Annotated in this window: 102 protein-coding genes and 20 pseudogenes (1 of these 122 running past the window's edge); 48 read left to right on the top strand and 74 right to left on the bottom strand. The window is 32.7% G+C overall.

Annotated features, from left to right (window positions below):
* The 3 genes and pseudogenes from AC22L0_RS26890 to AC22L0_RS26880 all read right to left on the bottom strand — a co-directional run.
* Positions 1-780: the beginning of an FtsX-like permease family protein gene (locus AC22L0_RS26890; protein ID WP_139894940.1), read on the bottom strand. Its footprint begins 1,179 nt before the window's first position; 780 of the gene's 1,959 nt are visible here — the first part of the coding sequence; the start codon lies at positions 778-780; its stop codon lies off the left edge, out of view.
* Between the two features lie 593 nt (positions 781-1,373).
* Positions 1,374-1,588: pseudogene (locus AC22L0_RS26885) on the bottom strand (ATP-binding cassette domain-containing protein); the annotation flags it as partial.
* 176 nt (positions 1,589-1,764) lie between these two features.
* Positions 1,765-2,766: a VanZ family protein gene (locus tag AC22L0_RS26880; RefSeq protein WP_487272541.1), complete on the bottom strand. Its 1,002-nt coding sequence runs from the start codon at positions 2,764-2,766 to the stop codon at positions 1,765-1,767.
* Positions 2,767-4,063: 1,297 nt separating this feature from the next.
* Between AC22L0_RS26880 and blaIII the strand changes: the two genes are divergently transcribed.
* The gene (gene blaIII, locus AC22L0_RS26875) at positions 4,064-5,014 is read left to right on the top strand and encodes a class A beta-lactamase BlaIII (protein ID WP_487272540.1); all 951 of its coding nucleotides are present in this window, start codon (positions 4,064-4,066) and stop codon (positions 5,012-5,014) included.
* A gap of 404 nt (positions 5,015-5,418) precedes the next feature.
* On the opposite strand, the pseudogene AC22L0_RS26870 reads toward blaIII, so the two are convergent.
* Positions 5,419-6,029: pseudogene (locus AC22L0_RS26870) on the bottom strand (sensor histidine kinase); the annotation flags it as partial.
* Positions 6,030-6,113: 84 nt separating this feature from the next.
* On the opposite strand from AC22L0_RS26870, the pseudogene AC22L0_RS26865 reads away from it, so the two are divergent.
* Positions 6,114-6,387 (top strand): annotated as a pseudogene (locus AC22L0_RS26865) (HU family DNA-binding protein).
* 153 nt (positions 6,388-6,540) lie between these two features.
* Here the strand turns inward: AC22L0_RS26865 and AC22L0_RS26860 are convergent.
* From AC22L0_RS26860 to AC22L0_RS26845, 4 genes are all read right to left on the bottom strand, one after another.
* Positions 6,541-7,227: an ABC transporter ATP-binding protein gene (locus AC22L0_RS26860; protein ID WP_487272539.1), complete on the bottom strand. Its 687-nt coding sequence runs from the start codon at positions 7,225-7,227 to the stop codon at positions 6,541-6,543.
* Positions 7,228-7,238: 11 nt separating this feature from the next.
* Entirely contained in the window at positions 7,239-8,660 is a 1,422-nt protein-coding gene (locus AC22L0_RS26855; RefSeq protein WP_487272538.1) for an ABC transporter permease, read from the bottom strand.
* A 490-nt stretch (positions 8,661-9,150) separates the two neighbouring features.
* Positions 9,151-10,359, bottom strand: a complete 1,209-nt coding sequence (locus tag AC22L0_RS26850) for a S1C family serine protease (RefSeq protein WP_487272537.1) — start codon at positions 10,357-10,359, stop codon at positions 9,151-9,153.
* Positions 10,360-10,947: 588 nt separating this feature from the next.
* The gene (locus AC22L0_RS26845) at positions 10,948-11,121 is read right to left on the bottom strand and encodes a hypothetical protein (RefSeq protein ID WP_170925761.1); all 174 of its coding nucleotides are present in this window, start codon (positions 11,119-11,121) and stop codon (positions 10,948-10,950) included.
* A gap of 163 nt (positions 11,122-11,284) precedes the next feature.
* On the opposite strand from AC22L0_RS26845, the gene AC22L0_RS26840 reads away from it, so the two are divergent.
* Both AC22L0_RS26840 and AC22L0_RS26835 read left to right on the top strand, forming a co-directional pair.
* Complete coding sequence (locus tag AC22L0_RS26840) at positions 11,285-11,950, top strand: response regulator transcription factor (protein WP_087964741.1); 666 nt, start codon at positions 11,285-11,287, stop codon at positions 11,948-11,950.
* Complete coding sequence (locus tag AC22L0_RS26835; RefSeq protein WP_212667616.1) at positions 11,943-13,427, top strand: sensor histidine kinase; 1,485 nt, start codon at positions 11,943-11,945, stop codon at positions 13,425-13,427. Before AC22L0_RS26840 ends, AC22L0_RS26835 begins: the two co-directional genes overlap by 8 nt.
* 467 nt (positions 13,428-13,894) lie before the next feature.
* On the opposite strand, the pseudogene AC22L0_RS26830 reads toward AC22L0_RS26835, so the two are convergent.
* Positions 13,895-14,053 (bottom strand): annotated as a pseudogene (locus AC22L0_RS26830) (VOC family protein); the annotation flags it as partial.
* A gap of 910 nt (positions 14,054-14,963) precedes the next feature.
* Here AC22L0_RS26830 and AC22L0_RS26825 point away from each other — a divergent pair.
* The gene (locus tag AC22L0_RS26825; protein ID WP_087964739.1) at positions 14,964-15,167 is read left to right on the top strand and encodes a hypothetical protein; all 204 of its coding nucleotides are present in this window, start codon (positions 14,964-14,966) and stop codon (positions 15,165-15,167) included.
* Positions 15,168-15,183: 16 nt separating this feature from the next.
* Positions 15,184-15,384 (top strand): hypothetical protein, encoded by a 201-nt coding sequence (locus tag AC22L0_RS26820; protein ID WP_087964737.1) that lies wholly within the window; start codon positions 15,184-15,186, stop codon positions 15,382-15,384.
* 145 nt (positions 15,385-15,529) lie between these two features.
* Here AC22L0_RS26820 and AC22L0_RS26815 read toward each other — a convergent pair.
* From AC22L0_RS26815 to AC22L0_RS26795, 5 genes and pseudogenes are all read right to left on the bottom strand, one after another.
* A pseudogene (locus AC22L0_RS26815) lies at positions 15,530-15,857 on the bottom strand (recombinase family protein); the annotation flags it as partial.
* A 614-nt stretch (positions 15,858-16,471) separates the two neighbouring features.
* Positions 16,472-16,744, bottom strand: coding sequence for a hypothetical protein (locus tag AC22L0_RS26810; protein ID WP_139894745.1), 273 nt, complete (start codon positions 16,742-16,744; stop codon positions 16,472-16,474).
* A 20-nt stretch (positions 16,745-16,764) separates the two neighbouring features.
* Positions 16,765-16,958: pseudogene (locus AC22L0_RS26805) on the bottom strand (histidine kinase).
* Between the two features lie 244 nt (positions 16,959-17,202).
* The gene (locus tag AC22L0_RS26800) at positions 17,203-17,685 is read right to left on the bottom strand and encodes a hypothetical protein (protein ID WP_139849763.1); all 483 of its coding nucleotides are present in this window, start codon (positions 17,683-17,685) and stop codon (positions 17,203-17,205) included.
* A 648-nt stretch (positions 17,686-18,333) separates the two neighbouring features.
* Positions 18,334-18,435, bottom strand: a complete 102-nt coding sequence (locus tag AC22L0_RS26795; RefSeq protein WP_107888466.1) for an RNA chaperone Hfq — start codon at positions 18,433-18,435, stop codon at positions 18,334-18,336.
* Positions 18,436-18,564: 129 nt separating this feature from the next.
* Here AC22L0_RS26795 and AC22L0_RS26790 point away from each other — a divergent pair, with 129 nt between their 5' ends.
* Together AC22L0_RS26790 and AC22L0_RS26785 are read left to right on the top strand one after the other, a co-directional pair.
* Positions 18,565-18,714: a tubby C-terminal domain-like protein gene (locus tag AC22L0_RS26790; RefSeq protein WP_422851188.1), complete on the top strand. Its 150-nt coding sequence runs from the start codon at positions 18,565-18,567 to the stop codon at positions 18,712-18,714.
* Positions 18,692-19,117 (top strand): tubby C-terminal domain-like protein, encoded by a 426-nt coding sequence (locus tag AC22L0_RS26785; RefSeq protein ID WP_428004172.1) that lies wholly within the window; start codon positions 18,692-18,694, stop codon positions 19,115-19,117. Before AC22L0_RS26790 ends, AC22L0_RS26785 begins: the two co-directional genes overlap by 23 nt.
* Positions 19,118-19,164: 47 nt before the next feature.
* Here AC22L0_RS26785 and AC22L0_RS26780 read toward each other — a convergent pair.
* The 7 genes and pseudogenes from AC22L0_RS26780 to AC22L0_RS26750 form a co-directional block, all read right to left on the bottom strand.
* Positions 19,165-19,344 (bottom strand): annotated as a pseudogene (locus AC22L0_RS26780) (IS4 family transposase); the annotation flags it as partial.
* Positions 19,345-19,557: 213 nt separating this feature from the next.
* Complete coding sequence (locus AC22L0_RS26775) at positions 19,558-20,268, bottom strand: TraX family protein (protein WP_087964732.1); 711 nt, start codon at positions 20,266-20,268, stop codon at positions 19,558-19,560.
* A 233-nt stretch (positions 20,269-20,501) separates the two neighbouring features.
* Complete coding sequence (locus tag AC22L0_RS26770; protein ID WP_087964730.1) at positions 20,502-22,349, bottom strand: FtsX-like permease family protein; 1,848 nt, start codon at positions 22,347-22,349, stop codon at positions 20,502-20,504.
* Positions 22,339-23,100, bottom strand: coding sequence for an ABC transporter ATP-binding protein (locus tag AC22L0_RS26765; protein ID WP_087952319.1), 762 nt, complete (start codon positions 23,098-23,100; stop codon positions 22,339-22,341). Before AC22L0_RS26765 ends, AC22L0_RS26770 begins: the two co-directional genes overlap by 11 nt.
* Positions 23,101-23,215: 115 nt before the next feature.
* Complete coding sequence (locus AC22L0_RS26760; RefSeq protein ID WP_087952318.1) at positions 23,216-24,211, bottom strand: sensor histidine kinase; 996 nt, start codon at positions 24,209-24,211, stop codon at positions 23,216-23,218.
* Positions 24,208-24,900 carry a response regulator transcription factor gene (locus tag AC22L0_RS26755; RefSeq protein ID WP_087964728.1) on the bottom strand — a complete coding sequence of 231 codons (693 nt, stop codon included), beginning with the start codon at positions 24,898-24,900 and terminating at the stop codon, positions 24,208-24,210. The genes AC22L0_RS26760 and AC22L0_RS26755 overlap by 4 nt, the downstream gene beginning before the upstream one ends.
* A 749-nt stretch (positions 24,901-25,649) precedes the next feature.
* Positions 25,650-26,924 carry an alpha/beta hydrolase gene (locus AC22L0_RS26750; RefSeq protein WP_087964726.1) on the bottom strand — a complete coding sequence of 425 codons (1,275 nt, stop codon included), beginning with the start codon at positions 26,922-26,924 and terminating at the stop codon, positions 25,650-25,652.
* 256 nt (positions 26,925-27,180) lie between these two features.
* Here AC22L0_RS26750 and AC22L0_RS26745 point away from each other — a divergent pair, with 256 nt between their 5' ends.
* Complete coding sequence (locus AC22L0_RS26745; RefSeq protein WP_000185335.1) at positions 27,181-27,630, top strand: MarR family winged helix-turn-helix transcriptional regulator; 450 nt, start codon at positions 27,181-27,183, stop codon at positions 27,628-27,630.
* A gap of 384 nt (positions 27,631-28,014) precedes the next feature.
* On the opposite strand, the gene AC22L0_RS26740 is transcribed toward AC22L0_RS26745, so the two are convergent.
* On the bottom strand, positions 28,015-29,628 hold the full coding sequence (locus AC22L0_RS26740) for an S-layer homology domain-containing protein (protein ID WP_139849761.1): 1,614 nt from the start codon (positions 29,626-29,628) through the stop codon (positions 28,015-28,017).
* Between the two features lie 332 nt (positions 29,629-29,960).
* Here AC22L0_RS26740 and AC22L0_RS26735 point away from each other — a divergent pair.
* The 3 pseudogenes from AC22L0_RS26735 to AC22L0_RS26725 form a co-directional block, all read left to right on the top strand.
* A pseudogene (locus AC22L0_RS26735) lies at positions 29,961-30,066 on the top strand (IS6 family transposase); the annotation flags it as partial.
* Positions 30,060-30,194: pseudogene (locus tag AC22L0_RS26730) on the top strand (IS6 family transposase); the annotation flags it as partial. The pseudogenes AC22L0_RS26735 and AC22L0_RS26730, both read left to right, overlap by 7 nt.
* Positions 30,195-30,200: 6 nt before the next feature.
* Positions 30,201-30,464 (top strand): annotated as a pseudogene (locus tag AC22L0_RS26725) (IS3 family transposase); the annotation flags it as partial.
* Positions 30,465-30,658: 194 nt separating this feature from the next.
* Here AC22L0_RS26725 and AC22L0_RS26720 read toward each other — a convergent pair.
* Positions 30,659-31,096, bottom strand: a complete 438-nt coding sequence (locus AC22L0_RS26720; protein ID WP_087967496.1) for an Lrp/AsnC family transcriptional regulator — start codon at positions 31,094-31,096, stop codon at positions 30,659-30,661.
* A gap of 142 nt (positions 31,097-31,238) precedes the next feature.
* Here AC22L0_RS26720 and AC22L0_RS26715 point away from each other — a divergent pair, with 142 nt between their 5' ends.
* Together AC22L0_RS26715 and AC22L0_RS26710 are read left to right on the top strand one after the other, a co-directional pair.
* Complete coding sequence (locus AC22L0_RS26715) at positions 31,239-31,820, top strand: DJ-1/PfpI family protein (protein ID WP_454497131.1); 582 nt, start codon at positions 31,239-31,241, stop codon at positions 31,818-31,820.
* 192 nt (positions 31,821-32,012) lie between these two features.
* Complete coding sequence (locus tag AC22L0_RS26710) at positions 32,013-32,291, top strand: hypothetical protein (protein WP_074593984.1); 279 nt, start codon at positions 32,013-32,015, stop codon at positions 32,289-32,291.
* Between the two features lie 263 nt (positions 32,292-32,554).
* Here AC22L0_RS26710 and AC22L0_RS26705 read toward each other — a convergent pair whose 3' ends face one another.
* The 4 genes from AC22L0_RS26705 to AC22L0_RS26690 form a co-directional block, all read right to left on the bottom strand.
* On the bottom strand, positions 32,555-32,776 hold the full coding sequence (locus tag AC22L0_RS26705) for a hypothetical protein (protein ID WP_176542518.1): 222 nt from the start codon (positions 32,774-32,776) through the stop codon (positions 32,555-32,557).
* Positions 32,777-32,922: 146 nt separating this feature from the next.
* Positions 32,923-33,087 (bottom strand): hypothetical protein, encoded by a 165-nt coding sequence (locus tag AC22L0_RS26700; RefSeq protein WP_170925799.1) that lies wholly within the window; start codon positions 33,085-33,087, stop codon positions 32,923-32,925.
* Positions 33,088-33,100: 13 nt separating this feature from the next.
* Entirely contained in the window at positions 33,101-33,781 is a 681-nt protein-coding gene (locus AC22L0_RS26695; RefSeq protein WP_487272536.1) for a hypothetical protein, read from the bottom strand.
* A 195-nt stretch (positions 33,782-33,976) separates the two neighbouring features.
* Positions 33,977-34,540: a hypothetical protein gene (locus AC22L0_RS26690; RefSeq protein WP_487272535.1), complete on the bottom strand. Its 564-nt coding sequence runs from the start codon at positions 34,538-34,540 to the stop codon at positions 33,977-33,979.
* A gap of 460 nt (positions 34,541-35,000) precedes the next feature.
* On the opposite strand from AC22L0_RS26690, the gene AC22L0_RS26685 reads away from it, so the two are divergent.
* Both AC22L0_RS26685 and AC22L0_RS26680 read left to right on the top strand, forming a co-directional pair.
* Positions 35,001-35,900, top strand: coding sequence for a phosphotransferase enzyme family protein (locus tag AC22L0_RS26685; protein WP_487272534.1), 900 nt, complete (start codon positions 35,001-35,003; stop codon positions 35,898-35,900).
* Between the two features lie 241 nt (positions 35,901-36,141).
* Positions 36,142-36,585 carry a DUF5065 family protein gene (locus AC22L0_RS26680; protein WP_087967508.1) on the top strand — a complete coding sequence of 148 codons (444 nt, stop codon included), beginning with the start codon at positions 36,142-36,144 and terminating at the stop codon, positions 36,583-36,585.
* A gap of 305 nt (positions 36,586-36,890) precedes the next feature.
* Here AC22L0_RS26680 and AC22L0_RS26675 read toward each other — a convergent pair whose 3' ends face one another.
* From AC22L0_RS26675 to AC22L0_RS26605, 15 genes and pseudogenes are all read right to left on the bottom strand, one after another.
* Complete coding sequence (locus AC22L0_RS26675) at positions 36,891-38,975, bottom strand: serine hydrolase domain-containing protein (protein ID WP_087967509.1); 2,085 nt, start codon at positions 38,973-38,975, stop codon at positions 36,891-36,893.
* A gap of 93 nt (positions 38,976-39,068) precedes the next feature.
* Positions 39,069-40,235: a serine hydrolase domain-containing protein gene (locus tag AC22L0_RS26670; RefSeq protein ID WP_139848431.1), complete on the bottom strand. Its 1,167-nt coding sequence runs from the start codon at positions 40,233-40,235 to the stop codon at positions 39,069-39,071.
* A gap of 650 nt (positions 40,236-40,885) precedes the next feature.
* Positions 40,886-41,644: a DUF975 family protein gene (locus AC22L0_RS26665; RefSeq protein ID WP_087967591.1), complete on the bottom strand. Its 759-nt coding sequence runs from the start codon at positions 41,642-41,644 to the stop codon at positions 40,886-40,888.
* A 753-nt stretch (positions 41,645-42,397) separates the two neighbouring features.
* Positions 42,398-43,144, bottom strand: coding sequence for a DUF4362 domain-containing protein (locus tag AC22L0_RS26660; RefSeq protein WP_139849754.1), 747 nt, complete (start codon positions 43,142-43,144; stop codon positions 42,398-42,400).
* 70 nt (positions 43,145-43,214) lie between these two features.
* Positions 43,215-43,523, bottom strand: coding sequence for a hypothetical protein (locus AC22L0_RS26655; protein WP_249268339.1), 309 nt, complete (start codon positions 43,521-43,523; stop codon positions 43,215-43,217).
* A gap of 116 nt (positions 43,524-43,639) precedes the next feature.
* Positions 43,640-43,801: a Spo0E family sporulation regulatory protein-aspartic acid phosphatase gene (locus AC22L0_RS26650; RefSeq protein ID WP_487272533.1), complete on the bottom strand. Its 162-nt coding sequence runs from the start codon at positions 43,799-43,801 to the stop codon at positions 43,640-43,642.
* A gap of 242 nt (positions 43,802-44,043) precedes the next feature.
* Positions 44,044-44,423: pseudogene (locus AC22L0_RS26645) on the bottom strand (hypothetical protein).
* Between the two features lie 63 nt (positions 44,424-44,486).
* Positions 44,487-45,086 carry a hypothetical protein gene (locus AC22L0_RS26640; protein WP_087967516.1) on the bottom strand — a complete coding sequence of 200 codons (600 nt, stop codon included), beginning with the start codon at positions 45,084-45,086 and terminating at the stop codon, positions 44,487-44,489.
* A 638-nt stretch (positions 45,087-45,724) separates the two neighbouring features.
* Complete coding sequence (locus tag AC22L0_RS26635; protein ID WP_000434467.1) at positions 45,725-46,159, bottom strand: hypothetical protein; 435 nt, start codon at positions 46,157-46,159, stop codon at positions 45,725-45,727.
* Between the two features lie 192 nt (positions 46,160-46,351).
* Positions 46,352-46,702 carry a hypothetical protein gene (locus AC22L0_RS26630; RefSeq protein WP_487272532.1) on the bottom strand — a complete coding sequence of 117 codons (351 nt, stop codon included), beginning with the start codon at positions 46,700-46,702 and terminating at the stop codon, positions 46,352-46,354.
* A 170-nt stretch (positions 46,703-46,872) separates the two neighbouring features.
* Positions 46,873-47,136 carry a DUF3937 family protein gene (locus tag AC22L0_RS26625; protein WP_025118347.1) on the bottom strand — a complete coding sequence of 88 codons (264 nt, stop codon included), beginning with the start codon at positions 47,134-47,136 and terminating at the stop codon, positions 46,873-46,875.
* Positions 47,137-47,314: 178 nt separating this feature from the next.
* The gene (locus AC22L0_RS26620) at positions 47,315-47,746 is read right to left on the bottom strand and encodes a hypothetical protein (RefSeq protein ID WP_000914195.1); all 432 of its coding nucleotides are present in this window, start codon (positions 47,744-47,746) and stop codon (positions 47,315-47,317) included.
* A 175-nt stretch (positions 47,747-47,921) separates the two neighbouring features.
* Positions 47,922-48,367 (bottom strand): annotated as a pseudogene (locus tag AC22L0_RS26615) (hypothetical protein); the annotation flags it as partial.
* A 508-nt stretch (positions 48,368-48,875) separates the two neighbouring features.
* On the bottom strand, positions 48,876-49,043 hold the full coding sequence (locus AC22L0_RS26610; protein WP_001293569.1) for a hypothetical protein: 168 nt from the start codon (positions 49,041-49,043) through the stop codon (positions 48,876-48,878).
* Positions 49,044-49,327: 284 nt separating this feature from the next.
* Positions 49,328-49,750 (bottom strand): annotated as a pseudogene (locus AC22L0_RS26605) (Holliday junction resolvase RecU).
* A 162-nt stretch (positions 49,751-49,912) separates the two neighbouring features.
* Between AC22L0_RS26605 and AC22L0_RS26600 the strand changes: the two are divergent.
* The gene (locus AC22L0_RS26600; RefSeq protein ID WP_000758756.1) at positions 49,913-50,203 is read left to right on the top strand and encodes a hypothetical protein; all 291 of its coding nucleotides are present in this window, start codon (positions 49,913-49,915) and stop codon (positions 50,201-50,203) included.
* A gap of 548 nt (positions 50,204-50,751) precedes the next feature.
* On the top strand, positions 50,752-51,087 hold the full coding sequence (locus AC22L0_RS26595) for a DUF1093 domain-containing protein (RefSeq protein ID WP_071715081.1): 336 nt from the start codon (positions 50,752-50,754) through the stop codon (positions 51,085-51,087).
* 45 nt (positions 51,088-51,132) lie between these two features.
* Here AC22L0_RS26595 and tnpB read toward each other — a convergent pair whose 3' ends face one another.
* From tnpB to AC22L0_RS26580, 3 genes are all read right to left on the bottom strand, one after another.
* A complete protein-coding gene (tnpB, locus tag AC22L0_RS26590; protein ID WP_078386048.1) occupies positions 51,133-52,254 on the bottom strand; it encodes an IS200/IS605 family element RNA-guided endonuclease TnpB in 1,122 nt (373 codons plus the stop codon).
* A 252-nt stretch (positions 52,255-52,506) separates the two neighbouring features.
* Positions 52,507-52,713, bottom strand: coding sequence for a hypothetical protein (locus AC22L0_RS26585; RefSeq protein WP_002094308.1), 207 nt, complete (start codon positions 52,711-52,713; stop codon positions 52,507-52,509).
* 218 nt (positions 52,714-52,931) lie between these two features.
* Positions 52,932-53,123, bottom strand: a complete 192-nt coding sequence (locus AC22L0_RS26580; RefSeq protein ID WP_001250605.1) for a hypothetical protein — start codon at positions 53,121-53,123, stop codon at positions 52,932-52,934.
* Positions 53,124-53,662: 539 nt separating this feature from the next.
* On the opposite strand from AC22L0_RS26580, the gene AC22L0_RS26575 reads away from it, so the two are divergent.
* Complete coding sequence (locus tag AC22L0_RS26575; RefSeq protein WP_170925800.1) at positions 53,663-53,884, top strand: hypothetical protein; 222 nt, start codon at positions 53,663-53,665, stop codon at positions 53,882-53,884.
* A 390-nt stretch (positions 53,885-54,274) separates the two neighbouring features.
* On the top strand, positions 54,275-54,463 hold the full coding sequence (locus tag AC22L0_RS26570; RefSeq protein ID WP_087967520.1) for a hypothetical protein: 189 nt from the start codon (positions 54,275-54,277) through the stop codon (positions 54,461-54,463).
* 1,512 nt (positions 54,464-55,975) lie between these two features.
* Here AC22L0_RS26570 and AC22L0_RS26565 read toward each other — a convergent pair.
* The 19 genes and pseudogenes from AC22L0_RS26565 to AC22L0_RS26475 all read right to left on the bottom strand — a co-directional run bounded on the left by AC22L0_RS26565 (position 55,976) and on the right by AC22L0_RS26475 (position 68,950).
* Positions 55,976-56,137 (bottom strand): hypothetical protein, encoded by a 162-nt coding sequence (locus tag AC22L0_RS26565; RefSeq protein ID WP_017658163.1) that lies wholly within the window; start codon positions 56,135-56,137, stop codon positions 55,976-55,978.
* Positions 56,138-56,296: 159 nt separating this feature from the next.
* Positions 56,297-56,585 (bottom strand): annotated as a pseudogene (locus AC22L0_RS26560) (dUTP diphosphatase); the annotation flags it as partial.
* 490 nt (positions 56,586-57,075) lie between these two features.
* Complete coding sequence (locus AC22L0_RS26555; RefSeq protein ID WP_000375383.1) at positions 57,076-57,210, bottom strand: Fur-regulated basic protein FbpA; 135 nt, start codon at positions 57,208-57,210, stop codon at positions 57,076-57,078.
* 8 nt (positions 57,211-57,218) lie between these two features.
* A complete protein-coding gene (locus tag AC22L0_RS26550; protein ID WP_000973344.1) occupies positions 57,219-57,632 on the bottom strand; it encodes a hypothetical protein in 414 nt (137 codons plus the stop codon).
* A gap of 13 nt (positions 57,633-57,645) precedes the next feature.
* Positions 57,646-57,909 carry a hypothetical protein gene (locus AC22L0_RS26545; protein WP_087967524.1) on the bottom strand — a complete coding sequence of 88 codons (264 nt, stop codon included), beginning with the start codon at positions 57,907-57,909 and terminating at the stop codon, positions 57,646-57,648.
* Positions 57,906-58,193, bottom strand: coding sequence for a hypothetical protein (locus AC22L0_RS26540; RefSeq protein ID WP_031313036.1), 288 nt, complete (start codon positions 58,191-58,193; stop codon positions 57,906-57,908). The genes AC22L0_RS26545 and AC22L0_RS26540 overlap by 4 nt, the downstream gene beginning before the upstream one ends.
* Positions 58,108-58,371: a hypothetical protein gene (locus tag AC22L0_RS26535; protein WP_000332348.1), complete on the bottom strand. Its 264-nt coding sequence runs from the start codon at positions 58,369-58,371 to the stop codon at positions 58,108-58,110. Before AC22L0_RS26535 ends, AC22L0_RS26540 begins: the two co-directional genes overlap by 86 nt.
* Positions 58,344-58,532: pseudogene (locus AC22L0_RS26530) on the bottom strand (hypothetical protein); the annotation flags it as partial. The pseudogene AC22L0_RS26530 and the gene AC22L0_RS26535, both read right to left, overlap by 28 nt.
* A gap of 280 nt (positions 58,533-58,812) precedes the next feature.
* Complete coding sequence (locus AC22L0_RS26525) at positions 58,813-59,034, bottom strand: hypothetical protein (RefSeq protein ID WP_000472844.1); 222 nt, start codon at positions 59,032-59,034, stop codon at positions 58,813-58,815.
* Positions 59,034-59,580, bottom strand: a pseudogene (locus AC22L0_RS26520) (Sak single strand annealing protein). Before AC22L0_RS26520 ends, AC22L0_RS26525 begins: the two are co-directional and overlap by 1 nt.
* A 51-nt stretch (positions 59,581-59,631) precedes the next feature.
* Positions 59,632-59,808 (bottom strand): hypothetical protein, encoded by a 177-nt coding sequence (locus AC22L0_RS26515; protein WP_000524193.1) that lies wholly within the window; start codon positions 59,806-59,808, stop codon positions 59,632-59,634.
* 1 nt (position 59,809) lies between these two features.
* The gene (locus AC22L0_RS26510; protein ID WP_000572102.1) at positions 59,810-60,010 is read right to left on the bottom strand and encodes a hypothetical protein; all 201 of its coding nucleotides are present in this window, start codon (positions 60,008-60,010) and stop codon (positions 59,810-59,812) included.
* A gap of 953 nt (positions 60,011-60,963) precedes the next feature.
* Complete coding sequence (locus tag AC22L0_RS26505; RefSeq protein ID WP_087967526.1) at positions 60,964-61,158, bottom strand: hypothetical protein; 195 nt, start codon at positions 61,156-61,158, stop codon at positions 60,964-60,966.
* 93 nt (positions 61,159-61,251) lie between these two features.
* Positions 61,252-61,593, bottom strand: a complete 342-nt coding sequence (locus AC22L0_RS26500) for a DUF4257 domain-containing protein (RefSeq protein ID WP_025118342.1) — start codon at positions 61,591-61,593, stop codon at positions 61,252-61,254.
* 444 nt (positions 61,594-62,037) lie between these two features.
* Complete coding sequence (locus tag AC22L0_RS26495) at positions 62,038-64,137, bottom strand: adhesin (protein ID WP_487272531.1); 2,100 nt, start codon at positions 64,135-64,137, stop codon at positions 62,038-62,040.
* Between the two features lie 20 nt (positions 64,138-64,157).
* On the bottom strand, positions 64,158-65,696 hold the full coding sequence (locus AC22L0_RS26490; protein ID WP_087967533.1) for a hypothetical protein: 1,539 nt from the start codon (positions 65,694-65,696) through the stop codon (positions 64,158-64,160).
* Positions 65,697-66,008: 312 nt separating this feature from the next.
* Positions 66,009-66,980 carry a sigma-70 family RNA polymerase sigma factor gene (locus AC22L0_RS26485; RefSeq protein ID WP_487272529.1) on the bottom strand — a complete coding sequence of 324 codons (972 nt, stop codon included), beginning with the start codon at positions 66,978-66,980 and terminating at the stop codon, positions 66,009-66,011.
* 22 nt (positions 66,981-67,002) lie between these two features.
* Complete coding sequence (locus AC22L0_RS26480; RefSeq protein WP_000533697.1) at positions 67,003-67,233, bottom strand: hypothetical protein; 231 nt, start codon at positions 67,231-67,233, stop codon at positions 67,003-67,005.
* A gap of 403 nt (positions 67,234-67,636) precedes the next feature.
* Positions 67,637-68,950, bottom strand: coding sequence for a DUF3854 domain-containing protein (locus AC22L0_RS26475; RefSeq protein WP_087967535.1), 1,314 nt, complete (start codon positions 68,948-68,950; stop codon positions 67,637-67,639).
* A gap of 2,944 nt (positions 68,951-71,894) precedes the next feature.
* On the opposite strand from AC22L0_RS26475, the gene AC22L0_RS26470 reads away from it, so the two are divergent.
* Positions 71,895-72,644: a MerR family transcriptional regulator gene (locus AC22L0_RS26470; RefSeq protein ID WP_087967537.1), complete on the top strand. Its 750-nt coding sequence runs from the start codon at positions 71,895-71,897 to the stop codon at positions 72,642-72,644.
* 25 nt (positions 72,645-72,669) lie between these two features.
* Here AC22L0_RS26470 and AC22L0_RS26465 read toward each other — a convergent pair whose 3' ends face one another.
* The 3 genes from AC22L0_RS26465 to AC22L0_RS26455 form a co-directional block, all read right to left on the bottom strand.
* On the bottom strand, positions 72,670-74,118 hold the full coding sequence (locus tag AC22L0_RS26465; RefSeq protein WP_001097025.1) for an FtsZ/tubulin family protein: 1,449 nt from the start codon (positions 74,116-74,118) through the stop codon (positions 72,670-72,672).
* Entirely contained in the window at positions 74,118-74,552 is a 435-nt protein-coding gene (locus AC22L0_RS26460) for a hypothetical protein (protein WP_001006720.1), read from the bottom strand. Before AC22L0_RS26460 ends, AC22L0_RS26465 begins: the two co-directional genes overlap by 1 nt.
* 576 nt (positions 74,553-75,128) lie before the next feature.
* Entirely contained in the window at positions 75,129-75,815 is a 687-nt protein-coding gene (locus tag AC22L0_RS26455) for a hypothetical protein (protein WP_002196086.1), read from the bottom strand.
* Positions 75,816-76,353: 538 nt separating this feature from the next.
* On the opposite strand from AC22L0_RS26455, the gene AC22L0_RS26450 reads away from it, so the two are divergent.
* The 3 genes and pseudogenes from AC22L0_RS26450 to AC22L0_RS26440 all read left to right on the top strand — a co-directional run bounded on the left by AC22L0_RS26450 (position 76,354) and on the right by AC22L0_RS26440 (position 81,712).
* Positions 76,354-77,904 carry a replication-relaxation family protein gene (locus tag AC22L0_RS26450; RefSeq protein ID WP_000747963.1) on the top strand — a complete coding sequence of 517 codons (1,551 nt, stop codon included), beginning with the start codon at positions 76,354-76,356 and terminating at the stop codon, positions 77,902-77,904.
* A pseudogene (locus AC22L0_RS26445) lies at positions 77,876-80,950 on the top strand (type IV secretory system conjugative DNA transfer family protein). The gene AC22L0_RS26450 and the pseudogene AC22L0_RS26445 overlap by 29 nt, the downstream one beginning before the upstream one ends.
* A 171-nt stretch (positions 80,951-81,121) precedes the next feature.
* Positions 81,122-81,712, top strand: a complete 591-nt coding sequence (locus AC22L0_RS26440; RefSeq protein ID WP_087967539.1) for an SUKH-4 family immunity protein — start codon at positions 81,122-81,124, stop codon at positions 81,710-81,712.
* 143 nt (positions 81,713-81,855) lie between these two features.
* Here AC22L0_RS26440 and AC22L0_RS26435 read toward each other — a convergent pair whose 3' ends face one another.
* A complete protein-coding gene (locus AC22L0_RS26435) occupies positions 81,856-82,014 on the bottom strand; it encodes a hypothetical protein (RefSeq protein ID WP_001183576.1) in 159 nt (52 codons plus the stop codon).
* A 162-nt stretch (positions 82,015-82,176) separates the two neighbouring features.
* Positions 82,177-83,874: a helix-turn-helix domain-containing protein gene (locus AC22L0_RS26430; protein WP_087967541.1), complete on the bottom strand. Its 1,698-nt coding sequence runs from the start codon at positions 83,872-83,874 to the stop codon at positions 82,177-82,179.
* A gap of 549 nt (positions 83,875-84,423) precedes the next feature.
* Here AC22L0_RS26430 and gntR point away from each other — a divergent pair.
* The 13 genes and pseudogenes from gntR (at position 84,424) to AC22L0_RS26365 (ending at position 101,684) form a co-directional block, all read left to right on the top strand.
* The gene (gene gntR / locus AC22L0_RS26425) at positions 84,424-85,155 is read left to right on the top strand and encodes a gluconate operon transcriptional repressor GntR (protein WP_487272527.1); all 732 of its coding nucleotides are present in this window, start codon (positions 84,424-84,426) and stop codon (positions 85,153-85,155) included.
* A complete protein-coding gene (gene gntK / locus AC22L0_RS26420; RefSeq protein WP_087967546.1) occupies positions 85,148-86,683 on the top strand; it encodes a gluconokinase in 1,536 nt (511 codons plus the stop codon). Before gntR ends, gntK begins: the two co-directional genes overlap by 8 nt.
* A gap of 117 nt (positions 86,684-86,800) precedes the next feature.
* Positions 86,801-88,147 (top strand): gluconate permease GntP, encoded by a 1,347-nt coding sequence (gene gntP / locus AC22L0_RS26415; protein ID WP_087967548.1) that lies wholly within the window; start codon positions 86,801-86,803, stop codon positions 88,145-88,147.
* Between the two features lie 264 nt (positions 88,148-88,411).
* Positions 88,412-89,821: an NADP-dependent phosphogluconate dehydrogenase gene (gndA, locus tag AC22L0_RS26410; RefSeq protein WP_087967550.1), complete on the top strand. Its 1,410-nt coding sequence runs from the start codon at positions 88,412-88,414 to the stop codon at positions 89,819-89,821.
* Between the two features lie 1,900 nt (positions 89,822-91,721).
* Complete coding sequence (locus AC22L0_RS26405) at positions 91,722-93,431, top strand: hypothetical protein (protein ID WP_087967552.1); 1,710 nt, start codon at positions 91,722-91,724, stop codon at positions 93,429-93,431.
* 948 nt (positions 93,432-94,379) lie between these two features.
* Positions 94,380-94,730, top strand: a pseudogene (locus tag AC22L0_RS26400) (hypothetical protein); the annotation flags it as partial.
* A 32-nt stretch (positions 94,731-94,762) separates the two neighbouring features.
* Entirely contained in the window at positions 94,763-97,009 is a 2,247-nt protein-coding gene (locus AC22L0_RS26395; protein WP_139894845.1) for a CD3337/EF1877 family mobilome membrane protein, read from the top strand.
* 27 nt (positions 97,010-97,036) lie between these two features.
* Positions 97,037-98,275: a bifunctional lytic transglycosylase/C40 family peptidase gene (locus AC22L0_RS26390; protein WP_087967556.1), complete on the top strand. Its 1,239-nt coding sequence runs from the start codon at positions 97,037-97,039 to the stop codon at positions 98,273-98,275.
* A gap of 51 nt (positions 98,276-98,326) precedes the next feature.
* Complete coding sequence (locus AC22L0_RS26385) at positions 98,327-98,923, top strand: hypothetical protein (protein WP_087967559.1); 597 nt, start codon at positions 98,327-98,329, stop codon at positions 98,921-98,923.
* 301 nt (positions 98,924-99,224) lie between these two features.
* Complete coding sequence (locus tag AC22L0_RS26380; protein ID WP_025118675.1) at positions 99,225-99,734, top strand: hypothetical protein; 510 nt, start codon at positions 99,225-99,227, stop codon at positions 99,732-99,734.
* A 194-nt stretch (positions 99,735-99,928) separates the two neighbouring features.
* Positions 99,929-100,564, top strand: a complete 636-nt coding sequence (locus AC22L0_RS26375; RefSeq protein WP_139894849.1) for a hypothetical protein — start codon at positions 99,929-99,931, stop codon at positions 100,562-100,564.
* Positions 100,565-100,831: 267 nt separating this feature from the next.
* Positions 100,832-101,392, top strand: coding sequence for a DUF4236 domain-containing protein (locus AC22L0_RS26370; protein WP_087967564.1), 561 nt, complete (start codon positions 100,832-100,834; stop codon positions 101,390-101,392).
* Positions 101,393-101,474: 82 nt separating this feature from the next.
* Positions 101,475-101,684 (top strand): hypothetical protein, encoded by a 210-nt coding sequence (locus AC22L0_RS26365; RefSeq protein ID WP_087967566.1) that lies wholly within the window; start codon positions 101,475-101,477, stop codon positions 101,682-101,684.
* A 94-nt stretch (positions 101,685-101,778) separates the two neighbouring features.
* Here AC22L0_RS26365 and AC22L0_RS26360 read toward each other — a convergent pair whose 3' ends face one another.
* A complete protein-coding gene (locus tag AC22L0_RS26360) occupies positions 101,779-102,063 on the bottom strand; it encodes a hypothetical protein (protein ID WP_087967568.1) in 285 nt (94 codons plus the stop codon).
* A 399-nt stretch (positions 102,064-102,462) separates the two neighbouring features.
* Between AC22L0_RS26360 and AC22L0_RS26355 the strand changes: the two genes are divergently transcribed.
* A complete protein-coding gene (locus AC22L0_RS26355; RefSeq protein WP_000505671.1) occupies positions 102,463-102,570 on the top strand; it encodes a YjcZ family sporulation protein in 108 nt (35 codons plus the stop codon).
* Between the two features lie 756 nt (positions 102,571-103,326).
* On the opposite strand, the gene AC22L0_RS26350 is transcribed toward AC22L0_RS26355, so the two are convergent.
* Positions 103,327-103,614, bottom strand: a complete 288-nt coding sequence (locus AC22L0_RS26350; RefSeq protein WP_087967569.1) for a DUF5316 family protein — start codon at positions 103,612-103,614, stop codon at positions 103,327-103,329.
* Between the two features lie 216 nt (positions 103,615-103,830).
* On the opposite strand from AC22L0_RS26350, the gene AC22L0_RS26345 reads away from it, so the two are divergent.
* From AC22L0_RS26345 to AC22L0_RS26335, 3 genes are all read left to right on the top strand, one after another.
* Entirely contained in the window at positions 103,831-104,571 is a 741-nt protein-coding gene (locus AC22L0_RS26345; RefSeq protein WP_087967571.1) for an alpha/beta fold hydrolase, read from the top strand.
* Between the two features lie 144 nt (positions 104,572-104,715).
* On the top strand, positions 104,716-104,922 hold the full coding sequence (locus tag AC22L0_RS26340) for a hypothetical protein (RefSeq protein ID WP_140160749.1): 207 nt from the start codon (positions 104,716-104,718) through the stop codon (positions 104,920-104,922).
* 146 nt (positions 104,923-105,068) lie between these two features.
* Complete coding sequence (locus AC22L0_RS26335; protein WP_087967575.1) at positions 105,069-106,061, top strand: AlbA family DNA-binding domain-containing protein; 993 nt, start codon at positions 105,069-105,071, stop codon at positions 106,059-106,061.
* 223 nt (positions 106,062-106,284) lie between these two features.
* Here AC22L0_RS26335 and AC22L0_RS26330 read toward each other — a convergent pair whose 3' ends face one another.
* Positions 106,285-106,995, bottom strand: a complete 711-nt coding sequence (locus tag AC22L0_RS26330; RefSeq protein ID WP_087967576.1) for a hypothetical protein — start codon at positions 106,993-106,995, stop codon at positions 106,285-106,287.
* A 332-nt stretch (positions 106,996-107,327) separates the two neighbouring features.
* Here AC22L0_RS26330 and AC22L0_RS26325 point away from each other — a divergent pair, with 332 nt between their 5' ends.
* Positions 107,328-107,975 (top strand): hypothetical protein, encoded by a 648-nt coding sequence (locus tag AC22L0_RS26325; RefSeq protein WP_087967578.1) that lies wholly within the window; start codon positions 107,328-107,330, stop codon positions 107,973-107,975.
* Between the two features lie 636 nt (positions 107,976-108,611).
* Here the strand turns inward: AC22L0_RS26325 and AC22L0_RS26320 are convergent.
* Positions 108,612-108,926: pseudogene (locus AC22L0_RS26320) on the bottom strand (hypothetical protein); the annotation flags it as partial.
* 108 nt (positions 108,927-109,034) lie between these two features.
* On the opposite strand from AC22L0_RS26320, the gene AC22L0_RS26315 reads away from it, so the two are divergent.
* The 5 genes and pseudogenes from AC22L0_RS26315 to AC22L0_RS26295 all read left to right on the top strand — a co-directional run bounded on the left by AC22L0_RS26315 (position 109,035) and on the right by AC22L0_RS26295 (position 113,835).
* Positions 109,035-109,904: an RNA-binding protein gene (locus tag AC22L0_RS26315; protein WP_087967580.1), complete on the top strand. Its 870-nt coding sequence runs from the start codon at positions 109,035-109,037 to the stop codon at positions 109,902-109,904.
* Positions 109,904-110,875: a hypothetical protein gene (locus AC22L0_RS26310; RefSeq protein ID WP_087967582.1), complete on the top strand. Its 972-nt coding sequence runs from the start codon at positions 109,904-109,906 to the stop codon at positions 110,873-110,875. The genes AC22L0_RS26315 and AC22L0_RS26310 overlap by 1 nt, the downstream gene beginning before the upstream one ends.
* 243 nt (positions 110,876-111,118) lie before the next feature.
* Positions 111,119-111,761: pseudogene (locus AC22L0_RS26305) on the top strand (DUF2306 domain-containing protein).
* A gap of 218 nt (positions 111,762-111,979) precedes the next feature.
* Positions 111,980-112,963 carry a hypothetical protein gene (locus AC22L0_RS26300; protein ID WP_087967584.1) on the top strand — a complete coding sequence of 328 codons (984 nt, stop codon included), beginning with the start codon at positions 111,980-111,982 and terminating at the stop codon, positions 112,961-112,963.
* 431 nt (positions 112,964-113,394) lie between these two features.
* Positions 113,395-113,835, top strand: a complete 441-nt coding sequence (locus AC22L0_RS26295) for a hypothetical protein (protein ID WP_087967586.1) — start codon at positions 113,395-113,397, stop codon at positions 113,833-113,835.
* Between the two features lie 48 nt (positions 113,836-113,883).
* On the opposite strand, the gene AC22L0_RS26290 is transcribed toward AC22L0_RS26295, so the two are convergent.
* The gene (locus AC22L0_RS26290; RefSeq protein WP_087967589.1) at positions 113,884-114,189 is read right to left on the bottom strand and encodes a hypothetical protein; all 306 of its coding nucleotides are present in this window, start codon (positions 114,187-114,189) and stop codon (positions 113,884-113,886) included.
* 936 nt (positions 114,190-115,125) lie between these two features.
* Here AC22L0_RS26290 and tnpA point away from each other — a divergent pair.
* The coding region (gene tnpA / locus AC22L0_RS26285; protein WP_487272525.1) for an IS200/IS605 family transposase at positions 115,126-115,343 on the top strand (218 nt) is incomplete at its 3' end.

Here is a 115,343-nt window from a genome sequence, read left to right as displayed (position 1 = left end):
AAATTGATGAAAGAAAATATAAGTTCCGAATATAATAAGCGTGACCCCTGATCCAACGATCAGTAATACTTCATTCCCACTCATATAATTAATTGCGATTGCATCGATACTGTGGTGAACAGAAGTGTAGCCTGCTCCAATTAAGATTATAGCCAACAAAGATAGCCCAGCAGACACTTCAGGTTCAGGTTTTGGTTTTTCTTCTGATTTTATGAATTCTACAAGCTCATTCATTTTCACCATTTTTGATGTAAACAAAGAAATAAGTAGAAATAAGATAAAAAAGGACAGAGCTGTTACTCCAATAGCCTTTAATGGAAAATAAAATGGTAACCTATGCTCTACTGCCAATAAAGACCCACTAACTAGTAAAAATAATTTAGAAAAAATCATCCCAAGTCCAATACCCACTAGTATTGAAGGGATTCCAATCAGCATGTTTTCGAAAAAAATTAATCGATAAAACTGTTTATGAGACATTCCATGTAACATTAATAATCCAAACTCTTTTGTTCTATTTTTTAAAAATGCGCTAACAGAATAGAAAATAAATAAGAAAGAGAAAACAAAAATTAAGTAATACGATAGTTGAAATCCTATTTTTCCAAATGTGCTCATTATGGTACTTACAGGAGCCAGTTCGCCTTTTAGATTTGGATGAAAGAAAAGTAGACCATAAGTAAAGAAAATCATTACCGCAAATATGCTACTAAAAAAATACCCAAGATATATTCGTTTATTCCGTATAATATTATTAAATGCTAGCTGTCGAAAAGTCATTTTTATTCCCTCCTAACATAGAAAGACTGTCCATAATATTTTTATAAAGTAATGGACAATTGTCATTGTGGCAAATTTCATTATATAACTGTCCATCATTGTTGCCTTTTCTTCTATATTTAATTGTGTTAATATCTCCATTACATCTTGAGAGAGTTTAGTATCCAAATTCCCTGTTAGCTCATCGGTAAGAATCAATTTAGGAGAATGAATGAGTGCACAGACAATCGCTGTTCGCTATGCGTGTCCTCCTGATATTTCATATGCTCGTTTATTTATTCTTTTCACATTCAAGTCATCTAATACGAGCGGAAGAACCATCTTCTCTTTTTACTATTAATGTATGCATGAGATTGGCTTATATATACAGTTTCGTCTATTATGGGTACACCCTAATCATCCATCTATTAGCTACTGAAAACACTTTGTTCCAACTGTATGATTAGGATGTATGATAATAAGTTGAAAAGTGGTAAAGAAATCCGTAATCACAAGTGGGTTTTAAAAAAAATGTATGAATAATATTCAAAATTACATGTATCTTGGCCGTACCCGTGTCTGCGAAATAAAGCTTAATTATTGGTAGAAAGTTAATACGGATTTTTACTATTAATTAATTTACTCCCTGATGTTGGAAAATCAATAGTAGAAATCATATTCAATAACGTTGTTTTTCCACTACAAGAAAGGCCCATAATTCCAACAAATTCTCTTCTATGATTGTTAAATTTACATTTAAAAGTGCTGTATGCGAAACTTTACCTGTGTATTCTTTACTAAGATCTTTTACTTTTTTTACTATATTCATAGGATAAATTCCCTCCAAATTTACCAATTAAAAATGAGAGTTGATAGATGCTGTCCCCTTCTCTTTGAATCGTTTCCTTACCCTTGCATGCACTATACAAACAAAGGCGAAGTCTTCAAAACAGACTCCGCCTTTCCCATGTATCATGGATTACAACCAGTATTAGTAGCCTCATATTATTTCCTTGCGGAAATAGGTTGAGACCAAATATCTTTGTCATTATCATTTACATGTACCTCAAAGACATATATAGGTTGAGAGAAACCTTTTGTATCAGTGTAGTAATCTATATTATATTTTGTAATGAATAATGTATCGCCTGCATTGAAAGATCCTATAGGTTCAAATTCTCCTTGTTTTAGTTTTTGAAATGCTTCCTTTGGAGAAAGAATTTCGACATCTCGAACAGGTGATTTTTTAGTAACGGAATCTTTGTAAACAGTTTTTTTTTCCCCTTCTTCTTTTAACTCTATTGATGTTTTTATCGTAACGTGAGACATATCTATTTTTGTATTGGGATCAATAGGCATATTTCCAAATTCTTTCATATGGTACAAAATAATTATTCCGAATGCGATGAGAATTACTGTAATGGGAAGGAATAAATATTTCATCATCTGTACATGCTTTTCTTTTTTCTTCACCAATATAAGAACTATGTTTAACACAGAATACCCTAGCATCATTCCTAAAATATTATGAAGTAAATCAACCAATTCCATACTCCCACGTTGCATTATAAATTCAAGTATTTCAATTAATAAACTTGCTATAATTGCGCTGGTTAACATCCATTTTATTTTTTGAAAAACATTACTAAATAAAGGTAATAAAACTCCTAATGGAAAAAGCATACCAATATTCACAATGATATGGAAAAAAGAAGAAAATGAAAAGGTATTCCATGCTTTTTTATAAACACTAAGTACATCAAAGTCAATTGTTCTTGCATAAGCCATATCATCTGAACGACCAAATGAAGTAGCTGATAATGCAAGAGAATAATATCCTATTATTAATATCAATAATATAATTTGTTGTACGGTAAACTTTTTTTCACCTTTACATACCTTTTTGTATACTACAAAATAGCTAAAAATAATTATGAGAAGTAACAAAAATGTGAGTTGTATCGTAGGAATTGCAAAACTAACAAATAGTTCGGAAATAATGTTCATTTTACACCTCTGTGTTTTTTATTTTTTTCCGACAGAAGACTCCTTCCTCAAAAACGTGAGGGTGTGCAACACTAACTTTAGGTTGAAGATGAATGTCGGTTGGCCTAAGTCAATCTGTTCGCCACTATATACTGGTACAAATCATTCTTCAACGTTCTATCGCTCCATGCTTGTAAAAGTTGTGACAAGTAAGCTAAAGTAGAAATTGGGGTAAATCAACGTACAAAATACTTATGTTCTCACCACAGGGACTATAGGTAGAGCCTGCTAAGATAACTGGTGGATAGATCGGTGTTCTCAGGAATCGCCTATCTCCAACAGTCCATTAGGTTACGTGTTGGGTAGTTTAAATAATATTCTAGATAAAAATAACGATGTATCGTTACCTCTAGTAAATATTAATCCAGAATTATACCGGTATCTATGTGGTTCTCTCTAATTGATGTATATTTAACGGAATCATCTTTTCTAAAGGTGATAACTTCATCAAATTTTTCAATTGAATTATAATACAGTACTGCTCCTGCGACAAAACCTTAATGAAAAGACATAAAAACCACCTAGATTCGCACCACATTTTTTCATGAGTGTTTCTGTTATTCATTATAGTAGTAAGATTTTCTTTCTCATATTGAATTTCCTTTCATTTTACTTACACGCTTGTAATGTTTCTGAAAATACAGTCTATAAGATCATCAGTAATGGTTCTTTTTTGGGAGATAGCAAAGAGGGAATTTTCATTTGCACTTTACTATAACGAACTAGATTTCGTTATAGTTTTTATTAGTAATTCATTGTATCTTCTTTATCAAACACGTATAAAAATCAATATTATGAAAGTAAACTAATGGCTAAAAATTTCCTTTCATTTTATTTAAACATCAAGTTCTTCCTCAAATTAAAGTGGAACAATTGTATTACTTAGATTGTCTATTAAATGTGTTCCTAAAATTAGATGTTCAATTCAGATATAATAAATCACGTTCGAAATCTATTTTTAAGTATTACAAAAATATGAAATATGAAAGGACTTTTTATTTTGAAAAGGAAAAGGATGCAAAAGAAGGATGAGTATTTAAGAGATACAAGCTTAATCCTTTTACAGGTAAAGCATTGCAAGTGAGATTGAAGAAGGAATAGCTTAAACAATAGCTTATCAATCATATAAACATCTTGCATGTGCTTTAAGCTATAAAATTTTAGCTGTAGAAGTATTGTTACCCCATATTCTCTTTACTTACATCAGTATGAAAAACCTAGGAAAAAACCATATATTCTTGAAAGAGGTTGAAAATTTATGTTCATATTAAGCAAGTTCTTTAACATTACACATTACAAAAAGATTGTATCTGTTGTATTACTTTCATGTGTAACACTAATAGGCTGTTCCAATAGTAATACTCCATCTGAAACACCTAAACAAACGAAACAAACAAATCCAATTAAACAAGAAAATACTGGTGATAATTCTTTTGCTAAACTTGAAAAAGAATATGATGCCAAGCTTGGTATTTATGCACTGGATACTGGTACGAATCAAACTGTTTCTTATCGATCAGATGATCGTTTTGCATTTGCCTCTACATCTAAATCATTAGCAGTGGGCGCTCTTTTACGTCAGAACTCAATAGAAGCTCTTGATGAAAGGATTACGTATACGCGTGAAGACCTTTCTAATTATAATCCAATTACTGAAAAGCATGTGGATACAGGGATGACATTAAAAGAACTTGCAGATGCTTCTGTTCGATATAGTGACAGTACAGCACATAATTTAATTCTTAAAAAGTTAGGTGGTCCATCTGCATTTGAAAAAATCTTGAGGGAAATTGGTGATACTGTTACTAATTCCGAGCGATTTGAACCTGAATTAAATGAAGTAAATCCAGGAGAAACACATGATACGAGTACACCAAAAGCAATCGCTAAGACACTTCAGTCTTTTACATTAGGAACTGTACTACCATCTGAGAAACGTGAACTATTAGTAGATTGGATGAAGAGAAATACGACTGGGGATAAATTAATTCGTGCGGGCGTACCAAAAGGATGGGAAGTAGCTGATAAAACAGGTGCAGGTTCTTATGGAACAAGGAATGATATTGCAGTTATTTGGCCACCAAATAAAAAACCAATTGTTCTTGCCATCCTCTCTAATCATGATAAAGAAGATGCTGAGTACGATGATAAACTTATTGCAGATGCAACCAAAACCGTTTTAAATATTTTAAAAGCTACAAATAAATAATAATAGTAATACATTAATAATTTTCCATGTTTCCGTCACATTACTGTGACGGTTTTTTTAGGTATGTTACAAAAATTGAACATTTAATGTTACGGAAGCAATTCAAAAAATTAACCGTTACAACTAAAAAACTTTTCAATTTAGACAGATATTTTTCTTATAGGGGGCACCTCATATACGTACTGACTTAAGAAATTAATTGTTCCCAGACGAAAATAATACACGCCAAAGCCTCATAAATAACTGTGAAGAGTTATACGTTTCTTTATAGAGGATTCTCGAAACATTAGCTTAATGTGTTTCTCTATATTTCCATTTTAGAAAAGTTTCTTCTATTTTTTTGTGCATTAAGAACAATGTTAAAATATAATTATAATAAATGAAAAAAGGTGTAGAACAAAATTCTACACCTTTTTTTGTAAATAGAAATAAAACAACACACCATCAACTATATTATATACTCCATACTCTGCTCCATGAAGTTCTAAAATATTTTTTGTAATGGCAAGTCCAAGTCCTGTTCCCCCTTGCGACCGTTGTCGTGCTGTATCAACCCGGTAAAACGATCCCAAATCTTATCTAATTGCTCTTATTCAATATGGGCACCTTTATTCTCAATACAAACTTTTATTCGACAGAGCTCATCTATTGTAGAAATAATAATGTCGGATTTTTCTGGCGTGTAACGAATAGCATTCGTGATAAAGTTTGAGATTACTTGTTCCATAAGACGATGATTTGCAATGACTTCCATCGTAGAAAGATGTGTGTGAACATGTAATTGCTTTTTTGCTATCTCCAAAGATAATTGTTCACATATATGCTGGATAGCATTATCAATATAAAAAACATTCATCTGCATTTTATACGTACCAGACTCAAACTTTGCTAACTCAAGCATATCTATAATCATTATATCCATCTTATCTACTTCTTTTTCCATTGCCTTAAAGTAATAATCTCTCTTATGATCAGCAACACCATCTTTTAAAATAGAAATACAACTTTTTAATATTATATTTATATAAAATTTGCCCTTTCTTGAAAACATACTATACTATAAAATTAAATTAACAAATATTATTTAATGGGGTTCATAATGAATAAAACCGAACTAATTAACCAAGTATCCGAGAAAACATCACTTACTAAAAAAGATGCTACCGCATCTGTACAAGCTATCCTAGATCAAATTACACAATCTCTTCAAAAAGAGGAATCCGTACAAGTTAATTGGATTTGGTACATTTGAAGTACGTGAGCGTTCTGCACGTACTAGGCGCAATCCCCAAACGGGCGAAAAAATGCATATCCCAGGAGGAAAAGTACCTGCATTTAAAGCTGGGAAAGCTTTAAAAGAGGCTGTTAAATAAGGATTAAATTATCTATCTAAAAAGGAATGGAGATTTTTATCTCCATTCCTTTTTAGATTAATCATATATTTTTTCGGAAAATAATTAACTAGTTTTTTATCATTTTCACGATTTCCATACCCTGCAAACTCTTCTAATAATAGAATTTGTTTTTTAGATGCTAGACGCATCTTTTACTGCTAATTTTTTCTTACTTAAATAAACAGCCCGATCCGATTTTTTTGCAACTTCCTGTGAATGCGTCACAACAATTACACATTTATTCTCTTGATGGGCGAGCACCTGAAATAAATCAATAATATCATTTGCTGTTTCTTCATCAAGATTTCCTGTTGGTTCATCGGCAATCAGTAAATCTACATTGCAAGATAGTGCTCGAGCAATTGCTACACGTTGTTGTTGCCCGCCACTTAGTTGCAAGACATTTCGTTTCGCCTCTACTTCTGTAAGTCCTACCTTCTCTAATAATTCTAATGCTCTTGCTTTTTTATTCTGTACCTTCACACCTGTAATTTCCATGGCTGTTAGTACATTTTGAAGAGCAGTCATATAGGTAATTAAGTTATATGCTTGGAAAATCACGGATACATATTGATTACGGTATCGATCCAAACCAATTTTTCGAATGTTCTTGCCTTTATACAGTACATGACCATTTTTAGGTATATCTAGCCCACAACCTAAGCTAAGCGTTGTGGTTTTACCAGATCCAGATGGTCCTAAAATCGTGTAAAAGTGCCCTTTTTGAAAAGAAAAATTAACATTATCTAGTATCGTTACTTTTTTTCCGTTACTTTCATAATAATAATTTAAATTTTTAAATTGTAAAATCGTCTCCATATTGGACCTCCTTATTCATCTTTTAAAAGAATTTGTTTTGGATTTAAACGTAGAATAGATAATGCAGGAAGAAGCGTTGCTAATATTGCAATAGCTAGTCCAATTCCCCCCATTTTTCCTAAATCCTCTCCTGTTACACTTACATCAATTTTATCAATTGGATCTTCTTTTTCATTTGGCATCTTCCCATTAGCTTCAACTATCATTGATACCCCATTTTTTGACTCATCTTTTTCTTCGCTTGCTGTAGCAATTTCATTAGAGAGTAAATTATTTCCTATTAACTGGGACACTTTAGATCCTGTTGTGACAGATAATCCAAACGCTAATACAGCAACACATACTACTTCTACTACTAACTGGGCCATTAGTTTCCATTTTTTCTCCCCGATGGACAATAAGATACCCATTTCCTTACGACGCCCTTTAATTGATAACATAATGATTAATCCTAAGATAATAGCACCCGCAATAGATACAATATAGATAATCATTTGTGAAGTAGAGGCGATGTTTTCAATTGGGCCAACCATTTGTTTATATACTTCGTCATGTGCATCTAACTTGAATACTTCAAAATCAAGACCTGATTTCTTTGCTTCTTCTTTAAATGCATCAATAAATAATGGGTCTTTTAAAGAATATACCGCTTGAAGTGAAGTAGCATCAGGACTACCTGCTTTTGCCTTCTCGTTCTTTCCCCCCGCGTTCTTTTGAGCGGCTTTATAGGTAGTATATATGTTGTTAGCTGGTTCTAACATAGCGTCACCCAAATTAGCTAAAATCCCTTCCAATTTTCGACTTGTTTCATAAATCCCAATAATCTCGTATTCCAGTGTAGTTTTGGAATCACTTCCTTTTACTTTAATTTTATCTCCGACTTTTAGGTTGTTTTCAACGGCTAATCTTTTTTCAATAACAGCAACATCTTTATCGACTACATCCTTTGTAATTGGTTTGCCATCCACCATTTTACTTTCTCCACTTTTAAATGTGTCCAGTAAACTCATTTCTCTAACACCATATATACTTAGGGTCGGAATGTCTCCTTCTCCTGTCATCTTAGTAAATGAAGAATTGTTCTCTTTATTAGCTGGTTCAATATGTTTAAATCCATCGGGAGTACCATTACTTGTGAACAAGTAATTATAATTTTTAACATACTTTGATTTTGCTAATTTACCGGCTAATTGGTCAGTAAGAGGAGTAAATTTATCTCCCTGCCCACTCTCTAGTAGCTTCATTACATCAGGAGCTAGATCAACCTCTGCCCCCAATTTTTTTCTTGCAGCATCCGCTGCTTTTTGAGTTGCGTTTTGGACTGTGAAGCCTGCTAATACTAAATTGACAACAATTAAGAAAACTGCCATCAAAATAAATGTTGTTCCTTTTCGTTGTTTCATACTGAGAATTGCTCGTTTTATAAAATTCATTATTTCTACCTCCTTGATACCTTGTATTCTATATAGGCTATCTAGAGTTTATATGAAGATATTCAGTAGTTTATCTAAAGATATCAGGGGTTTATCTGGAGTTTATTTGGAGTTATTCATTGACCTGGTCAACAAAAGTTGGAACACAAGTTAGCATATGCAATCGATTTTGAATAATGGTAAGGAGTCAGTCCATTTAATGTGGAATGAGGATGAACGGAATGATAGTACATATAAATAAATTCAGTCACCAAATGATTAACTTAAGGATGGGAAACAAATACGGGATAAGTCTTTTTATATAATATATGGCCCATACTGTACAGGATGAGAAACTGTAGCTGGAAAATGAGCTTCTTGCATGGAAAAACAATGTGGGCATTCTTTTTGCTTCATCACATGTACCACCTCTGATATATCTAGTACTCACACAAAAAGCACATATTAAAACTAGTAAAATAGAAAAAACCACCGAAAGGTGGCTGTATTTTTAAGCGGCACGTGTTTGATCCGTTAATTTCACGTTTTTTGTTAGTTTTTCACCATTTCGATAAACGGTTACTTTAATTGTATCCCCCAATTTTTTCTTTTCATATAAATATTTACGGAATTGAACGACATTTTCTATTTTTTGTTCATCCAATGCAATCACAACATCATACTGTTGTAATCCGCCTTTTTCTGCTGGTGATTGACTTGAGATATTCCCCAACATGGCACCAATTGTTATCTCTTTTGGTAATTTTAATTGATTACGTGCAGAATCTGTTATTTTCTCAATATCCAATAACTGTACACCCATCATTGGGCGTTTAACTGTTCCCTCTTTTTCAAGAGACTCTAGGGTTGTTTTGGCTATATGAATCGGGATTGCAAATCCAATTCCTTCCACTGCTTGTTGTGCGATTTTACTCGAATTAATTCCAATGACTTCACCCTGTTCATTAAACAAAGCTCCTCCACTATTCCCAGGATTAATAGCTGCATCTGTTTGAATGACCTGTGCTTGCCAATCCACTTGTTGATTTCCAAGGGTACTAACAGGTATTTCTCGTTCCTTGCTACTAATAATCCCCTTTGTTACACTCCCTTCTAGCCCTAATGGATTCCCAATGGCTATCACAGTTTCCCCTGTACGAATTTTTTCTGAGTCTCCAAGTGTTGCGACTCTATTTACATCTGTACCGTCAATTTCTAATACAGCTAAATCTAATAAGGGATCTGTTCCTACTACTTTAGCGGTCACCTTTTTACCGTTATTCAATTTCACTTCTATTTTATTCGCACCGTCTATCACATGATTATTTGTAACAATAAAAGCCTTATTACCTGTTTTTTTATATATGACCCCTGACCCTGAACCAGCTTCTTCTGATTGTGCTTGCGTATTAAATGGATCTGTATTTTTTTTATAGTTAATGACACCTACTACAACTTCTTTTGCAGATTCAATCATATTTTGAAGATTGCTCACATCTTCTGGTTTGTGAGAGGTAGGAGTAGCCTGGTTCACTTCATTATGTTTAGGAGATTGCCCTGCACTTCCTTTACTTTCATTTATATAAGGGGAGGTCAATCCAATGGTAATTGCACCAATCATTGCACCAATTATTCCGGTAAAAAAATAACCTGTTTTTTTATAGGCTTTATTCCCATTGTTTTCTGTTTGATTTGTATCAAAATGTTCCATTGTAAGCATTCCTTTCACCTTTTATTCTACTTGAGTATTTTCATTTTTATATTTGAATTCCAATGTATGGATATGATATTTAAGAGTCACCATTTCCCAAAAATAAAATGTTAACTTTAGGCATAGTTTAGACATAAATCAACTATTTTTTTGTAGAGGTAACTGTATATTTTGATTTTTCTGTAAATATTAACATGAAGATATTCAAACTTACTTCGATCTGTTCTCTAAAAAAAGAGCCTATTCGGCTCTCATCAAATCCATTATTCAATGTACATAGCATGTTATACGGATATTGGCACAAAGCAGCAAGAAGGAATCATAACCTCAATTAGGTTCTTTACTCTTTTATTATAAACTTAGAGCCGAACGTTCTCGTGAGAATGGATGGTAATAGGTTTGTGTGTAAATAAGAAGGAAGGGATAAAATTTGATAGATTGTGTAAGTCGTCAACATCATGTATCATTCCTTTCTATTTGATACATGTAGCATACAAACCTAATCTGTATTCTATATGTAGTTAATCTAGAGTTATAGTAAAGATTTTCAGTACCTCGTTATTAAATGCACAAAAAAAAGAATCAATTTGATCCTCTCTATTTTTGTTCACTAGACCTATATAGTTTTTTATTTACACTTGTGTATTTATTTAAGCACGGTGCTGATTTCAATTTTTGTTTTTTCTCTTTTATACGTCTATTATTCGAATGAGGGGCCATCCACAGTTGTACATCTAATAAAGAAAGAATGATGTTTACTTCCAGTGACATCTTAATTACCTCCCTCTCTCTTGTTATGTATATAACCTATCTCATGCATCTGGAGCTAATTTGAAATACATGTAGTTTTCTTGTGAAGTTTTTATAGTGTTTCTAATACGTTTCCACATCAACTCCAGATTGGAAGGTTATAATGACTACAAGAGGTGATATTATGAAGAACTATCACATTCTGGTGGTAGAGGATGATCAAGAAATACAAGAATTAATCAAACAATTTTTAATGACACAACAGTATAAAGTTATAGTTGCATCAGATGGATTAGAGGGCATGAAACAATTTAATAAGCAGTCCTTCGATTTAATTCTTCTAGATGTGATGATGCCAAGCCTGAGTGGATTTGAAGTTGCCAAAATGATTCGAAGTCAGTCAAATATACCAATTATTATGCTAACTGCGCTAGAAGAAGAACAAGATCAAATGAAAGGATTTGATCTTGGAATAGATGATTATATTACGAAACCTTTTTCTTTTCATGTTTTGATGAGACGAGTCGAAGCAGTACTTAGAAGAAGTAATAATCAAAGTACGGATAATCATTTTGTATTTAGAGAACTACATGTAGATGGCGATGCATATAAAGTATATGTAAATAAAGTTGAAGTTCCCCTAACGACAAAAGAATTTGAAATTTTGCAACTACTACTTCAAAATGAAAAAAAGGTACTCACAAGAGAAAATATCGTAGAAAAAATTTGGGGATATGAGTATACCGGAGACACACGAATAATTGATACACATATGAAAAACATACGAAGAAAATTAGATATACCCTATATTAAAACAGTAAAGGGCATTGGTTATAAAATCGATGAATAAGATTGTAAAAATCACGAAGATGAAGAGAATTACCTATAAACTCTTTATGACTACATCCCTCATTTTGTTAGCCTTTGCAACCTTAATTTATGTAACTTTATACTTCTTTCTCCCTAAATTTTATGAGAAATACAAAACAGAGCAGCTTCAAACGGGAATCGAAGAAATAATTGATAAATCTAAAGATCTTACGCTTCAAAATGCAACAACACTTGTTGATGAATACGCACAAAAAAATAATGCAGTGATATATCTTCAAGATAATGAGGAAAGGATCATTTATTATCCTTTTCTTCAAAGTACTATTCAAGAGGGTACTGTTCGGGGGAGTACTGTTCAGGGTGGTACTCCAGCAAAAGGTTTTGTTACAACAGTACCAATAAAGGGTTTGGCTCAATCTCGTAATTCATATGAGGCTACCAAGCCAATACAGTTTCAAGATGTTAACTTAACGCTTGTGGTGTTCGCAACATTTCAACCAATCGATGAAGCTTCACAGGTCTTGGTACGTTTTCTACCCTATATTAGTATCATTGTACTGGTTATTGGTTTAGGAAGTGCTTATCTCTATTCAAGGTTTATTACTAAACCACTTATTTATATTAATAAAGGTGCACAAAAGATGGCAAACTTGGATTTCTCTGAAAAAATTGAGGTTCGTTCTATGGATGAATTAGGAGAATTGTCCAATAGCTTGAATGATATGTCCATAAATTTACAACAAGCAATTTTTGATTTACAAAAAGCGAATCAGCAATTAAAAAGTGATATTGAAAAAGAAAGAGAACTAGAAACAAAGCGAAGGGAATTCTTTGCTATTGTAGCACATGAATTAAAAACTCCTCTTACTGTTATGAAAGGATACTTAGAAGGGATGATATATAATATCGGTCCTTATCAAAATCGTGACCAGTATTTAAAGAAAAATTATCAAATAATTGAAAGTCTGGAACAACTAGTTCGCGAAATTTTAAGCATGTCAAAATTAGAACAACATACCTTTAAACTTCAAGTAGAAGAAGTAAATCTTTCGAAATCAATAGATACAATCACAAAAAAACTCGAATTTTTTGCTTCTCAAAAAGGCATTCAAATAATAAAAGAAGTCGATTCTGACATTTTTGTTTATACGGATTATGCTCTTTTAGAAAAAGCTTGTAAAAACATCATTCATAATGCGATTATGTATTCACCGTATAACGAAAAAGTCTATATAAAGTTAACAAAGGATTCTAAACAAAACAACATCCAAATGCGAGTTATCAATACAGGTGTCAAAATAAAAGAAGAAGATATACAACATATTTTCAAACCATTTTATCGAATCGAAAAGTCAAGAAATCGAAATACGGGAGGGAGTGGCTTAGGGTTATATATTGTAAAACAAATTTTTGAATCCCTTTTTATCACTTATTCTATAAATAATACCAAACAAGGCGTAGAATTTTTAGTTACCATTCCATTATGCAGCAAATAAACAACAAAAGAGTCTCAATCTCATTTCATCCTATAAAAATGAGATTGAGATTTTTCATATTATGTTGGGTATGGCAACTAAAAAAAGAAGGCTATAGCTTTTCACGCCAAGATTTAGAAAGGCTAAGCCCTTATGTGACTAGACATATAAAACACTTTGGGGATTATGTAATTGACTTACAGAAAATTCCCCGGCCAATAGAAGAAACAATCCCTTTATAAGCTCAATAGGTCATAGTTGGAAATAGAAGTAAGGCTATGGCCTATTTTTACACGTATCTCGGCTGTACCCCTTCTTTATGCAAAAATATATTTTCAAACAAAAAAACCTTTATAAAAGAACACAAGTTCCCAAACCATAAGAACAACCGTTCTTTTGATTTAGGGAGGAATAACAGTGTATGACTATTCTATCTTACCGAAATGAGAATAAAGTTTGATTAAAACATCACTCTTACTTCATTTACTTTCTTCCACATTTAGAGCAATCCATAAACCATTTAAATCAAAATATGCTAACTTTCTACCTTTTACTAATAATTTCGCTTGAAGTATATTTTGATAAAACTCAATAGCCTTCTCTAGATTTGTAACTGAAAAACAAATGTGGTTAATACTTTGTATCATGTTCCATTCTCCTTGTTAATTAATTAAGTTACATATCCCAATATAAGTAAAAAGACATTTTACTACTAGGAGTATAAACTTATCACCAGCAAGCTAAGGAAAGAAATAAGCTGTCCATATAGGCAGCTTATTTACATAAAATTCGTTATTGGAATTTGATTAATATCAGTTCATTTGTTTTTCGAAAGGAATTATTTTGTTCGTTCAAAGATAATATCAAAGTAATTCGCGTACCCTATAGTTTGGGGACAAATAGTTGATTTTATAGGGGGAAAACCTGTAACTAAAGCCTAATATAGGTGTTTTTGTTTAAATTTTGCTTAATTCTCACCGGTAATTAACTAAAAATTTAGGAATCGTTATATAATCAATTTAATTTAAAATTAGGAGTGATTAAATTGCCAGATATGATAAACCTCGTTCTTTTCATCATTATAGCGATTAATACTGTTTTTTATTTAATAAAAGAATTTCAAAAACCTGAGAAAAAGTACTTTGGATTTCACTAGCGTTTTTAGTTCTTTTCTGGGCTATAGGAAGCATATCGACTATCATAATCTAATAGGGTACCACCACATCGCTATCAAGCTAATTCAACAGAATCCCCCTAAAATGGAAATTAATAAAGATAGAGTTTTGGTGAAACAAAGATGGAGAAAGACAAAAGATACAAAGGGTTGGTTATGTGATATCTGTCAAGACCTTACGGGTAGTAGAAAAAGACTATAAACCTGAAGTATGTTGTAGCGGTTACGAGTGTGGATGCTATGGTATGCCAAACAATCCAGTAGTATGCAAGAAGTGTATCAAACAACATACTTTTAAATCAAAACTAAATCTAAGAAAGAACTCAAAACGAGGTCTTCATAAACGTAAAATAGATGTGTATCTTCCTTAAAGGAGGGGGATGATGTATTTTTATAAGGAGTCAAGATGGAGTAAGTTTAAACGTAAGAGTAACTCCTTTGGAAACTGGTTACTGGAAGTAATAGACTTCATTATAAGCGATATCATATGGAATTTCATCTTCAAAGGTTTCTTTAGACTAATAGGTTGGGTGTTTTGGGGTATTGGAAAGGTGTTAAAACTTCTAATAGAAAGCATATTCGATTAAGAAAGAAGAGATAGTTATGAAAACTAGTGAAGAAACGCATTGGCAAAGGTTTAAACGTAAGAGTAAATCCCAGAAAGAGTGGTTAAAGAAAGTATATGAATTTTTTATTAATGAACACGTATGGGATGCTATCTTTAAAGTGCTCCTTAAACTAGTATGGGCAGTAAAAGGTATGGGAAAAAGCTTGAAACGGGTAATAGAAAACATATTCAATTAAATTAAGAAAGATAGGGTATTGCAATGGAAATGAAACAGATTGGTAGTAAAGGGAAACTTGGTATAGTTGTTATGGGAACAGGTAGAACAAATTTAGCATTCAATTGTTCCATTTCACATTAAAAATAAATTAAAATTTTGTCTCTCTATTCTTTCATACTTTCCTCATACTGTCCGGCAAGTTTATAAAATGAAGAACGTTTGATACCATACTTTTTCATGGCTCCTACGGCTGTAATCGAGGCGAATTTCCATCCCTTGTAAGCATCTTCTGTTATTTCGGCAGGTGGGGACGACCTAAACGTTTACCTTGTTTTTTGCAAGGGCAATTCCTTCAGCTTGACGTTGTTTAATATCAATGCGCTCTTTTTCTGCAAAAGCTGATAATATTGTAAGGGTTTCTTTTTGAATTGCACTCTCTATGACATCATTTATACTTTCTCCAGTGTAATTGGCGTTAATATATGGTTCCTTTTTTCTATGCAAAATAAAAAAAGCAGCCGATTCGCTACCTCTCCATGTTCATCCACCCCACGGTAATTTTTAATTTAAGTATTGAAATTCTCTAAATCTCGATGTATTATATTTTTGTATTTTCTCAGTTCCTAAGCCGAGAAAACATCATCACTTCTGAAAGGAACCGAACTCCAGCGGTTCCTTTTTATTTACTTGAACTCATTTTCAAATTATTGTATTATATTTTCGGGTCTTACTTATATAAATCATTATCAGGAGAATCTGCAGGTTTGCAGGTTCTTTTTTTGTTAAATAAAAAAAGTAGTGAACCTATCACTTTAATTAATCAACTTTAAATCATTATCTACACTATAATATTTATAAAAATTATAAACATAGGTAAATAAAGAAGAATGTAGCATTTTACCGAAAAACTTATATATATAAATTTTGCTTTTTATTCATCTACTTTTCAATCCCCCTATTTACAATGATTTGAAAGTATACTTTTATATATATTTTTATGCTATCAATAAAAATATAGTAAATTCAATGTTTAAGGGGAAATGAAAGTAAACTAAAGAATAATAATTTACATTAGATATCTTTAAAAAGTGTTAAAAAAACGACCTTTAATCAATCCTTTTTTCTAAAACCACAGAAAAGATAAGTACTATAGTTAACACCATAATAAACCTTACTTCACTTCCATCACTTACAAAAAATGAATACAAAGTATAAATTAAAATTAATATTCCATAAATAATTTTGTACAATGAACTTCCACCTTTTCCTATATATATTTTAGTATAAAAGTTTAATTCAAGTCCTAGATCAAAATAAAAATAAAAAGCACCTGTGATATACACAAAGTGCTTTTCTCTTGTCAATTTATCTATTTTCACTATAATTATCTATTTTCTTTTTATAACTCAAACTTCTTAGAACCGTACTTTTAGCTTTTTGCAATTCATTTTATTTATATGGAATATGTTTTTATCTGTCTGTACATCTTCAACATTTTCTCCATCTACTAATGATCTCCTGTACTTAAAAGCGTGCCCTGTTAATACTGTTGTAACCCCCTCCTTTTGTTTGATTACTTGTATCATAAAACAAGTATCTGAAGTTTATATGTAGTCTATCTAGAGTCTATGTAAATTAAAAAAATTTCTAACAAACTGTTTGTATTGTAACGTTACCACCAAAACTATTGCTCTAAACACCATAATTTGAAGAAACAGTACCCTATGTTCTAATCCTCAATTCCTCCTACAGCTCTATGTTGAGTAAAACTAGTTAATCCCTATAATATAAAAAGAGCATCCTTTTTTGGATGCTCTTCGTTATAACTATATATTATTTAATTTTCTTCATTTGTTGGTACCATTTTTCCTTCTTGAGAATCCGTACCTGTACCTTCTGATTTTTCAACAGTTTTTGCATGTTTTCCAGGTTGTGATTCTGTACCTCCATTTGTTTCTACCATTTTTCCTTCTTGAGAATCTGTACCTGTACCTTCTGTTCTTTCAACAGTTTTTGCATGTTTTCCAGGTTGTGATTCTGTACCTTCTTTTGTTTCTACCATTTTTCCTTCTTGAGAATCTGTACCTGTACCTTCTGATTTTTCAACAGTTTTTACATCTCCTTTAGATGCTGGCACTGCATCTTTAGGTAAATCAAAGTTTTGTGAGGAAGACGTTGTTCCATCTGCACTCTGTGTAATTACTTGATTTAAATTTTCATTTGACTTTAAATTGTCCGTTTTCGCGTCATCTGCACCTATTGCACCACCCGCTAATAATCCTGTACTTAAAAATGCTCCTGCTAATAATGTTTTAATCATTTTTCATTACCTCCTGTTTATTTGTAATATTCATCAAAAAAAGTATCTAAAGTTAATGTTTTAGTCATTATCTTTATCTACTTGCTTTTTGATTACATTTAGCATAAGACAAGAATCTATAGTTGATATGGACTGTATCTGGAGATTATGTAAAGAAAAATAGATGATCAATTGTATATCCTAATAGATGCTTAGACAAGATTAACATTTTATATGAGTTTGATAGTTGAATTACCCTTTGTTTTTGATCGTAAGGTTTATGGATGGGGTAAAGCCTATTGTGGACCTAATCTTTTCTAATTTGAAAGTAAACTTTTGAGTTTGGAATCATTTATAACTAATTTTGTAATAAATTTCTCAATGTAGATATACTTGTAATTATGGTTTTAATATTCAAAATTAACAAAAAATAAATTATAATAACAATATGATAGTTATCCTTTTGTTTACTCCTTGTGCTAAAGATAAGATTGTGTTCCCGATCTTATCTTTTTTCTTTGTAGATTTTTGATACAAAGAAAGAATCCTTATAATAAGGATTCTGCAACAGGAAATAACAAAATATAAATAATAAAAAGAATTACTTATATTATAGTTAATATAGTAATAGTATAATATCGAGAAATATTTACATACATCCAGTATGTATTACGTAGCAATTGTAGAAATGGCTTGTTTGTAGACTAGCTGTTGCTTACTATAAATTGTGTCTAAACGTACAATTTTCTTTTTTTGATATGGTGACCCCATGCCCATCAACTTAAAAATGTTAACTCCCCCCAAGAGTAAAAAACGCTATTTGTTTTTGATATTCGCGAGAAAATTTGTGAATTTTGCTATAATGAAATGAAATAGTTATTTTTCTTAATATTAGGAATTATGTTTGCGAAGGGAGAATTGTTTTTGAATAGATATGTCTATCACGCTCCAAAAATTAAAACTTCAAGCAAATTAGTAGATGTGCGAAATGAAGAAAATGAAGTTGTATTAAGGTTTAAAAGGTCATATAAAAATTTATTTATTTATTAAACTTTTAGATTCTTTTCTTTTAGAAGGAAGTAGTTTTGTAAAGTTTGACACATATTCTGTTCGTGGAGAATTAAATTATAGAGGAATGAAAAAGTTATCGAAGGTAGGTAAAACAGAATACTATATAGAAAATTATAAGGACCATAGTACATATCAAATTACATATACGAGTTTACAAATTGTTGCACCAGAACTCTTAATTAAGTTGGCTACTGAAGAATATGTAGTAAAACATACTCCAATGGATTGGGCTAAATTTTATTATAAGGGAAAAGAAGTCGCTCGTTGGAAAATGAAAACAACCGAGTTGTTTAAGACATATTTAGAAATTGATGAAGATTCACCTATTCAGGATCCGGCGTTTTTTATTTGTCTATTTCAATGTATTCTTTATGTGGGTTAGTATTGATTAAATTTTTAGATAAACTATTATTAATATTGAATGAATCAAGAAGTAGCGATATTTTGACCCATCCATATACATAAAGCGACTAAATCTTTTGCTTGGTACTTACTGCTTCGTTGTACGAAACCAACATTTCTAGCAAGATTCCGTAAGGTATTTGGAGATAAAAAACGTTGAATCTCTTGAGCAAATAATTGTAATTCATCAGACACAGAAACAGACATAAAAAACGCCATCCTTTCCTATGATTCTACAGAAAGAATAGCGTATTTTTTCATATTAAGAAAATTTAGTCTTGTTAGCTTAATAGTGATGAGGTAGTACCAACAAAATGCGAATTTTGTAATCTAAGAAAAATTCGTATCCAATAAAACCTTTCTGTAAGGTTCATTCCCTACAACTTCATTTAGAAACTTATAAATTTATTATTTTTATCTTTATTTACTCACAAAATATCCAATTGTATAGATAATCCATAAGTGGGCCGGATAGAAAATATAAAACATATATTTTGTGAATGCATTATTTACACCACGCTCTCCATTGTATAAAAAGAAGAATGGTAACGCAAATACCATCATCCATTGGTTGCCATAACCAAATAAACCCATATCTGTAAAGAGTTCTCCAATCATAAATAACGTCGGAACATCTGATAATGAGAGTAATACATATGTGATAATTAACCACATTTTCTTCTCTCTAAAGAAATAGAAAATTAAAGTCATTGTTACACCAAAAATACTTGCCTCTGTAAACATCCCTAATAACGCTACAATAATTATAGCTGGAATTCCTAGTAGATAATTTTTTGTGCACTTTATATAATCAATCACACATAATAACACTATTCCAAACCCAAGCGAAAAGAAAATATTATTGTGGAGTCCACTTTCTCTTGGGAGCATATACTGAATTAGTGCTGAACCCGCAAACATAATCGCTGCCCATATAAACACACGCGTAGCATACTTTTTACGATTTCGTGTATAGAAAAATCCTTCTACTACAAAATAGAAGAAAATTGGTCCGACAATACGTCCTGGATGATGCATCCACATTGGCATACCTGGAATGTAAGTATACACGTGGTCAATGACCATAAGGACCATTGCAAAAATCTTTAATTGAAAAGCATTTAACCTCATAAAAATATAAAACCTCCACTTTATATATTACTTAAATACTATTAGTCCTCTAGGAAAACTATATTGTTTCTTACATCAACGATATACTTATATAAAGTTTCTATAGTAAGAGCATCTCTTATTTATCCAAGGGGTTCTTTTTCATGAAAAGAACCCCTTGAAAAGTATAATTTTAGGTATACTTTCTATGTTATTTTTAGATCAAGCACCTATATTATTAGAATCATGCATTGTTAATTCATAAGTTTTTTCAAATAACTTCGTCGAATGATGAAAAAGCTTATAACAAATAGCAATAAAAATATTCCTACACCTATTGCTGTGACTCCATAAAGTGCTGATGAAAAATGGTTACGCATTGCAAGCATTATTCCACATAGAAGAATAGATGCAAGTGTAAACGGGACAAAAATTAAAGTTGCCAACTCTTTAGTCACAACAGCAGCTAATTCTTTCACAGAAAAGCCAAGTTTTCGGATTCCTGTATATTTCTCTTTTTCTTCTTCAAATGACGTTTGCAGGTAGAAATAAAGAATACTCATTGCCGCGCTCAAGAAAATAAGGCTCAACATGAAACCGATAAAGAATAGAAGACTCACTGTAGTTTTTTCAGTCTCGTAAAAATTAATTTTAGAAGAAATCAGGCGCTCATTTGGTATTGTTGAAATTTTGGAAAGAATCGTTTCGGATAAGTCGAGCTTTTCTGTCCAATTATCAATTTCATAAGCAAATACTTTAAATACAGGATAGTCAATAGTTTCATAAACAGCATCTGGGACGATATAGTACATCTTTTGGAAACCTGAAGTTAAAATATTTCGTTTCTCAAGGCCCGCATATTTAAGTTTTCCTAACGGGTAGTCACGAATAAATTCTATACTTGGAAGAGCATAGTTATTTCCTGCTGCAACATAGTATTCATCATCCTTTAGTGAAATTGCCTTATGAAAACCAAGAGCATTATAATTTGAAACCGACATAAAGCCAATATTATTATTTTTATCTGTTTTAAATGCAGAATAATATGCATCGTATTTACCTTGTTTTGCTAATGCATTTTCAATAAATGAAATATCTTTCTTTTCAACTTCAGGTGTATTACCTGAGAGTGAGATATATTCAAAGCTGTACGGATCTATTGATTCTGCCCTCGTATTTATATTGTAATAGGAACTGTACAGTACATTTGTACATAAAAATACACCTAGCAACAAGATTGTTAATAAATAGATAAGATGGGAATGTGAGCGACCTTTGGCCTTTATGTTCGAAACGTAAAGCATATTTGTTTTTTTGTAATACGACGGTCGTTTTTGTAATACATGAATCGATACAAACATTCCCTGCGTGATAATAAAATATATGGCTAATAGTGAACTAACAAATAGTAAAATGTAATGGATGGTTCCAGATGATTCAACCCAATTCATTTCTAATATGAGCGATAGTGCTAAGAATACGCTTGTAATTACTGATAGTAACAACTTCCATGGTGCAGGCACAATTAACTTTTCCTGTGTTACATCTGCTTTTAACAGATGTACAGCTTCTTCTTTGTTAATAAAACGTGTGATAAATTTAGAAACGATACAGAATAAAATTGCAAATAAAATAATAGTTAATGCGATAGCTTGTATTGGTATATACATACCAAAGCTATTTACTTGTAACACCCTTTTGGTAATCATTAAAAACAACGGGGCGATTACAAGCCCAAGCACAATCGCTTTTATAATCGCTACACTAGCAATAAGCATATTTTCTCTGAACACCATCTTACGCACTTGCTTCATAGATGCTCCAGTAATCATAAAAATGCCAAGACTTTTTGTTTTCTTTTTCAAAAACGAAAACATCGAATAAATGATGAAAACGAATGAGAAAATATACACAATACAACTCGTAAATATCATTACAAGGCTAAGTGTGCTTCCTGTTTGAATGCTCGCTAACATAGGATGAAATGCTACAATCGAAAATAAGAAAAATATCAAAATGGAAAATACACTACTTAAAAAATAAGAAATATATGTCCATTTATCGCGCAAAATGTTTTGAAGGACAATATGATTAAAACTCATGCTGTCCACCACCTAAAAATGTAAGTGTGTCCATGATTTCTTGATAAAACTTCTGTTTATTATTGCCTCGATGCACCTCATTATAAAGAATACCGTCTTTTATAAAGATCACACGGTGTGCAAAACTAGCAACATAGGCATCATGTGTCACCATTAAAATAGCTGTGTTAAAGTTCTTGTTAATTGACTCAAACAATGTCATAACATCATTTACCGCTTTAGAATCTAGGTTTCCAGTTGGTTCATCAGCTAATAATAATCCTGGTTCATGAATGACAGCACGAGCAATTGCCACACGCTGTTTCTGTCCACCTGAAATTTCAAATGTACGTTTCTTTAAAATTTCTTTAATTCCTAAAAAAATTGCAACTTTCTCTAAACGTTTGCTCATCTCCTTGGCTTCTACAGAATCAAGTACCAAAGGTAATAAAATATTTTCCTCTACTGTTAAGGTATGAACAAGATTAAAGTCTTGAAAGACAAACCCTAATTCTTTGCGACGAAACTTCGCTAGTTCATTATCATTTAATTCATACGGATTTTTTGAATTAATTGTAACTGAGCCATTAGTTGGGCTATCGATTGTTGAAATGCAGTTAAGAAAAGTTGTTTTCCCACTACCGGAAGGCCCCATTACCGCAACAAACTCATTCTTGTTTAAATTAAAATCAATACCTTTCAATGCTTGATAGGAAATTTCTCCTGTATATACTTTTTGAAGCTCTTTTACATTTAAAATGGTGTTTAACATCAGTACTTCACTCCTTTATATCTTTCAGTATTTTAGTATAAATATGCTTGTTACTTCTTAACATCTCTCAATGTGACAGCAAGATGACAAAATTGTCACATTCAAAACGGCTACCTTATTTGGTAGCCGTTTCTATACTTCTTGAGAAATCTATTGTAAATGTTGTTTCATTATCTTTAGAATGTAGGTGGTATGGATGATTTAATGTAGTAAGGATACTTTTTACTAAATAAAGACCGATACCAGTTGCTTCCCCTTTTATACGTCCTTTGGTTCCTGTGTAAAATAAGTCAAAAACACGTTTTATTTCACTTTCAGGTATCGTTTCTCCTTTATTTTTAATGAATAACTTTCCATTTTCATAATGAATCATAATAGCCGAGTGCTTTTCTCCGTATTTAACTGCGTTACTTAATAACTGGTAAACCACAACCTTTAGCCATTTACGATCTGAATAAAGCAATATATGCTCCGGTATAGTGCTTTTAGGAAAGATTTCTTCCTCGATAAAATAATCCCTTAAATCGTTAATAACTTCCTGTACAATAAGTTTTAACGGGATTGGTTCTATTTTTAAATCTGCTAATAATTTAGTAGAGCGACTATACGTTAGTAACTGATTTAAAGAGAAGTTCAGTTTATCACATTCAACTTTTACTTTTTGCCATTCTGCAAGGGAATTGGGTTCCTTAAATTGATTGGACTGTATAAGCAGTTGAATAACAGAAAGTGGCGTTTTCATTTGATGAACTGCATGAGAAATCATTAATTGCTGATTATGTAAAGAACTCTTATATTCTTCTTCTTTTGATAAAAATAAGGATTGAATATATTGCAACTGTGATGCGTATGCTTTTTCGTATGAAGCAATAGGCTGATAAATCATAAGACTGTCCGTATGGATGTTCTTGTTCTCAATATGTGCATACATTTTTTTACGACGTAAATAACGACAAAAAAGTAGTATGATTAATAGAGAGAAGGCTAGAAATATAAAATAGGTATAATGATTTTCAAAACCATCTAATCGATGAATCACAATTGGTAAGCTAATAAATGTAATGATATACAAAATAATAAAGCTCATATGGTCTTTTAAAAATAACTTCATGTGAGTTTCTCCGTTAATTGATAGCCAATTCCTCGAATAGTTTTAATTTCTAAAGTAGAATGAATGGCTTCTAATTTCTTTCGTACTCTTGCAATATTTACTGTTAAGGTATTTTCCTCAACAAATTCTTCCTCATCCCAAATGGCTGTAAGTAGTTGCTGTCGTGTTACAACATTAGGATACGCTTCAAAGAACATTGTACATAGCTGGAGTTCTTTTATTGTTAATAGCTCCTCCTGATTAGGTGTGCATAATCGTACAGTGTCCATGTTTAAAGCTGTATTTCCTATTTTTATAATTTTCCCCTGTACATTTCTTGCATATTCGCCATATATACGACGAATTTGTCCATTAATTTTTGCAAGTATCACTCCTAATAAAAAAGGTTTAGTAATAAAATCATCAGCCCCATTTTCAATGCCATACACTTGATCTGCCTCACTCATACGAGCAGAGAGAATCACAATAGGACAATTTGATATTTGTCTTATTTTACGGGACCAATAATAACCATCAAAAGCAGGAAGGGTAACATCCATTATGACAAGGTGGGGTTGAAAGTCTTGAAAAATTTCTAATACCTTTTGAAAATCTTCTACAACGAGGCAATGATATCCATATTTTTTAAGATGGTTTTTTAGCGTATATGCTATATTCATTTCATCTTCAACAATCAATAATTTATACATTTCATCCTCCGAGTTATTTATTAACTTTGTCTCATATCTTAATTTTAAACCATTATTGCTTTTGCTCAAAATAAAGGTAGTCTTATACTATATGGGGTGGCACCAAATGTCCATCAACTTAAAGGGTTTATAACACCAAAAAATGAAAAAATCGACTTTTTTAATACAAATTAGCACAAAATTTCGTTTTTGGGGTACTTCAAAACCTTAGCTTGATGGGCATGTAGTGCTCCCTCATGCCCATCAACTTAAGTAAACAAATCCACCCCAAAACGGGAAAATTGATATCTTCAGGTGAGAATTTTCCCGTTTTGGGAACGTTATAAAATTTTTAAGTTGATGGATGTGGGGAACCCCACATCCATCAACTTAAAAATTCAAAATAGGAACTTTGATTTGTCTTGCAATCCCATCAAATGATACCTAGCCTTTTATGAAAGTCATGTTCCTCAGATCGTAGATTTGTCATTGTCTATCTCCACAATTCTGGACTTAATTCCTAGAGAATATATGTATACTAGTGGTGCTCAAGAAAAAACATAGTATGTCTTCCCTACTTTATAAATCCTTTAACATTTCCTGTACTTTCTTCCATGTTTTTCATCAATTCGAAGTCTTCCGCACTTTGAATATCCTCACCAATGACCATAATTATAAGGAGTCTAAATTTTGAAGAAAACAACAAAAATAGTGTAAATAAAAGCTACATACTATTTTTGTTGTTTTCTTTTTTAATCCGTATAAATTTGTTAATTATTAGAAGCATTTAATGTATTATACTTTTTTCGTCCTTTAATTTCCGCCGGCTGGGCACCAAGCCAATAAGTTGGAAAAGCAGTCCCTTCAGTAACACCCCCATCACGATGCATGTAATAACGCTCATCATGGTTAGCTTTAAAGTTTCCTCCAAGTGCAAGTTCCACCCACTCTGCACCAAAACGAAAAATTTCTGCAGCTACTCCACCAAGTGGGTGAAATTCATTCTCATAGACGCGTATCTCCTTTGGTGCTTCTACAAACTCATAAAGACTTAATGCTTCTTCCAAACGGGTAAGTTCATCAAATTCTCCTATTCCCATGAAGACTGGACAAGTAATCTTTGGTGCCAATTTCCACAAATTCATCTGGCTACTCAATTCGTTTTCAAAAGCAACTTCATCAGTGTAACCAGACATGTACATAAAATTTGCTTTGAAACTGGGCTGCGCTCTGTTAAAGATGGTATCAAATTCACCATATACACCTTCAAAAGTCGCTATAGCGTTTATACGATTATCTCTCGCAGCAGCTCGCATCCCCCAATACCCACTCATACTGATACCAAAAAATCCAATCCGCTTTGGATCAACCTCAGGCCGTTTTAATAGAAAATCGATATAACAACTAACGGCGCGTTCGTAATTAGTCAAATCGACTTTTAGACCTTCAGATACAGATTCACCTTGACCCGGTCCTTCAATTGATAGAGCTACAATACCACGAGACGTATAATAACGTTGCGCAATCTGTATATAGTCTTCCTTAATCATATCCATACCTGGACCTAATATTACTGCTGGTGCATTGTGAACTTCACCTGAGGGCAAATGAAGTAGTGCATATATCTGTTTGCCTTCAAATTCTAGTACTATACGTTGTACTGTTCCCCCTCCAAGTGATGAAATAGCTGCCACACATTCGTTACAGCGCTCTCGAAATGCCAATTTTCGTGGATCATCATTAAAATATGAGTATTGTGCACGTCCCCACATAACAGCAGCTCGCTGATATAGATCACGAGCAGTAACAGTGAATCCCTTTTGTTCATAATGTTTTGCACGTTCTTGGGCCTGAGAAGCAACCGTGGCCCATGCTTTTGGTATCATTGCTCCACTCTTTACTTGTGAAAAAACTTTATCAAAATCAGTGTGGTCGTGCCCTAACTGTTCCATAGTTGCCTTTGCTTCAGGATGCAAAGCATCAAACCCACCAAGTGCAAGAGCTATATCTAAAGCCCATCCTTGAGATTGTGAACGTTGAGTCATAATAATCATCCTTTACATTTTAATTAAGTACTTAACTATTAAGTACTTAATTGAAATAATGAAGTATAATATGTACTTTTGTCAAGACCATAAATAAAGGCGTTTTATTATTTTATTGATGATTTAAAGTGAGCATATATAATATTGCTTGAAAAATGAATAGCCAGATTCTACTTAATTTGACTCTACTCTTTTTCATATGTTAATGTTAACTTCATATAATTAAGTACTTAGTTAATGAGAAAATGGTGATGTTATGACAAATTCTTCAAATAAGTTAACTGCGATAGACGAACTTAGTCAGGCTATATATAGTTTGACTGCAGCCGATGGACGTTTAAGAGGGCGAGCTACTCGTACATTAGGGGCAGTTTCAATGGTCCATGCTCGAACCCTTAAAGTATTAGCTGAAGAAGGCGAATTGTCAGTCAAAGAATTAGCTGATCGAGCAGAAACTACCGCCGCTGGTATTACTCAATTAATCAATGGATTACAACAGGCTGGTTACGTTGAGCGTGTTCGTTCAAATAACGACCGGAGAGTTGTCAATGTCCAACTTACGCCTAGTGGTTTAAATTGTCACTTAGAAAGAGAGAAAAAACTAAAACATATTCTTAATGCGAACCTTTCAGATTTTGATGCAGAGCAAATCGAGAAATCCTCTGAAATAATTAGATGTCTAGTTCATGTACTTGACCAACTATAAGAGTATTCTAAAGCTTTCTTGAGTTTTTAGAACTAACACATCGTTATTATGCTAAAATTTTATAGTAACCCCAGAACGAAATCTTATGTTAACTTGTAACAATAAAGCACATTTTTTCGTTTTGGGTTATTTCAAAATATGAGCTGAATGGGCATGTACAGTGGCCTCTACTTAATTATTAGAAAAACATTATTTTTTAATTGTATACACGCTAATTATGTTGATTTTCCGATGCCCCCATCATAATGAATTTCCTCTTTTTATCAGTATTTGTAGGTAAAGAGGGAGCCAGGCACAAAAACAGGTTGTGGAGAAAGTCTTCTTCACAACCTGAGATTAAGTGATATATCCAAATATGACCTGTTCTTTTAACTATTAAGTCTTTTATAATCTGCTATAGTCGATATAACTAGAGTCATAATAAATCCACTGCCCTGTTCCAATTCTTAGCCAGCCGTTCTTTTCTTCATATACTGTAACTTTTTCGCCTTTACTTGTCTTTCTAACAATAGAATAGTTTGTACCTGATCCGCTTCGAACATTTACCCCAATACCATTAATTTGAGCCGTTCCAATTACCTTTTCAACACTACCATTTTCAATTACTTGTAGCATATTTAAAATGAATGTTGCTGTTTCACCACGAGTTGTTGTTCCTTTAGGATCGTATTGATTGTCACCCTTACCTCTTACAATACCTAGGCCATACAGTCTTTGTACGTCTTCTTTATAAATAATTTGGTCTTTGTCTGAGAATGGTAGGTTTACAACTGGTCCCCATATACCTTTATACTGTAAAGCCTTGTTTACAATAATTGCTGATTCTTCTCTTGTAATAGGTGTGTTTGGGTCAAAATAACCATCACCTCTACCTAGAATAATACCTGCACTTGCAGCACGTTTAATACCATCTCGTAAAGTTGAGTTTGCATCGTTTAGATCTTTAAATGAAGCATCTCCAGCTGGCAGGTTTAGAGATTTAGAGATTAATTGAGCAAATTCGGCTCTTGTTATCGCTCTATTGGGTGCGAAAACTCCGTTTCCTTCCCCTATCATAATACCCCTTCTATTTAACTCTCGTATAGCTTCTTCATACCAACCTCCAGTAATGTCATCTTTTGGTTGATAAAGATTATTATAATACCCACCAACACCATTTACGAATGCATCCCATTGTCCATTATTAATCATATTAGCAGGACAGATTTTACCACTCCATTTTTGGTGTTTTACAATGTTATTTAACGGTACACCAGTTTCTTTCATTAAATAAGCTACAAGTTTCTTAGCATTCTCTACCGCTTTACTATAGTTACCGTCACTATTAACTGCGATTTCAATTGCAATAGATTCTCTATTACCTGGACCATCACCGTCTCCTGCGTGCCATCCGTTCTCGTTTAATGGTAGGTGTTGATAAATCTCTTTATCGTCTACTGTAAAATGCCAAGATGCAGCTCGGTCTGTGTTGCCTACTGCTTGGTTATATAGGTATTGAGCGTGGTTTCTAGCACCTGCTCCTACACTTGTATTATCAGTCTCATGAATTGTAATGTACTTTGGACTCATGTAGTTTTGAGGACGAATATTATCGTTACCTGCTGGAACAATCCATTCAGTGAATGGAACACCATTTATTGTACTAGAGGTGCTAGGTGATATGGGAGTCAGACTTCGTTTTGTTCTGTTTGAATTGTTAGGAACAGTTAATGTACCTGTTTCTTCATGAATACCTTCTGAACGTTGAAGACTATCTACTTTCTTATTGTCGACAGTACCTCCACCACGTCCGTCTACCTCTTCAAAACTAGCTTCAATACTTTTTAAAGCCTGTTCATCTGTTGTTTGAAGTTGGTCTGTGTTACCTTGCACTTGAAGGCTTGTAGATTGCTTATTGTTTACTGATTGTTGTTCCTCTGCAAACGATACCAATGGTGAAGATAATACCGTTAATCCTGCCGTGAATGCTACTACTTTTTTATTAAATTTAATATTCATTTTGAATTTGGCATATCTTACTATCTTAATAGATATACCTTCCTCCTTGTACTTCTTTTAGTCTAAATAATAGTGTGAATAATCATAGCCTGACCCTCAAATATAATGGATTAATTTTCCACTCCATATGATAAACCGAAATCTTTAAGTCCTACTAGATATATCAGTATTTCAGAATTATAACACAACACAATTGCAAAAATATAATTAAAAAACATAAATAATTTTTAATGTATAAAACGATTCTGTTGCAAAAATTCCAAGACTCTTTCAAGTAATATCCTAATCTTGAACACTGATATGTATGACTCTAAAAAAGGTGCGTGATTAGTATGGAAAAGGAAAATTTGTTTAAATGGAGGCATTATCGGCCTGAATTAATCCAATTAATAGTAAGTTTGGTACCTATGGCACAATTTGAGCTTCCGTAACCTGATGGTATGCGACTTAAACAACAAAAGTACATGAATAACATAGTAGAACAAGAGCATTGCCTAATTAAGAAGCAATGCTCTTGTTCTATGCTAGTGTTCAAATATTTTGACACATCTACAACTATTCATTCTGATTAAGGGTGGCACTATTAAATGAAACAATACCGTCATTCTATTAAGCAATGTGGCATAACACAAAGTATGTCTCGCAAAGGAAACTGTTATGACAATGCCGTTATTGGAAATTTTTTCGGTATCATGAAATCGAAATTTCTGTATCGAAAAGAATTTGAAAGTATAACACATTTCAAACAAGAATTAGCAAAGTATATAGACTACTATAATCATAAAAGAATAAAGACAAAATTAAAGGGTATGAGCCCGGTACAATACCGGACCTAGAGGCTGCCTAATGAAACGACTTGTCTAACTTTCGGGGGCACTTCAGGGTTTACCGTACCCATCAAACTAATTAAAATAGGTACACTAAAATGATTAGAGACCCTAATTTATTTACACAGGTTAGAAACATCAGGCTATTTTTAAAGACTTTAGGATTATTGAATAAACAGTAAGAAATGGTTTAAGCCAGTATTTTATTCTTCACTAATAAAGGGAGCAATTATTTTTTTTTCACAAGAAGATAGCACGATATTCGTTGAAGGCGTACCATATTGCATTGTATCATCAATAAATTGCTCTAAACTTTCTACAGAATATGTTGCTATTTTGACAATATAGCTAATTTCCCCTGCTACTCTGTAACATTCAAGTACATCTGGATGGTTATAGCAAAAGTTAGCTAATGATTTACAATCCTTTGTCTTAAACAAAATAAGTGCAGAAATTGGGCGATTCAATTTTTTTAGAGAAACATGTGCATGATATCCTTCAATAATTTGCTGTTCCTCTAACTTCCGTACGCGCTCAGTTACTGATGGAGAAGATAAGTGAACGTATTCTGCTAAATCCTTCATTGAAATTTTTGCATTTGACTGTAATAATTCCACGATTTTTTTATCAATCTGATCCATAAATTATCCAACCTTTTTTTATAAACTAGAATAAATGAAATTCTTTATATAATAAAGCTAAACAATCAAATTTCCTTGTTCAACTTATGTATCAGCCTACTATCTTTATATAAAATTAGGATAGAAGGAGGCGATTTTCAATATGAAAAAGATTTGTTTATTATTAGCTGACGGATTTGAAGCAGTGGAAGCGAGTGTATTTACTGACGTACTAGGCTGGAATAAATGGGAGGGTGATGAGTCCACCGAGGTCGTAACAGTTGGTCTTCGAAAAAAATTAACCTGCACCTGGAATTTTACTGTCATACCAGAAAAAACGGTTGATGAAATTCAATTAGACGAGTTTGATGCATTAGCTATTCCAGGGGGATTTGAAGAAGCTGGTTTTTATCAGGATGCATACAGTAATGAATTCTTACATGTTATTCAACATTTCCATGCCAAACAGAAGCCCATTGCCAGTATCTGTGTAGCATCTTTAGCACTCGGTAAAAGCGGAATCCTTACAAATAAAAAAGCCACCACTTACAGTCATCCAACAAGTAGACGAAAAGAGCAGTTAAAGAACTTTGGTGCTATCGTACAAAATGATTTAATTGTTCAGGATGGAAATATTATTACATCTTCAAATCCAGGTACAGCTTTTGATGTTGCCTTTTTATTACTTGAAATACTAACATCTAAACAGAACGCTACACATGTAAAGGATCTTATGGGATTTTAGGAATATCTCATCAATAAATAGGTAATTTGTAAATTTTTGAAGTTTATCATTAGTTATGTGGTAAACATCCATGCTCTAGTTCTATGTGTCGAACCAATGGGAAGTCTATCTTCAAATTCACTACATAAGCAATTATAATAGTATATAGTTTACATATTAGAATATCTAGTAGCAAAAGGAGACATACAATTCATGTTAGACACGATTTATACACCACTTATTTTAGGTATAGTCTTTCTACTTTTATATTTTACAGGAAAAAGAGAAGATAGAATGATACTCTTCTTATCTTTCATTTTCCTGATCGATTTCGTAAGCCGTGCCATTGAAGAATCTAGTTTTAGAGGTACAAATGTAGATGCATTTTGGAAATTACTGCATATTATGCTGACATTTATCTTATGTGTACTTGTATTCCGTGATTTCCAAAAATCGTGGAAGAAGCGGAAAGAAGCGAAGAAGAAGATATAAAGCGTTGATGTATCTAAAAAGAGAAAGGTATTCCATCCAAAAATATGGAATACCTTTTTTCTGTTACGAATGTGTTTCTATTTTTTGGAACCATACACCGTAAGAAACCCCAGAAAATGCATAATATCTGCATGTATAATATTTTTAAACACTGTCAGCTGCTCCCCCGTAAAGGGGTACAGTTCCCTAAATGCAATTAATTTCGGGTATTTGTCTTTTTAAATTACCTCATGTAATTGCTGTATTTATTTTTGTGAATAATGTTATTTTACTCCTCTATTCCCTTCTGTTCTAGCGTTCTCCCAAGTCGCATCATCCATGACTATAATAAAGTTATCGGGATCAACGTATAAAGTAACTTCGCAGACTTCTAAAATAGGAGAAAAACTTAACTTTTCTTGAAATAAGAACTCTAGGTACATTTTTGTTTCCACCGCATTGCCTGTATGAATGAATTTATTGTCTTTCACAATATCAACCATCATTTGCATCTATTGTAGTAACTTTTTTATTCGTAAATATAGCCAATTCGCATTCTATTCCATAAACGTAGTTATTAATCAAGATTCATTCATAATGTCTCTTACTGCTATGATTTTATGCTTCTTGTAATCTTTCAAATATAAAAATATTAGTTCCCCTCTTTGGTACATATACGGAATGTTGTGACCTTTAGTGCCTGCTTCTCTTGATAGGGCATAAATAAGTAATCTTGTAATGTACCTTTAAAGACCTGAACCCCATTTGAGTATGCGATAACTGTTTTATCAAAATTTGACGACGTAAGTGTAGACATTAGGTTTTTCAGCTTATTTGTTCACTCCTGTTTTCCATTCAGATTTTGTAATGGTCCCGTCAGAGTTGTATGTAATCTCTAATTGGTCATAACCACTCTTATAGATATGCTTCGTACTCGTTCCGTTCGGCTCAGTAACATCTGTCCAAGGTAGGTTACTATCATCTATCTCACGAAAGTTCACACCCTCCTTCGCTATTTGTAACATATCCTTACTAGCCCATCTTGAAAGCTTTGGCTTAATTAGTTCTTTGTATGTTTCCTGCGCTTCTGAACTTCCTAGAGAAGTGAGATTCGCATATACTTTCTTTTCTCGGGCTGCATATTGCTCCTCTTTGAGTGTTTCCTCTTCAGATTTCTCTGGCTCCGTATTTTGAATCGGCGTTTCTTCCTCTTTCTCAACAGGCTTTTCTTCAGCGCTATCTACTTCTCCATATGTTTCTTCAGGTGGATTTTCTATAGCATACAGCTTAGCCTTCAGCTTGTCGTAATCACTTACTAGGTCATCATACTTTTCGGCTAATTCCATTGACTTTTCTCGATAAAGTTCTACTTGTGACGATAATCTATCGTTTTTTTGGTTATAACAAGATGTTAACCCAAAGAATAGGAAAACGACTGCCCCATACTTTGCAACTGTCTTTCCTTTAATAGATTGTACTTTCTCAGCAATTGTAGATTTCTCTGATTTCATAATTTGTAATCTTTCCCCCTAGTTACTCAATAATCTATTTATAATAATTTAGTTACATGTAAAATTTTACATAACTAGACATCGGATGTCCAGTTGACTATTCTAGACAATTAGTCCTTTTTTTGTTTAAATAAATAATATTTCATTACATCATAGACAACAATATCTTCTTGCTCGTTGTTGCTATCCAGTCACTTATTCATGTGTTACCAATTCTTTATTGATTAGCAATTGCTTATAATTTCTTGGTATTACCCCGCAATAACTTTGTGCATTCAGAAAGAGATTTCTTTTCTCCATTTTCTCTAATTCAGATTGTAATTTATCAAGGTCAACTTGTTTTTCTTCTAATTTTTGATACACTTTATGCTGCATAACCTGCGCAATTTTTTGGAGCTGGTAATATGTATCATTCCAGATATTCGCCCACAGATAGAATTCTTCTCTTGTTTCATCCGTTAAATATGAACTATCCACTAAACAAGGAAGTAGTTCATCTTCACCAAATAAATGATACACGGCACAAGCTGGTTGCTCTCCTTTATCTGATACAAAAATAACAAGACGATCTGTTGTTTGTACATAATGAGAAAATGGTACACCTTCTAATACTACTGGTTCTTCATCAGAAATACGCTGAATGGATACATCAGGAAATGCCTCCATTATGGATTGATTTTGATACAGTTCATTGTAATATTTATGTACTAGGTAAACTATTTCCTGCATATGTTGACATGATGCCTGTAATGTACTCATAAATTCCTCCGTTTTCTGCATTATCATTATTCCTTATATAGATATATAAGTATACTTTGATATAAAAGGTATATCATTGTAAATTTATTCTGCCAATCAGCTTATCTAACTATTTGGTACTTATATAGCACCATCTATTATGTACTTCTGTTACAGTTAGAAAAAAGTAGATTCTTTTCATTTATTACACCTTATGAAGCAAACTCAATTATTATATATATTATAAGATAGAAAAACAACAGAATTTTCATAAAGAACTCAAAAATTTTATTATTTAGGGAGAACAACATATTCGTAGAAGCAAAATAAATACATTGAGAGTAGCTTCCTTTTCTAAAAGTATGTACTAAAAAGGAAAAGAAAGACTAATATGAATTGGTCAATAAGACCTAAATATGTTTACAATCCCACTGTTTTAGAAATGCATCTTTGTAAATTGAGAGGTAAAGGGGAATACATAATGACAGAAAATCGGGTTAGATTAAATGGAGGTTTTCATAACGATATTTTTCATAACAAAGAGCACAACAGCGTAGTCAGGATTTCCCCAAAAAGTAAAACGAAAGAGATGGTAATGCAAGAAATAGAGTGGATGGGTTTTCTACATGATAAAGGTGTACCTGTTCCAAAGGTTATACTCCCATTAGTATATGAAGGAGAACGAGTTAAGACAAATTTTGAATATATTCCAGGCGATTCAATTGATGTTAAAAATAAATCACACTGGAATGAAGTAACTTTTAAACAATTTGGTAAAAGTTTAGGGAGAATGCATGCAATATCAAAAATTCACAAATTTGAAAGCATACACCGTCCTGCTTGGCGTAATGATAACCCTGATGTCTTTAATATTAGAGAAAATCTAATTCCGTGGATTGGCGAAAAATATGATAAGTTACTTAACAGTCTCAAAGCCTATAACATAACGCCTGACAATTTCGGCCTTATCCATAATGACTATCATCAGGGAAACTTAATTATGAACAAGAAAGGATTTATAACCATTATTGATTTTGATGATTGTTCTTACAATTGGTTCGCACAGGATCTTGCAGTAGCTTTCTATCATGCTTATTGGCAGCACGACTCCTACAATGGCAATACACATAATTTTTGTGATAGTTTTATGCGTAATTTCTTTAAGGGATATAAAATGGAAAATAGTCTACATAAGGTTACAATCAAACAAATCCCAATCTTCTTGAAATTAAGAGAGATTTATTTATATCAACTATTTAAACAATCATGGGATACGTATCATTTAGAAGCATGGCAAGAGTACACCATACAAAATCTAGAAACAAAAATTAATAATGAAACTCCCTATGCTGGTATTCATGATTTTTCTATTTATTTATAATGCCCTAATCATATTTCATTTTATCAAAACAGAACATGAAAACGAGTGTTGAACTCCCGCCACAAGTTTTTTCAGTAAAAGTATTAGCAAAAACCTTGTTAGGATTTCTCACTTCTCTTACATACCTACATTTTTATGGGTTTTTTTAGAAAATATTTGAAATATAATACAGTTGATTATATTATTATGTGTGTAAGATTTCTAGTTTTGAAAACTTTGAAGTTAATAGGGGGAAACAATAATGAAGTTAGGAAAATTAGCATTAATTGGTGTGTTAACTTTCAGCGGTTTTACTGCAATAGAAATGAGTAAGCCTACCTCACATGCAGCTGCAGCTTACTCAGATCCACTTAATGATGATTGGGGATTTAAAACCATTATGGATTTACAAAATTCAGATGAAAGTACATATCAACCTGATTGGAAGATTGGAAATTTAATTACAGGTGATACATTTTACTTAACACAGCACTTTGGTAGGGAACATTTTGGTGCACAAATGAAAATTTTTAAAGTGCACACAAATGGTACCCTAGAACGATTCCAAACAATAGAACCAGAGTTTATTCCTGGAACAGAAATTTGGCAAACCCCTATCACAGATAGCTATACAAGCGGTACTTATGTCGCTGCAATTAAATATCGTGGTGAATTCACGTATTCAAATCAATTTACAATCAATTAAGGATGTAAACACATAAAAAAAGCAATTGTAAGAGGGCTTTTATAATTTCTCAATAACTGAAACTACTTAATGCAGTAAAATAATAATTGGATTGGCATCTAATTCTATATTAAGAAGATTCAAATCGCAAGAAGGCACCTTTGGTGCCTTTTCTTTATACAAATTTATAATGTATTGATGTTTTATAGTGCTTGAGCGTGATATTATTCAAGTTTTTTCGTAGAGAATGCGTAAATACAAACAAAACCAGTAATACATCTTTTCTGTGCCGTACTGGTTTTGTTTAAGATCATCTTAAATTGTAGCTAGTTCACCGAGATTGCAAATTCCGATTTCGGTGCCCCAGCGAATACGATTGTTCCGTTCTTCGGCAGTTTCACCTTGTTATTGCCACTCACGATGCTAAAGTTGATGCAAACTCCCTTCTCATCATACACCGCAAATGAACCATTTGATGGCAACGTTACGGTCATCCTTTTGTCTGTTGCCGCTTGTGGAATTGTAAACCATTTCGCATGCCCATTTGTATCCAACGTAACTTTGGATGATTGGCCTACATCAATTGGTTTTACATTAGATTCACTTACGTATAACAACCCAGCCATCTCCATATATTCATTTCCGCCTTCTGTATAGAAACGCGTTTCCGTCGTATCACGACCATTCATTACGGGAATTTGGATCTGATGCACCGCGGTGTTCGGACCTGTAATTTTTCTGCTATCCCAATAGCCTGCTGGGCCTTCCTTGCGAGTAATTTGTGTACTAAGAAGTTTCGGTTGAACGAGATATTGAATAGAACTAAATTTCTCGTTTACAAGATAGAACTTGACACTTTCCCTCTTTGCCCATGCAGCAGCGGTTTTCTTCGATAGCACGTTGTCTTCTAGTTTCTCAGCTAAATAGTGGGTCATCACACTTTGCCCTAAACCTGAATGAGATTTATATGCACTCTCCTTCAAATAAGTTCTTCCATTCTTCTCAGTTACAAAGTTGAGCTTGGAAGTACCCTCCTCATTAATAAAACTTCCATCAGCAGTATATACATATTTTTCTTCTCGATTAGATGGTAAGAACAGTTCTCCGTTGTTCGTAATTTCAATTTTAAAATGAGTTTCGCTATTGCCATAAAATCCTGCTTTCTTTGCTACGCCTTGAGGCATTTTGACTTTGACCGGCTTGCCAAAGGATTTGTTTGGCTTGATGTCCTTAATAGTACCTTTTTCTTTAAGTCTAGTGAGCAGCAATTCAGTTGCCAATAGTTGATTTATAGAGCTCCGACCACCAGATGACAGTACAGCCGCTGCTATTTTCTGTTCTGGTAGCACGACGAGTATAGCATGTTGCAGTGCCGTATCACCGCCCTTAGCCAAAGCTTTAATCCCATATTCACTAAATGGGTATAGTTTCACACTATCCCAGCCAAGGCCATAGTTAAAAATATTATCTCCATCCCCTGGCCATATTCCTTTTTTATATTCCTCTTGCTCCATTGTCTTGACTACCTTATCAGAGAGGATCCCTTTTCCCTGTCCCATAAATAATTGTGAGAATCGCACCATATCTTCTGCCGTAGAAGATATGCCTCCCGTACCAATTACATTCACCGATTCAATTGGAAGTTGACCTTGGTAAGCTGGGAAATATAGTCCAGCCCGATTCTCATCCCTCCATTTTTCCCGCGGCGTTTTCGTATGATTCATCTTTAAAGGCCCTGTAAAACTTTGATGTAGAAATTCAGTAAAACTCATGCCACTAACTCTTTCCACCAAAATTTCGGCCAGCGTAAAACCATCGTTACAGTATACCGAGAAAGCGCCAGGGTCCGCCTTCAAGTTTTGATTTGACAGTTGTTGTAACAAGGTATCATGGGCATAGGTATCATTATCTTCAAATAAAAATGCATTACCTAACGTAGAACCTTGCAATCCAGAAGAGTGATTCAATAACATACGCGGTGTAATACGTTTATATCGGCCGTCTTTCATCTTAAAATCAGGAACATAGCGGACAACAGGAGCATCCAAATCGACTTTCCCTTCATCGACCAATTTCATAACAGCCGCTGTTGCATACATTTTACTGACTGAACCAATCCCATATTGAGTATCTTTGGTTAGCGGCTTTTTCCCCTCCATATCATTCTTGCCAGCCTGACCCGACAAAATAAGTTTTCCATTATCAATTAGCGCATACTGCACGCTATTCGCTTCATAAGACTTTGTAAGTAGCTCAGCCTTCTCTGCTGCAATCTTCTTCAGTTCCTGACTAGCTACTTCTTCACTAGTTACAACTGTAGTCTCACTTTCAGAAAATGCTTTCGCTCCTGTTGGTAGAATCATAGTTATCGCTAATGCAGTGGCTAACACACCAGTTAGCTTATTTTTCATCACGGAATTACCTCCTTAGATAAGTGACCGTTTTCATCATTTGTTTGATCCACTATGAAAATATGATAAAACTTATCCGTTCTCCCCTTTGACCTACTTGCTAAATTCAGCAAGTAAAATATTTTTAAAAGGATCAGGACTATCAGCTTTAATACTGTTTAAATTGACGGCCAATGTATGCTTGCCTCCAAGTGTTCCCCCAGCAAAAGTTAAAAAACCAGGAATGGTTCCTCCATGCCCCCATATCGATACACCGTTTGAAAGCTTTATTTTGGAAATTCCAAGCCCGTAATCGCCAAGTTCAACTGTTCCTGTAGGGACTGTTGTAAGCATTTGCTTTAGTTGCTCTTCTTTCAGTAATTTGCCCCCAAGTAAATAAGAAAAGAATTTGTTTAAATCATCAACTGTAGAAATCATATCTCCAGCCGAGCTCCCCATACTTGGATTATAATAAGTAACATCTTTTGGCTCACTTGCTCCGTCTAATTGGATATATCCACGGGCATGCTTGGTTCCTGGAATGACGCTTGAATTTCCAGGTAAGAATGTATTCGCTAATTCAAGTGGTTCAATAATTCGATTTTCAATCTCTTCCGCATAGCTGTTCCCAGTTACTTTTTCAATAAGAATTCCTAGTAATACATATCCTGTATTTGAATACGACCAGCTCTTTCCTGGAGCAAAATCTGGAGGCATGGATATTCCCATCTTTACTAATTCTTCAGCAGTATAGGATTTTTTTGTATCCATCATATTAAAATCCTTTGACCTTGTGTAATTAGCGATACCACTTGTGTGATTCAATAATTGCCTGATAGTAATCTGTTTATCATCATATCCATTTCCTTGAATGACACCGGGTAGCCATTTTTCAATAGAATCGTCTAAATTCAAGCGATTTTCTCCTGCTAATTGAAGTACAACTGTTGCAGTGAACGTCTTTGTCACGCTGCCAATCCGGAAACGAAAATCTGTTTTCATTGGTTGCTTGGTACTCAGATCAGCTACACCAGCAGCATAACTCCATGTTTTTCCGCTCTTAGAAACTTTAGCAAGTATCCCTGGATATCCAAGTTGCAATGTACCCCGCATTGCCTCTTTGACGGAATTACGGTCTCTTTGAGTGCTTGTTTCTAACGAGTTAGATACATTTTGAGTGGACTCCGCTTTTACAATTGAAGTTGGAGTTGTATATAACAGAGAACCTCCAGTTATCAAAAGGGCTAAACCTGTACATGTAATTCGACAGTGCTTTTTCATCAAAATATTTTTCTCCCCTATTCATATTGTATATATGGTTTTTTACTGTTTTTAAACTAATCAATCATACAGCTTTCATCTTGACTAAAGACAAAAGGGTGATATTGAATTTGTAATCATTCTTATACCCACTATTTCACAAACGACTTTCTGACCTAAAAAATAACCTATCCTTTTTTCAGTTGTATGTTAACTTTTGTAATGTCTCTTTTCTTCCAAACAAGTCTTATTAATTAATTTGTTTTTTTATATAAATGTATGGTATTTGTTCCTCCTCTCAATCTTCTTTACATTTTAATCATACACAATGAAAATCTCTTTTTTCTTACCTCTTCCTTACAAATTCCTTACGTTCAAAATCACTTTTATAATTGATTATTTTTTATTTTAATAACATTTCATTTTGATTAATCTTTTTCAAATTGGATTCTTTTTAGTGCTCATTCACTAAGGATTTTCAAAGCATTGATAATCAAACTTTATTTCAACCAAACAGTAACATGTTTGCGGTATCCATGCTCAAATCATAATAAACATGATATATCCAGCAGCTTAAGTATTTTAATATAATATTAAAAAGTGGATATGCTTAAACGCATATCCACTTTCAACTACGTATATTTTTCACCTTAAACATACTTTTTTCCTGTTTATATACTTACCTTCGCTTCTCCAATATCCTGCTTTTTAATTAAATCTAAGTAAAAATGTGAGACAGTTGTGTTGTAATAAGGAGAAATAAAAATAAATGATAGATTAAATGTAAACATTCCGATAAATGCAGCTAATAAAAACCACCCAATAAATGATAACCAAAGAACAAATAATTTTAGCTTTTGTCCTTTCATTATTCTTTTACTTTCTCTCAATGCTTCACTTGCTGTATAATCAGGATTCTCTACTAATATGTAATACGACATGGAATAAGAAAAAAATTTAATAATACCTGGAACAATTAATAAGAGACTCCATAAAAAAAGAAAAATAGCTTGCAGCAGCCCCAATTTCATTGATTTAAATACATTCTTCTTTTTAAATCCCGAAAATACATCGTCTACCTTAGCATCTTCTTTTTTCCCTAAGTGTAAAGTAAAAACAGAATATCCATAATTGAAGATACCTTGTATGACACTATAAATTAGGAAACAAACCCCACCTAAACCAATATAACTTAGAATAAGTACAGCAAGTGCTGTTGGATCTACTTGTGGTTCCCCACCAATTGAATAAATAAATAACACATCCGGGCCAATTATCCCGATAAACAGTGCAAATATTAAATACATAAAAGTGGCGATTGCTGATGCACTTAAGGTTGGTACAAAATAGAATAAAGCTGATACTCCTATACCTACTCCCCATTTCCCATCTAACGAATTAAGTGCTGCTTTCTTAAAATTTCTTGTCATACTTGTATTCCCTCCTTTTTTCTTATTTTGCTTTACTAAAAACATAAAAGAACTTGTAGCAGGCCCCGCTACAAGTTCTTTTAGCAAAATACTTTAGCTCATCGAAAAATTATTTATTCTATACAATCGGGGGTAATGCCTAAAATATGGTTTATTAACATCATTATATAACATAATTATGAAATTTTGTTAAAAATTCTATATATTTAGACAAATAATTCTTCACTTTTTTACTAATTTTTTATTTTTATGTAGTTTTATCTATTGAAAATAAGTATAAAACCTCTGCGCGGGGTAGCACTATATGCCCATCAAGCTTAACAAAACAGGTTGCCCCAAAAACGATAAATATGAACTTCTTTGCGATAAAAAACACAAAATTTTCGTTAAAGGAGAAGCTCAAAATCTTAATTTGATGGGCTGAATCCCGTATTCCTTCTTTTCGAGGGGGGCAAAAAAATCCGTATCAAAAATCTACAAAAAAAGAGAAGCTTAAAGAATACAATCTTATCTTTAACACAAGGAGAAAAAAGCAGAAGCTGTTTGATTAAAAATATGTTTTAGACTATTGAACAGAAGTTGTAGACTGACAATATGTTTTCTGTACCCGAAGGATAATGTATTAGACGAGATGACTGGGATAAACGCATAAGAAAACCACCTGTGAGAGCGGTCAATTTTTTAAGTAGTAATTAAGTTCATGTTTCCATCGAAAAAATGCAACTTAACGAGGAGTATTAAGATATGTCTTTTTCACTTTAATGCTTTTATTATGTTATCTACAAATATTTTATCAATTTCATGTCCATGTTTTATTTGTTCTGGGTCCATAAGTAATGCTTTTGATCTATCTTTGTCAATCCACAAATGATACGTCTGGGTAGTTCCGTTTAAATAATGAACATTGATTTTAAAATTTGGTTCTTTTATGTTAGATGGATTTGTTGGGGTATCGAAGTGAGTGAATTTGATAGCATTCAAGAAGTCTCCAATCTCTAAATCCTTAACAAATATGTATTTTTTATCACCCTCAACTTCAATAAATTCAACAGGTTTATTTTTTATGGAGTGTGATCCCTCACCATCCTTCGCTGTATATTGAAGTATAATACCATCTTCTGACTGGGTGCAATCTCTTAGCATATATGCAAGACCATGTGTTTCTTGAGGAGTAACGAACTTATTACATATATCCTTTCTATTGTCGTTTTTGTACTTGTGAATAAAAGTAAATTTCTCATTCTGATAAGTTACAGTGTCTACACTCGGTACTTTGGCCTCCTCGTCAATTAAATAATTTTTAATGTGTATCTCGTCATTTTTCTTATCTTTTACATTTTGAGAAAATATTTCAAATCGTTCTAGATTTCTAGATTTTTCTTTAGGTATGTGTATTACAATCTCATTTTTACTCGCTTCAGAAGATGCTTCTTCATTACCACATGCAGTTAAAGAAGCGAGCGATAAGCATATTACTCCAACAATTAATGTTTTCTTCAAATTGAGCTCCTCCTTTGAATATATTGTAAATTTAATTATATCAATGATTAACTATTTTCCCCTAAAAAATTTATCGATACGAATCTTTTCCGTATCCCATCATCATTAAGTTAAAGCAAAGATATATCCATAAATGCGTAATTTTTTTAGCGTCTTTTGAGAAATCAGATGATGAGAATTCACTGGCTTGCTTTTCATTATAAAGATAAAATTTAAATTTCTTAGGTTCGTTTATTTTTTGTAACTCTTCATATAAATTAAATGCAATATTAATTTCCTGTTTACTAGCGTTGCTGTCTTCTTTTATATGAGTTAGTTTAAACGCTTTCTCTATTAAATCTGTTCTTAATTTTAAAATCGTAATCATATCACTTTTCAAATCAAAATATTTAATTAAGGTTTTACACTTTCTCAATATTACAGTATTAGATTTCTTATATAATAAAATTATTCTCTTTATTTATTTTATGTATCTGTTCCCTTTGAACCCTACTATTATAGGGTTCCTTTTTTTATAATCATATATTTATTAATTAAGTTATAAATTTCCTGACTTAAATAGAGGACTTTCGTATGACTAAAGCCATGTTTATTTACCAATTCTACTAATTCTAATTTTTTATTTTCTATTAAATCCTTTAACTTCGCTACTAACATAAACTTGTTTTTTTCACACTCCCTCTGAGCAAAATAAAAAGAGCTGCTCCCAGCTCTTATATACTAAAATCTTTATTATTGCAGTGTAAAATTTTCCATATTCTATTATAAATGAATATATATAACGCTAACAACAATAATTTCTAGTGTATAAATAAAAAGCAGCAATATTTAATTACTGCTACTCTTTTTAAATTCATTATTTATAAAAAGTATTCTTCCGGTCCATCAGCCTCACCATATCAAACTTCCAGCCTTATAATATGTGCTGCTACTTCCTTTAAAACAACATTCATAAATAATATGATAGGTGCCACGTTATGTTCTGGATCTCTGTAGTTCTTGAGATTGGCTATAAATGACCATTCATTATCTTTTAAATTTGTATAATAATCATTCTCTTCTTCCCAGGTTCCTATGTGCCACCTCATATATAAAAAATCATCTTCTGCAAATGCTTCATTATATCTGTTTCTTTGTAAATGGAATATCTTTACTATGATTAACTTTTATATATTCTTTAACAAATGGAAACTTTAAAGCAGCTTCTTGTATTTATTAATTCCACCAATCCTTTATATCCATCTTTTATAATTACTTTATCTCGAAAGGCTGTATACATTTCAAAAGAAATTTTCTTCACCCTCTTAAATTCATTATGAATTTAATTAACATATATACTTAACTACACAATAGAAGGTTTTAGAAATCTTATTACGTTTCCCTTTTCATTAAATTCACTCTCATTGTTACAATTCTTTGAGGTAAGATCCACTATATAACTCTCTGAAATTTTAAAAGTTCTTTCCTCATTAAACATTGTCAAAGGGACTGATACTCCAACATTATTATCTAAATGACTTAGTACCATTACAGGGATAGTTTCTCCTTTTAACAAATCAACATATGAGGTCTTAACTTTATAATAATGTCCTTCTAAAAAATGCATTTTTCCGTTTATTAAATCCACTGCAACGCCATTATTACAATACGCTAAGCTTTGATTTGAAAAATGAATATCCTCCGATACTTTAATAAATTTCATTGTTTTATTATCAAATATATAGTAACCATCTCTTACTACAAAAAGATTATGTGGATTGATAAACTCTAGCAGATAATGCGTAATTTCAAAGCTAGTATCTCCCTCAATCATTTCTCTGTATTCTACATAAAGTTTTTCTAACTTTTTAAATGTACTTAGTTTGATCCCGTGATTTGGTCTTGATGCAAGTGTTAAGTCATCTAATACCCATTTACCCACATATGTTGACGTTGGAATCATTTACAATTTACCCCCTTCAAAATTCTATATATGAACATATAAACTATTTAAATTTAATAAGTTGGGCTCTACTTAAAGTATAGGCAGAATCTATTTAATAACTAAGATAATTCTCTAACTTTTTCATATTTACTTCTTATAAATTATAATTATCAAACTCCTACTATGAAATTTTTAAGAATCAAAAAATTAATACAATTTGATGTAGCTATTTGGCTGTATAAAAATAAATCAACTATCAATTAACTGGATTTACACTTTAAAAAATGTACAAATCGTTCCTATTATTTCGAGACAATTCAAATATTTGAAAAGAAAACCCTACACAGAAAATCATATATGGATATTATGATTATATTTTATGTAATTACATGTGAGATTCTAAACGATATTTACGTCCTTTCAGAGACAGTATGCCCTTGATTATTTGGTGTATAAAAATATATTAAACATATAGTACGTGAAATTTTTAAAGAACACTTTAGGAGGTTTTTAGTACATGGAAAATGTTGTTCTAATTATACGGAATTCAGATTTATTAAAATCTATGGATAAGATATTAGCTAATTCTAAATCTGCAGAAAAAGTACATGAATTACTAAATACGTCAAAAACTAGAATTTATTGTTTTGTCTAATTCAATAAGCACGAATATCATCACATTCAGTATCTATATAGTTTAACTCTACAAATTGCACATCTTTTTGGCGATTTAACAATTCTATTTTATTCATATTGTTCCAATCAAATACTTCTGCATGAGAAACTAAGCATTTTGCTTTCACAGTAGTTGTAATTCTCAGAAGTTGTTCTCTATTCTGCCATGTTGATATAAGACATGGCATCTCTAGCTCAATTAAAACTTTTTCTCCTACGGTAAAAAAATTCATTACACTGGGTGCATCTGATTCAAAAATTTCACATTCTGTTGTTTTTGAAATGACTTCTGCCCAACCATTTAAATAGTCAATACCTTTTAGCATAATGGGCAGCTGCTCTATCATTTCAACTTTTTGTGTTATAACCTCCAATAATAAGGTTTCAGCTAAAATATCAATCTTTTCTTGTTCCAATATTAAATTCCCTCCTTAATCGACGAAACAAAGAAATATTTTCTATATTATATTATGAATTGATCTATAAAAGAAAAATAAATGAATGCTCTATACAATTCTATTTAACATAACGCATTATAATCGATAGCAAGAAAAAAACGGATCCCTCCTCTAAAAAGGAATCCACCCTTTCATCATGTACTTCTATACTTAATTTATTTTCTTTGCTCTTGCAACCTTCCACAAAGCCACAATTAGTATAAGGAGTGGTATTCCCTGAATGAAGAGAAATCCTCCCGAAAAATAAAGCACACGACTCACTAGAGGAGGCGCTGTTGCCGACTCACCCGCAAAATAAGCCCCATAATTAGCCGCCACACCTGCATAATCAGCTATCCCACCTATAAGAAAAGCCGCTGGACTTGTGATTAGATTTATCCCTAAACAGACCATTATCAATGATAGGTTTTTAGTCTTAATTTTTGGTGAAACAGACAAGAAAAATAAGAATAACGCAGTGCCGTTTATAAGAAGTAGTGGTATTACATAATAAATCCCCATAATTCCCCTCCATGGCTTTAATTGTACCATCAGCAAGGATTGATTTGAACAAATAGGGTATTTATGTAAGTCAGATATAGTGTCTCATTATCAGTAACAAGAAAAAAAGCCCTGATCAGGGCTTTTTTTAAGATTACTATCATGAAATTTTTAATTGAAGAAAGACATGATTAGATTGATGCATCTTTTTTTGATGTCTGTTTTGTGAAATCATACAAAGCGATTGCACCTAAAAGAACAAGTATACCTCGAGGAGCATCTATCAAAATAGTTTCCCACATTTCTGGCATTGTCCATTTAATATCTGCTGTTGATGCAAGATATGATTGAAAATAACCGATTGAAAAATCAATTATACATAAAAATACAAATATTGTTAGACCAATTCGAATTAATTTCTTATTTGTAAACATATAACACCTCTCAAAACCCATTGGATATTTTTGATTTAAGGTTTTTTATATATAAAAATCTTTATATATAATTTTAACATACAAAAACCCAAATAAATACAATATGCATATTTGCATATTGTAAACAGTATTCCATGATGGTTAAGAAATTCCTACAAGTAAAAAAAGAGCCCACTAGGACTCCTTTTTATTTTAAATTTTAATAGTTAATTATAGCTTGTCCAGCCGGATACCAGGTTCCGTTATTTGCTAGGGCGAAACCATAGACAGTCTGACCAGAGCCTATTTTTTGTTTAACATTATTTAATGATTCATATCCATATGCCTGATAACCATTCCCGCTTTGTGGATATGCTACTGCTAATGTATTATAATTATTTGGATTCGAATAGCTATTTGTCCAAGCTATTTTTTGATAATACGTTGAAGTGAATGGATTTTCTAAGCCTTTTACAGCAAACTCAACAGTGCTCCCATAGACATTAACAGTAGTATACGCCGTACTTAAAGTATTTAAGTCTGCAACCTTTTCCTTACTTAAAGTTGGTGTGTTTTCTGCCGCCATCACACCGCCAGCTCCAGATAACATGACCCCAGTCGCTAATGCTCCAATTGCTAGTTTCTTTAACATAAAAAATCCCCCTTTAATAGTTTTATAGCTTGCACCTTCATCATACTTTTGATTTTTGTTTATGTAAATATATTACAATTTTAGAAACATAAAACTATTTATTGCGAATGTTGAGTTAAGATATGTTGTCTGATAATAACGATAGATGGTTATTATCATATGAAAAAGTCCTACATTAAGTAGGACTAAATAGCCTTAGCAATCTCATAAATAACGGAATCATTTGCACCACTTTATAACCGATACCTGCCCTTGAAATTAGACTGAATCCTCGCTCCTGACTACCAACCATAATGAACAAACTACCACATAACGCTACAACGGATGCTATTGGGTATGACACCACTTTAATTAAGAATATAACCGGTTCAAACGCATTTACAATACGATTGTATAATTGGCCCTCTATATAATTCTTTATCTTTCCGTCGTTTGATTGGACATCTTTAAATACCTCATTCACATCCGGATTTTAACCATCAGCAAATACATGAGGAATATCTATAATATTGCTGAATATAATTACACTGCCAATCATAATTCTCATTCGCGCCGCCACGGGTGCGTATTTTTTGCATCCTTTTTGAACAAGCTCCACTTTTTCTTCGTGCCATAGTTACCATATGGATCATCTCCTTATTTTTAAATGTCCATTTTGTTCAATAAAAAAGAACACTATAAAGTGCCCTAAGCTTCTGAGTATAAAATATACGACAATGCCTTGCCCGTTCTAATGGCGCAACCTAAAAGAGCTTTATAGCGGAATATATATAGCTCTCGGAAAAGGAATAAGTTGGTTGGCATTGACTCGATATTGTATGTTTGGGAATTCCTTATGTGCAATAAAAAAGCTCTATACCTATTTATAGAGCTCTTTAAGTGAGTAACGGTGTATTTATATTGACCTGATATTATATGATAAAAGCCTCCTTATGTACAAACGAAAGAGAGCACTCCCCCAATAAGTGCTCTCCCTTGAAAAAATATAGGGGAACATGTTGGAAACCGTTCAGTGTCATTATATGATATTCTCATTCCCAACTATGCCTAAGTCATGTATTAAAGGGGGTTAATGTGTAATTTCTATACAACAAAGAAAAAAGCACCCGAATGGATGCTTAAATTAAACTTATTCATTATCAATATCTCTACTTTCATCATTAACTGATTTAGGGTCTAACATGATTCCTATATCCGGCGGCAAAATTAACTCTATACCAGCTACTGGTTGATTGTCCTCATTAAAATAATACTTCTTTATCTTATTCAATTCTTCATTTTTCTTATTTTCACTCATATTATCCCGCCTTTTATGTATGATATTAAAAACTTTTCTTAATATGTACATTGAGAAAGATAATATACTATTTTTCAACTCTCACACAACTTATAAAATTTTCACATAATAAAAGAACACCCATAATTGATAGGTGCTCTGATATATAAAGTGGTATCCATCCACACATTCCAATATATGCTCGTCCATCTCGAAAGATGCAAACAAAAAAGCACCTAAATAGGTGCCTTTTCGAAACGTATAACGCGAGTAGCCCCCACCACTCTGTATGGTTCCGTTATCCATTAGACCTTTAATAATTTGTGTTTCTTATTAGCCATCTTCTCTTTTGCTGCTTCAATGCTATTTACTAATTTCTTATGGTCCTGATCAAATTGAATCATTCCATCAAACATAGCTGGTGCTACTGCTTCTTCAACATAAGGAAGAAACAAATTGCTCCCATCTTCTCCGCTTTCTCCAGGTAATCCAATTGATGCTGTGCAATGTTCTTCAAATCAAAACGTGTATCTTTCTCTGTAGACTTCGCTTCAAATGCGATAGCTCGCTTATACACACCGTCATAGTCTACTGTACTTTTAGCTTCATAAAATTCATTTAGTACACGGCCACCTTTATTTAATACCTTCACAGGAGCCGGGCGCTTGCTTATAAGCACCACTCCCCCTCTTTGATACATTTTTTTCATTCGCTAGATTGATAAGCATTCCAAATGCAATCCCACGGTTTCCTAGTCTCGTTGTTACTCCTCACTTTCTATTAAAAGGAGTATTTTGTTCAGTTGTCTCCATTACATACAATAAACGTGCTTCATGATATAATATTTTCATTTACATAAATTTACTATTTCATAAAAGGAGGTAACTATTATGAAAAAATGGATTATTGCTATCATATATTGTTCTCTTTTAACAACATTTTCTTATTTATCTATTAAAACTGTACTTTTATCCGCTACTACCTCTACTTCATTCCCAAATCTTCATTTCTTTGTTGGAATGTTCGGATTAACCTTTGGCATTTGGCTATTCGTATTTGGAATACGAAAATATATTTTGTTTGCCACGGAGGATGAAAAAGAACGCCGAAAACTTAAAACCATGTTTTCTATTATTTCAGTTTTATCTTGCTACGTTGCAACTCTGTTATTTTTTATTTAATTCAGCCTACAGTTTGTACATATACTATTTCTGCCCCTGAATAAAACTCAATATTCCGTCAATACTGTAAACAACCCATTTCGAACCATATTCCATTACCTGAGCAGTTAGCTTTTGCTAGCTGCTCTTTATTTGTACAAGGTACTCAATTGACTGGCGCACATATAATATTCTGAGTTCCTTTCTTTATAAAATAGTCGTTATAAAATGAGACTCGTCACGAGAGCACTTTACTAAGTGCTCTTTTTATATTCCAACTTAATACAAAATAAAATTTTTATTCTAATCTTCTCTAACATCTTCCTTAATGAAAAACGACTCACAGTTTGTATAAGCCAAGCATATATTTACTTAGACAAGACATAGTTTTTTACTGTACATGTACAATTTTTGTGCATGTTTTTTTGTTCAATACAATAACTATTTTATTAAAAATCCTTAATGAGCTACTCCTTAAAGTTTTGTAATATTAATGTCACTAAAATCAATTTTTCCACTATAAACTCCTTACTATAATTTTCTATATACACAAACAAGGAGAGTGTTATATGAAAAAATCATTAGTTATATCTGTATTACTCGCACTATTTTCTAGTTTTGCTATTGGATGCGAAAGATCACCTACTATAAATAGAATGGGAACCGAACAATATTATGTACAGATAACAAACAACGGTGAGATAAAAGGGAACCAACGATTCTATACTTTATCTACTTATAATAAGGATGGGATAGAAAAAACAGTTACATTTGGAAGTGTAAAACCTGGAAATAAACCTCTTAAAGAAAATGCCTTCATCCGCCTTTATGTCAACCAAAAATATGACAACAATACTGAGATAAATCATAGAGAGTTGAACTACCCCCACTTTCACTTTGTTTAGAAGTGAGGGATTCCTAAGTAAAGAGTTCTATCGAACTCTAATTGATTAGGCTAACCCCGCAGTCCTTGCGGTTAGAAGCCTTATCGCTTCATTCTTTATATTGATACTTGCGTTAATATCCCTATCATGGTGTGTACGACAAGAAGGACAGTCCCATTCACGTAGGTTTAGATTTTTAACGTCTTTATTTTGATATCCACAACAAGAACATAATTGGCTGGAAGGAAATGTTTTCGATACGACAATGACTTGTTTGCCATACCATTTTGCTTTATATTCCAACATTGTTCGAAATTGTGACCATGATACCTCACTAATTGCTTTTGCTAACTTATGATTCTTTAACATATTCGATACTTGCAAATCCTCTATACCGATCACATCGTGGTTTTTGATGATTTCAGTTGAGATTTTGTGCAAGTAATCTTTCCTAGCATTTGATATGTATTCATGAATTCTAGCTACCTTTACTCGTTGTTTATTACAGCGAGAAGATCCTTTCATTCTTCTAGAAAGAACACGCTGCGCTTTCGCCAACTTATCTTCTAATAATCGGAAAAACTTCGGATTTTTATAAGGTTTACCATCTGACAAAATAGCGAAATCTTTTAGTCCTACATCTATTCCAATGTAAGAATGTGTTTTCGGAAGTTCTTGTACTTCTGTTTCAACTAATAGTGACACAAAATATCTGCCAGAAGGGTTTCGTCTAACAGTCGCATTTACAATACGTCCCTTTACTTTGCAGCTTTTGGAAAATCGAACAAGGCCTAGTTTCGGCAACTTTATTTTGTTCCCTACAACGGCAATGTTTTCATTTGTTTGTTTTGTGGTGTAAGATTGTACGTTATTCTTCTTGGATTTGAAACGCGGGGCACTATTTTGTTTTTTGAAAAATCGTGTATATGCATCCGCAAGGTTGCGAACAGACGACTGAATCGCAATACTATCTACTTCTTTGAGCCAAACAAACTCTTTCTTCATGGCAGGAAGTTTGGCAGAGCATGTACCATATGTTAAACCTTTTCCAGTCTCTTTGTATACGTGATCCCATAGGGATAGGAAATGATTGAATACAAAGCGAGAACAACCTATCGTTTTGTTAATTAGAATTGCTTGTGCTTGATTTGGATAGATACGAAACTTAAAGGCTTTATTAATTATCATTTAATTCACCTCCATTTCAGTATATGACTATTATATACCAAACGTGCATTCGATAGGTAGTGGAGTAAAACTTTCTGTAAGTCGAACAATTAAGATGGCTTCCTGCCATCCCTTGTTCGAAGCCAATTCATCTCCCACCTACTCACTCGGCTGTGACCCTTCACGCTCCTTGAGGAAGGAGTCTTCTTGGCTAAAATGATAAAAACATAATAAAAAAGAGTGCGATTAAGATATGCACTCCTTCAAAAGAATTTACCACTCTCGATGGTCACCGTGATCATGATTACGATCGCGTTCATGATCACGTCTACGACGACACTCATCACAATCGCAGTCACGTCTACAATGACAGTTGTTAAAATCGTTTCTTCTGCGTCTACGACCGCATCCGCAAAATACTAAATCATCCCAAAATCTATTACAATCTCGAGAATGTCCAAAATTATTATTCCATCCCATAGATATGATTCCCTCCTCTAAAAATTGAATTCATCATATTCTATGATTAAAAGTTAGAAATGGTTTGTTTACTAGTCTATGTTTCAGACTAATAATATTTCAATTTGCAAGTCTATCTGCCCCCTTATCTTTCCTTAACAACAAACAAGACGCCACCCAGATTACGGCAGCGCCTACGATAATTGCTATAAACTTAATCAAACTTATTTATCCTCACTTTATTTATTCCTTTGTTTCCATACCCCATTCTCTTTACGATAAGTATTCTTGCCATCCATGAAGTCAGCTGTATTACCCGGAATGCTATATTTCTTATTCTTTTTCTTAGCCTTCTTCTTCAGTCTCTTCTCTTTTTGAATAACTTGCAAATCTGCCTTCCATTGTTTCAACAAATCCTTTTCACGTCGCATCGAATTTGTACCCCTTGGATTAAAATGTGAACTAAATAATTAGATTCTACCTATTTATATAGAATCCTTTAATCCAAATGTCCATTTTATTCTACCCCTCTTTTAATATGTACCAATTTATGTTTTTCCTTCTATATAGGCCAACGATATATTATAATACTTTATATCCCCAAGGAGGTTTACCATGCTTAATTTCCATAAAATATTTCCCTTCTTAGGATTCTTTTGGTTTTTATACGGTTTTATTGGTCTCATATTTTTATTACTATTCCTTAGCGTATCGTAACAATGCGTATACATGTATGCTTAATGTGTAATTTCTATATAACAAAGAAAAAAGCACCCGTTATGGATGCTTTTGATTACTTATGCGCTTAATTTTCCAGTAATCTCTTCTGCTGTTAAATCGTATTGTTATTCCTCACTGTCTATAAAAATAATTAGTTCGTTAAGTTTCAATATGTAATATTGTATACTCTTTACTTTCAATTTCCATACATGCAATAATTTATTTATAAAAATACAAAATATTAGTAAGGATGATTTATATAAACAAATTTCGGAAGAAGATAATTAAATCCTTACAAACTTCTTGGGGATGCTTAGCATTTGGTGTATTAATGTTTACTATCTTCTTAATTATAGATCTAACAGATACACCTTTAAATACATTAAGTTGGAGAGATTGGCTAGGTTCTTCAGTAGGTGCAGCCATTGTATCTGTAGGAATGTTTACTTTAAGTAACTTGAATTTAAAATGATTTTTCCGTCAATACTATATGTAGGCTGTATGTCAAATCTCATTTGAAGTAATTTTCTTTGTATCTCCTTGTATAGAGCAGTTAACTTTTGCTAACTGCTCTTTTACTCGTGACCATTATTGACAAGCTATCATATAATGTAGTCATGCCTCTCTTAAAATTAAATTCGTCACTTGAATTATAAAAATGGGATTAAACCCTATAACCTTTTCAAGAATCATCCATATTTTATTCCTGAAAAAGTGCTTTATTTTACTGAAAGGTGGTTGCGGAAACAACTGCCTTTTTGTTTATGACAAAAGGATTATTTTTTTCAAATGTTTACTACTAATAACTAATAAATATCTTATAATTGTTATATGCGAAATAATTTGTTTAGGAGCAGATAAAATGCCAGTTACACTAGAACTTATTCTTTTTATTCTTATAGCAATTAGTGCTGTTGGCTATTTGATAAAAGAATCTCAAAAAGCTAAGAAAAGAACCCTTGGAATTTCACTAGAACTTTTAGTTCTTTTCTGGTCAATATGGAGAATATCGACTATTATAATCCAAATTTCGGAATATAATCTCTCGTGAATAAAACTCAATATTCTGTCAATACTTTATATGACATTAGATTTTCTCCTTGTTCCCCCTTGGAGAACCGAGCAGTTAGCTTTTGCTGGCTGCTCTTTGTCTGTAAAAATACACTCAATTAACAAGAAACGCATATAATATTCTGTGTTCCTTTCTTTATAAAATAAAGTAGTCTTCACAAAATGGATCTCGTCACGAGAGCACTTAATAAAGTGCTCTTTTTTGGTTTTAAAATAAACAAAATGAAATTTTTATTTATTTTTCTTTCATATATAATATTTTAATATTTGTTTATGATATAGTTGTAACTTTTGTACAACATATATCTGTATCCAGTGAAACTTCTAAAATTGTACAACCGAGCAATTAGCTACTTTAGCTAGCTACCTTGTTATGTAAAATAAAGCATTTATAAAAAGCTTTCTCAACACACAACTGATGGAATTAAATTACCTTTTATGGCAACATATTGGTAATACCATAAAAATCTATCATTCCATTAACAGGACCCGTCCCCCTAATCGGGTCCTGTTAAATGTTCTCTATTAAAATGGTGTTTTGGTTCAACTATCGTCTTCATCTCCCCACGTCCTACAATCCAATATGCAATATTACATATTCTACACATTAAATTTATAAACATGTAATAATCGGTTTATACAATATTTAAAATTAATATCGAAAGGAGGATACTAAATGTCTTTCTTTTCGTGGTCTCCTCTTATTTTCTTAACAGTTGTTGCAATCATCATTTCTATTAAAAAGACTAAGAAACAATAGCTTTAAATAGTTACAATAAGTTATTTTTAGGAGGTGTAGTTATGTCATTTGCAGCATGGAGTGCAATTTTTATGACTTTAATCGGAGCAATGTCAGGAGTAATATTTGGTACAATTTCTTCTACAAGAAGTAAAAATATCAACTAAAAACCTACTAATAAAAATAAATTTTTATTTTAGTGACAGCTGATACAATCTTAATATTCTAGCTGTCATTTTCTATTCTAATAACTATTTTTTCACTTTTTTGATACATTTATGAAACATTTATATGTTATCTTCAGTATGTTCTTTTCTTTTCATAAATTGTGTGAATTATACCTACACAAGAAGCTCTAGATCCCTAAATCTAGGGCTCCTTCGTTTAAATAAATATTTTTTCAATTCGATGTATAGACAACTATATATTTAAATGTTAAAATATTATTGTGATTCCTGCATGGTTTCACATACGACTTTTTTTCTTCGGTTATGGGGTTCTTACGTAATAGTAAGAGCCATTTTTTTATTCCAATAAGTTTTTTGTTAAAAATTTACACACACGTACTTTTCGATATATAATTAAACTATCAATATATTAGGAGTGTTAAGTATGTCAGGAACAATAATGATTTTGTTATATATTTGTTTCGGAATGAGTGTCGTTTTTAGCTTAATAAGGGAATTTCGAAAACCACAGAAAAACCAGTTCTTAATTTTAGTTGATTCTTTAATTTTGCTAGGAGCTCTATTCCTAGTAGGTAGTATCTTCATCTAAATCAATAGCTACGTAACTCGGCACCATTAAGATTTCTTTACCGCATACACTACATTTAGGATTTCCATATGCAGAAATCCCTTTAATAATTTCAATTTCTAATAAATCCATGTCTGTGTTATCAAATACTTCAATCACATGTAAAAGTTACGTAAAGATTGCTATGATTTAAGCCTTCCACCCCAGAAACGTTATATAATGAAATTGCAAACATTAGGTTTTTACCTTTCTGTACGACATAATTCTTTGCTAGGAGCAAATCCTAGCCTTTTTTATTTCACCCTCCGATGATTCGAAGACCAGATTCCCTCTTTCAATTACATTAGCTTGCATGCTAGGCTCTTTAGGGAATTCAATGTAATCAACAAGTACACTATCCTCAGTTCCAAGAATTACGCGTCTTACCACTACGCGGGCTTAGCTGCAATTCATATCCTGGTGGAATCTCCAAAGCTAATCCCATTTGTACAACCTTTGTATGGCCCGGCCATATAATCGTGTCCTCTGCTGCTACAAAATCAAAGCCAGCACCACCAGACTTTGCATATCTTGGTAACTCCACATCTTTTATAGATTTTCCGAACAGGAAACCCCACTACGGTGCGATAGCACCCACTTTAGGAATGGGATGAGAGTGAGGTCAAATGCGATGTACAAATAAAACACCGAAGGTACGTTCTCTACATCAAGAATTTGAATTGGTATCATTTTCATAATAGGCAAATAAAAGTCTCTAAAACAATCTTGTTCTCTGAAAACAGAATACATAGGATGTTGAAGTAACAAATTCTTCTACTCCGTAAAATGTATTGAGTCGTCAAGCACAAGACGCTAAAACACATTTGAGAACTCACAATCTGACTCGTTTGGTAATAGAGAATATGAGTGCCGTATCTGCTTGTTGATGGCACACCGCAATCTTGCACGTCAGCGATACTAGAAATAGACTTCGCCTTTGGTAGTAAGAATCCCACTGACATTAGTCAGCTTGTGGCTTTAGCCGTGGGAGTGTCAATTACCTCCCTTTGCTTTGATTAATAATTGAGTCACTTCGTAAACATCATGTTGTATTTCCATCATTCTTGATACACTCCTTTAATTAGATTCCACAACTCTTGTTCAGTCATCTCATAAAGTTGTCGACCAGTCTTTTCCTCTTTATAAATTCCTTTTTGTAGTAAAACATCGATATAGATTTGTTTCCTGTCCATGTTGCCTCCTAGCTACTTTTCTTCTTAGGTCTCCTTATAGGTGTAGTTGCTGCCCTTTGTGGACTCCATCCTCCTTTTAATACTCTTTTACTAAATGTGCTATATGAAATACCGTTCTCTTCAGCTAAATTGACCATATCTTCCATTGTTGCTCTTAATTTCTTTACAGGCTTTTTTGCTGCTTCCTCTGGTGACATCCCTTTATAAACACGAGTTAAAAATGTTTTCTTTTTAACCCCATTTTCTAATGCTATTCTTAGCCACTTTTGTTCCCTAAATTGATATTTCCGAGGCGGTGTATTAATTGCCTTACCAACATCCCATCCCATTTGATACACCCTACGATATAACATGTTATAGCCAATGCCGTTCTTCTCGGCTGCTTGATAATCTTCCTTTTCTAGCCATCTATTTATCATCATGGCGCTATGCCTCCTAATCCAAATTCATAATTTCCTCTAAAGTTCTATCTGAAATATGGGTGGTAATAATTTGTATGTTCCCGTATTTCTTTTTAGCCATTTCTATAGCTGCGCCCTTGGACTTCGCGTCAAACCAACGGAGCTTCCATTTCTCGTCTTTATCGTAAAACTCTACTGAATACGTCATAATGCTATTACGTTTCAAAAACTTATCCGCTGTACTTGTTGCAGTATAATCAAAACTTCCGACTACATCCTCTAGTGTTAGTTGTTTCATGCTCCTAACCCCATTGGGCGCGATTTGATTTTGTTCTTATCTGCCTGATCCATGATTAATGCGGCGATTTCTAGTTGATGCCTTCCTAGCTCTTTTGCTATTTCGAGAATACCTTTATCCTCATCCCACATTTTTCTTAATTGAATCACTTCACTTTCATCAAACACTAAGTCTAATTCTTCTAAAGCGATATATAAGTTACGACGCGATTTCTTCATGTACCTTTCCTGTTGCAACGCCATTATGTAATTCTCCTTTTCCAAATCCGTTCCAAGTCGTGGCATCCCATTTCCCCTCCAGTTGTAATTGATGAATTTCCCTTAGCTCCGCCATAACAGCATGACGTCTTCTATCCACTTCTTCAGGACTGCGATTCCCTGCTTCGCAAATACAAGGTACAAATTGATAGCAGCCATTACCCATATCGTTCTTAATTATTCCCGTTCCGTTACATGCACACATTTTAATTCCCCCTTTAAAAATGATAATGTCTTTCTTCTGTAATACTTTGTTTCTTTGAAAGTAATCGTTCTGAAGTTATTGAGAATCCGCGATACAATCCGTTCATCATAAGCACCCTCTAAACACACTCCTGTAAGGTTTGTTGTAAATATAGTAGATTGAACCTTACTATTTTGTTTGATCTATTTTTAACTTGTTGTAATTCCTTTTTATAAGTAACCCTTGCTTCTCAAGTTTGTTTATTATCCTTCGTAATGTAGCAGAAGACCATAAAGGAAATTGCTTAAGCCATTCATCGTAACTGTTATAGCCTTCATTGAAATTCTTTAATTTATTTACCAATAATGAACTTGTTGTAAAATATCGCTTCATTTAATACAACTGTTTTATTAATCCTAATAAAACGATTAATGGTTGTTAATGTATAAGTAATTTGCTCATTTAGTTCACTTTCTTCATCCAACACTCATAACTCACATTGTCCTCCATGCCAGTAAACCGAACCTTTTCTCTCCCTCTGAACTTACCTTCATGATAAAAGGTTCTTTCTGCCCTATATATTCGTTTAATTGGCGTTACATAGTCATAACCTCGTTTTTCTAAATCACGAACTGCTATTAACATCTCCTTCATAGACCCACGCCTTACAGGTATCTTAAACATCACGCATTCGCCCTTTCGCATACCGCTATGTTGCCTTTAACCCACTTTGTTGATTTCTTAAGTACTTCTTCTGCTTGTTTTAATGTCAATTCGACAATTTCTTTAATACTTAATTGTCCTTTAATCATGTCTTCATCTACTTTTCGACGAGTAGCTAATTTTTTTATGTTTAATTTAATTGCACTAACTTGTTGAGCATTAATTATTTCCTCTTGGATTTCTAGTAAATCTTCACTCGCATAGATTTATAAACCTAATCCGTGAATTGCAATTGCTTTTACTAAGCACCGCTGGATACTCGTGTTAATGTCAAAGCTGTTACGCTCTGCAATCGGCTTGTTTTGATTGTTTAGTAGTGGATGACTTTGACTTAGTGATTTTCTTGTACAGTTAATTCCCCCCCTACAAAGTAACCACAATCTGTTTTGAGGTAAGGCCCTCCATTAAATCGTTTTACTTCCCATATTGCTGTTAGATCTACTTTTTAACTGCCCATGATAAGTAGTTAAAACGCCCTTTCTTTTCAACATGTTCCGTGCAATCTATTTAAGTTAATTTAGAAAAGTAATTTTCAGTTGTCATATGAATTTCCCCTTTTTAAAATGGTGCTATTTCCGTTTGTTTACTAGCTTCATACACTTGCATAAGTGCTTGTAATCCATATTCGTAAGCTACAACCATTGATGCAGCGTTAGGCTCTTTGCTTTGCTTATATCGTTCAACCAAATTCATTAAAATTTGAATTTCAGCTTCAATTTTGGTTTGTAGTCCCACCTTATTCACCTGCCACTTTCTCTGTAGAATGAGACATTACATATTGCGTAATGCACTCTGTTTCTGCGTGTAAATAATCACCACCAAAATCTAAGTAACTTTCACCGAAGTATATTTCTCCATTGCAACCTTCACATTCTTCAATAAAGTCTCTTGCTGATGAGTCATGATAATTACCGTAAGTAATTGGATTTTCAATCATATTTCATTCCTCCTTATTTACTGAGAGAAAACGTATGTTATAATATATGTAGCTAATTTTAGGGAATATTTTCTCTACAACGCTCGTTGCCATCGAGCATTTTTTCATTTTTAATAGATAACTACCTAACAATCTGTTAAAATTTAGTTACCGATATGTGTAACAACTGGCCTGTGCTTCTGTACGGGCTTTTTTGATGCTTTCAGGCATCGTAATACTTTGGAACAAGTCTATTAGGTGGGGCCCCTATTAGATTACCGAATATTACGAAAAGCAAGAGCTTGTCTTATTCACTCTGTAAAAACGCTATTACAAACATAATCCCTTTTGGCTCCTATGGATTATCAACTTTTTTCATAATTTTTATCTTTGTTTTTTTATATTCATAATTTCGTAACATCTTTATATAATGTTTTAATAGATTTTATGTTAAACTTATAACATTCCAAGAAGTCCTTTACTTTTAGAATCGACAATTCTTCAATACCCTTAGTCTTGCCCTACATCCCCTGTAGGGCTTTTATCATTAGCTAGAGTGATATACCTCAACCTTATCAGTGCTGTTATGCACAACTCTAGTTCTTAAATCCCTTATGATCCACAAGACTTTCTTTTGTTCATATTCATCATCTTGTTACCATCCCATTTTTTGTCCCAGACATCTATTTATTCGGTGTACCAGGTATTCCAATAAACATATTACTGACGATACTATTACCAGTGATAATGTGCTTTCCTCCATCATTTACATCGCTGCCCTATCGATTTCTGGAATAATTCCGCGTTTCGTTAGTATTTCATGAATAAATCTATACTCATTGTAAACACTCCTCATAATTTTTTTAATAACAAAGCAAATCAACCATCTTCTCTGTTTTCTTAGAAATTTTTTTATAATAAAGAAAAGCTGATGGATAAAACCTCCATCAGCTTTTCTATTTCTTGCTATTCAATTAGAAGCTAACTGTCGCTGCTTCCTCTCCTGAATTAATCATTCGTTGTTCAATCTTTCCTAGCAGTTCCTTTATCTTACTTGAATAAAGTTTAACTGCTTTCATAGATTGAGCATTCTTAAGCTCTTCTGTCCATTCTGCTAAATCTTCCTTTTCTTGATCATCTAGATAATCAAAAACTTCCTTTCGAGACATGGGGCTCACCTCAACTTAACTCTTTGTATTTGGCCGTTACATAACCAAATCTCCTCATCTCTCTATTTCTATTTATAACAGATTACTCCTCTTTTATTCCTTATTCTTTTTTTCGAGTTCGGTCAATTTCTTTGAAATAGACTGAAGCTCGTCAGTTTTTACTTGTTCCGTCGCCAAACGATTGTGCAGCAGGAAAGCTTGCCCTGAAATCCCAGCAAGAATACTCACCTTAAGAATATCCATCATTGTTTCAGGGTTAAACATTGCAACACCAACGAGTGAAGCAATACTGCCTACAAACATCTCTCCCAAGAAACCCGGGTGAAATGCAAGCTTGCTCTTACGAGGCAACAAAAACTTTTTGTTTGTGATGTAATGACTAGCCAATCCTGAGACCATACCAGCCACAACTGACACAATTACTGTAACCAACATAATATGCACCCCTTTTCGAAAAACTTTTGACATTGCAGCAGCAGTTTCTATTTAATAATTAGTTCCTATGACATAGCATCACCCCTTTCAGGCAAAAACAAATAACCTTCCAGGAAAATGAATTGTTTACACAATGAAATAAAGTAACATAAAGTTCCTTTTTGTGTAATTTCATTAACCCGAAAGGCTATAAGTAGTTAGTGATATAAAAAAGAAAAATAAAAAAATGCAACTAAATTATATCACAATGAAGTTTGTTTTATCTTTAAATTCAGAGAATTTATTCTGTTATTTAACTTTCTCAAGTTAACAAATCAGATTCTTTGATACCTTTACACTAATAATTCGAAAGCCTGATTATTATTTATTTTTTCAATCTGCCATCAATTATGCTGTAGATTACACTACAACTTTGATGAATACAGAATTCGAGTATCTCAAATGCTACCTGTTTTTCCTCAACGAAATCCACTGCATCATTCCTTGTAATCCATTATCCTGCTCTTTAGAAGTTGTTCCTGCATTTTTCTGTTTTGGCTTCTGTTCTGGTTTTTCTTTCTCAAGAACTACCACATTCACTGTTTCAGTTGAGCTGTTTCCTGCCTTATCAGTTGCCGTTACTTGAACTGATATTGTACCTGGCTTACTTGTATCATACGCTCCCACTGTTACTACTGGATTTGAATCTTTATTATCTTTTACACTCACTAAACTTCCTGGACTCAATTTATCCCCTACATGTACGGTTACACCTTGTTTTGGTGTTATCACTGGTGCTTCCGTATCCTTCTCTTCTTCCTTTTCCACTACTTTTACTGTTACCGTTGCAGTTGAGCTGTTACCCGCCTTATCAGTTGCCGTTACTTGAACTGATATTATACCTGGTTTACTTGTATCATACACTCCAACTGTTACTACTGGGTTTGGATCTTTATTATCTTTTACTTCTACTAAATCACCTGCATTTAAGCTATCTCCTACATGTACGGTTACACCTTGTTTTACTGTAATTACTGGTGCTTCTGTATCTTTCTCCTCTTCTTTCTCGACTACGGTGACAGTTACCGTTGCAGTTGAGCTATTACCCACATTATCAGTTGCTGTTACTTGAACTGATATTATACCCGGCTTACTTGTATCATACGCTCCCACTGTTACTACTGGGTTTGGATCTTTATTATCTTTTACTTCTACTAAATCACCTGCATTTAAGCTATCTCCTACATGTACAGTTACACCTTCTTTTACTGTAATTACTGGTGCTTCTGTATCTTTCTCCTCTTCTTTCTCGACTACGGTGACAGTTACTGTTGTACTTGAGCTATTTCCTGATGCATCTGTCGCCATTACTGTTACTTGAATTTCTCCTGCCTTGCTTGTATCATATGCACCTACTGTCACTACTGGATTTGGGTCTTTATTATCTTTTACCTCTACTAAATCACCTGCATTTAAGCTATCTCCTACATGTACGGTTACACCTTGCTTCGCTGTTATTACTGGTGCTTCTGTGTCTTTTTCTTCCTCTTTTTCGACTACGTTAACGGTTACTGTTGTACTTGAGCTATTTCCTGATGCATCTGTTGCCGTTACTGTTACTTGGATTTCTCCTGCTTTACTTGTATCGTACTCTCCCATCGATACTACTGGATTTGGATCTTTATTATCTCTTACGTCTACCAAATCCCTTGTATTTAAGCTATCTCCTACATATACAGTTACACCTTGCTTCGCTGTTATTACTGGTGCCACTGTATCCTTTTCTGGTTTTGTTGTACCACCACCATCATTATCTCCACCTGTTGGTGGTTTTGTACCGCCTCCACCATCGTTACCATCTCCGCCTGTTGGTGGTTTTGTACCGCCTCCACCATCGTTATCATCTCCGCCTGTTGGTGGTTTTGTACCACCTCCATTATTACCTTTACCACCTGTTGGCGGTTTCACTTCCCCGCCACTAGTGTCACTAGAAGTAGGTGGCTTTTTATTATTATTAATTGGAGGTATTGAGTTATCTGCAATAGCCACACCATCATTAATATTTAGATCGCCACCAAATACAAAGTTCTTACTATCCTTATTATCCGAGACAGAAGGATTGTTTGTTGCTGATGCAATTGAAGTATTTAAATCTGAAAAACGATTATTTGATTTATCACCGTCAATAACTGATGCTAAGTTTCGATCTGAGTTTATAGCTGCGGTTGCAATTGAATCTGTTAAGTCATCAAATTTCTTTTTGTTTTTGATATTTTCAATGATACCGGCTAAATTTTGATCAGAGCTACGTTTTGCATTATCAATGATTTCATCAAAATCATTAGTATTTAGATTTTCAGTCGTTTCATTCTTACTTTCATCTTTCTTCTCATCTTTTTTCTTTTCTTTTTCACTATCCTTTTTCTTTTTAGATACTGATGCCGTTTTAGTGCTCTTTTTTTCAGAAGAAAACAGCGAGCAGCCTGTAACTACCCCCACACTTAGGGTAGTAGCAGTAGTTGCAAGTAAAACTCTCTTGAAAATTTTAGAATAATCTAAAGGCACAATCAATTCCTCCCCATTACTTAACCTGCACTTATAGTTGCTACAGAAATAGCAGAACTATTAGGTGTAGAATTATAAATTTTTTCGAGTAAATCCTTATTTCCAACCTTTTGAGCAAATTTTTTAGCTTCCTCAGATTTATTTAATTTCAAATAACTATTAACAATAATTCCTTCTCTTCTGCCATCTAGTGGCACTTGATCTCTTAAATTGATAACTTCTTCATGTTTGTTATCTAATGCAGCAATTTCAAAATTAATTAGTGGATTTTTTGTTTTTAATTCTTTTACTTTTTTCAAATTATCTACAGCTATATAATATGAAACTACTGATTCTGCAAAATCTTGTTCTAAGTCAATTGCTTTTTGTGCTTTACCGCTTAATAGATACGTAAATAAAACTGCCTTTTTATCTTCTTTTCCTAACTTTTTATAATCGACTTTATCAAATTCCAAGGCAGCATCTTGATATTTTTGAACTGCAGATAATCTTAACCCATTTATTAAATTCGCATTAACTTCTAAACTATTTACATTATTTGCAGATGCAGCCTGTGAATTTTTCATATTGCTAAAGGCAAAACCTGCTACTACTAATAAAACAATTGATGCGATTCCTATAATAGCGTACTTTAATTTTTTCATATTATTTAAGATTCCTTTTTTATCGATTGCGACTTTCTCTTCTTGTTCAAATTTAGGTTCATTTGGTAGATTTCTTTCATTATTTAAATTAATTTCATCACTATCGGGCTCCCTTTTCACCACAGCTATTTTTTGTCTCTTTTGTGCTTCTTTTATTTTCTTTTCTTCCTCTAATCTTCTTTTTCTTACTTCTTCAAGTTTTTTCTCTTCTTCCTTCCGTCGTGCTTCTGCTTCTTTTCTTGCTTCTTCTTCGGCCCTTCTACGCGTTTCCGCTTCTGCTCGTTTTCTTGCTTCTTCTTCTGCCTTTTTACGTGCTTCCACTTCTTCACGTTTTCTTGCTTCTTCTTCTGCCTTTCTACGTGCTTCCACTTCTTCACGTTCCCTTGCTTCTTCCTCTGCTTCTCTACGCGCTTCCACTTCTTCACGTTTTCTTGCTTCTTCTTCGGCCTTTTTACGTGCTTCCACTTCTTCACGTTTTCTTGCTTCTTCTTCGGCCTTTCTACGTGCTTCCACTTCTTCACGTTTTCTTGCTTCTTCCTCTGCTTTTCTACGCGCTTCTGCTCCTGCTTGTTTTCTTGCTTCTTCTTCGGCCTTTCTACGTGCTTCTTCTTCACGTTCCCGTGCTTCTTCTATTTTTAAATCATTTTCAGAAGTGCCTGCCTGTTTTTGAATTGTAGTGATCCAAGCAAGAGCTGGGTTACTATTTGAAGGTTCATTTTTTGGTAAATTTACATTTACACTTTCTTCACGTTGGTTCCGCGGCTGTTCTGAATGCTCTTGTTGTATTTGCTCATTTATTGGATCTTTGTAGACATCCTCATATTGTTCTTCTTCCTCTGCTAGTAATCGCTCACGTCGTTCTTTTTCTTGTCTAATTCTTTCTTTAATTACGTTTCTTTTTCTATTATTTTGCATAAAACAACAACAGCCTCCTTTCTATCAGTACCTCATTAATGAGAGTAATTAAATTATTCATCCTTCATAATTAATCATTAGATATTTCCACAAAAAAACTAAGGAAAATTAGTGATAATATTATTTTTTAAGCATGATAAATTAAAAAAGGATAAATGGTCTGCACCCATTTATCCTTCTTTTTACTTTACATCTATTGAATTCATAGTACATGTTCTCCTCTTAATGCATCACTTTGTTTCAAATTTTAGATAAAAAAAGATACTACACACTTACTGCATTGAATATTCAGGGATATATGAGTTTATATTTTTACACCATATTAAGTTCATCCATAACTTTCAACTTTTCATGTAGTAGATTAAAAATTTCATCTTTATAGTCACATTTCTTCAATTTTTTAATTGCTTCTTCCTTTATTTGTGACACTCTTTCAGTTGTTATCATAAGTGCTTTTGCAATTTCTTTATGCAAATACACTTTACCATCTAAAAGACCAAAACATAGATTTAGTACCATCTTTTGTTTTTGGTTCAATACTTCATCAAATATTAACCATATCTCGTAATTTAAGTCTTCAATTACCATCTCATTTATTGAAGGAATTGCTGATTTATCATCATGGGATGAATTTGATATACCTATATCTTCATTTATTGTATCTATATCCAAAGTCATAGTAGTAGCTCGCTTATAATATACGTTGTGCCTAATGACTATTTCGCTAGTTACATCTAACTCTTTTACAACTTCCTCCACCGAAGGGGGTCTGTTGTACATTTGTAAATATTTATCTTCTAATTCGACATATTTTAAATTAAATTGATTCACATAGTTAGGTATTTTAAAAGGTCCCGACCTTTTTTTACATATAATTCCTAACATCCTTTTTTGTATCCACCAAAAAGCGTATGTGGAAAAGCAATAGCCTAAAGCTGGATTAAAATCTTCCATTGCCCGTAACATTCCCTCATTTCCTTCTTGAACCAGATCATCAAACTCTATATCAGGGTGCTTGTTTTTGTACTTTCTTGCAATAGATAATACTAACCCTACATTCACATGAAACAAATAATCACGTAGATCCTTTTCACCATGTTTGTACCGCTGAAATAAATTTAAACTTTCTTGTTTTGAAAGTACCTGATAATTTCCTATTTCCTTAATTTCAAAAGTGTTACCTTCTGGATAAGCCATTGGCTTAATACTTCTTGCAGTAGAACCTTGTGTTATAGTTTTATTTAATGACTCATCGCGATTCAAGCTGCTATATGATTGATTCATACTTATTCCTCCCTTCTCATTTTTAACGAATTGTTTCTAAAAACATCTTTGTCTCCTTTTGTACGTTACTAATCAACTTACAGTTCCTTGCGCATGTATTGGCAACTTCTTTATGTGCTTTCGTTTTTCTCAATTCTATATAAATATCGCATCCTTTGCAGATGCTACTAATACCTTCCATTATTTCTAATTGTCTTCTTCTTTCATATAAAAACTGCTCTTTTGTTTTCTTCTCGCTTACTCGTCTCCCCATTTGTTTCACCTCGTATACATAAATAGTATTATTTAGTACTTAAAAACTACTATCGGTATTACATAGATACGAAACTTCTCCTTCAAAACTTTTCCAAATTTCTCCTGTATGTATATGATATAGGATTATAACAAAATGTAAAATGAATTATTCTAAAAATTCAAAAATTACCAGGATATTAAAATATCCATCATTTCCTTATGATTAAACTAATTATATATACAATTTAAACCCTGATGACTATCAAGAATACGTATAAAACAATGGATGTATTGTATTCTTCTATACAATACATCCTTCGATTTTATAAAACCCACTCATTCTAATTATGGTATAGAAAAGTACTGAATCATTTCTACCCCTTATTAATATATATCTTAATTCACTTCAATTAAAATAGCGTTTATCTCACTTTCTCTATTGCTGGAATATAATCGTTTAACAGTAAATCATCTAGACCCTTTCCAAGATTAATATCCCAACTTGCATAATTAATACTTATCCCTTCTTGATAAAGCGCTTGCGCACATTCTAATAACGACCGCTGAACATCTGAATTTGTAATCATATCCATATCTAAAGCGAACGTCGCCTGTTTAACTCCCATTTTTTTTAATGGTTCAATTAATATTCTCCATACTTTAACCCCAGGTATTGATACAACTGTGGTACCATACATTACTTTTTCCTCATTTGTTAGAAGCTCGTCTAAATTTTCCGCAGCAATATCAGACTTTAGAGCGCCTTCTGAAATCCATACATTATCCTTTTTTATTAGTTCTCCACGTTCCAAACTTTTCAACTCTCGACTAGGTACTGCTACATGTATTGGCAATGGGTTCCCAGCTCCTGTTCCATGGAATTTCCCACCTGAACTGATCCAAATATATTTACTTTCTAACTTTAATTGTACTTCACCTAATTTTTCACCTTCATAATTAATTTCATACCATTCTTTAACATCGATTTTACCTTTAAATATAGACTCTATCTTCCCATTGATTTTATAGGTCACCTCTATAACATTGGGTTGCTCAATAACTTCTGCCTTAAAGCTTGGTTTATGATTTTTTACAACTGTCATATATTCAGGATTATCAATTCTACATTGAAAACCGCATATCTGATTATATATATTTCTCTGCGGTATTAATAAAGAATCTCTCCTTCCTGCAAACGTAAAATATCTTCCATCCTTTGTTTCTTTTGCATAAAATCCTGGAATTCCAACAATATAGCTTGTTTTCCCTCCTACTTTTTTTATTAGCTCTTTCGTAGTATCCCAAGGTTTAATAGGAAAACTTTTGTAATTTCTAACATTTATTACTTCACTTGTAACCCTATGTTTCGATCCCATTAACATTTTAATATGTTCATCTCGCATGTCTAAAAATTCTAGGAATAAAGTATAAATAATATCAAGGTTGTAATCATTTTTCTTCCTATGTTCCTTAATCATCTGATTTTGAGAAAAGTCATATCCCCTTTTTTGATCTTCAGCTATTATATGTAAATAGCCTGCTTCCCCCAATACTGTTTCAGATGAAATTCGTCCACATATTATTTTAGTTTCAGAATCATTAACCATGCACCATCCTTGCTTACCACATATAGGGCACGTTGTTCTATAATATTCAAACCACCTCTCATTACTCCCCTTATTCATGCTTCTCACTGGCCTTAATATTCTACTTGCTGCTAACTTTTCAATTGACATCACATATCTCCTTTCCCCTTGAGCAAATAAAAAAGCCCTTTGGAATACGGAGGTTAAATACCACACAAACGTGTAATTTAATCCGTAACCCGAAGGGCTTCATGTAATCACTAGAAATTAAAAAAATTAACAAGTTATAATAAGAATATACTAAAAATTCTTTATTTAATCTAGAGGTTAATTATAATATTATTAAACTCCCACTATAATTATACATGGGCATCTTACTGCTTAACCCCTTTTGGACCTTTTGAAGCGAGAACTTCTTCGGAATTAAATACTATTTTAGCAATCTATATTTACTAAGCTATAAGGAGCCTCCTTATTAACCGTCCACTAATGTTTTTCTGCTAACTTTTTTTGGTACAGTATACTCTCTACTAACCAATTAATTGCGCTATTAAGGGCACCGTTATTAACCATAATCATTTTCTTGTAAACAAGCATCATAAGATTATATTTTGTTCAAAATTAATTAATCCTACTCAAAAACACTTTAGAATACGGACTATAAAACAGTCATATAATTATCAATCTCATGTTGATACCAACAGAAAATCAACACATCTCACCCGCATTTGACATTGACATATCAGCTGAGATTAACATGTCAAACGAAGCGCACCAACTTTATCACTAGTATCCACCGGTTAACATCAACATAACATTAACAAGCAGCTACTTATCAAAAACGTTTGTACCTATCTAAACTTCAAAATCTATATTAGATGAACATTAATCCACTCCAACTGATTGTACGGAAATAAGTTAATTAATAAACTACCTTTGCAAATGTTTAAATGCTAGTACGACATAAAAAAAGAAACACCATGAAACTATCAATCTCATGTCGATACCAATGAAAAGAGAAATGGTTTTCAATCTCTTATTTGTTATTAACATGTTAACTGAGATTAACATGTTAATTGATTATTTTCTTTTGTTATCAATATCATTTTGAATAAGATTGATATAACATTGACAATAAGATTTCAAAAAAGAAGAATCGTTTATAGCTTTCAAGATTTCAAAATCTATATCGATTGAATTTTTTCTTCTTCAGCAGTTTTCTTGAAGTGAATCTAGTGATGATCTATCCTAGAAAATGTCTCGACACCATTAAAACATAGTTGAAAATTTAATTGGGATAATAAATGATGACAGCATTTTACCCTTTATTTATCATTGACATTTAGTCTAAAAACAACACATAGAAAGGAATACTGTTTATATTGTTAATCTCATATCAACAATTTGCATTTAACATTAATATGACATTAACAATTAAGTAGTTAAAATACACATAAATACAGATCTTAGGTCTTCGAGATTTGTATTAGTTATAAATTTATCTACCACAACAGATTTCTATCGAAAAATCAAAAAACACTTTAATAGAACTATAATTGTGGTTAGAAGCTAACAAGAAATCCATACAATTGATGGTTTCTTATTAGTGACATCAAAAAATAACAGTTTTCTTTTCATTTATCATTAACATGTAACTTGAGATTAACATGTTAAGCACTCGTATTCTTTTGTTATCGATATTATTCTAATTGATGTTGATAAGACATTAACAATAAGGTATCAAAAGCGAAAGCGTTTATGGATTTCGAGATTTCAAAATCTATATCGGTGAAAATTTTCTTCTGTGGAGGTTTACTCGAAGCAAATTTAGTGATGATCTATCCTAAAAGATGTTTTCACACTATCAAAACATAGTTAAAATTTAATCGCAATGACATATAGTCTAAAAGCAAAACGTAAAGAGACATGCCATTTAATTATTAATGTTATATCAAAAATTTGCATTTAACATTAATATGACATTGACAATTAAATAGTAGAAATGCACATAAAAGCAGATTTCGGGTTTTTAAAATCCACATTAGTTAAAAATTTTATCTACTACAACAGATTTCTATTGAAAAACAAAAAGGAAAACACCCTAAAAGAACTATAATTGTTGATAGACATTAACAAGAGATCCATACAATTGATCGTTTCTTATTAATAACACACGAAAATTAACAGTTTTCTCTTTACTTATCATTGATATATAACCTGAGATTAACATGTTAATAGGGCTAGTTATTAATTAATGGTAGTTTCATATCAACTGTCGTTAATTAATATTGACATAACATTAACAATTGCTGATTCTAAGGTTGAGAATATACATACAGATAGAGTTTTAGATTCTACATCTATTAAAGGACTTTTTTCTATAGTAAAATTCACTGCATAAACTGCGGAAGATATCATTCTTGAAAACATTTTAATAGTAATAAAAAATAATGAATCGCTTTTTATTACTTACAATTTAAAAATAGCAATTGTATAAATTAATTTTGATTATATATAGATCACTTGTAAAGGGTGATACCCCTTAAAAAAGTAAGTTTATATTAAACCACATAAAAATACTTCAATAACCTATAATAGCCTTTACGTGCATTCTAAAGACCTACTGAAACCAATTAGCTATACAGTTCTTGGTTTTCTACTACCGGGTATCATAAATTATAATAAATATAGGCCTTTATTTACTATTAGTATGGACTTTTCTCTTTAGATTTATACATGCTTTTTAGCTTTTAAGTCTTTAAGTTTAATGCTATATCCTCATAATTTATTTACAAATCACTAATATTTTCTTATCATTAGTATATTGTAAACTAATTTGTTAATTTCATAGCAACAATAATCATTAATAACTAACGGATTATTAATAGGACATTAACAATAGTTAATTCAAAAGCCTGATTTATCAACTTTATGTTAACAAGTGATACTTTATATATCAATGACACATTTCATGTGAATGTCAATCAATAAAGGTATTGAGGTTTATATCGTCGAAAGACACTTAACATGTTAATCTCACTTTATATGTTAATTACATTTTGCTATGGCTATTATATTTCAAGGAGGTATAACGATGATTGAACAAGATAACAAAAATACAAATGAACATATGGAATCCAATAATACAAACTCTAGTCATGAAGATACTTTTGAAAAAGCTTGGCGAATAACAGAGTTTTCAAAACTAGTAGGCCGACATCATAACACTGTATACAATTGGTTCAATATCCTAGAGGAAAAGGGGTTACACGGAACATTAAGAACCAATAATACAAATGAAAAGCTATATAATACACTGGATTTAGAGATAGCTTTATTTATCAAGCTAAAGAGGGATGAAAAGTGGTCGCTAGATGCAATTATTGAGCTTTTACCACATCAATTTGAACTAAGACCAGTTTCTCCAGAAAATCAAACCAGTGAAGTCTCAACCCAATTAAACATGCAGGAAGCTGCAGCGACTATTGAAAAAATAGTAGAGCAAAAGATTCAAATGCATTTACAAAACATTGAATTAGAGTATCAAGGAAAGTTTGAAGAGGCTATACGTGCAGTGCTACCTGAACCAGAAGACCCCGAAAAGCTAAAAGAGCGCCAAAGACAAGAAAGACTAGATAATATAATTATTCAACATAGAGCGCGTACAGAGTTAAGAAAACAAGCTGAAAACGAGTGGAATACACAGCCAGAAGAAACTCGTATAAAAAAAGTTGGTTGGTTTAAAAAAGAGGAAGATCTTGCGAGAAAACAACTTTTCATAGAAAACTATATTGATGAGAACATGATTGAATACATGAAAAATGTAATGAAAATAGAAAAATAAGCCTGGAAGATTCCAGGCTTATTTTTTATTTAGTTCCGAACATCTTATCTGGATCCATAAATGCCGCTAATTCTTCATCATTTTGCGCTTGTGATTCTTCATCTTTAACTGGTTCTAATTCAAAGTAATCACCAAAGTTAATATTGAAGTCATCATCCGAGTCTTGCGCTTCAATAGTATTAATTTGAGACTTTGTATATTGAATTTGACTTTGTTTTTCTTTAAATTCATTATATTCTTCAACTAATCCTTTAGATAAACGTGATGGTAGTGCATCTGTCTTATAGAAAGTATACACGCTGCCCATAAAGTCATTTTTACTCACTAAATAACCATTAAAAACAGTTCCATTGATTGGTAGTTTATTTGTCACTTCTACTTTTGCATCATCCATAAATGAATCATCAATGTTCTTCTGTTCATCTAAAATTGCTAACATACCAAAATGATGTACCTTCGATGCCTCTAAATCTCCATTTTCATTTGTCTTCATCAGGTCAATAGGGTGATGGAATGAACTTCCTTTCAATGATTCTGAGAACATATCTACAATTTCTTCACTGTTTTCAATTTGATTCATATTACGTGAAACCTTATTAATTACTAAACATCCTGTTCTTTCTAGTAAAATTCGTTTAAAGTCCTGAGAATCTAGAATTACTGATGTTCCTGAACCATTTGCAGCTGTGTTTAACTCATGAATAATATCTCCAATACGCTGATTTGCATAGTCTCGTGAGTTTCCAATGCCTTTTTTCTCATTCTCGTTTAATCCTTTAAACTCATCATAGAAATGTTGGTTATCTGCAAATACAACAAATGCAACGCCTTTGGCTGGATCATTAGCTAACTTCCAAATTTCTTGTGAGAATTTATTCACCTGTCTTAGTACATCCGGCCCATCTGCTCTAACTGGAAGTGTAACCACAATACCCATTTTAATAAAATCTTTACGCTCAATAGCATTATTGAAAGCAATTCTTGCATACTTTTGTTGATTTTTTATTAATTCTTCTCTAGGAATTTTCATTGCCATACTTTTAAGTTCTTCAGCAATTACAGGTTTATTATGAAAAGCGGAGAATTCTTCAATTGCTTGAATAATTGTAGATGTACCTGTACCACCACCTAAACCAGCAAAAAATAGTACTAATTCATCAGTTGGTCTAACACGTTCTGTTATAAATTCTTTTAGTTTATCTTTAGCTTCTTCATTAGATTCTAAGACCTTTACAGCACGCTCAGGATTCTTACCTAAACCACCTAATTTTAGTGAAACTTGGTTACTTTTCGGCACATTTTTCAGTTCAGCTAAATCCCCATCATTACTATTCAATGCTAGACAATTATAAACTGCTGTCCCGTCTGTATGCTTGTACTCAGCAAACTTATCTACCATTCTAGTTCCAGCTTGACCAAAACCAACCATAGTCATTTTCACAGCTACTTCGTTTTTCAGAAAGTTTTTTGCCATTATTTTATCTCTCCCTTATTCTCATTACTTTTTTTGCGTTTCCCTAATTCAACTAATACTTGTTGTCCCCTAATAGTTGAAATTAAAAACTTATACGGATGCATAATTTTTTCTGTTATTAATGACATTGAAGCTAAAGTAGCAACACTACCTTCTGCCGATCTTCTTGAAATGTTAGTTCTTTCAAGTTCTAATGAATAGGATTTACCCTTAGGTTTCTTTACTCTCCTATCAATAACAACACTTTCTACTATTTCATTTATTGAGATTCCTCTCATATACTTTGTCTCTTGGTATTGTTTGTTTACTTGTGACCCTATGTAATGAAATACATTGTAGAGTATTTCGTCTTCTTCAATAATGTCTGCAAACATTTCCACAACTTCTTCAGTGAATTTGTTTTGTTTATATTTTTCACTTAATACCTCGTTCAAGTTGTCCCCCCCTTAAAACGTTGGTTAATTATTCCTAAAAATATATTACATCATTGTAAGACGTATATCAAGTCATTATATATAAGTCTTATATTAAGTTGTTATATACAAGACTTATATAATATTTACAAAATGTAAAATCGAAGCAATGTTCTATATATCAATGTTAAATATATAAGACGTACATGACAGTCGTTTATATAAGCAGTAAATAAAACATGTTAATATGAGGTTTCATATAACTAACAATAACTATTAAATTATAAATATGAGTGCAGTATTTATGTATATTTTTATCTAGAATTATAATTCCAATATATAATACTCCTAAAATAACCTACTATTATCATGGTTATTTCATTTATGCGTCTTATATATACGAACTATATATAAGACGCATAAATAAACACTTATTATTAAAGGATTTATATGCTTTTATATTAATTTCATGTCAATAGAATATTACCACGATTTATTACACGTCCTATTTAAAGGTCTTATATGAAAGACTTATCAATAAAACGTGTATATAGACCTATAAAAAAGAGTAATACTTCTTAAGTATTACTCTTTTAACTATATAGTTTTATATAAAACACTTAGTTTATTAAACAGATCTTTATGATCCTGCTTCTTTTTCAATAACTCATTTTTCTGTTGGTTGTCTACAGAAAGGAAAGGGGATGTCAATGTCATGTTATATTTCGTTATTTCTTTTATTAATTCCGTAGTTATTTTTGAGATTTGTAGAAATAACACATAAAATTGTGATTCATTTTCATTCATTTGTTTTTCTCTAAAATTAAGTTCTACAAACTTGTCAGTATAACTTGTCAATTTCATATCAATATAATCACTATAACTCACATGTAAAGCCATAAAGCGATTAAACTCTGATAAACTAATTAATTTCTTTGTTAAACATAGATGTACTAAATAAATCTTATATACAGCTTTAAATGAAATAACATATTTAGTTCCTTTTTTTATTAACTGGATGTATTCACCGTATCTGTTAATTAAATACCTTAATTTATTAGGTTTCAGTCTCAATAGTCTACTAACTTGTGAGATATTGTAGATTTTATAAGGATCTAGAGCAGCAAACTGTAATGGGATTATCTCATATTCGTTATTTAATGTGTTAGTTACCATGTTATAAAGAACGTCTGTTTCAAATTCACTTTGTATAATTGTTTTTATTAGCCCATATTCTGTGTTCAAATTCCGCATTTTTTCACCCCTTAAATCAGATTGTAACATGCAAAATATGAAATATACACAATTTTCATTTACTTTATTATGTTTATTTACTTATTTCTTTTATGATGTGATTTTTCCTTCTGATAAACAAATAGCTCTACAGAATTAAATACAATTTTGTTTAATACTTAATATCATCTATGCAAAAGAATATTCACTGTACATTTTATTTATTTTTGTTACTCTACACATATATGACGAGATACATATGCCGAACCCTTTTTTCATTATTAGAGTTCGTCATATGTTCTTTTATCTATGTCGAAGTACAAATGACGAACTCTAATAGTAAATTCTCACTTGATATCATTGATTTTAATTACCCACACCTGATGAAATAATATGTGTTTTTAAACCGAGATTCTATAGGGGATAATGGGTTACTTTTTTGCAAATTTCCGTTAAAATATACACTAATCATTTTTATGTACTGAACTGCTTAATTTATCCAACATTAATTACTTTCATTTCATGACAATCGCAACCGATTTTATTCAGATTCCCGTACATTATTTCCATATCAAGGGAGTGTTTTAAATTGAAAAAATCATTTGATCATGCCGTTAAATATATCGTCGGAGAGAATGACCGTGGAGTTTATTTTAATCGTTCTGACATTTTTACAGTCTTATTTTTATATGAACAACGAACAGTATCTCAAATTCAATTACGAAAATTTTATGAATTGATAAGTGGGGGGCCTATAAGTCGAACTACGTTTTCATCCAAGTTAACTAAGTGGGCAAAAATGAAATTAATAAAAAAAGAAAATATAAGTGTGAGAAAAAAACGTGGCTTTACATTGGATTTCGTTTCTATAGCTTCAAAGGGAGCAGAAATATTATATCGTTTAAAATTAATTACTGACTGCAACACCTCGTTTGTTACCAAAAGGCAATATGAACACAATATAGCTATTACACAATTTGTGCTCAATTTACTTGAAGCAGAATCCCAAAATGAACATACCGGTGCAATTGTAGGTGGTAATGGCGATTATCTTTTTCCATTAAACTCAATTGTGAAGCAAAACTTACATTTACCCAACCTAATGTATTCCGATTCAAATGATGTTTACTTCTTATACGAAGATGAAGAGTATCGCGAAATGTTTCAGCCAGAACTTCAACCCGTTTCCTTCCAACCAGATTTACCTCAACTCGTTTATTCATTTCGTCCATCTAAAGAGTTTTATCCAGACGCAAAGGGAGACCCATTAATCATTCCTGATTGGGTTCTTACATGTAATGATTCTATTATCAATATTGAAGTTGATACAGGAACAGAAAACATTCCATTTCTAGAAAACAAACTTAAAAAATATTTTGATATCGCTGCTTCTAATCCGTCTAAACAGTTTTACGTTTTATTTTCAGTAATCGATGATTCCTATCACACAATTTCTACTTACAAAAAAAGAACTACACGTGTAACAAATTTAAAAAAGGCTTTCAGCAATATACCACGTTTAAGTGTAGTGAATAACCTAAATGTTTACGTGTGCAATATGGGTGGATCTGCACTTGTAATAAATAATATTCTTCAAGAAATTCGCGAAATTAATAGTTTAAACAAAAGTCATTTGCTCAAAAAAATTGCTGAACGTTTAAACATAAATTCTTCTTTCCCTTATTCGGTAGAGTGGATTTCTAATAAAAATAAAATTCAAGTGAAAGGGATTCAACATTCTAAACTACTTGAGCTAACAGATGACATTTTGGTATTACGAAAAAAAGCACCTGATGAAGAAAAAAAATCTTTAGATTACTTAGAAATATTATGTATATTAACAATACTTAAGGTAGGGGAGGTTAACACACACTTTAAATTACAGAAATTATCAGGATTGTTGGCCATGCAAAATCAACACCGAACACTCAACCCAATTAAGATTTTGGGGATATATGAAGCGGATGAATTAGAGCATGGGCAGCAAGCCATTTTTACTGATCTGTATCACAATTCCATAGCACCAGAGAATATATTATTGGCTACTTCTGCTGAATTGCTTAATTTCACCGCTGCTTTTTATTCGTTAAAAGAGAGGGTGAAACAAGAATTTGGAGAATGCAGTTCAAAAGAATGCTGAACTCAATAATGCACCAAGTAATGGGGAGGATCCAAAAACCGAAAAGAGCAAAAAAAATTCCTATATAGTGACAATCGACATTACAAAAAGCTGGAAATATCGTTTAGCAGCCCGCTCATCTTACTATGTTGTGACATTACTACTTCTGCTAGCTTGGTATTTTGCTTTTAGAGGAATTTATAAATACGCTTCTTTCTGGTTCATACAAATGGGGGCTCCATTACCTACTTTAAGTATCTTCGGTAATCCGTTTAAAACTAATTATTACATTGAAACCTTTTTTAGCTTTTGGATTTTAATTTATACTTGGAAACTATCAACCAAAGTTAAGACCTATCAGGAGATAAAGCGTCGATGGTTTATTTTCTCGATGATGTTAATTGGTATAGTTGCCCAGTACTTATGGGCGTTTAGTGTTCCATTAGCTAAGATATTTATTCCATTCTTACATTCGAAAGCTGGAGAGGTTTCACTAAATGACAAAGGATTAGAGGATACTATACTTTCAAATTTTAGTAATATCATGCACCTTGTATTTGCTATACCTGTAATTATTATTATTCTCGTACTTTTATGGCTCTTTAAGATTTTTTATGAACATAAAAAATAGCTTATAGATGAATTCGGAAAATGGGAATACGTATTTAAAATACCTGGTTGGATGCTTTCCTTTTTGAATGATGATTGTCAACGGAAACTTGCTACTTCATTACACAGATTTTTCACTGAAAAAAATCCATCAAAATTGCCAGAACCCGATATCTTTCTTGGTCCTAACAGTGCTACACGGGAAATGGCAGTAATACAGGGCAAGTCTCTAACGCTTAATATAATGATCATCGGTAACATTGGTACTGGTAAATCAGCTGCACTAGGTTTGCCAATTGCCAATCAAATTCTTGACTATATGGCTTCAATGATTAATAACTTTAAAACCTTATATGCAAGAAAAGATTATCATTCAGAGGATGTAAAAGGAACACAGGTTAATGGTCTTACAGTTATCGAGCCATCTAATGATTTCTGCGAAAAAGTATATAAATTGGTATTAGCACACAAGATTCCTGAAAGTATTATTTTCTATTTAGACCCAACAAATCCTGATACCCCTTCAATAAATTTTGTACGTGGTCCAGTCGATAAGGTTGCTGAGATGTTATGTTCAGTATTAACGGGTCTCTCTGATAATGGAGCAGGAAATCCGTTCTTCGTTCAATCTGAGCGTTCCCATCTTAAACAACATATTTATTTGTTAAAACTCCATGATTCTAATTTTGAAGCTAGGTTTGAGCATTTAATTGATATGTATAATGATGCTAATCTCGTGTTTGAGATGCATCTCAAATTAAAAGAACGACTTCCAAATGATATTGAATCCATTCCAGATAGGGATGAACGAAACCATTTCCGCATAATGAAACAAGTTGATGAATGGTTTGATTTAAATTATATTCCTGAAATTTCTGGTGGCCGTGGGGGAGGGGAAGTTGTTTATCATACTGAAGGGAAATACTATGGTCAACCCAAGATAATTGATAAACAAGAAACCTTTGTTCGCGGTTTACGAAACACATTAAATGATATTTCTGCTCAACCTCTGCTCCGACGTGTTTTATGTGGTCCATCGGATTTTGATTTTGAGAAGCATTTGGAATTTGGAGGTATTCTGTTAGTCAATACAGCGAAAGGGGAACTTTCTGATTTATCTGATGTATTCGGTAAATTGTGTTTATATGCCGTACAGAACGCTGTTTTCCGTCGTAAGCCTAACGTATCTCCTTATCATCCGGTTTTAGTCGATGAGTTTGCGGATTACATTTATAAAGCATTTAAAAGTTTTCCTGCTCAATCACGTAAATATAAAGCACCTTTAATTGTTATTGCACAAACCATTAGTCAATTAGCAATTGAACATGGCCCAAGATTCATGGATATCCTGTTAGGAACATTTCGTAATAAACTTGTTTATGGTGATGTTACAAATGAAGATGCTAAATTGTTTAGTAAGCTAATGGGTACGAAAACAATTTATGAGGCACGTGAAGGTGATCAAGAAATTGATATGGTAACTGCAGAAACGAAAACTCAAAGTACACGAAGAACATCCTACTCTTATTCGAAACTAGAGGTACCCATTCTTTCTGAAAATGATATCTTAATTCAAAAAGCATTCCAGTGTGCGGCTAAAATTGTAAAAGATAATGCTCCTCAAGGAGGAATACAAGTAAATGCTAACTTTGTTCCTGCCTCTGAGTTTAAAACAGCTAAGATTCAAGTTGATACAGAAGCAGCTGCTTATTGGTTAAAAATTCGTGAAGAGTCATTGAATGTGGAAACTAAATATAATGATTATGTCACAGATACAAATGTTGATAGTGAAGAAGCTGTAATTGAGGAATTGAGTACACCTAAAACAGCACCTACTGCAATAGAAGGCTGGTTACAAACGTTAAATCCTGATACTTACGATTTTTATAATAATGAAGATGATACAGACAATGAAGGAGAGTTAACTAATAGTCAGTCTGTGCAAGATTACTCAAGAAATTCTGCTCCTAAACTAGAAAAGGAAAACAGTATAGCATCAATTGCTACTTCTAATAAAACAGAACCCGAAAAAATTAATGAAGTAATCGATGTTCAAAAAGAAAATGTACCAGATACAAGTAAACATAGAGAATCTATTGAACTTAACAACAAAACATCAGTTATTACTGAAACTCCAATAGAAGTGCCAAGGGCGAAGCATACACCACAATATAGAGAACCTGCTTACACATCAACTGTTACCCATAATCAGCAGGAGCAGGAAATTCAACGAACTGCAGAAATCAATGGTAAAAATACAACATCTAACTTAACAATGCAATGGTTACAACAAATGGCTGCCACTGTTCCTCAAGAAGAAGAAAATACATTACCTTTAGATGAAATGGAAGGTGGCTCTCGTCTTCGCAATCGTAAAGTAGCAGAAGTAACTTCAGAAAGTGCGGCAATTAAGGATAAACTCAGTCAATATATCGAAGGTGACATTGATCATAATTGATGCACTAAGCATATAACGAATATTTATAACGGTAAAAAGGTGTGGGTTGTATACTCATACCTTTTTATTATTTCATATTCCACTTTCCGCAAGAAGACCATTTCTTTATGCTAAAATTTAATTGAGTTTGTGTAGAAACAGAAAATGGATTAAATATTAAGGGTTGGAGGAATGACATTGGAAATAGCCAAATTAAATTTGCCCATTGATAGTATGCACTTTTTACTTAAGCATCAAATTAAAGGACATGAATTCGAATGTCTCAATGTAGAATTTTACACCTATTCAAATGGTTTTCTTTTAGATGTAGTGGAATGGACAAAACAAAATGATTTTTCTTTATCAATATTGGATAAAGAATTTACAGAAACGTTTTTAGCGAGTTTAGAGAAATTTAAACCATACCTTGTTATTGGGAGCAATATAGACTCAGGTAATCTAATTACTATCTACCAGCCCACAGGAGAAATATATGAGCTAGAACATGAGATTACGGAAAGAGTAGAAAGATATTTTGTTAATTCTTCTATAGAGAAAATGTATTGCTGCTTCAATTGCTTTAAAAAGTATTGGGTTCAGCTAATAGGGCAGGGGCACTACAAAGATTGTGATCTAATAAAGACTTTTCATGATTTGAAGAACAAATTAGTCGAGCTTGATAATAACATATTAATTAATGATGATAACTACAATAGACACTTTTGGAATTGTTTATATCACAACAAGTTAAACTTCTTTTTAAAGAAATCAAACAAAATATAGATTATTTCTAATGAGGGATACTTACATGAAATAAACTTTATATCAAAGTAAAAACAATTTTTTTTAGAAACAAAAGCAGATAATAGGAAATCTCCTTACTGGTTAAAACTTTCACTAAATAAAAAACAGTAAGGAGTGTTTTCTTAATCCCGCATTGCACCTGCTTCTCGGGAAGTCATTGCTCCTTGTCCTTCCCTTACATCATTTTGAATTTCTTGTTTCACTTTTTGCGCATCAGTTTCTGCAAAATTTGGTTTCATAATAGAACCAGACGTTTCTATATCTTTTTTATCCTGTTGCATACAAACCCTCCTGACTTTAATATTTGCAAATCTTATTATGTACAAAAGGACACATGGTATCCACCGAACAATCGAGCGCGTTTATGGATTAATACAGGCAGAATATGAACAAATTAAAAAGAAGCAGGTACCTCTCCATTTTTAAAAGGTATCTGCTTCTCTTTACATTGACTCTATAATCATTTGTCTTTCATACCACTTGTTTAGTTTTTCATTAACACTTTTTGAAATACGCTTCATTTTGTTATTACAGAATCTTGATAGCGTAGCAGGGGATAGACCTATTTCATCAGCTATTTCACGCATTGTTTTATTTTGATGCATATGCTGATACATAATTTTTTCTCGTATCATATCTTCTGATCCTTCAGGAGTTTGTTTTACAGTCTCTGCAAAATAATGGTCCTCCGGATTCTCTTGCATACCTATTGCTTTTTTCTTTACCATACTATCTATATTATTCATCAATTCTTTTGGTGGTAAGATAATGATTCCTAATTTTGAATAGTAATTCTTAAACCAATTACGTTCTCCTATCTTTGTTTCATCCAATTCCTCTGCATACGCCCAATGTGAAATTACATTTTCTTTTTCTAAATCAATTAAAACATTTTCTAGTTGTTCACGAATTCGAGTTGGGCGACCCTTTGTGGTTGTAATACCCATTACAGATAGTAAACCTTTTTCTCCACCAATGGAGTATGGTCTTTTTAAAGTACTGTATTGTTGACGGATTCGCCACTGCCAGGATAAATAACGTATTAAACGTTTATGAAACTTGTGTCTATAGCTATTATACTCTAATGCTTTTTTGGATAATAAAGCAGTTGTGCTATTAGATCCATACAAATAGCCCGATAAAAAACTACCTGGTTTAATCTTACAGGATTCTATCCCCATATATTCATTAGTATTCTTATCTCTCCATAACACTACAGAGTCCAGCACGAATAGCCTTTTGATTACTTCACGTTTTACTTCAAATTTTTCCCCAGTTTCAGCTTGATCGTTCAATACTACAACTTCATTATCATCATTCAAATAAATAAAGATGCTTGCTAACGCTGCAATACGTTGCGCTACTTTTATCTTATCTTCTGCACGATAATACTCTACACCGTTTGCTGAGGCTTTCGGCATATTACATAATTCCAACACATTTTCATAACTAAAATCTATGAATTCATCTGGAGATTTAGCTTGATTTAACCATTGTATTGTAATGGTATCCAAACAGTCTGCTGTAAGATCATCCATATTACTAATTACTCCATCAACTAATATAGACCATCTTTCTGCTTCGTTTGTATTCACTAATCTCAAATCCTCATCCTTATGTGAAGATAGTTGTGCAACTCCGCTTGAATTTTTTGTTTCTAATGGCAGTACCGGTTTTGCTACTGCTTCATCTTCCTCAAAATGATTTTTTGCTATTCCATCACGTAATTGATAGTACATTGCGTCATTGGTTACAGGATAGTAATCATCAGATATATCTTCTATATGTTCTGTTACCTGACTATCTTCAAAAATTGAAATTTGAGTTGGTTCAACTGCTTCAACTTTTCCTCCGAATTCTTGTTCAATGATCTTATCTAGTACATTTTGAATCTCAATTTTATATTTATTCAGATTGGCATAAATGTTTAACAACGATATTCCTTGCTCTTGTTTCTGACCTAACCAAGAAACCAGCGTCGAAAAGGAAGGGGACATATTAGCTGATGTTACTAATTTATCGTGATTCTCTTGTACTTCTTTATAATATTTATTCCATTTGGCCCATAACTGCTTGTTTTCTTCATAAATTGGAGCAGCAAGTAGGAGGGCATCACTAAACAATGCTAACACTTTCTCCATATTTAAATACCTCCTAACAATATTAATTACAAATATAATTTGAATCTTAAAAATGTGAAACGTCATAGCTATATGATGGCTATATAACCTTTAAGTTGAAATATTATCAGAATAATCCGCACATTTGTTGATTTTTACTTGTTCTATTATGGATCATTTAAATTCTCTTTACTTGTCTTTAATTATATAAAACTGCTTCTATTTGTAAAATCATTACTTTACAATACAATTTCAATTTTTAAAAGTGTTTAATGCTCAAATTTAGTTACTGTTACATTTTTAACATCTATATCTTTGATTCAAAAAGTTGTAAACCCGAGTGGTAAATATGTTGATGCAAGTCCTTGAATATCGTATTCTTCAGTCTTCCATTCCCTAAATCTTCTTCATCAACAATAATAGTTTTTAGGGCGACTCGATTTGTTAGCTTGATAATTATGGGGCTTTCCTCTAAAAGAACCAAAGTAAACAATAAAAGCGCTTGCATAATTAAAAATCCGAGTTATAATACTTGTATACAAGTATACTTGATTAACATGAGGTGAATTTATGGCGAAATCAATGGAATTTCTTTATCCTGAAAAATGGCTTTCAAAAGCCTCTACAGGTGATCGTGTTGCGAGCGAACTGAGAATGCGCATTATTGCAGGGGAGATTGAAAGCGGTACCATCCTGTCGGAAAATAAATTAGCTGCCGATTTTTCTGTAAGTCGGTCACCCGTTCGTGAAGCATTAAAAGTACTAGCTTCTGAAAATATTATTCGCTTAGAAAGAATGGGCGCAGTTGTCATTGGTTTAACCGAGAAAGAAATCGAAGAAATATATGATGTTCGTTTACTTATAGAAAAGTTTATCTTTGAGCGACTTGTAAAGATGGACACAAATGATTTAGTAAGAGAACTAAATAAAATAATGGAAATGATGAAAATCGCCATTAAATATCATGATTCTGATGAGTTTTCTTATCAAGATCTTTTATTCCATGAAACGATTATTCTAACCATTGAGCATTCCTACATCCTGATGATTTGGAATAATTTAAAGCCTGTTATGGAAAGCTTAATCCTTTTATCAATGCGTACTCGTTTCAAGGAAAAGTACGAAGACTTTGAACGGGTTATTAAAAATCATGAGCTTTATATAAAAGCAATCGAATCAAAAGATCGAGCCCTCATGATTGAGGCCTTACATCTAAACTTTGATGATGTTCAAGGGAAAGTTGAAGATTTCTGGATGTCACAACAAATGTTATCTAAAGGAGTAGAGCGAGGACATGAGTAGCTATATGTTAGGTATAGATATCGGTACAACAAGTACGAAAGCAGTTTTATTTACTGAAAAAGGCGAAGTCATCCAAACCGAGAATATTGGTTATCCACTTCGCACACCGGATATATCCACAGCGGAACAAGATCCAGAAGAGATTTTCCAAGCTGTTTTACAAGCAATATCAAATATAACGAAACAGCATTCAGATAAAAAACCATCGTTTATTTCATTTAGCAGTGCTATGCATAGTGTCATAGCTATGGATGAAAATGATCAGCCGCTGACACCTTGTATCACTTGGGCAGATAATCGTAGTGAGGCATGGGCACATAAAATCAAAGATGAACTGAATGGCCATGAAATTTATAGACGAACAGGAACACCTATTCACCCAATGTCACCATTAAGTAAAATTACATGGATTGTGAATGATCATCCGGAAATTGCTATTAGAACAAAAAAATATATTGGAATCAAAGAATATATCTTCAAACAATTCTTTGATCAATATGTTGTTGATCATTCCATCGCCTCATGCATGGGCATGATGAACTTAAAAACGCTAGATTGGGATGAGGAAGCTTTAAAAATTGCTGGTATAACATCAGCTCAATTATCTGAACTCGTACCAACCACCCAAATATTCAGCAACTGCAATCCAGATTTAGCCCAAAAGATTGGTATCGATTCACAAACACCGTTTGTCATTGGTGCCAGTGATGGGGTGCTTTCTAATCTAGGTGTGAATGCAATTCGAAAAGGTGAGATTGCTGTCACAATTGGAACCAGTGGTGCTATTCGGACCATCATTGATAAACCACAAACAGATAAAAAAGGAAGAATATTTTGTTATGCCTTAACGGAAAAGCATTGGGTAATTGGTGGACCGGTAAACAATGGAGGGATGGTCCTTCGCTGGATTCGTGATGAACTTGCTTCATCAGAAGTAGAAACTGCGAAAAGACTAGGAATTGATCCATACGATGTATTAACTAAAATAGCTGAACGCGTGAGACCTGGTGCAGACGGATTATTATTCCATCCATACCTCGCAGGGGAACGTGCACCATTATGGAATCCAGATGTACGTGGCTCCTTCTTCGGTTTAACGATGTCACATAAGAAGGAACATATGATACGTGCAGCTTTAGAAGGCGTTATATATAATTTATACACTGTATTTTTAGCATTAACCGAATGCATGGATGGTCCTGTAACTCGTATTCAAGCAACAGGCGGCTTCGCAAGGTCTGACGTTTGGCGACAGATGATGTCTGATATTTTCGCATCTGAAGTCGTTGTTCCAAAGAGCTACGAAAGCTCTTGTCTAGGTGCATGTATATTAGGTCTCTATGCCACAGGAAAAATTGATTCTTTTGAAATCGTTTCCGAAATGGTTGGGAGTACCTACAAACATACACCGAAAGAAGAAGCAACAAAAGAATACAGACAATTACTGCCAATATTTATTAACCTATCAAGGGCGCTAGAAGATGATTATACACGAATTGCAAATTATCAAAGAAATTTAATAAAGTAAAATTTTCATGAGTAATTCCCCACGCCTCGCTTCTATCTAAATCTTGAGGTGGGGGGGCTTACTTCCCGCGAATACCGGGATAAATACAAATACAGCTAAGATTAGGGGGGAACTACGATGCCATTAGTCATTGTAGCAATTGGGATTTTAGCATTACTTTTACTGATTATGCGCTTTAAATTAAATACCTTTATTTCATTAATCATTGTATCGGTCGGGGTTGCTTTAGCACTTGGAATGCCACCAGAAAAGATTTTTAAAACCATTGAAACGGGATTAGGCGGAACACTTGGTCATTTAGCACTCGTTTTTGGACTTGGTGCGATGTTAGGTAAGTTGCTTTCAGATTCTGGGGGCGCACAACGCATCGCCATGACACTTGTGAAGAAATTTGGTGAAAAGAACATTCAATGGGCTGTTGTGACTGCCTCATTTATTATCGGGATTGCATTATTTTTTGAAGTAGGATTAGTATTATTAATTCCGATTGTATTTGCAATTTCAAGAGAATTAAAAGTTTCTATCTTATATCTCGGTATTTCGATGGCAGCTGCTTTATCTGTAACACACGGATTTTTACCACCACACCCAGGACCAACTGCTATCGCTGGTGAATTGCATGCAAACATCGGTGAAGTATTACTTTACGGTTTTATGATAGCGGTTCCAACTGTTGTGTTAGCTGGACCTGTATTTACTAAGCTTGCAAAAAAACTAGTACCTGATGCGTTCACAAAAACCGGTAATATCCAATCATTAGGTGAGCAGAAAGTATTTAAACTTGAAGAAACTCCTGGCTTTGGAATCAGTGTTTTTACCGCTTTACTGCCTGTCCTTTTAATGGCAGTCGCTACAATTATTACTTTGCTGCAAAAAACAATGGGATTTAAAGATAATAGTTTACTAGCAACGATTGAGTTTATTGGGAATGCGGATACTGCCATGTTGATATCCTTACTGGTTGCGATCTATACAATGGGATTGGCAAGAAATATTCCAATCAAAAACGTGATGGAATCTTGTACAACAGCGATCTCGAATATTGGGATGATGCTCTTAATTATTGGTGGAGGCGGAGCTTTCAAACAAGTATTAATTGATGGCGGCGTTGGTAACTATGTAGCCGAATTATTCAAAGGAACTTCATTATCACCGATCTTGCTCGCATGGATTATCGCTGCCATTTTACGTATTTCATTGGGGTCTGCTACGGTTGCTGCATTAACAACTGTCGGTTTAGTGATTCCGATGTTAGGTCAATCTGATGTTAACCTTGCTTTAGTTGTCCTTGCAACAGGGGCTGGTAGTTTAATTGCTTCACACGTGAACGATGCTGGTTTCTGGATGTTTAAAGAGTACTTTGGTTTAAGCATGAAAGAAACATTTGCAACTTGGACTTTACTTGAGACTATCGTTTCTGTAGCCGGATTAGGATTTACTTTATTATTAAGTTTATTTGTATAGATCTTTCTACACAATAAAAGGGATACGGAAGCTGTTTAATGTGATTTTTCATAATTAACCGGTTATTTTTCATGATTGATTAATAAGGATGAAAATTTCTCTTTATTTTTTAACTTGATAGTGATGCGCCGTGTCCCTATAACCTTTTGCACGAATACTGATAGAGTCTATTGAAATGAAAAAGATTGATTATTTGATTAAAGTGTTATTTTAGGTATATATACTATAATACAGAGTAACATACATGGAAAGGAACGATGGAATATGGAAAAGTTACAAATTGGAGTTGTTGGTGTGGGCGTTATGGGAAAAAGCCTCGCACTTAACTTTGAGAGCAAAGGGTATTCTGTTGCCCTATATGATATTTCAAAGGAAAAAGTTGATCAAATCATTGAGGAAAACCGTGGTAAAAACTTAGTTGGTACTCATATAGTTGAAGAGTTTGTTAGCTCACTTGAATCACCTAGAAAGATTTTATTAATGGTGAATGCAGGGGAAATTACAGATAAGGCGATTGATTCTCTAGTCCCTCACCTCGATAAAGGTGATATTTTAATTGACGGTGGTAATACATACTTTGTCGATACAATTCGCCGAAACAAACGTCTTGCCGAAGAAGGAATCAATTTCATCGGTGCAGGTGTGTCAGGCGGCGAAGAGGGTGCATTGAAGGGACCTTCTATTATGCCAGGCGGACAGAAGGATGCATACGAAAAAGTAAAGGATATGCTTGAAAACATCTCTGCAAAAGTGAATAACGAGCCTTGTTGTTCTTATATCGGACCTAATGGGGCAGGCCACTATGTAAAGATGGTTCACAATGGCATTGAGTATGGAGATATGCAACTAATTTGTGAAGCATATTTCTTCTTGAAACAAACACTTGATTTGACTGCAGAAGAGTTCCATGAAATATTTGCTGAATGGAATAAAGGTGAACTGAACAGCTATCTAATTGAGATTACAGCCGATATCTTCAAGAAGAAAGATGAAGAAACTGGTAAGCCATTAGTGGATGTTATTCTTGATACTGCAGGACAAAAGGGTACAGGGAAATGGACAAGCCAAAGCGCCCTTGATTTAGGTATCTCTCTTCCTATTATCACGGAATCTGTATTTGCTCGTTGCATTTCTGCGTTAAAAGAAGAGCGCGTGAACGCAAGCAAAGTTTTATCTGGCCCTAAAGATAAAACAGCAATTGGAGTTGAAAAAGCTGAATTAATTGAAGCAGTGCGCCAAGCTTTATATATGAGTAAAATTTGTTCTTATGCACAAGGATTCACGCAATTGAAGGCAGCTTCTGAGGAATATGATTGGAACCTTGATTTTGGCAGCATTTCTATGCTTTGGAGAGGCGGATGTATTATCCGTGCTGCCTTTTTACAAAACATTAAAGAGGCTTATGAGACAAACACTGATCTACCGAACCTTTTACTTGATCCATACTTTAAAGAGATTGTAGAGTCATATCAAGGCGGATTACGCCAAATTATCTCAATGGCGGTACAACAGGGGATTCCGATACCTGCATTTTCAGCAGCAATTTCTTATTATGACAGCTATCGTACTGCCAATCTACCTGCAAACTTGTTACAAGCGCAGCGCGATTATTTTGGAGCGCATACGTATAAACGAGTAGATAAAGAAGGTACATTCCATACAAAATGGATATAAAATAAGAAATGGACTAAGATTAAATTCTTAGTCCATTTTTCATCCCACGATTCGCAGGCAATAAGACTCCCCCTGATGGAAGTTCACTTTAAACGGATGACTGAATAAAAGTGCGTTTATTTTTCCCATTTAGATGAAAAACCACATAACCTCTAAGGCGAAATGTTATCTGAATAATCCGCACAATTATTGGTTTTTATTTCTTTTATTTTGGATCATTTAAATCCTCTTTACTTATATAAAACTGCTTCTTATTTAAAACTACATAGCCTTATCATGGCTATAAGTCCTTATTTGAAACTATATAGCCTTATCACGGCTATTACTTCTTACTTGAAACTATATAGCCTTATCATGGCTATAAGTCCTTATTTGAAACTATGTAGCCTTATCACGGCTATAAGCTCTTATTTGAAACTATATAGCCTTATTTATCATGGCTATAAGCTCTTATTTGAAACTATGTAGCCTTATCACGGCTATAAGTCCTTATTTGAAACTATATAGCCTTATCACGGCTATTACTTCTTATTTGAAACTATGTAGCCTTATCATGGCTATAAGCTCTTATTTGAAACTATGTAGCCTTATCATGGCTATAAGCTCTTATTTGAAACTATGTAGCCTTATCATGGCTATAAGTCCTTATTTGAAACTATATAGCCTTATCATGGCTATTACTTCTTATTTGAAACTATGTAGCCTTATCATGGCTATAAGCTCTTATTTGAAACTATGTAGCCTTATCATGGCTATAAGTCCTTATTTGAAACTATATAGCCTTATCATGGCTATTACTTCTTACTTGAAACTGTATAGCCTTATCACGGCTATTACTTCTTACTTGAAACTGTATAGCTTTATCGGGGCTATAAGCCCTTATTTGAAACTGCATAGCCTTATCGCGGCTATTACTTCTTACTTGAAACTATATAGCTTTATCGGGCCTATAAGCTCTTATTTGAAACTATATAGCCTTATCGCGGCTATTACTTCTTACTTGAAACTATATAGCTTTATCGGGCCTATAAGCTCTTATTTGAAACTATATAGCCTTATCACGGCTATTACTTCTTACTTTTAATAATTAATAGCTATATGATGGCTACAATTTCGTAATTTATGAAACGTTATAGCTATATGATGGCTACAACTTTGAAAAAATGAAACGTTATAGCTATATGATGGCAGGAAACATGAAACGAGAATATCTTGAAAATCATTTGACTAAAAATTTTTTTATTCTATGTAAATTAGTAATAAACGTTGATATAAAGCCATTTCATAAAATATGAACGAAAACACGCTAAAATCATTATAGCTATATGATGGCTACAACTTTCACTTTTAAAATCTCAACAAAGCTATATACACCAAGGGTTACAGCGGTTTTCAATAAAATATAACTTGTTCTAAAAACATGAAACGTTATAGCTATATGATGGCAGGAAACATGAAACGAACTGAAACGTTTATAGCGGTATGATGGCTACAACTTTCACTTTAAAACTTCCAAAAACCTATACGTACCAATGGTTACAGCATTTTTTAATAAAATATAACTTATTTTAAAAACATGAAACGTTATAGCTATATGATGGCTACAACTTTCAAACAAAATTAGATGAAAACCCTATAAAATCAATGGTTTCGGGAGGTTTATCCCACTATATAATACGTTTCATATTCAAAAAACTTCATAGCTCTATGGTGGCAACAAACTTTTTTTCATGAAACGTCAAACCCCTTGTCGCACAAGGGATAGAGGCACGTTTCATTTTTTTGTTTTTTCTCTTAAAGGGACAGATTTCACCAGTATTCGATTTGATATAATCAAAAATGATAATCTATATCTAATTGTGGGGAAAACTGCAACTTAATATATAAGGAGGTGAAAAAGATGGCAAAACCTTTCGTTATAAAGAACAAACGTAGTTTGAATGGTGAAACAACAACACCGGTAATTGTAACAATTAAATCATGGAAAAAGTTGGTAGATGCTTTAGAAGGTAAGTATTACAGTTTTAAAGATACTTATCTAGAAGACATTGTGAATTCAATGTCCTATGAAGAACGAATTGCAGATGAAGAGGGGTTTGTTGCTAAAGCAAAGCCATCTTTTTCACTGAAAATGAAAAAGATTGTAGATAAAGTAAGTGGATTTGATAAAAATGAGGGCAGAAAACATAAGCTATATGGTATTACAAATGCTGATTTAGAAGTATTTCTATTTCTTCATAAAAAATGTAATACATATGGTGAGCTTTCGCATGTATCGATCCATATGCTTTGGGAAGATTATAAAAATTATAAAGAAGCATTTGCACATATTCACCACTCACAATTTTATGTAGCTTTGAAGAAGTTAAGTTTCCATAACATCATTACAATCGAAAATGAGTACAGTGGTAAATATAAAATCACCTTAACTGATTTCATGAATAAAGAAACGAATAAAGCAAATGCATATACATTTATTAGCCCGATAGTATTTACCAAAGAATTCTTTGAGTTATCCATTGCAGCTAAGAAACTATTCATGGATGTAGCAATGCAGCAGAAACGCGAAACTACCCTGAAACGTTCTTTATTCAAAGTTGATGAACAAGGAAACTCAACACACTTTGGTGGTATGTATCGTTACTTACATAAGAAATACCCACATCAGATTCGTGCTGTACTTGAGGAATTAGAAACAAAACTTTCTGCTACTGGATCTCCTTTATTTAAAATTTGCAAGTTAGAAAAAGGGAAGAAGAATAAAAAGCAATACACAACATTGCATTTATCTGTACATCCTGATTTCTTATGCGCAAAAGAAGAAGGAGCAGAATACCGTGATCCATTTACACCACGAGATACATATAAGCGTAAAGCTACATTCATAGAAAACTTGTTAGTTGAAATGAATATTGCTGAATTTGCAAAGGATATGAACCAATTCATTAACGTTTTAAAACACTCCTGTCATCGTCAAATTCGCCAAGTAGTTCGTGGCTTACGGGAAATGATTGATCGACAAGAAGGATATCCGAAAAAGCTTGTTTATACACTAAGTAAATTATTAAAGCAATCTTCTCAATATCGTGTATTAGACACAGCTGCTAAAACTGGTATTTATCCTTTAATTACACACAATGTACCTAAACATGAACAAGAAGAGGCCATTTTTAAATTTGGTACTCATTTTGCTATATACTCTTTACGCAATGTTCAAAAGCTATTCCGTAAAGCGCATGACCTGCTTCATGCAAAATATGCTGTACCTGTAACCTTAGATGCTTACCATCGTAATTACATGCAGTATCAAGAGGAATCACTATTTAGAAAATATGCTTATGAGCAGGGCGTAAATATTAACGCATATACAGCATTAGAAATTGAAATTCGCGAACTATTAAAGTCTAGTGGGTATAAAGGAAATCAAATCCCTAGCGATATTCGTGAACTGTTCATTGAAAAAATTGATAAATTGCCGAAGGAAAAGATTCGTGTAATTGAGGTCCCTGAAGACTTTGATTTAATTCCGTTTCTACAATCTTTAGAAGCATATTACCGTTCAACAAATGAAATACCACATACGGTTGATCAGCTGCTTCCAGCAATGTAATGATACAGCTCTCTATTTTTGAAAAAAGCAAAAGTGGAGGGCTATTCGTGTTGGAGATAGCATGTGAAGAGTATTACTTCAAACAAAACAGAGAGTAAGTTTTCAATTTTAATGATCACGGCTCTCTATTTTTTATGCAATTACATACAGTGCATGTGAAACAAAATAAGATATTCACAATTTCTAAGTTATTTATTCTGAATTATCAATCCAATCATGTCATTTCATCTACAAAAAAGCAGAAATATTTTTTAGTATTCTGTTGATATCTTAATAATTTTGACCTGATGTGTATAAAATATAGCCTTAAGTGCTGTTCTTATCATGTTCTATCTCTAAATCTACTTAAAATCAGAAAATCTTCTGTTAGTTATGTTTAAAAAGTGGATTCTGTTCCTAACTTTGACCGATTTGTTAATAAATTGTGTATAGTTTTTTTAAAATGTGGAAAGTTTGTTCGTAAGTCAGTAAAATTTGCATTTATTATTTATTCAGTCACTCGCATCAAATTAACGATGATTATATGTAGTTTTTATATACCTACTTTACGATATTTTGTAGTTTTTAATCATCATCCAGCTTATTAAGTTCATTCCCAGTTTTTACTTTTTATGATTTTTTACGGCTAGAGTAATGATGAACCCTTAGCACAGCAATGTTTTAAGACGATTTTTTCTCTGTATAAAAGTTTTATCTTTTCTCTTTATATATATTAAAGTTATATATTATATTAGGTTTTTATATTGTGTAATACTTACTATAGAAAATAGATCCTGTGTAAAACCAATTTCATTTCTTAATGGAATTGGTTTTTTTATGTACTTTAATAAACAGTATATTTAGTTTTAATCATTCTAAAAAATTTTTGATATAAAACACAATTTTTTTTTATTTCTCTTAGATTTCCGAAAAAAGTAAATCATACTTAAAGTAGATAGTTGATTAGTGGAAATTACAATGAACTTTGTAAAGGCCGACTTACAACATGATAATAAAACAATTAGAAAGCTTATCGTCGATGGAGATAAAAATACAGTTTTAGATCCGAATCAAGGGCCACAAAATAATTTATCTTACAAAGACTATACAGTAAAAGAGTATGTGGTAGATAAGGATACAATTATGTATAACTTTATTTCAAAGAAGCCCCCTAAAAACATCGATAAAGCAGTGAAATGGGTAAGAGTAGTTCGTACAGAGGATGGTTTCAAAGTTCGAAGTTATTCTGGCCCTCAAGGAAATGAAATTGATGAAGTAGCAAATACTAAACCGACAAATGAGTTTAGTTCGAAAGATTAATAGGTTTCCCATCAAAGGGGGAGTAACATGTAATGAAAAAGTTTATTACCCTATTGTTATTAATTTGTACTTTGCTTTTAGCATTTAATTTACTTTTTAAAGCTACTCCAGTATATGCAGAGGAAGAACCCAGACCTTCTCTTATAGACGATATCATTCCAAAGAATAAGGAAAAATTAAAATATGAAGAATATCCTGCAAGTAGTTATGGAATTGACATCTATACACCAGAAGGTGGATTTGGTGAATCTCTTAAGTTTTGGAAATGGGGAGACAAAGTAAAAGAACAAATGGTTGCAGTGTTATTTAGTCTTGTAAGTATTGGATGGACCATTAATCTTGCAGTTAGTACTTTTGTTACAAGTATGGTCGGCCAATCTATGAGTCTCAATATTGTAGCTGATGTAGGAGATAAATTAGGCGATGTAATATCTAAAGCAGCGGGGTTCAATGGTTCTTGGGGTAATGGAATATATAGTGAATTAATTGGACTCATGTTAGCTTTATTAGCCTGCTGGGTTATCTGGGTAGGTTTTGTACAACGACGCCAGTCAGAGATGCTAGGAGGATTGTTAAAGACATTAGGTATGTTAGTTTTCACTTTAGCTTTTTTCGCAAATTCAAGTTATATTATCAAAGGATTGAACACTTTCTCTGAACAAGTAAATAAAACTGTTCTTGATTCCACTCAAAGTATTAGTGGAGCAAGTCAAGGATATTCAAGCGGTGTCGATTCCATTACTGATTTAACACACACTCTATTAATAAAACAACCTTATACATTACTGCAGTTTGGTACAACAGATATGAAGAAAATCGGTGATGAAAGAATTAAGAAAATGTTAACAACAACAGGAGCAGATGAAAGGCAGGATCTATTAAAAAAGGAAGTTGAACAGAAGAAAAATACAATATTAACTTTGGATGCTACTTTTGAGCGTGGCGCGTTAGTATTACTACTTTTCTTAATCAATGGACCATTGTGGGTTGTCTTAGGCTTGTGTAGTATGGCGATGTTATTTTATCAATTGATGTTTATCATCGTAGCGCTAATGTCACCAGTAATGTTATTGATGGCTTTAGTACCTGCATGGACTGGGACAGCTAAGAGATTTTTATCTGAATTGTTTCGAACGCTACTTATGAAAGTTGCAATTGGTTTTCTTATAACTTTAATGTTTTGGGTATCGTCAATCCTATTTAGCGCTACCGATAAATATGGATATTTAGTTGTAGCTGCATTACAAGTACTTTCATTCTTAGGTGTTTGGTTATACCGTAAAACAATTTTTGATGCTATTACTACAGTACCAGCAAGTGCCGGAGCTGCACGCGCATCAGATGCTATGAGTAATATTAGGCAGAAATATCGTGATGTTAGACGTGGATCTAAGACAGTTGGAAGAGGTGTAGCAGTAGCTGGCGCCGTGGGACTTGCAAGTGCTGCGGTGGCAGGAAAAGTGGGTAAATCAGGCTACAGTAAGTTTAAACAGTTGAAAGAAAACTATGCAGATAGAAAAGAAAAGGTAGCAGATGGTAAACGTAAGGAAAAAGAACAAATGCAAGCAGAAAAAGAAAAAAATATAAATCAAATGAAAAAAGAAGAAAATTTAGGTGTTCGCGATAGAAAAGGAAATCAGGAGCAAGAAAGGGTTAAGGAAGAAGTAGCCGCAACTAAAGAGAATCCAGAATTAGCAGTACGAGGGAAACATGAAGATAATAACCCTGAAATGCAACAGGCAGAACTAAAAGGTAAAGAAGAGGATGTAAAAGCGGATGTTAAACCAGTAGCGCAATCAAATGAGGAATTAAATAATAAAGAAGAAGATGTAAAAGCTCAAGTTAGACCAGTAGCAAGTCAAAATAATGGTGGACTTGAGAATAAGCAAGGAGATGTAAAAGCGGAAGCAAAACCTGGAGGAACAATTAAAACACCAAATGGTCAAACAAAGCCAGTCACAACACCACAGTCAGGAACAACACCATTACAGTCGAATTCGATTGAGAGTAAACCAATTACAGCACCACAGTCGGGGACGACACCATCAAAACCGAACCCAATTGAGAGTAAACCAGTTACTACTTCACATGTAAGCACACCGCAAAAGCAAGTAGAGGTAAAACCAGTTAATTCACAACCAACTAAGAATGTCCCTAAAGTAAATAATCAACAACAGGTAAAAGAAGGGGCAGCAATTAAAAAAGTTGAAACAAATGCACAAACACAACAAGAGGCTTTAAAAAATGTAAAAGCAAAAGAAACTATAAAACCGAAATAATTCAGCTCATGAGGGAGGGTTTATACATTGAGTGCGGAACCAAATCGCGACTTTGAAAATGAACATCATCCTGAAGCTGAACTAGGGAATGCCAAGCCTGCCTTGAAAAAGGTAGGCCATTCTTTAGGAAAGGCAGCTGGAAAAGGATCCAAAATAGCGGGTAAAGCAGTTGCACAAGTAGGGAAGAAAGTAGCGGTTAAAGTAGCACAGAAGGCAGCAACAGTAGCTGTTGCAAAACCATTATTAATAATAGCCGGTGTTATTTTAGCTGTTGTTGCAGGTTTAGGTATAGTGATATTTTTATTAACTGCTAGTATGAGTGAAGATGAAGTCACTCCTGGAGGAATTGGTGGTCCTTTTGCCCCGGGTACTGCAAGTGTTAGTCCTGAAGTAATGAGATGGGAGCCATTGGTAAGGAAATATGCGGCACAACATGGTATTGAAGCAATGACACCTTTAATTCTTGCTCTTATCCAACAAGAAAGTTCTGGAACACAATTAGATGTAATGCAAAGCTCGGAATCACAAGGGCATCCCCCAGGGTATTTTACTGATCCAGAGGAAAGTATAAAATATGGTTTAATGCATTTTGCCGATTGTCATAAAAAATCCAATGGTGATCAAAATATTACATTACAATGTTATAACTATGGAACTGGCTACGCTAACTATGCAGTTTCGAAAGGTGGATATACTCACGAGAATGCAAGGGCATTTTCTGCAGAGCAATCAGCTAAAAATGGTTATAAATGTGGTTCGTGGAGAAGTGCGGAGGCTGTAGCTAATAATTGGTGCTATGGTGATCCCGATTATGTCCCACATATTATGAGATATTATCAACCTGGTCAAACCCCTGGTGGTTCTGGTGGAATTGCTGGTGGTAGTGTTTTAGGTGATGATGTATTCCAGGCAATTATGGCAGAAGCACTAAAGTATCAAGGATGGCCATATGTTTTTGGAGGGCGAACACCAAATACATCATTTGACTGTAGTGGAATTGTTGAGTATACCTATTCAAGGGTTGGTATTAATTTATTTGGTACTGCACAAACCCAATGGGATAAAACCCAACGTGTAACAGATCCTAAGCCAGGAGATTTAGTATTTTTCCATAGCACTTATGCTACAAGTAACTACATTACGCATGTTGGCATTTATGTAGGAAATAATACAATGTATCATGCTGGCGATCCAATTGGCTATGCTGATTTAAGTAAACCATATTTTCAACAGCATTTTGCGGGATATGGTCGTGTAGTTAGATAATAATGCATGTAACATCTAGCAACTTATGAAACTGCGAAAAGGAGGTAAATCATGAAGAAAATCACCATTATAATAGCAATTTTATTAATAGCTAGTGTAGGGTTTTTAATAAAATATCAATCTGATAATGAAAAACTTAAAACTGATAATATAAAATTAACGAAAAAAGTGGAAAAGGTGGAGGCACAATACAACGATACGAAAAAGGAATTGTTAGCTCTAAAGAGTAATAATCAACAACAAGTAAAGGAAGCTGCAGAACGATTTCTTAAAGCTTTCCGTACTTATGATACAGGTAAAGGCGAATCTTACCTTGCTAATATCGATGCATATATAACACCAAATGCAAAGAAAGAATTAACACCACCAGGTGGACCAACGCAATCTGCTCCAGGAACTGGAGATGAGAAAGAAAAGAAGAAAGTTTCATTTCAATCTGAATACACAGGTGGCGAGCTGTATTATGCATTTTTGGATACTACAAAAGCAAATGTATTAGCAAAAGTGAAAAGTAAAATTACAGTTAATGGTGTTTCATCTGATAATATGTCATTAATGCAAATAAACCTTATCTATGATGGAAATAAGAAATTATGGCTTGTCGACAAGCTTATACCTTTAGCAGATTTAAAAGATCGTATGCCTTAGGATTTGTACACACTTAACATGTAGATTAATAAAAAAATTCCCCTCTTTTTATTTTTTACAAGAGGGAATTTTTGGGATTTTGTAAACTTAAAATAGGGACGTGAAGTAATTACTAATGTAGGGGTGTTTTATCTCTTCAATTATGTAGATAACAACTGATTTTAAGGGGGGATAAGTTGAAGAAAGGCACCTTAGGGTGTCTTTTTTTTCATTTCGACATAATATGACAAAATAGTTGTGATTATATTTGTTATGATAGTTCAGGTAAATCTTACATTTTAAACGCTGGGGGATACATACTATGAACAAAAAACTATTAACAACACTTACTTGTTTCGCTTTATTTATGGGATTAGCAGCATGTTCATCTAACGAGACAGCAAGTACTTCCAAAGAATCTAAAGCTGAGCAAGAAGCACAAAAGGAAGCTGAGAAAGCGAAGAAAGCTGAAGAAAAAGGGACTGTGAAAAAGGAGAAAGCTGAACAAGAGACGGCTGAAAAGCAACGCAAACAGCAAGAAGAGGCTACAAAAAAGGAACAACCAACAACTACTTCTGGTAACACTATTAAAGGCTTAAAAGACGAACTATCCATTGGTATGCCATTTAAAGATTATCTTGCTAAAAAGAAATCATTAAATGTAGAGAATCCCTTCAGTATTTCACTCGGAAAAGGTAATGTAGGTAGTGTTCTTCAAGCTCAAGATGGAGTATTAGTTGTATGTATTGATGGAGAAAAGATATTCGATTTAAAAACATTTAAAAATGTTGAAGAAGCTAAAGAATACGAAAAGAGCTTAAAAGTAAAATAATAGATTCAATTCATATTTCTCAATCACCAATATAACTTAATATGGTAAAATATTATTTGGATGAAATTCCAAATGCATATTATTAAAATTAAAGTGGTTCAAGTCGGAGGAAGGCACCTTAGGGTGTCTTTTTTTCTACCTATAAATGATTAATTGTTATATAATAATATTATTGTATTTGAGGAGGAACATAAATGAATAAAAAACTAATCATTGGAATTATCGCTGTACTAGTAGCTATCATTGCTTCTGTAGCTATTTTTAAAGATTCCAAATCAGAAGATATGAAACCTAAGTATTCACAAAAAGATATGGATAAAATTATTGATCAACACTTTAATGAACAGCAAGAATTAAAAACACAAATCAAAGAGTTGAAATCTAAAGTAGACTCCTATGAAAAAGAGCAAACTAGGTCACTTCAAAAAACTACACAGCCGAGTCAAGAAATACCTAAACCGCAAGAACAAGAACAGCCTAAAAAAGAAGACGTAAAGCCGGAGTCTCAACCGGAAAAGAAAGAAGTACCTAAACCAGAACAAACTACTGGAACATTAGCGAACCCAGTAAAGAACATCGACAAAACAGAAGCTATGAATAAGGTTAAAGAAAAAGCTAAGAAAGACTTCCCAGATGATTATTCTACTCAAAATTATGTTGCAAATAAACAATCCAAAGCATTTGACTATTTAAATAACATTGAAATTAAATCGCAAGAAGAATTAAATATTATAAATAAGGCACTACGTGATTTTCCTACTGATTTTTCAACAGCAAAATATGTATATGAAAAACAAATGAAAGCTAAAGGTGAGCAAGAGGCCCAGTAATAATTTAATAAAATAGATAATAAATATGGTAAAATAATATTTGGATGGGAGTCCAATACATATTATTAAAATTAAAGTGGTTTAAGTCGGAAGGCACCTTTGGGTGTCTTTTTTTATAAAAAAGGACTCATAAAACGCCTTGAATTATTTAATTTAAATATTTATATTATATTAATACATTGTAACTAAATATATTAATATAAAACAATAAAAATTTGTTATAATTAGTAAAAAATTCTATTAATTAGATAGAGAGGATACAATATTATGGGTTATAAATTTCGTAGAATTATCCAGTTTTCCCCGGGTGTGAAAATTAACTTTACATACACAGGTATGGGAGGGAACTCTATTTTACCTGAATCAAGAACAACAACTTATGTACCTGGAACTGGAATCTCGTATACACCACGAATAGCTGAGTCAAACAACTATTATATACAACGAGGGTATCAAGGACCAAACACTTCCTATCCCACTATGGATGAACAAGATTACAATACGGTAAATGCATTTGAGCCAGTAAAAGAAACCCAAACTTACCTTGTTACTGCTTTTCGTAAAAAGGATAATCAAGTAAACTCCGTAGGTAGAAAACTAATGAAACCACTTTCCATAATTGCAGGCGTTTTTGCGGGCCTATTCTTAATTATGATGCTTATTATACCTGCTCTAATCATGGCATTCTTTTCTTTCCTATGCTATAAAAATATAAAAACACCATTTGCAGTTGTATGCCCAGAATGTGATGCTGAAAATCTATTCATTTTTGAGGAAGAGAAGATTGCTTGTCGTAAATGTAAAAGTACTCTTATAATCCAAAAATAAATGGTTCTCAAATTAACGGCTCTTTAGTAGTCAAAACAATATAAATCTAATTATAAGTATAAATAGATAAAAAGAGGGATAAGTGAATATCATTATTAACTTTGAAGCGTTTAATCCAACTATAAACGACTTAGCTATCAAACTTGCTATGGTACTGTTTATACCGTTATTTTTAGCATTGATTGTCAAAGTGATACTTATGAAATTTATAAAAGAATCAATTGCTAGCAGATTAGCAAGTCTATCTTTGTTATTTTTTATGTACTATGTATTTAAATTTGTTACAGCGTAAAAGGCACCTTAGGGTGTCTTTTTTGAGTATAATCTATTCAAATAAATAGAAAAGCCTCATTATTGGAGGCTTTTCATAATATATTTATACTCTATTATTTTCTTCCTTCATATTTAGCAATATATTTTTTACCGCACCCTTCTAAATATTCTTCTTTATATCCTTTGAAATTCCATTTGATTCCCTCTTTATCAGTGTATGAATTAGAAAATGCGCTACTACTTTGAACAACATACTTAGTGTATACACCATTGCTATAGGATACAGCCGAATTGTAACATTTGTTATATGGGATATCTACATTTGCTGATGCTGCCCCAATCCCTCCTGTCAATACAATACCTGCTGCTAATGCTCCTACTACTAATTTCTTGAACATAATAATTCCCCCTTAAATATTTTTAATAACTTGCATCTTAAATGTATCACTTTTGTATTTTTTGTAAATATTTTGAATTTGTAGAAATATTTATTTGAATCTTATTAATATTGGTAATCCATTTTATCAAATGGAAAATAGAGGGATTTATAGTGATATGTAATAATGCATGTTCATTCAGAAAAAAATCGTGATAAAATCTAAGCACCTGATCTATTTTTTCAGTTATCTTAGAAACCTTACTTCTTATTTACCCACATGGGGGGCGCTTTATAGCGTCTTTTTTTATTTTCAAAAGGACCTGCTCATTTAATTCATAAAAACATAAAGTAATTTGAATCCATTAAAATACATGAGTGACTCCTTATTTTTCTCCTACTATTTAAAGGAGGAATTATTATGGGCTTTGGTGGTAGCTGTGGCGGCTGTGGCTTTGCAGGAGGATTTGCTTTATTAGTTGTATTATTTATTTTATTAATTATTGTTGGAGCTTCTTGCTTCTGCTAAAAACTATTGGAAAAGACACTCTTATTTGGATGTCTTTTCTTTTTTCTCAATATAAGAGCTATAAAAATATGCTATGGTTTTAATAGAAATTCCCTTTTGTGCAATGAGATAAAAATACCCAACAAAAAACCCACCTATTTCCGTAGGTGGGCCTTATCTTTATTACACAATACCAAATTATACTCTAATTTTTTTCATAAACTTTATGCAATTATACATATTCATAAAAATTACACCAAATAAATATTACATATAGTAAAATATAAATTGTGGATACATTCTATAAAGCAGATTCTTTTGAAAGGCGTAACATATCGATAATTATAAAAGGTGTGGCGTCACTCTAATACTGATCTCAAATCTCTTGTACTTTGTGAACTAACAATCTGGTGTATATAGACGATTCTGTTTTATAGGATGTGTTTACACGTATAACAAAGGGATAATACGGATAGGTTTATACTAAATGAACGTGGTTCAAGTCGGAGGAAGGCACCTTAGGGTGTCTTTTTTTATGAAGGAAAATTATGAAAATGCAGATTTACCAAGCTAAGAGTATACAAGATTTTATTCATTTTTTCGGCTAATCCAGTAATAAAAGAGAAATCTAAAACCGAGCCATAATAGGAATGTATAAAAAGATGAATAGCTTTATAGAAAATAAAAAAGGGGATTCCTTCTGAGAGTAAGGATTCCCCTTTTTCATTGCTACCGATAATTTTATGTTATGTTAACTGGGTTTGTATACGATATACATTAAATGACGATATAAACTAGTGCTGCTATAAGATTTGGAATAGCCATTATTAAAAAACCTTTTGATTGATCAATACGGCCAATTTTACGCGTTTCCTTTTTTGAAGAAAAGGTTCCTTTGTTACCTAAAATTAAACTATCAATGAAGTAAGCTAAAGCTAACCCAATGCTAATTAACCCAAAAGTTCCACATACATAATAAATGTGGCTCCAATCCCGACTAAAATAAGCTTCTACAGATACGATAAGTAATAGGAGTATTCCTGGAATGAGTCCTCTTTTTGTCATTATGATCCCTCTTTCAAAAAGATTTGATATCCATATAATACCATATTATTGAGTGTATATTTTTTAAACAAATTCCGATAATGATGCGTTATGTTAACCGAGCATGTATACGGTATTCAAAATAGATTTCTGATTTTCCTTTTCCATCCATGATACAATTTATTAAATAATTTACTTGTTTGTTGTACCTTGGAAGATGAAAGGAGTTAAATCTGAATGAAAAAGGTTTTAGAACGTGAGGAATTTGTTGATATAGGTGGATTTCAATTATATACAAAAATATTTGGAAGTGATAAAGAAACTCCAACCGTAGTAATGGACGCGGGTTATGGTGATTACTCTAAAGCTTGGAATAAAATAGTATCGCAAATTGCGGAATTTACAAAAGTTCTGGTCTATGATAGAGCTGGTTTAGGAAAGAGTGATTCTAGTCCCAACAATAGAGTTAGTTCTGAAATGGTAAAAGAGCTAAGAACATTACTAAAAAAATTACAATTAACCCCTCCTTATATTTTTGTGGGGCATTCCTTTGGTGGAGTAAATGTTCGATTATACGCATCTTTATATCCAAGCGAGGTAGCAGGTCTAATACTTGTAGATTCAACCCCAGAGGACTATAGAGAACGATTTCTTCCCATCATGCCTTCAGATTTCCAAGAAGCTTATAATAAACAATTTATTTATGAAGGTACATACGATCAGTTTATGAAGAGTCTTGAAGAAGTACGATTACACAGAAAAACACTTATAGATACAAACGTTATTATTCTTTCTGCAGGAAAAAAAGCTTTTTATTCCACTGATGCACAAAACTTATGGTTGCATATGCAAGAGGAATTATTGGATTTATCAACTAATAGTTCCTTAGTTATAGCACCTAACAGTGGACACTATATCCAAAAGGATGAGCCACAATATGTAATAAATGCGGTCAAAAAGGTTCTTCAGATCATATAATTAAATTCCGTTAACGAGAATTATGTAAATGAGCTGTCCATATGGGCAGCTCATTGTATTCTTTGCTTAGCTTGGTTTTTTCCGAAATGTGGCGGTACCCCATATACAACAACAGGAGAATTGGAAGTATTTCTATTTTTGCGAATGAGGGTATCAACATTAGAAAGGGGTATAGCTCAATTAGAAAATAATGAATTAGATATAGAAGAAATGAGACAATGGGGAAAAGATAGAAAAGTTGAAGCGGATTTTGTTATTGCTGTGACAGATAGAGAATACTTGCACGAAAAGCTTCTAATAGTTTATCGAAAAGAGTTGGTCCAGTGGGAGTCTGGACTTAAGAGATTGTAAGAGTATGATTGATGAATGTGGAATGGAACAACCTTATTAAAAGAGTTTATTTATTCGACAATAAACCGTTTTTTATGTGATAATTAAACTATTCTGATTTTTGGTTTTATTGTATAGATTAAGAAACTCGAAAAGGGGCGTTCCATATGAATAATGCTGAATTACTTTTTCAAACCCTGAAAGACAATGGGTGGGAAGAAATACAACGTATGATTGCAGAACAACAAGAGGAGACTGTGTTCTTAGATTTCAAACGGAAAACTGATCATACTACCAATGAACCTGCAACACCGGATAGAAAGAACTACGCAAAAGCATTATCTGGGTTTGCTAACACCTCGGGTGGCATTATTATTTGGGGAGTTGATGCAAGGAAGAATGATGATGGAATAGATGCAGCAATAGGTCAAAAACTTATCGCTAATGCAAAAGCGTTTCAGGGAGAATTAAATAGCCTTCTAGCTAATGCACTTAGTCCTTTGTTACCTGGGATTGAGAATATTCATATTCTCAATCCCAATAACCCTAAAGAAGGGTTTGTTGTAACATACGTTCCTGCTAGTGATCTACCGCCACATCAAGCATTACTCCAAGTAAATAAGTATTGCATGAGATCAGGAGACAATTTTGTACAGATGGAACACGCCAATCTAGCTGATGCCTTCGGAAGACGACAAAGACCTGTTTTGCAGGTACAGTATGAAATACAAAGAGGGCTTACTTATGGTGGAGTTGTTGGTGAAAGACAATTTGAATATTCTATTGTGGTAGGTATCCGAAATATTGGCCGCTATGTAGCAACGTACCCAGCAATTCGCATCAAAGAAGGTAAAAATCTACGATTGTTGGAGCGAGCATCCGAACAAGGACTGCCTTTAATATATCAATCAAAAGTTGATATTCAGGAAAATGGCTATATGTTCGTTGGTGGTGTAAATGATGTAGTTCATCCAGGCTCTTATAAAGCCGTGTACCCTCTAACTATTAAGGGGAATATCAAAGAGGCACATATCAATGGCACCGAACCTTTGCCAGATGATTATACTTTTTCTTTCTCTTATGAAATCTTTGCACAAGGGTGCGAACCTGTAAAAGGTGAAGTCACAATACCGTTTGAGGAAATAAAAAAAGTGTTGTAGACCAAATAGTGGTGTTAATCTAGATACTTGAAAATGAAGTTATACAAAAATGTTTTTATTGAATATATATTCCGTTGATATTTGTAACAAATATGTTGGATTAAATCCATAAAAAACCCGGAAAGGGAACTAAAAAGTAACAAAAGAGCAAGATGAACAGATTTTAGTTCTGTTCATCTTGCTTCGCTTCAAGAGAAAAAAGCATCTTTGTAGATGCTTTTTTTTATTTTTTAATAAGAACTAAATCTAGTGCCATTATGATATCTTTTTTGTAAACATCTATACCTTTTTCCTCAGCAATTCTTGCTATATGTTCAGCTCTTGCAGGTTTATTAGGTAAAGATCTTACCTCATCGATATGTTCCTGAATTAAACTTTCAATTGCTTCTTGTTTTTTTCTCTCTTTCTCTTTAAACAAATTCTTTCTTTTTTCATAACCTTGTTCCCTAAGTTTCTGATCGTACCCCTCTAATTCGAATTCATAGTTAGAAAGAAAAGCTTCTATCATCCCCTCAGCAGTATCGATATCAAAATTACTCATAGCAACTCTATATAAAACACCCTCATTAATAACGTCTAATAGGTAAGCATCTAATAATCCTAAATGATTTTTTACCACTTTATTATGATGATCAATAGCAGAATCTAAGCCTTCTATATATCCATATTCTTTTAGGAATTCCATTGTGTTTTCATCAATCAGATTTTCGATTGCATCGTCTGGTATAAAATATTCTTCTTCATTTATAACAAAAGGCTGGTATGTAACAGTTTTTATTTCCTTTTGTTTAATAAATTCAACCATTTTTTCAAACTGATTCTCACCGGATAGCATATACGTTGGCATATCACCCTCCACCATAAAAGCATTAACCGGGAAAATACCTTGCTTATTGAAAAACTCCTCTAATTCATTTATACTCTTGAAAATCATTCATCTCACTCTTTGTTGTTATCTTTGTTATAAATTTATCCATTAATATAAATAAATTATAACATCATCAAAATATGGAAATCTAATAAATGTAATAATATATAATTTTACGTTTTGTCAGCGGGATCTCTAGTAGAACTATTACACAAAATTGATGGGATTTTGATTATATAGGATAAATCGAGGGAGTAACTGGTAAAAAATCGAAATTATTGTAAGATGTTAAAAGAAGTATGGCTTATAGGAATTAAAGATATTGATAGCCTACATAAATAGAAAGCCGTTGTTCGGGTAGCAATATATTTGAATAAATATATAAGGAGTGTTGTAAAATGCCAGTTTCTTTTACACCTGACACACCAATAAAAATAACAGAGTTTGATTATAAAGGGTTCTTAGATTCTCAGTCTGCATATTTAGGAGAGTATTCATTCTTTGAAAAATGGAAGGAACATTGGCTTGAAATTTTTATGGCCGAAGAAGCAGCGATAAAAGAGTGTATGGAGAGATTTCCAGGGTTAAATCCAATTCTAGCACGTGCTAAACACTATCCGAACCGATCAATAGGGGAATATGAAATGTATTCGTTTGATAATATCACGCCTTGTGGTACGGTAGCACTTCATTTTGATGTCGAGAATATGAAGGAATTTTTAGAAGTGAATCAATTAGAAAAAGAAACTTTAAATATTTCGCAAATTTACGTTGATCCGGAAACACCTGTTATCCAGGAGAAAAAGCAGGATCATCGAATTCCATTCTTTGTGAGAATGTATGGTACACCTCATTCTTATATATGTGTAGATGGCAATAAAAGAGTACAGGTTAGATTGGCAGAAGGACAAACGGAATTTGAAGGATATGTGTTTTATCCAGAACATTATCAAACAATGTTTGTTTTTGGAGTTGATGTGAACTATTATATTTTGATGTACGAGTTAGATGCATTATTCGAAAAAAAAAGAAGAAGGTTACGATGAACAGGGTATTTATGAATCAACTCAGATGTATTTGCAATCGGTATATAATAAATAAAAATGAAAGAGATAAGCATAACTAATTGCTTATCTTTTTTTAGTTTGTTTAGTGTGAATGAAGTCTTGGTCATAACTTAACGTTTTTGGTTACACTTATTTAATGAAAAGATCTTAGGTCTGTTCATTTTGCTTCGCTTCAAGAGAAAAAGGCATCTTTGTAGATGCTTTTTTTTTTATTTTATTTACATAATTAAAAGGTGGCACCAAAAAGTCCCTAAAACGATCGTTTATGGAACTATATTTATATTTGTCAAAACTGACTGAAATATGTTTAAAATCCAGTTCCAAAACTCATTACCAAAAACAAAGTATTATACCAAACATCAAACACCATTTATGGAATCTTCTTAACGTACGGAAAAATCAAGTTTTTTAAATGAAAAATTCCTTAGCGTACGAAATTCGCTTTATGTTGGCGGGATCCAAAGAATAACTTGATAGAAAAATATGATACAATTAAAAATCTGAAAATTCAAATTAAAAAATAAATAATGATAAAAGGGGAAAGTTTATGATTAAAACCGCTGTAAAACTTGTAGAATTAAATGCAGAAAACTGGTATGAATGTTGTAAATTAGAATTATCCGATTCATCAACTTGATTATAAACACATTTTGCTTCTCCAAAAAGACCACCTGTGTCCCATTCGCCACCATAATGAGCACATCTTAAAGGATCACGATCGTCTCGTATACTTGGATGTGTATTTGGTTCATAGTCATTATTTATAATACTACTAACAATAAATGCCCCTCCGATTACAAATACCACAGCAACGATTAAGAGTGTTTTCCCATTAGGACCGGTAATAATGTCGTTTACAACTTCTTTTGCTTCTTGCTGAGTTTCACCTTTTGAAAATAATGAAAGAATAATAGAGATTATAAATTTCAGAAAATATTTCTAAAACACTTAGTTTCTCAGTTAAAAGTATCAATAATCCAATTAGAAGTATTATTTTTGAATTTTATAAATATTGAACAAGGGAGAGGAGATATTTTTATGGATTCAAAAACTTATGAAAAGCTACAGGCACTACGTAGATATAAAGAGCCAATTCAAGCAGTATTGAGAACGGTTAAAAGACATGATAAAGAAGATCCAGATACTGAATACGCTGAGTTTGCCCTTGAAAACGGTAAGATTATAGGTATTTGTAAAAAAGAAGACTTCTCTGATTATTCTTTTAGAAGTATTACTCAATTCACAGGTAATATTTTTAATGTAGTAATTACTCAAATGTCTGATGAACTGGATGTAAATAAAGTTCAGGTATCAGTAAAAGAAGCAAGTAGGAGATCGGCAGACGCTTTAATTCGTGAATTAATAGAATTGGAGCAGGATGAAAAATTGCAAGAACCAACCTACGAAGCAGAGGTAACTGGGTATAACATGAATGCTCAGGTTCCTACTATATTTTTACGCATTAATGGTGCGGAATGCTTCATGAAATTACATGAACTAAACTATGGAAGAGTATATAAAAACGCTGTGGATCGCTATGCGCCTATTGGTGAACGCATCCCAGTTAAGGTTCTACAATTTAATCAGGAGCAACGACTAATTCACGTTTCTAGGAAAGCGGCAGTGGAAAATCCTTATCAGTTGTTATCTGAATTAGCTGAAGGGGACACAATTGTAGGGCGAGTTGTAAATGTTGACCCGCGTTTTGGAGTTTTTGTTGAATTGGATCAAGGCTGCACAATTAAAGGAATTGTCCCTAAAACAATCGAACAGCCAGTATTGGATGAAGTAGTAAGTATGAGAATTGTGAATGTGGATGTAGAAAAAGAGAGAGGGTCGGGGGTTATCTTCAAGTTTCCTTTTGGACGCAAAAAAGTTAACGACCCAACGGCGTTTTTATATAACTAATGAGTGCGCCGCAGGTTTCCGTACAAGAGAATGGAAAGGCGGTTCAATATTGGCTTAATAGGGACCAATCTTTATCACTTTGGGATGACCCCTCTTTACAGGGGGGACCAATTCTTCCAGATAAATTCAAACCACTCACAGACTTACGTAGTATTTATGACAGAATTAATTCAGGTTTTATAAATGAAAAAGACAATTTAATACTAAAGCTTATTTGGGATTCGTTAGCAATTACTGAAGCTCAAATTAAAAATTTTGTGGAGTCTAAAATTAGTAGGTCTCAGGTTTCCGAATCGCTGAAAAAGCTAGTACTGTATGGATTTGTTAGTAGATGGGAGATAAAATCGGGGCTATTCCCGGATCAGCCTAAAACCTCTGCTCCAATTACACTCAATACTGCAGGTCATTTGATGATGTGGGCTTATCATAACCGTAATACAAACTATTCTTTAAAGCCAGAGCAGTGGTTAAAACTTGGGGTGGCGGGTGTACAGAGATTTGTCACTATGAATCAGATAAAATACGAGTTTGCAGTAGGCCAACAGTTATTAAAAAATTGGTGCTGGTATCCGAAGCTACAAGGTACTGGTAGGGGATATAATCCAATTGCTGTTGGAGAAATTAAAACTCCAATTGGAAATCAAAACTTCATATTTGAAAGGGTGCAACAGGGGCAGCGATATGCACAGCACTTAAAATCGCGATTGAAAATTTGGGAAGATCAAATTCAAAATGGACCAAATAATTTATTGAACTTCGAAAATACGAAGAGTTTACCAGGTATTTTTATTTTATCTATATCAAATCTTGCTTTAGCAGAACATGTTAGAAAGGAGCTAATGTTAGACTTACGAAAGATTCCTATAATGCTCGTAATAGACGAATGTATTCACAATGAGGGATTCGCAAAATCTTTTTATATTTCAACTCAAAACGGAATTCAGCAAGCACCATTACCATTTTTGAGATAAAAAGAGCTGCTTCAGGTAAATGTGCTGAAGCAGTTTTTTGTTGTTTTAACGATGAATTGATATTCACAACTCAATTTTTGTTTGCAATATATCTAATTTCATTTTTTATAGACTTCAATTAGAGTTGTTTTAATGAAAAAATAATGTGTTGATTAGATAATTAAATAAGGCTTTACTATTCCTTCCTAAAATGAACAGAAATGTATAATCAAATGTCCCTAAATGTAACAAGGGGGCAGTAAAATTTGGTTTATATTCATTTTTTTTAGCTATTTTAGTAGCTAGTTATGTTGTGGGCCAATATTTTATTATGAATGGATTTCAAACAGGACTTGTTAAAATGAAACTTATGTTTGTATCTAAATTAATTGTTTTTTGGTATATAATGTTATTTATACATATTACAACTAGTATAGTAGCATTAGTAAATGGTCCGTTTACATTATCCACAAAATTTAGAGGAAAGAATATCAACCGTCATCGAATAGTTGGGAAAATCTATATAATTGGTATATTATTAGGCTGCGTTTCAGGATTGTACTTATCCTTTTACGCTATGGGAGGATTGGTAGCAAAGCTTGGTTTCGATTTGTTATCCGTATTTTGGCTAACATCAGCATATCAAGCATTAAATAGAGTTAAGAATAAGAAAATTCAAGACCATCGAAATTGGATGATTAGAAATTATTCTTTAACCTTTGCGGCAGTTACATTAAGAATTTGGCTATCTTTGTTTGTATTGCTATTTGGATTAGAGCAGTTTGAAGTTAGTTACACTGTTATTGCTTGGTTAGCATGGATACCAAATGTAATTATTGCAGAATTATTTATAAAACAAAGACTTAATAAAGGAAAATACCTGGTAAATGAGGATGTACATTTATGATGCAAATCTGATTTTATGTTAAGGATTGAATTCCTCAGCAATTCAATGTTTTTTTGTGATTTTTTCGCTGAGATTATGGAGTAACCTACCTTGACGCTAGCGAAAAAATAATTGAACGAATGAAGTACGTTATTCAAAAGATTACTTTACCTTTTAATATTTTTACAGTATTAAACCAGAGAACTTTTCTTATGTAAGGAAGGGATATGAGGAGTTATATGAAAAGAATGAAAAATGTATGGTTATTAGTGTTATGTTTCTTATGTTTGAGCGGGTGCAATTATGAAAATGAAGATCAGGTGAAAAAATATATAAAAGAAAAACATGGTTTCGATGTTGTTGTAACAGATTGGGGCGGGATACATGAAGGAAATATGGGACATACGTACCATACTGTTCAGGCAAAGGATAATAAAAATATTCAATTTCGAGTAGAGGTAAATGGCATCTTCTATTCCACAATACAAGGTGATGAATACGAATATGGGAAAAACACATACGAGGAATATAAGAAATTCAAACCCATTCTTGAAGAAATGAAAAAGTTAGGTTACGAGGAATCTGAAAATAAAAATGTTCTTCAATACATAGTAGATTATAACAATGCAGCAGAAAAACCAACAGATGAGTTGTTATTAACCTTAAAAATGAGTAAGGAAATCGATTATAGTCAATTTGAAACTATAGAATTAGATCGTTTACATACATTATTCCAACTCATTCAAAAGAGTAATAGAAAGATAACAGAACTTGAAATTGAGGATCATAATGGTAAATCGATTGGTCTTCCTTTCGAAAATGTGCAAAAGGGTATAACGAAAGAAGAACTTCTACTAACAATGAAAGACACAGTAAGCGGTTATTGGACATATTTAATTGAAACACAAACAAAAGTCGTTGAAAGATTAAAAGAAATTCAAAATGACCGCTTTGTAATTAAAGATATTACTTGTGCACATCCGACGGAAGGTAAATGTCCAAAATATGAAGCTACGATAGTTTTTAATGACAGTTCTATGGAGTATAAAAATGATCCCGATGTAATAAAGGATCTGACAAAGGTGATTACGATTCTTAAAGAAGAACTACATAACGAGAAATTTGATATATTTGTATCCAACAAAGATAGAACAATGTATTCACTCTGGCTAACGTCAGAGAAAATTCAAAACAGTAGTAACATCAATGAACTTATAAAATAATTGTATATCAAAAATAATATGTAATAGGTTCTATTGATAATTTTGTTTTTTCGATACAAAGTGCATAAATGGTTTTGCTGCTTTTTAAAGAAAATGAAAGTTTGTATTAATTTTTTAATACCTAACATAACCATCTAACTCTTAAACGATAGATGGTTATGTTAGGTATAAATGCTATATTTTCAAATGAAAGTCGTATAGTATGAAATATCTTTTTAGAATGAATCAACCAAAAGTTTATATTTCCTAGGAACATAAACAGAAAATGAACAAAATTTTTTATAAAAACTGTTCACGCAATCCTAAGGAAAGAGTTGGTTTTAACCAATCTTTTTTTAAAAATTGATTCCTTTTGAAAGTCATAGAATCTGATTTGGTAAGAGATTTTTGAAAAAGCTTTATTTTAAAGTAACGTTTAAAAGGAGTAAAAAATGAATACAATTAATAAAATCTTAAGCGATTTTGCAGATATAAATGCAGACGAATACGTAAGTAATTATTATGAGCTTAGTATTATGTCAGAAAATAAAAAGGACAATATTTTTGAACTTGCCAATAAGGCGACATACGCTACTAGTAATGACATATTAGAACTCATCCACTTGAAAGAATGGAAAAAAGAATTCCTAATTTGTCAATATCCCAATGGAGAGTCTTTTTGGTTTGGGAAAATACCGTACGGATATGATTTAAATGGATTGACGCCCAAGGAATTTATAATAGAGCAGTTATTAAATGTATTCAAACAAGAACCAGATGAGGTTTATTTGATTAAATTAGATCCAGGAGGTTATTATGCATGCTGTTATGAAGAATATTTGTTTAAGACAAACAAAGGGATTTATTTTTTTAGTATGCAAGTACACGATTAAATAATCAGGATTTGAAATATAGTTTTATTAATAAAAAAGATTGATAAACTAATAATAAAGAAGAAGTCTCCATGTCAAAGGAATAAGAATTAAATGAAGAAGACAGATAATCCAAGTGAATTTTGTATTCTTCTTAATTCCCATTATGTTTTTGAAAATAAAATTAAAAAACCAAGCACCTAAAATTGTAACAGTTAACTCAAAAATCGTGATTATCCATTCAAGTATAGTATGTTCTACATCAGGAGAAGCGCCAGCCATACCAAGAACAACTATAACTGGAAGTGAGGGTATGTAAACAAGTAAATAAGAAAAAAAGTAAAAAATATACTTTATCAATGTTTTTCCTTCCATAGAATCCACTCCTAAAATAGAACTAGTAGTTAAAGGCGAATTATCAAACTTACTCAAAAGTTACATATGTTATATTTTAAGTATATAAAGTTAGTGCTTTTATCCATAAATGGAGACCTCTAAATAATGTTATTTTAGAGGTCTTCAATGGTTACATATCATATAATATCAAGAAGTGATAAGGAACTATAGCAAACAATTAGTCTACATATATATCAGAAGTTAATAAGGAACTATAGCACAATTCAATCAATATTTTAAAATATATAATACTCAAAACAGATGATAATATACTATGAAATCATATCAATAGTAATAAGGAGCTATAGCTTAACCCTTTAAAATATATCCATATTATAACAAAAAAATAAAACATAAACACAAACAAAGATCTGAATATTCTGTTAAAAATAAATTGAATATGATGGTAGTAATTTATATAATGTATGTAAGACTTTCTTTTTTCTTTTTATAATCCATAAATACTACAACCCTTTCGGGGAAATGACTTTGTAAAGCAGCCTTGCTTGCAAAAATTCATATACCCGAAAGGGTTTTTTGTGTTTAAAAACAATTAGGCTTATGCCGTTTATATAGATATTTCTAAAAAGAAAGTATGAAAGTAGTTGTATATATTTGAAACGGAAAATTGCAGAAGGACAATTAGCGATGGATTTGTTTGATTTTTGAAAAAATGTAAAAAGTAAAGAGGAATTTAATAAAAAAATTAAAATTAAAACATTAAGGGAGGAAATTGTAATGATAGGTGAAACTTTTAACGAATTTCCCGAAAGAATTCTCCTTCCTCAAGCGTGTGAAGGGCGTAGCCCAACGGTAGGTGGGAGATAAATTTCGGTTTGGCGTAGCCAAAAGGTTTTCCTTTTTATTTTGCCTCTGATATAATCCGTCTTATAAATTATAAAGGCTGGTATATAAATGAAATTAGATAGTAATAACCATTCAGTATTCCTGTTGTATTATCACCTTGTGTTGGTCGTGAAATACAGAAGAAATGTGTTTGATGATGAAATGTCAGACTATGCAAAAGATATGTTTGTTCGACTATCTGAAAACTATAACATCACATTAGTTGAATGGAATCATGATGTAGACCATGTTCATATTTTGTTCAAGGCACACCCTAATACAGAAAT

It is taken from the genome of Bacillus sp. LQ01 (genome assembly GCF_057624735.1).
This window is presented reverse-complemented; position numbering and strand designations above follow the sequence as displayed.

Bases quoted from the DNA above. Each gene is read 5' to 3' on its own strand.
- AC22L0_RS26800 (WP_139849763.1), bottom strand. From the start codon at position 17,685: ATGATTAAAACATTATTAGCAGGAGCATTTTTAAGTACAGGATTATTA.
- AC22L0_RS26310 (WP_087967582.1), top strand. From the start codon at position 109,904: ATGAGTGCGCCGCAGGTTTCCGTACAAGAGAATGGAAAGGCGGTTCAA.
- AC22L0_RS26485 (WP_487272529.1), bottom strand. From the start codon at position 66,980: ATGAATCAATCATATAGCAGCTTGAATCGCGATGAGTCATTAAATAAA.
- AC22L0_RS26595 (WP_071715081.1), top strand. From the start codon at position 50,752: ATGAAAAAATCATTAGTTATATCTGTATTACTCGCACTATTTTCTAGT.
- AC22L0_RS26575 (WP_170925800.1), top strand. From the start codon at position 53,663: ATGATTTATATAAACAAATTTCGGAAGAAGATAATTAAATCCTTACAA.
- AC22L0_RS26745 (WP_000185335.1), top strand. From the start codon at position 27,181: ATGACAAATTCTTCAAATAAGTTAACTGCGATAGACGAACTTAGTCAG.
- AC22L0_RS26490 (WP_087967533.1), bottom strand. From the start codon at position 65,696: ATGCAAAATAATAGAAAAAGAAACGTAATTAAAGAAAGAATTAGACAA.
- AC22L0_RS26740 (WP_139849761.1), bottom strand. From the start codon at position 29,628: ATGAATATTAAATTTAATAAAAAAGTAGTAGCATTCACGGCAGGATTA.
- AC22L0_RS26705 (WP_176542518.1), bottom strand. From the start codon at position 32,776: ATGATGGTTGATATTGTGAAAGACAATAAATTCATTCATACAGGCAAT.
- AC22L0_RS26480 (WP_000533697.1), bottom strand. From the start codon at position 67,233: ATGGGGAGACGAGTAAGCGAGAAGAAAACAAAAGAGCAGTTTTTATAT.
- AC22L0_RS26625 (WP_025118347.1), bottom strand. From the start codon at position 47,136: ATGGGTTTTGAGAGGTGTTATATGTTTACAAATAAGAAATTAATTCGA.
- AC22L0_RS26335 (WP_087967575.1), top strand. From the start codon at position 105,069: ATGAATAATGCTGAATTACTTTTTCAAACCCTGAAAGACAATGGGTGG.
- AC22L0_RS26840 (WP_087964741.1), top strand. From the start codon at position 11,285: ATGAAGAACTATCACATTCTGGTGGTAGAGGATGATCAAGAAATACAA.
- AC22L0_RS26440 (WP_087967539.1), top strand. From the start codon at position 81,122: ATGACATTGGAAATAGCCAAATTAAATTTGCCCATTGATAGTATGCAC.
- AC22L0_RS26470 (WP_087967537.1), top strand. From the start codon at position 71,895: ATGATTGAACAAGATAACAAAAATACAAATGAACATATGGAATCCAAT.
- AC22L0_RS26405 (WP_087967552.1), top strand. From the start codon at position 91,722: ATGGCAAAACCTTTCGTTATAAAGAACAAACGTAGTTTGAATGGTGAA.
- AC22L0_RS26750 (WP_087964726.1), bottom strand. From the start codon at position 26,924: ATGACTCAACGTTCACAATCTCAAGGATGGGCTTTAGATATAGCTCTT.
- AC22L0_RS26845 (WP_170925761.1), bottom strand. From the start codon at position 11,121: ATGTCACTGGAAGTAAACATCATTCTTTCTTTATTAGATGTACAACTG.
- AC22L0_RS26435 (WP_001183576.1), bottom strand. From the start codon at position 82,014: ATGCAACAGGATAAAAAAGATATAGAAACGTCTGGTTCTATTATGAAA.
- AC22L0_RS26850 (WP_487272537.1), bottom strand. From the start codon at position 10,359: ATGCTTACAATGGAACATTTTGATACAAATCAAACAGAAAACAATGGG.
- AC22L0_RS26505 (WP_087967526.1), bottom strand. From the start codon at position 61,158: ATGTCTCGAAAGGAAGTTTTTGATTATCTAGATGATCAAGAAAAGGAA.
- AC22L0_RS26775 (WP_087964732.1), bottom strand. From the start codon at position 20,268: ATGAGGTTAAATGCTTTTCAATTAAAGATTTTTGCAATGGTCCTTATG.
- AC22L0_RS26570 (WP_087967520.1), top strand. From the start codon at position 54,275: ATGCCAGTTACACTAGAACTTATTCTTTTTATTCTTATAGCAATTAGT.
- AC22L0_RS26550 (WP_000973344.1), bottom strand. From the start codon at position 57,632: ATGATGATAAATAGATGGCTAGAAAAGGAAGATTATCAAGCAGCCGAG.
- AC22L0_RS26430 (WP_087967541.1), bottom strand. From the start codon at position 83,874: ATGGAGAAAGTGTTAGCATTGTTTAGTGATGCCCTCCTACTTGCTGCT.
- AC22L0_RS26680 (WP_087967508.1), top strand. From the start codon at position 36,142: ATGAAGTTAGGAAAATTAGCATTAATTGGTGTGTTAACTTTCAGCGGT.
- AC22L0_RS26715 (WP_454497131.1), top strand. From the start codon at position 31,239: ATGAAAAAGATTTGTTTATTATTAGCTGACGGATTTGAAGCAGTGGAA.
- AC22L0_RS26380 (WP_025118675.1), top strand. From the start codon at position 99,225: ATGAACAAAAAACTATTAACAACACTTACTTGTTTCGCTTTATTTATG.
- blaIII (WP_487272540.1), top strand. From the start codon at position 4,064: ATGTTCATATTAAGCAAGTTCTTTAACATTACACATTACAAAAAGATT.
- AC22L0_RS26345 (WP_087967571.1), top strand. From the start codon at position 103,831: ATGAAAAAGGTTTTAGAACGTGAGGAATTTGTTGATATAGGTGGATTT.
- AC22L0_RS26455 (WP_002196086.1), bottom strand. From the start codon at position 75,815: ATGTTACAATCTGATTTAAGGGGTGAAAAAATGCGGAATTTGAACACA.
- AC22L0_RS26620 (WP_000914195.1), bottom strand. From the start codon at position 47,746: ATGTTAAAGAAACTAGCAATTGGAGCATTAGCGACTGGGGTCATGTTA.
- AC22L0_RS26610 (WP_001293569.1), bottom strand. From the start codon at position 49,043: ATGAGTGAAAATAAGAAAAATGAAGAATTGAATAAGATAAAGAAGTAT.
- AC22L0_RS26500 (WP_025118342.1), bottom strand. From the start codon at position 61,593: ATGTTGGTTACAGTAATTGTGTCAGTTGTGGCTGGTATGGTCTCAGGA.
- AC22L0_RS26315 (WP_087967580.1), top strand. From the start codon at position 109,035: ATGGATTCAAAAACTTATGAAAAGCTACAGGCACTACGTAGATATAAA.
- AC22L0_RS26640 (WP_087967516.1), bottom strand. From the start codon at position 45,086: ATGATTCCAACGTCAACATATGTGGGTAAATGGGTATTAGATGACTTA.
- AC22L0_RS26795 (WP_107888466.1), bottom strand. From the start codon at position 18,435: ATGGGGTCACCATATCAAAAAAAGAAAATTGTACGTTTAGACACAATT.
- AC22L0_RS26300 (WP_087967584.1), top strand. From the start codon at position 111,980: ATGAAAAGAATGAAAAATGTATGGTTATTAGTGTTATGTTTCTTATGT.
- AC22L0_RS26540 (WP_031313036.1), bottom strand. From the start codon at position 58,193: ATGCCACGACTTGGAACGGATTTGGAAAAGGAGAATTACATAATGGCG.
- AC22L0_RS26790 (WP_422851188.1), top strand. From the start codon at position 18,565: ATGTTTGCGAAGGGAGAATTGTTTTTGAATAGATATGTCTATCACGCT.
- AC22L0_RS26755 (WP_087964728.1), bottom strand. From the start codon at position 24,900: ATGTATAAATTATTGATTGTTGAAGATGAAATGAATATAGCATATACG.
- AC22L0_RS26650 (WP_487272533.1), bottom strand. From the start codon at position 43,801: ATGTTAGTAGCGAAGTTAAAGGATTTAATAGAAAATAAAAAATTAGAA.
- AC22L0_RS26465 (WP_001097025.1), bottom strand. From the start codon at position 74,118: ATGGCAAAAAACTTTCTGAAAAACGAAGTAGCTGTGAAAATGACTATG.
- AC22L0_RS26720 (WP_087967496.1), bottom strand. From the start codon at position 31,096: ATGGATCAGATTGATAAAAAAATCGTGGAATTATTACAGTCAAATGCA.
- AC22L0_RS26340 (WP_140160749.1), top strand. From the start codon at position 104,716: ATGAGGGTATCAACATTAGAAAGGGGTATAGCTCAATTAGAAAATAAT.
- AC22L0_RS26710 (WP_074593984.1), top strand. From the start codon at position 32,013: ATGTTAGACACGATTTATACACCACTTATTTTAGGTATAGTCTTTCTA.
- AC22L0_RS26395 (WP_139894845.1), top strand. From the start codon at position 94,763: ATGAAAAAGTTTATTACCCTATTGTTATTAATTTGTACTTTGCTTTTA.
- AC22L0_RS26665 (WP_087967591.1), bottom strand. From the start codon at position 41,644: ATGACAAGAAATTTTAAGAAAGCAGCACTTAATTCGTTAGATGGGAAA.
- AC22L0_RS26330 (WP_087967576.1), bottom strand. From the start codon at position 106,995: ATGATTTTCAAGAGTATAAATGAATTAGAGGAGTTTTTCAATAAGCAA.
- AC22L0_RS26855 (WP_487272538.1), bottom strand. From the start codon at position 8,660: ATGAATTTTATAAAACGAGCAATTCTCAGTATGAAACAACGAAAAGGA.
- AC22L0_RS26360 (WP_087967568.1), bottom strand. From the start codon at position 102,063: ATGTTCAAGAAATTAGTAGTAGGAGCATTAGCAGCAGGTATTGTATTG.
- AC22L0_RS26825 (WP_087964739.1), top strand. From the start codon at position 14,964: ATGTATTTTTATAAGGAGTCAAGATGGAGTAAGTTTAAACGTAAGAGT.
- AC22L0_RS26670 (WP_139848431.1), bottom strand. From the start codon at position 40,235: ATGAAAAAGCACTGTCGAATTACATGTACAGGTTTAGCCCTTTTGATA.
- AC22L0_RS26770 (WP_087964730.1), bottom strand. From the start codon at position 22,349: ATGAGTTTTAATCATATTGTCCTTCAAAACATTTTGCGCGATAAATGG.
- AC22L0_RS26685 (WP_487272534.1), top strand. From the start codon at position 35,001: ATGACAGAAAATCGGGTTAGATTAAATGGAGGTTTTCATAACGATATT.
- AC22L0_RS26630 (WP_487272532.1), bottom strand. From the start codon at position 46,702: ATGGGGATTTATTATGTAATACCACTACTTCTTATAAACGGCACTGCG.
- AC22L0_RS26350 (WP_087967569.1), bottom strand. From the start codon at position 103,614: ATGACAAAAAGAGGACTCATTCCAGGAATACTCCTATTACTTATCGTA.
- gntK (WP_087967546.1), top strand. From the start codon at position 85,148: ATGAGTAGCTATATGTTAGGTATAGATATCGGTACAACAAGTACGAAA.
- AC22L0_RS26880 (WP_487272541.1), bottom strand. From the start codon at position 2,766: ATGAACATTATTTCCGAACTATTTGTTAGTTTTGCAATTCCTACGATA.
- gndA (WP_087967550.1), top strand. From the start codon at position 88,412: ATGGAAAAGTTACAAATTGGAGTTGTTGGTGTGGGCGTTATGGGAAAA.
- AC22L0_RS26555 (WP_000375383.1), bottom strand. From the start codon at position 57,210: ATGGACAGGAAACAAATCTATATCGATGTTTTACTACAAAAAGGAATT.
- gntR (WP_487272527.1), top strand. From the start codon at position 84,424: ATGGCGAAATCAATGGAATTTCTTTATCCTGAAAAATGGCTTTCAAAA.
- AC22L0_RS26510 (WP_000572102.1), bottom strand. From the start codon at position 60,010: ATGATTGAAAATCCAATTACTTACGGTAATTATCATGACTCATCAGCA.
- AC22L0_RS26580 (WP_001250605.1), bottom strand. From the start codon at position 53,123: ATGCGACGTGAAAAGGATTTGTTGAAACAATGGAAGGCAGATTTGCAA.
- AC22L0_RS26700 (WP_170925799.1), bottom strand. From the start codon at position 33,087: ATGTCTACACTTACGTCGTCAAATTTTGATAAAACAGTTATCGCATAC.
- AC22L0_RS26695 (WP_487272536.1), bottom strand. From the start codon at position 33,781: ATGAAATCAGAGAAATCTACAATTGCTGAGAAAGTACAATCTATTAAA.
- AC22L0_RS26535 (WP_000332348.1), bottom strand. From the start codon at position 58,371: ATGTGTGCATGTAACGGAACGGGAATAATTAAGAACGATATGGGTAAT.
- AC22L0_RS26545 (WP_087967524.1), bottom strand. From the start codon at position 57,909: ATGAAACAACTAACACTAGAGGATGTAGTCGGAAGTTTTGATTATACT.
- AC22L0_RS26375 (WP_139894849.1), top strand. From the start codon at position 99,929: ATGAATAAAAAACTAATCATTGGAATTATCGCTGTACTAGTAGCTATC.
- AC22L0_RS26690 (WP_487272535.1), bottom strand. From the start codon at position 34,540: ATGAGTACATTACAGGCATCATGTCAACATATGCAGGAAATAGTTTAC.
- AC22L0_RS26835 (WP_212667616.1), top strand. From the start codon at position 11,943: ATGAATAAGATTGTAAAAATCACGAAGATGAAGAGAATTACCTATAAA.
- AC22L0_RS26290 (WP_087967589.1), bottom strand. From the start codon at position 114,189: ATGGAAGGAAAAACATTGATAAAGTATATTTTTTACTTTTTTTCTTAT.
- AC22L0_RS26675 (WP_087967509.1), bottom strand. From the start codon at position 38,975: ATGAAAAATAAGCTAACTGGTGTGTTAGCCACTGCATTAGCGATAACT.
- AC22L0_RS26355 (WP_000505671.1), top strand. From the start codon at position 102,463: ATGGGCTTTGGTGGTAGCTGTGGCGGCTGTGGCTTTGCAGGAGGATTT.
- AC22L0_RS26475 (WP_087967535.1), bottom strand. From the start codon at position 68,950: ATGTCAATTGAAAAGTTAGCAGCAAGTAGAATATTAAGGCCAGTGAGA.
- tnpB (WP_078386048.1), bottom strand. From the start codon at position 52,254: ATGATAATTAATAAAGCCTTTAAGTTTCGTATCTATCCAAATCAAGCA.
- AC22L0_RS26525 (WP_000472844.1), bottom strand. From the start codon at position 59,034: ATGTTTAAGATACCTGTAAGGCGTGGGTCTATGAAGGAGATGTTAATA.
- gntP (WP_087967548.1), top strand. From the start codon at position 86,801: ATGCCATTAGTCATTGTAGCAATTGGGATTTTAGCATTACTTTTACTG.
- AC22L0_RS26760 (WP_087952318.1), bottom strand. From the start codon at position 24,211: ATGAAGTTATTTTTAAAAGACCATATGAGCTTTATTATTTTGTATATC.
- AC22L0_RS26370 (WP_087967564.1), top strand. From the start codon at position 100,832: ATGGGTTATAAATTTCGTAGAATTATCCAGTTTTCCCCGGGTGTGAAA.
- AC22L0_RS26385 (WP_087967559.1), top strand. From the start codon at position 98,327: ATGAAGAAAATCACCATTATAATAGCAATTTTATTAATAGCTAGTGTA.
- AC22L0_RS26860 (WP_487272539.1), bottom strand. From the start codon at position 7,227: ATGGAGACGATTTTACAATTTAAAAATTTAAATTATTATTATGAAAGT.
- AC22L0_RS26585 (WP_002094308.1), bottom strand. From the start codon at position 52,713: ATGGGATGGAATAATAATTTTGGACATTCTCGAGATTGTAATAGATTT.
- AC22L0_RS26295 (WP_087967586.1), top strand. From the start codon at position 113,395: ATGAATACAATTAATAAAATCTTAAGCGATTTTGCAGATATAAATGCA.
- AC22L0_RS26820 (WP_087964737.1), top strand. From the start codon at position 15,184: ATGAAAACTAGTGAAGAAACGCATTGGCAAAGGTTTAAACGTAAGAGT.
- AC22L0_RS26765 (WP_087952319.1), bottom strand. From the start codon at position 23,100: ATGTTAAACACCATTTTAAATGTAAAAGAGCTTCAAAAAGTATATACA.
- AC22L0_RS26325 (WP_087967578.1), top strand. From the start codon at position 107,328: ATGCCAGTTTCTTTTACACCTGACACACCAATAAAAATAACAGAGTTT.
- AC22L0_RS26600 (WP_000758756.1), top strand. From the start codon at position 49,913: ATGAAAAAATGGATTATTGCTATCATATATTGTTCTCTTTTAACAACA.